Raw genomic sequence first — 112,582 nt, forward strand, 5'->3', positions numbered from 1 at the left:
GGCTGGCGATGGCCGAGGCCCTGGTATCCCGGGCGCAGATCACGCGCGGCCCCGGCGGGACGACCGCGAGCCTGACGCACCGCCTGTCGCGGCCGGCGAACTTCATCACCGACACGATCGTCAGTCGGTCCACCCAGCGACGCCCGGACAACGCCGAGTTCGTCTCCTTCGTCCGCTCCGACGAACTGGGCGGGCGCATCATCGTCAGCGGCGACGTGGACACCACCACCGCATCCACGCTGGACCGCCAGATCGCCGTCGAAAGCCGGTCCGGCATAGCATCTTTGACCATCGACCTCAGCGGCGTCACCCATCTGGGGTCGGCGGGCGTCAGCGCGCTGGCCGCGGCCCGCGACCGGGCACACACCCAGGGCGGCGCCTTCGTGCTGGTGGCCCCGCCCGGCAGCCCGGCGCATCACGTCTTGTCGCTGGTCCGGCTCCCCTTTGTGAGCACCGAGTCCAGCAGCGATCCGGCAGACATCTTCGCCGAAGACTAAAGGAGTGCGGTCAGCGGCTCTGGCCGTGGCGCACCTGATTGAACGGCACCCCGCGGTCGGCGGCGTATTCACGCGGGAAGCCCAGCACCCGCTCGCCGATGACATTGCGGGCCATCTCCGTGGTGCCGCCGCCGATGGCCACGTTCTGCCGGGACAGGTAGCGTAGCCCGGTCTCGAGACCCTGGCCCAATTCCCCTACGACACCGGCGCTTCCGGTGATCGCCAGCGCGGTGTCGACCTCCAGTGTCACGGTCTCGGAATGGAACAGCCGGATCAGGGTCCCCGCGGCGGCGGGCAATGCGCCATCGCGAACGTTGCGGTACACGTGATCGATCAGCTGCTCGGCCACCGCCCGGTGCACGAGCGCCCGGCCTGCCATCTCGTGGACGCGTTCGCTGTCCGCCTGGCCGGCCTTCGCGGCGAGGGCAACGTAGTCAACGGGATTCGTGCTGCCGCCCTCACTGCCGCTGCCGCTCGCGAATTCCGAACCCTGCCCGACGGCCCGGCGTTCGTGATACAGCTGGCGCGAGGCCACCGCCCAGCCGCCGTTGACCTCCCCGACGACGGCGTCGTCGCCGACGTCCACCCCGTCCAGGAACTCCTCGCAGAACTCGGTGGACCCGCTCAGCATCGTGATGCGCCGCAACGTGATTCCCGGGTGGGCGATGGGCACCAGGAACATGGTCAGGCCTTCGTGCTTGGGCACGTCCCAGTCGGTGCGGGCCAGGCACAATCCGTAGTCGGCGGCGAAAGCGCTCGTGCTCCACGTCTTGGCGCCATCGATCACCCAGCGGTCGCCGCGCCGTTCGGCGCGGGTGATGACGCCGGCCAGATCCGACCCGCCGCTGGGCTCGCTCAACAGCTGCACCAGCACCTCCTCGCCGCGCAGGGCGGCGGCGATGTGCTGCCTCTTCTGCTCCTCGGTGCCGGTGTCGAGCAACGTCGCACAGCAGATGGTGAATGTGGGCGTGTTGAGGATCAACGGCATTTCGTAGCAGAGGGATTCGGCGTCGAACGCCTTCTGGTACTCGTAGTCCAGGCCGAGGCCGCCGTAGTCGCGGGGGAAGCAGATGCCGGCGAACCCCCCGTCGTAGAGCCGCTTTTGCAGTTCGCGGGCCCTGTTCCACGATCGCTCGTCGTCGCGGGGTGCGGCGGGCGGCGACGTGGGATCGATGGCAGTCATGTTGTCCGCCAGCCACGCTCGCGCCCGGGCCGCGAATTCGGCTACCGATTCGGTGGATTCGGTGGATTCGGTTGACGTCATCGGGAGTTCGTCATCGATCGCGCCGCCTTCTCCGCCTCGTACACCCGCAGGTTGTGCTCCTCGGGGGTGCCGAACATGGAACGGTACAACGTGACCCGCCTCAGGTACAGGTGCAAATCGTGTTCCCAGGTGACGCCGATGCCGCCGTGCATCTGCACGCAGGCCTGGACGACCCGGCCGGCGATCTCACCGACGTAGGACTTGGCGATGCTCGCCGACAGGCCGGCCTCGGGCGAGCGGGCGGCGACGTCGGCGACCGCCGCCGAGGTGGTGGCGCGGCACGCTTCCAGCCACAGTTTCATGTCGGCGAACCCGTGTTTGAGAACTTGGTAGGACGCCAGCGGGCGGCCGAAGGTGTGGCGGTCCAGCGCCCATTGGACGGTGAAGTCGAACACCGTTTGCACAATGCCGACCACCTCGGCGCATTGCAGCACCTGGGCGAGCTGGCTCTGCCGTTCGATCAGCGCGGCGGTCTCGGTGGCGCTGCCGATGAGCGCCGAGCGCGGCACGACCACGCCGTCGAAATCCACCCGCGCGTATTGCTTGACCAGGTCCACCGACTGCTGCGGCGTGATCTTTACGCCCGGCGCGTCCGTCGGGACCAGGAACTGACGAACCTCGGAGCCGCATACCGCCACCACCAGCAGCACGCCACTTTGGGCGCCGGCCTCGACGCGGTCCTTCGCGCCGTCAATGCGGAAGCCGGCGTCAGTTTCGGTGGCCGTCGCCGACGGATCCAGGGGCGCCCAGCCGCGCCCGGGTTCGCACACCGCCCACGATGCCACCGTCTCGCCGGAGATCAGCGACTCGATGGTGTCGGCGTGCGATTGGGCGTCCGCGCATTCGGCGAGCGCGGCCAGCACGACGCTGACCGGATACAGCGGTCCGGGCGCCACCGTCGTGCCGAGTTGTTCGGCGACCATGGCCAGGTCTTCGACGCCGCTGCCGGAGACGCTGCCGCCGCCCAATTCCTCGGGCACCAGCAGGGCCGTCCACCCCAGTTCGGCCGCGCGTCGCCACCAGTCCGGGTCGAACGACTGTGCGGCGGCATGCAGTTCCCGGACACGACGCAGCGGCGCTTCTTTGTGCAGAAAGGCTTCGGTCGTGGACGCGAAGAGTATCTTTTCGGGAGAGTCGACAGCGGTCATGGCACCGAAAGGAAAAAGGGTTGGTTGATCATCCGCCTGGTCGGTTCTCGTCGGGGTTCACTGGGATTTCGATGTTAGCAATGAGCAATACGGTAAGAGATACCGGAGTGCGGTCGATAATGATTGTGACGTGCGGTAACCGCGATGGCTGAGGCGAACGAGCCGCTCGAGGCGCGCGCGTTGCTCGACGAGGTCGAGGCCGAAGCCGCCGCGGCCGAAGCGGTGGCCGCCGCGGCCAAGGCGCGCGCCCGCGCCGCCCGGGCGCGCCGTGAAGCGCTCGGCCTGCCCGACCCGGCCGTGATCTACGACGAAGACGCCGAATACGACGAGGCGGCATACGACCAGGCGTACGACGAGACGGCCGCTTCCGACGACGAGTACGACCAGGACTACTACGAAGCGGTCGACGATTACGACGAGACCCTGGCGGAGCAAGCCGGGTGGCGACGGTGGGTACCGGCCGTCGCCGCGGTGGCGGCCGTCATCGGCGTCTGCATTTTCGTCGGGCTCAGCGCCTACATGGTGGTTCAGCACCGCGACGCCACCAGGCAACACCAGCGGGAGGCGGAGTTCGTCGCCGGCGCCAAGCGGGGTGTGCTCAACATGATCTCGCTGGATTTCAACAAAGCCAAAGACGACGTCCAGCGCGTGATCGACGGCTCCACCGGCCAATTCAAGGACGACTTCCTGCACCGGGCCAACGACTTCATCTCGGTGGTGACCCAGTCGAAAGCGGTCACCGAGGGAACGGTCAACGCCGCCGCGCTCGAGTCCGTCAACGGGAACTCGGCGGTGGTGCTGGTCTTGGCGACGTCGCAGGTCACCAACTCCCCGCCGGGCAAGGACGTGCCACCGCTGGTGTGGCGGCTGAAAGTGACGGTCTCCGAGATCGGCGGGCAATACAAGATGTCGAAAGTTGAGTACGTGCCGTGACCGACGACGTGCGCGACATGGACTCGGCCACACCGGAATTCGAGCCCGACGAATCCCTGGGCGAGCCCGACGAATCCGTTGCCGAACCCGAGCCCGACGAGGCCGACGAGACCGCCGAAGCCGACGAGACCGACGCGACAGACGATGCCGTCGAGGCCGCTGAGGCCGACGAGGCCGCCCCCGCCGAGCGCGCGCGCCGCGGCATCCCGCCCAGGGCGCGAAAGATCGGCGCGGTGGTGCTGGCCGCGCTGCTGCTGGTCTCCTGCGGCGTGGCGACCTGGCTCTACTTCAAGCAGTACCGGCCCGATCAACAGACCGACACCGATGTCGTCCGCATGGTGACCAGGGCCGCTTCGGACGGCGCGACGGCGGTGCTGTCCTACTCGGCCGACTCGCTCGACCAGGACTTCGCCGCCGCCAAGTCACACCTGGCCGGGGATTTCCTCTCGTACTACGACCAATTCAGCCGGCAGACGGTGGCGCCCATAGCCAAGCAGAAGTCGATGAAGAGCACGGCCAAGGTGACCGGCGCGGCCGTGTCGGAGCTGCATCCGGATTCGGCCGTCGTCCTGGTTTTCGTGGATCGGGTTACCACCACCAAGGACAACCCCCAGCCGTCGGTGGCGGTCACCAACGTACTGGTGGGAATGAGCCGGATCAGTGGCAACTGGCTGATCACCAAGTTCAGCCCGATCTAGCCGGCCCAACCGCTACATCGCGAAAACGCGGCGAAGCGACTGCGCGTGCAGATCCCGGTTCTCTTGGGAGACAACCCAATCGGGAACCAGCGAATCGAAGCCGCTGAATGTGGCTGCGATGACGTGCAATTCGGTGTGCACATAGGCGTGCAGGAGCCGGTTGGCGTAGTCGATGGCCTCGTCGCGGCACGGGTCGATCTCGGAGCAGCTGACGAACGTGGGCGGCAGCCCCTCGAGGTTGGCCCGGTGCGCGGGGACGTGTTGACCACTGGCGGACGCATGGCCCAGGTAGTGGCCCCAGGCCCGGCTCACTGCGGGGCCGTTGAGCCCCGGCGTGCGCTGGAACTCGCGCCGCGACGGCGTGGCGTCGCAATCGAGCATCGGCTGGTGCAGGATCTGCACCAGGATCGCCGGGCCCTCCTGGTCGAACATCCGCTGCGTCAGGCCCGCGACCAGCGCCGCCCCCGCGTCGCGCCCCATCACCGCGATGCGCCCGGCGTCCGCGTCCAGGCCGGCGCCGTTGTCCGACGCGTAGCGAAGCGCCGCCTCCACGTCGTCCAGGGCGGCGGGACAGGGGTTTTCGGGCGCGAGCCGGTAGTCGACCGACACCAGTAGGCAGTCGGCCGCGCGCGCCAACTCCACGCACTGGGCGTGATCGGTGTCCAGGTTCCCGGTCACGAAGCCGCCGCCGTGGGCGTACACGACCAGCGGCGCCGGGGATCCCGTGTGGCCGCGATACAGGCGAAGGCCGAGCTGTCCGCCGTCCGGCCCGGGGATGGACAGCGATTCCACGGTGACGCCGTCGGTGTCCACCGCCGCGGCCCGCTCGGCGGCCCGCAGGTCGGCCTGCTGCCGCTCGGCGGGCAGCGTCTCGGTGCGGAATTCCACGACGCCCAGCTTGGCCGCCGCCTCGCGCAGCACCGGGTCGATGCGGGTAAGGCCTTGTGGCCGGAGGTTGGTTTGCGTCATGGCCTCTCATCTTCCGTGCGGGAAAGCCCTCTTCACGGTAGACCGGACCGTGGCGTCACCGCTCGCCGGGAAGCGCCTTGACCGTCGCAGGCAGGCCGTACAGGGCGGTCGCGTTGCCGCGCATGATGCGCTCGCGCTGGTCGGCGGGGAAGCGGTTGATCGCGTACGTCGGCGAGTCGTAGCTCCAGTGCGGGTAGTCCGTCGAGAACATGAGGTTGTCGCCGAGGTCCATCATCTCCAGGTACTCGCGGAAGCCCACGGTGTCGGTGTCTTCCAGCGGCTGCGTGGTGAACCGGACGTGTTCGCGCACATAGTCCGAGGGGCGCCGACGCACGTGCGGCAGGTCACCGCGGCGGGCCTCCCAGATCCGGTCCATCCGCGACATCACCGGCATCGCCCAGGTAAAGCCGCCCTCGACGAAGACCACCCGCAGGTCGGGGTGGCGATCGAACGCCCCGTCGAACACCAGGCTCATCAGGTGCGAGACGTACAGCAGCGGCCAGGACGCGAAGAAGTCGTGCCAGTGCGCGGGGTTGCCGACCGGGTAAATCGGTATCAATTCGAACGGCGTCTGTCCCATCAGGTGGGTGGCCACCGGGAATCCGTTGCGCGCCGCCGCCTCGTACAGCGGGTCGAAATGCGGGTTGCCGAAAGGGATTCCGCGCGTCTGCGGGGTCATCAGCACCTGGGCCATGTACGGATGCCCCGCCCACCGCTCCACCTCACGGGCGGCCTGTTGCGGGGTCTGGGCGCTGACGCTGATCGATCCGCGCCACCGGCCGTGCGCGTTGTTGGTGTCCAGCCAGACGTCGGCGAGCCAGTCGTTGTAGGTCGACTTCAGCACGTGCTCGGCCTGCGGCAGCTGCGCGTCGCACATCGGCTCCAGCGTCGCGATGCTGACGCCGGCGTCGAGAAGCAGTTGCTTGGCGGCGAAATCCGGGTCGCTGCCGGCGACTCCGCCACCCGGCGGCGCGGCGTCCAGCCGCAGCGACATCGTCTTGTACGAGTCCGGGGTGTCATAGAAGTGCGGCACCGGGGCGACCGCGTTTCCCGCCGGCCAGATCTTGTCCACCCATTCGGCCGGCGCGTAGGACTTCAGCACGTCGACCGAGACCGGCAGCGGGTGCACGTCGGTGTCGACGATGCTGACCGCGATCTCGTCCTCCTGACCGGTCGGCGAGCCGAGCCGCTCGATCGTCGTCATCGCACCCTCTCCTTCAGCCCGTAAAGCTCACTGGCGTTGGCCCACAACACCTTGTCGCGTTGCGCGCCGCCAAGACCCGCAACGATTTCCCCGGGCGGTGTCGTCGACCAATGCGGGTAGCCCGATCCGTACATCAGCAGGTCGGACCTCCCGGTGAAGTCCATCCAGCGCGCCGTCTGGGCTGTCTCGGTCGGTCCGTCGAACGCCGACGAGCAAAACCGGACATGGCCGGGCAGGTATTCGCTGGGGTAGCGGTCGACCCAGGGCGTCTGGTCGCGCATCGAGAGCCAGAAGGTGTCCAGCCGCCACATCAGCGGGGTGAGGATGTCGTAGCCGCCGTCGGCAAACACGAACTTGAGGTTCGGGTGCCGGCCGAACACGCCCTCGACGATGAGCGCGGCCAGGTGCACGAAGTAGTTCAGCGGCATGAACGCCGCGTAACCGGGGTAGGTGTGCGCGTGCCCGGCGAAGGTGGGCGGGTAGTCGACGCCGTTGCCGCCGTTGATGTGCACCGCTACCGGCAGTCCGTGGGCGACGGCCGCCTCCCAGATGGGCTCGAACATCGGCTTGCCGTACGGCTCGCGCGACTGCAGCGGAACGCCGACCTGCACCAGCTTCGCGTGGCCGGCGAGGCGCTCGATCTCGGCGACGGCGCCCCGGGGGTCCTCGGGGTTGACGCGGATCGTGCCCCGGAATCGGTCGGTGGTGTCGGGCTCGAGCCAGCGGTCGAGCAACCAGTCGTTGACCGCGGCGCAGATCCTGCTGTTGAGCAGGTAGTCGGCGATGTTGCCGCGGGTCAACGGGTTCAGGATGGCGTAATCGACGCCCACGTCGTCGAACAGGTGGCGGCTGACGGTCTCGGGATCCGACCCCGGGTAGTGCTCGCCGTAGAGGTCGTCCCGATAATCGCCGCCGGGCGCCTGGTACCACTGCTGCTCGACGTCGGGGATCGAGCGCAGCTGGTGGGCCGGCGGCAGGTAGCGCCGTATCTCGGCGTTGTACCGGAAGTGCGGTTGCACGTTGGCATCGATGATCACGCGGTTAAATACACCTCCCCGTCGGTGACGTCGACCGGATAGGTGCGCACGCGGCGGCGCGGGTCGGCCAGGTTTTGACCCGTGGTGATGTCGAATTCCCAGTTGTGCCAAGGGCATCGGACGATCTGCCCGTCGCGGACCCGGCGCACGCCACCGGGCTCGCCGGGGGCCGGTTCGTTGGTGCCGCCGACCAGGCCCAAACACAGCGGGGCGCCCTCGTGCGAGCAGTAGTTCACGATCGCGTACAGCTCGCCGCGCACGTTGTAGACGCCCACGCCGAACTTCCCGACGTCGACCAGTTTCATTCCGCCGGGCGGCAGCTCGTCGAGGGAGCAGACGAATCGCCGGTTGGGCATCTGAGTATCACCACCTGCTTGGGGCTTCGTTGCTATTTATACTATGATAGCCATATTCCCCGGCACCCAACATCCCCGCCTTGGCGGTTGCTCAGGAGGAGCGCGGATGACGCTCAGCACCGATCCGGACGGCCAGCCCGTCACCCTCGACACCACCGGTGAAACCAGCCCATACCCTTTCTTCGAATACATGCGGCGCACCGACCCGGTCTTCCATGGCTCCTTCATGGATCCGGAGCAGATGCCCGAGGAGCTAAAGCCCAGCGACGAGTGGATCCTGTTCGGCTATGACGCGGTGTCCCAGGGCTTCCGCGACGACCGCATCTTCACCTCGGCCGCGTATGACAAGACGATCGGGTTGGTGATGGGCCACACCATCCTGGCGATGGGCGGCAAGGAGCACCACGACCACCGCAGCCTGGTGGCCAAGGCCTTCCGGGCCACGGCACTGGAACGCTGGGAACCGTCGGTCATCGGACCGGTCTGCGATCAGCTGATCGACGAGATCAAGAACGACGGCCATGCCGACCTGGTACAAGCCCTGACGTTCGAGTTCCCGACCCGGATCATCTCCGAGCTGCTCGGGCTGCCCCGCGAGGATCTGGACATGTTCCGCCGGCTGTCGCTTGACCTCATCTCGATTCCCACCGACATCATGGCTGGACTGAACGCGGCCGCGGAGTTGCACGGATACTTCCTCGAGCAGGTCGAGCAGCGGCGCCGCAAGCTCACCGACGACATCATCGGCGACCTGGTCGCCGCCGAGATCGACGGCGAGAAGCTCACCGACGAGGCCATCATCGCGTTCCTGCGGCTGCTGCTGCCCGCCGGCCTGGAGACCACCTATCGCTCGTCGGGCAACCTGCTGTATCTGCTGCTGACCCATCCCGAGCAGCTGGCCCTGGTCTACAACGACCGCTCGCTCATCCCGGCGGCGATCGAGGAGGCGTTGCGCTTCGAAACGCCGCTGACCATGGTCATGCGCACCACGACCGAGGAAATCGAAATCGGCGGCAAGACAATCCCGGCCGACGCACAGGTCGACATGTGTATGGGCTCGGCCAACCGCGACGAGACCCGCTGGACCGACCCCAACACCTTCGACATTCGCCGGCCCCGACAGGCCCACATCGCGTTCGCCGGCGGCATCCACATGTGCCTCGGCATGCACCTGGCGCGGCTGGAAACGCGGGTCATGCTGAACAGCCTGTTCGACCGCGTCAAGGATCTGGCATTCGTACCCGACGACGGAACCGGCACGGAGTCCAAGATCGTCGGCCTCACCTTCCGGTCCCCCAACAAGCTGCCCGTCAAGTTCTCGCCGGCCACATGAAAAGCCGGGCGGCAATCCTGCACGACGTCGGCGGACCCTGGTCGGTCGAGGAATTCGAACTCGACGCGCCCCGCGCCGGCGAGGTCCTGGTCCAGGTGGCCGCCGCCGGGCTGTGCCACTCCGACGACCACATCCTCAAGGGTGACATGGCGGCGCCCAACGAGGTGATGAAATCCCTGGGCTTGCCGACCATGTTCCCGACGATCGGCGGCCACGAAGGCTCGGGCATCGTGCGCGAAGTCGGCGAGGGCGTCACCGATTTCGCGCCCGGCGACCACGTGGTGATGTCGTTCGTCGCGGTGTGCGGGCAGTGCCGATGGTGCGCAACGGGCATGGAGTACATCTGCGATGTCGGCATCGGCACCATGATTCCCGGGATGCCCACCGACGGCACCTTCCGCCACCACACCGCCGACGGCCGGGACCTCGGTCACATCGCCAAGGTCGGCACCTTCTCCGAACACACTGTGGTATCGACGAATTCCATCGTCAAGATCGAGCCGCACCTGCCGCTGGCGCCGAGCGCGCTGCTGTCGTGCGCCATCCCGACCGGGTACGGTTCCGTCGCGAACCGCTCCAACATGCGCGGCGGCGACACCGTCGTGGTGATCGGGGTGGGCGGAATCGGCACGGGCGCGATCCAGGGCGCGCGGATCAACGGCGCCGCGCAGATCGTCGCCGTCGATCCCGTTGAGTTCAAACAGAAGTCGGCGCTGCGGTTCGGCGCGACCCACACCGCCGCCACCGCCGACGAGGCGCTCGATCTGGTGCGGGGCCTGACGTACGGGGTGATGGCCGACGCCGTCGTCGTCTCACCGTCCCTGATCACACCCGACGACGTCCGCGATGCGGTGAAGCTCACCCGCAAGGGCGGCACCTGCGTGCTCACCGGGATGACCTCGCAGCTGACCCGGTCGGTCAACATCGACCTGCAGGACTTCATCCTGACCAACAAGACCCTGGCGGGCACCATCTTCGGCTCGTGCAACCCGAAGGCGGACATCACCCGGCTGGCGCGGCTCTATGAGACCGGGCAGTTGCAGCTCGACGAGATGATCACCCGGCGCTACCGCCTCGACGACGTCAACGACGCCTACGCCGACCTGCTCAACGGCAAAATCGTCCGGGGCATCATCGATTTCGGGATCACCTGAGCCAGCGCATAATCGAGGACTGGCTTGGGCCTGGTTAGGCCTCCCGGATCTTGGCCAGCGTGCGATCCCACAGCTCGGCCGCAAGGCGCGGATCGTAGGCCGCGCGGTTGGCTTTGGCGATCCTGCCCTTCGAGTAGTACTCGCCGGGCGCCCAATCGACGCCGGGCGTGCTCGACGCCAGCCAGACCAGCTGGTCGGCTCCCTCGTCCGACGTCGCGGTGAACAGCTTTGTCGGCGTGTACTTCTTGCTGAACGCGAGGAGCCGCGACCCCGAGGCGTCGCCGAAGTTCGAAGCGACATAGCCCGGGTGAAACGTCGCGGCCGACACCCCGGTGGGGTGGTAGCGCCGATGCAATTCTTTGGTGAACAAGACGATTGCGAGTTTGGTGAGGGCGTAGGCGGAGCTGGGCCGGTGTTTCGCGGTGTTCTCCAGGCCGTCGATCGTGACCCGGGGAATGAGCCGCTGCGAGGAACTGGTGGTGTTGACGATCGTGGCGCGCGACTCGACCAGCACCTCCATCAGCTGCGAGGTCAGCAGGAACGGCGCCAGGTAGTTGACCTGAAAAGTCCGCTCGTGACCGTCGACGGTCTGCTGGATCTTGGTGAACATCCCGCCGGCGTTGTTGGCCAACACGTCGATGCGCGGGTACTGGGCGCGAATCTTGTCGGCCAGAGCGCGCACCTGGGCAAGGTCGGCGAAGTCGGCCACGAAATAGTCCGCGTCCAACTCGGCGGCCACCGCGGTGGTCTTCGCTTCCGAGCGCCCGACGACGACGACGTCGCCGCCGCCGCGGCGCAGCCGGCGGGCCGCCGCGGCGCCGATGCCGTCGCTGGCGCCGGTGATGACAATCGTCCTGGCCGTCATTGCCGTTACTTTACGGGCCGGGGGCTAGACCAGCGAGTAGCGCACCGGCAGGTGTTTGAGGCCGCCGACGAAGGTGGTGGCGGTGAGTTCCGGGTCGCCGGTCAGCTCAATGGATTTGAGCCTCGGCAGCAGCTCGGAGAAGAAGCTGTTGACCTCCATGCGGGCCAGGGCCGCGCCCATGCAGAAGTGCACGCCATAGCCGAAGGCCAGGTGCTTGTTGGGGTCTCGGCCGACGTCGAAGCGGAAGGGGTCGTCGAAGACCTCCTCGTCGCGGTTGGCCGACACATAGGACAGCAACACGGATTCGCCTGCGCCGATGGGTATCCCGCGCACGGTCGTGTCCTCGGCCGCGGTGCGCATGAACTCCTTGACCGGGGTGACCCAGCGGATCATCTCGTCGGTGGCCAGCGGCATCAGGTCGGGGTTGTCGCGCAGGCGCTCCAGCTGGTCGGGGCTCTCGATGAGCGCCTGCAGGCCGCCGGAGATGGTCGCGCTGGTGGTGTCGTGACCCGCGGTGGCGACGATGAGGTAGTAGGACACGGTGTCGATGTCCGAGAGCGGTTCGCCGTCGACGCGCGCGTTGGCGATCGCCGACGCCAGGTCGTCGGTCGGGTGCTCGCGGCGCGCGGCGGTCACGCCGTTGAAGTACTGGAACATGTCCAGCAGCGCGGGCAGCTGATCCTCACTGCTGCTGCCCCGCTTGAATTCCGCGTCCTCGCTGCCGAACAGCTCCTGGGTGAGCTTGAGCATGCGCGGGAAGTCGGCCTCCGGGATCCCCAGCAGCGACATGATCACGTAGAGCGGGTAGTTGACGGCGACCTGCTGAACGAAATCGCATTCCGGGCCCACCGCGAGCATCTTGTCGACATACGTCTTGGCCAATTCGTCGACGCGAACCTTCAAGGCGCGCATCGCCTTCGGACGAAACCAGTCGGAGCCGATCGCGCGCACCACCCGGTGCTGCGGGTCGTCGAGGTGGATCAGCGTGCGCACGCCCACCGCGGCCTGCATCTCGTCGCCCTCTTTGGTCGCCAGCACCGGGCGGGGCCAGTTGGTGAAGAGCATGTTCTCGCGTTCGATGTCCATGATATCGGAGTGCTTGGTGATCGCCCAGAACGGTTGGTAGCCCGGCACGTCGACCCACGACACCGGCGCGCTGGCGCGCAAGTGGGTCAGCGCCGCGTGCAGCTTCCGCTCGTCGGTGTAGGCCAGCGGGTCCGCCAACAGCTTGGCGGCATCGTCCATCGTCGTCGTGCTCACTCGCGAAACTCCTTCAGTGCGGCGGAGATACAGGATTGCGAAGCGGTCGAAAAGATCGGCAGGACGCGGTTGACCGGTTCCGCGCAGCGGGCCTGGAGCGCGGCGGCGATGGTCTCCACGGGACCGGCGACGGCGAAGGCCGCCAGCATCTCGTCGTCGATGAGCGAGCCCATGGTGTCCCACTCGCCCGCCAGGGACAGGCGGTGCAGTTCGGTGTGCAGGTCGCCCCAGCCGTGCAGGTCCAGGACGGTGCGGTAGGCGGGCGTCGAGCCGTAGAAGGCGATCTGCTTGCGCACGGCGGCCGTGGCTTGCGCGACTTCGGCCTCGGTCTCGCCGGTGGCGACGAGCACCTCCGCCGACACCTCGAAGCCGCCGGCGTCTTCGAGGTGTAGGCCGCGGCGCTGCCTGCCGCGCCGCAATGCCGGGACCGTCACCTCGTCGAGGTAGCGCCTGGAGACCATCGGGTGGCCGAGGTGGCCGTCGGCGACCTCGCCGCACGTCTCGGTCAAAGCTTCGCCGACGGCGGCGAGAAAGATCTTCGGCGGCCCATACTCGTGCGGCTCGGGGGTGAACATGGGCGTCATGATCTTGTGGGTGTAGAAGTCGCCCTCGAAGCGCAGCCTGGTGCCGTCCGCCCACGCCGACCAGATCGCGTGCAGTGCCGAGACGAACTCGCGCATCCGGCGGGCGGGCTGACCCCACGGCATGCTGAACCGCTTCTCGATGTGCGGCCGGATCTGGGTGCCCAGGCCCAGGATGAAGCGCCCCTTCGCGTACGCCTGCAGGTCCCAGCCGGTGTTGGCGACGATCATCGGGTTGCGCGCGAACGCGACCGCGATGTTGGTGCCCAGTTCGAGTCGCGAGGTGTGCTCGGCGGCCAGCAGCAGCGGCAGAAACGGGTCGTGACTGGTCTCGGCGGTCCAGCCGCCGGCATACCCGTCGCGTTCCAGCGCACCGGCCGCGTCCGGCACCCGAGCGAGTTGATTGGGAATGCCCCCATCGATCTTGAGGCGGGGGCCGCGCGGCATGCGGGTAACTTTACAGTAAGCAATCCAGTATGTGACCCTGCAGACCGGGCGCGCGCCCCGAACCCGCACGAGGTAGGACAGAAGAATGACAAAGCCCCCTGATTGGGAGGAGACGCTCGAAGATCTCGGTCGTCGCCGTCGGCACGCGCTGGGGATGGGCGGGACGGAGCGGCTCGACAAGCACCGCGGCAAGGGCAAGCTCGACGCCCGCGCGCGCATCGAGCGGCTTCTGGACCCGGGCTCGTTTCGCGAACTCGGCACTCTGGTGGGCGGGGACGTCGCCGCCGATGCGATCGTCACCGGATCGGGTCTCGTCAACGGGGTTCCGGTGATGGTGGGCGCCGAGGACTTCACCACGCTGGCGGGCAGTATCGGGCCCGGCGGCAACTCCAAGCGCTACCGCATCGCCGAGCTGGCGGTGCGCGACAAGATCCCGTTGGTGATGCTGCTCGACGGCGCGGGCTTTCGGCCCACCGGTGGGCACTACGGGCGCTCCCCCACCGATCTGCTCGCGCAGACGCGGTGCTCGGGCCGGGTGCCGACGGTCGCGGCGGTGCTCGGGCCCTCGGCCGGACACGGCGCGCTCGTCGCCCCGGTGTGCGATTTCCGGATCATGAGCCGCCAGGGCGCGATCTTCACCGCGGGGCCGCCGGTCGTCAAAGAGTCGACGGGCGAAGACATTTCGAAGGAGGACCTGGGCGGCCCCGACGTCGCGCTGGCCAGCGGGGTGATCCACAACGTCGCCGAGGACGACGAAGCCGCGCTCGACGACGTTCGCCGCTACCTGTCGTATTTTCCGCCGAGCGCGTGGTCGTACCCGCCGGGCAGTGCGGGAGGGGCCACCGCCGCGCCGCGGCCGACGCCGGAGTTGCTCGACATCGTCTCCCGGGACAATCGCCGGATCTATGACATGCGCGCGGTGCTCGACGTGGTCTTCGACCGCCCGGACTGGTTCGAAGTGCAGCCACAGTACGGCAGGGCGGTCATCTGCGCGCTGGCGCATCTGGGCGGGCATCCCGTCGCGGTCGTCGCCAACCAGCCGCAGGTGCTCGCCGGGTCCATCGACGCCGCCGCCGCCGACAAGGCCGCGCACTTCATCATGGTGGCCGACTCGTTTCACCTGCCGATCGTCTTTTTGGCCGACAATCCCGGCATGCTGCCCGGCAGCCGCTCGGAACGCCAGGGCGTGCTGCGAGCCGGCGGCCGGATGTTCGCCGCCCAGACCGTGGCCACCACGATCAAGTTGCACGTCACGCTGCGCAAGGCGTACGGGTTTGGCTCCATGGTGATGTCGCTGCTCGGGTTCGACCACCAGGCCGCGACTTTCGCCTACCCGGGCGCGACGATGGGCGCGATGAGCGCGGCGGCGCTGAGCAAGGCATCGCATGCCGGCGAGGATCTTTCGGTCAAGCTGCGCAACGCCGAGCTGCAGGCGTCCTACCGGTCGGCCGAGCACATGGGGTTCGACGAGCTCATCGATCCGCGCGAGACGCGCGACGCCCTGCTCGCGTCGCTGCAACGCTCAATCGCCAGCCGGCAGGCCGCCGCCGAGCCGGTGCAGCGGACCGCGATCCTTCCCTGACTTCTGTGCCGCGAGAGTGCAACTACCGACGCCCCCTCTCGGGAAATACGTCGCCAGTTGCACTTTCGCGGTCAGGAACGATAGGCCGTGACGATCGGTTCGAGCTCGTCGGGCGTCGCACCGTGCATGATCACCGCGTCGGCGCCGTAGTCGAATTCCTTGCGGATGCGCTCCACGCACTGCCGGGCCGATCCGGTGGCCGAGGGTTCGAGCCATTCGCCGGGGATCAGCGTCGCGATGTGCTCGATCTGCTCGGGTGTGGCCTTGTGGTCGATCCCACCCGCGATCGACGTCACCACCGGGTCTTCCCGGAACCGTTGCAGCACTGCGGGATCCCAGTTGTTGGTCTGCACCATCAGGTCGCCATAGCCCTGCAGGTAGGTGGCCAGCCGCGCGACCGTCTTCTTCAGGCGCAGTTGCTCGGGAAGGTGGTCGCCGACGGTCGCGAAGCACGACCATACCCGCACGCTGTCCGGGTCGCGGCCGGCCTTCTCGGCGGCTGACTTCACCGTCTCCACGCAGCGCTGCAACGTTTCCGGGGTGAAGTAGGTGTGCAGGATGACGTCGTCGAACGCGCGGCCGCCGAGCTTTAGCGTGTTGGGGCCGAACGCCACCAGCGCCAGGCGGATGTCCTCGTTGAAGTCCGGGTCCAGAAACAGGATGGGGTAGCGGCCCATTGGGCCGTCGTGGTTGAAGATCACCTCCCCGCGCCACAGCCGGCGCATCACCTGCGCCCAGTCCTCCATCTGCGCTGTCGTCACCGCCGGGATGCCGAACGCCCCGTAGATCGCCGCGATGCCGCGGCCGATGCCCAGCGTGAACCGCCCGCCGGAAAGCCGGTGCATGGTGGTCGCCCACGACCCGGTGATCAACGGGTGACGGGTGTTGTGATTGGTTGCGGCCGTGGCGATCTGCATCCGGGTCGTCACCGCGCACGCGGCACCGACCAGGGACGACGCCTCCTTGACGTTCCAGCGCTCGGAGATGAACGCGGTCCCGAAGCCCAACTCCTCGCCGCGGCGGGCCTCGTCCATCAGCGTCGCCGGCCCCTCGCCGCCGGCGCCGGCCAGTAGGTAGTAGCCCAGCTCGTCAAGTGCGCGCGCGCTCAATTCCACACTCCTTGCTTGTAGCCGCAGTTCCAGACCTCGGTGATCCTGCCGGCGACGACGCGGAACACCTCGATGCTGGCGATCTTCGTCTCCGTACCGTCCTTGGCGGTGATCGTCGAGTCGTAGACGATCGCGACGTGTTCGCCGTCGTCGCCCGCGATGACGATATTCAGCTCGAAGCGCAGCCGGCCGAGCGCCGCCCACATGTCCCTGACCCGGTCGACCGCCTGCTCACGGGTCAGCGTGTGCGCCTCGCCCACCTCGTGCCGAATTACGGTGTCGGCGAACAACTCCTCGGCCAGCTCGAGGTCGGGCTCGTTCCAGACCACCAGATTGTACAGCTCGACCACCTCGCGGGCCGTGCGGCTAGCCGCCGTCACCCGGCGACCTCGCGCAGGAAGCGTTCGGTGACCGCCAGCACGCGCCGGGAGAAGATGTGGCCGACATGGCTGCCGTCGTACCAGTACAGCTCGCCGCCCCAGCGTTCCTGCAGGGCGAGCGCGGGCGCGCGCATCGCCATGCGGTCGTGCCACGCCCCGACGATGAGCCGCCGGCGCGGTGGCGGCGCGGGGTCGGCCCGCAGCGGGTCGATCACCGAGGTCAGCTTGGCGACCTCCGGCGACCCCAGCAGCTCGCGGAAGCCCGCCCGGGACTGCCCGAAGCGCGCCATGTGCTGCCCGATCATCGCGTTGAGCCCCAGGATCGGCGTGTACAGCGCCACCGCGTCGACCTGCCGCTCGAGGTGGGAGACCAGCGCGGCCACCGGGGTGCCCATCGAAATCCCCGCCAGCACAACGGCGGTGGCCTGCGGCTGCACCCAGCGCACCACGGCGCGGACCTCCGACACCGCGCGCATCATGCCCGCGACGTTGCCCAGCGGGTCGGTGTCCGGGTAGGCCGGCCATTCGCGGCGGCGGCAGCCGTGGCCGGGCTGCACCGGCATGGCGACGTTGAAGCCCAGCCCGTGATGGATCCGGCCGATCCGCGACAGCACCAGGTCCTCGATGCCGCCCTGGCCGGCCCCGTGGACCCACACCAGCCAGGGCCGCGGGCCGTCGGTGTGCCGGCACACGTGCACCACCGCCCGCGCCGGGCCCCCCAGGCCGTCGGCCTGAAGCGTCGCCGGCAGGCGCGGATCGTGCTCGAACTTCATTCGCTCGTAGGCCAGCCCGCCGATCCGTCGCCGCTGTGCCGAGGTCGCCCGCAACGGCTTCGGCGCGGCGTGCGCGCCGTCGATGCCCAGGGCCGCCAGTTCGTCGGCCGCCGCGGTGCAGGTGTCCAGCGGCCGCACCGCCGCGGGGCTGCCGTTCAGCAGCGAAAAGCCGGTCAGCACAAGCTCGTCCAGCATGACCTCACCGAACTGTCGCAGCCCGCGCGGGGACGCCGGGGCCCAGCCGGTGGACTCCCTGAGGCCCGCCACGGTGCGCGGCAGCAGCATGCCCAGTTCGCGGGTGATGTCCCGTGCGCGGTTCAGCATCTACGCCAACTTGAAGCCGGTGTATCCGCCGGCCGCGATCTCGTCGCAGCGGCGGCGGTATTCGGGGATTCCGCCGGTATAGCCCATGTACATCCGTTTCTTGCCGGGCACGTTGCCACCGTTGTACCAGGAATTGCACGACGGGTGCACCAGCACCGTCGGCGCGACGAGCGTCGTGGCGTGATCGATCCACTCCTGCTGCGCGGTTTCCAGCGCCTCGATCGTGCGAATCCCGGTCGCGCGCAGGTGCGCGATGCAGTCGCCGATCCACTCCACGTGCTGCTCCAGCGCGGCCACGAAGTTCGTTGCGGCACTGGGGCTGCCGGGACCTTGCACGGTGAACAGGTTGGGGAAGCCCGCCACCGCGAGTCCCAGATAGGACAGGGGACCCTGGTCGGCCCAGAATTCGCCGAGCGAGAGTCCGCCGCGCCCGCGGATGTCGATGCGGCTGAGCGCGCCGGTCATGGCATCGAACCCGGTGGCGTAGACGAGCACGTCGAGGTCGTAGGAAGCGTGCTCGGTGCTTATTCCGGTAGGGGTCACCTCGCGGATCGGCGCCTTGCGCAGGTCGACGAGCGTGACGTTGTCCCGGTTGAACGTCGCGTAGTAGCCCTGGTCGATGATCGGCCGCTTGCACGCGAACGGATGCTCGGGCACCAGGGCGGCCGCGGTCTCCGGGTCCTCGACGATGCGGGCCACCGCCTCCCCGTAGAGCTTGGCGGCCATCCGGTTGGCTTCGATGTCGAAGAAGATGTCGCCCCAGTTCAGCGCGCCCAGCACGCCGTGTTCCTCGATGGCGCGCAGTTGCTCGTCGCGCGTGGCCGACTTCAGCGGCGGCCGGGCCAGCATGTCGAGCAGCACCGAGAAGGCGCTCAGCCGCGCCGCGCCGACGGGGTGGGCGCGCTGTGCGGCCCGGATCTCGCCGTAGCGCGCCTTCATCTCGTCGAGCTCGCCGGGTTCGAACGGCCGCACCCGCCACGGCAGGGTGTAGGCCGGGGAACGCTGAAACACGTAGAGCTGCTTGGCTTCCCGGGCCACGACGGGGATGAGCTGAACGCCGGTCGAGCCGGTGCCGATGACCCCGACGCGCCTGCCGGCGAGGTCGACGTCGTCCTTGGGCCAGCGGCTGGTGAACAGCGACGTCCCGGTGAACGCGTCCATGCCGGGGATGTCTGGTTCCAGCGGGACCGACAGGATGCCGGAGGCGGCGACGACGAACGGGGCCGTGAAGGTCTGGCCGGCCTCAGTGCGCACCACCCAGGAGGCGGCTTCGTCGTCGAAGCTCATCGCGATCACCTTGGTGTGGAACGCGATGTCGCGGCGCAAATCGAGCCGGTCGGCGACGAAGTTCAGGTAGGCCTCGACCTCGGGCTGGGCCGGCATCGTCTCCGTCCATACCCATTCCCGCTGAATCTCCTCGGAGAAGCTGTAGGAGTACTCGATGCTCTCGATATCGCAGCGCGCGCCCGGGTACCGGTTGAAAAGCCAGGTGCCACCGACGTTTTCGGCCATCTCCAGCACGCGGGCCCGGATGCCGAGCTGCCGCAGCCGGTGCAGCATGTACAGCCCGGAAAACCCCGCGCCGATGACGATTGCGTCGAACTGATCTTCAGCCATCGCCGGTCAGCCTCAGCATGGTGCGGGTCAGGTGCAGGGTCTTGATGCGCCAGGCGCCGTCACGCTTTTCGTAGGTCTCGTGATAGTGGCCGGCGCCGTGCAGCTCGCGGCCGTCGGAGAAGACGAGCAGGTCTTCCATCGCCCAGATGCCGGTCGCGGTGGTGGCCGAGGTCAGCGTGAGCTCCGGCGTGTGGCAATGGTGCATGGTGGCCGCGTTCTCGAGGCTGCCGATCACCATCGGGGCAAAATTGTCGATGCCTATCAAGGGCGGGGCCGTCTGGGGATCGGCGCCCGCGGTGGACACCGCCATGTCCAGGGTGACCACCACGTCGGTGGTGAAGACGCCGCGCCACGCCTCGACGTCCTTGGTGTCCAGGAACCGGCAGTAGCGCGCCTTGAGCTGACGGATCGCTTCCAGCTCGTCAGCAGGTTGGGTCATTTGCGCTCCTTGCCGCCGGACTGCTGAAATCTATACTGTAACGGACTTAGTATCAACGATCGCGGGAGGCGCCGGCATGAAAGTGCCCTTCACCTGGAAGGTCACCGGCTGGTTCATGGTCGGCTGGTCACCCGAATTCCCCGTCGGCGAGGTGCGGCCGCTGCACTATTTCGGCGAGGACCTGGTCGCCTACCGCGACGAGTCCGGCGAGCTGCACGTGCTGGAGGCGCACTGCAAGCACCTCGGCGCGCACATCGGCCACGGCGGCAAGGTGGTCGGCGACTGCGTCGAGTGCCCGTTCCACGGGTGGCGGTGGGGCCCCGACGGCCGCAACAAGTACATCCCCTACCAGCCCGACCGGCCCAACCGTGCGCTGCGGTTGCGGGTGTACCCGGTCCGGGAGCAATACGACTGCGTGTTCATCTGGCATCAGCCCGACGGCAAGGAGCCGCAGTGGGAGATGCCCGACATCTTCGAGAAGTTTCCGCAATTCGAGACCGATCCGGCGGCCTACTACCGGGCGTACCCGGAGTTCTCCCGGCGGGCCGAACGCGAACCGGTGCATCCGCAGATCGTGGCCGAGAACGCCCCCGACAGCGCCCATTTCGAGTACGTGCATCACGCCACGGTGACGCCGCGGGTGCTGGACTGGAAGATCGTCGACCAGGAATGGCAGTTCATCGCCGGCTGGCCGGACGCGAACAGCGACGACCCGGACGACCTCGCGCTGCGCTTCCACAGCCACCTGTTCGGCCTGGGCGGGGCGATCAGTGTCTTCGAGGGCGCGCAGAACCATCGGCTGATCTTCACCTGCACGCCGGTCGACGACGAGTGCTCCGACCTCTTCTATTCGATCTGGTGGCCGCGCAACCCCGGCGACACCGCCGACGTGCCGTCGGGCAGGCTGCGCGAGGTCATCGAAAAGCAGTTCCTGTCCACCGTTTTCGACGACCTGCAGATCTGGCGCTACCAGAAGTACGTGGAGCGTCCGCCGCTGTCCAAGGTCGACGCGGAAGGCTATATGGCGCTGCGCAAGTGGGCCGCCCAGTTCTACGACGTGCCGGTATGACGGCCCTCGAAGACCTCGTGGCGCCCGAGCGCACCGCGATCGTCACCCAGGAGTGCCAGGGCGCGGTCGTCGGCCCGGACGCCGGGCTGGGCGTGCTGGCCGCCGAGGCGCGCCGCGTGGCCCTGCCGAACATCGTGCGACTGCTGCCCGCCGCGCGCGCCGCCGGGGTGCGCGTCGTGCACTGCCTGGTGCAGCGCCGCCCCGATGGGCTCGGCGCCAACCACAACGCGAGGATCTTCGGCGTCGGGCGGGGACAGGTGGACATCGCTCCCGGTAGCCCGGGGGCGGCCCTGCTGCCCGAATTGGGTCCGGAGCCAAGCGATTTGACGCTGCGTCGCTGGCACGGCGTCGGGCCGATGGGGGGCACCGACCTCGACGCGGTGCTGCGCAACCTCGAAGTCTCCACCATCGTCGTCGTCGGCGTCTCGCTGAACATCGCGATCCCCAACGTCGTCATGGACGCCGTCAACGCCGCCTACCACGTCGTCGTTCCCAAGGACGCCGTCGCCGGCGTGCCCGCCGAGTACGGAGAGGCCATGATCGCCAACACGCTGTCATTGCTGGCGACCATCACCACGACCGACGACCTGCTACGGGTATGGCGCGCGTGACCGAGACTGAAGCGCCCACTGACTCCCCCGGCGGATTCCCCGAAATCAAACCGGCCGAGCAGGCGCCGCCCGGGCTGGAGAGGTTCGTCAACGCCGTGCGCCGGCTTCAGGACCTGGCCGTCTCCACCGACAGTCCGGCCTGGGACGCGGCGGCCGAGCACGTCGAGGAGGCCTGCGCGTTGCTGGACGGTCACCCGGCGCCCCAGGGCGTGGCGCCGGGCGGGCGGGTCATCGGACTGCCCGGGCTGGGCCATCCCCTGCTGCCGCCCTGGCTGGTCACCGAGTCCGGGCCCGCCGGAGTCACCATGGACGGACACTTCACCCGGGCACACGTGGGCGGGAACAACGCCGTGCACGGCGGGATGATCCCGCTCTTCTACGACTGGCTGTTCGGGATGGTCGTGTCGAGCGCCGGGTGCCCGCCGACCCGCACCGCCTTTTTGCACGTCGACTTCCGCAACGTCACCCCCATCGACGCGCCGCTGACGGCCGAAGGCCGGATCACCGAGGTCGACGGACGGAAATACTTCGTGGCGGCTAGCATGACGGCTGCCGACGGCACGCTGCTCAGCGAAGCCACCGGCCTGATGGTCCGCCTGCTACCCCACCAGCCGTGAGAGGCATGATGTCCGACGCCACAACGCAATTCACCGTACCGGCGGTCGCCAAGGCCGTCGCCGCGGCGATCCCCGACCGCGAACTCGTGATCCACGGTGAACGGCGCTACAGCTATGCCCAGGTCATCGACCGGGCCAACCGCCTCGCCGCGTACCTGCACTCGCGCGGGCTGGGTTGTCACACGGAGCGCTCCGGCCTGGCCGGCCATGAGGCGGGACAGGACCTGCTGGGCCTGTACGCCTACAACGGGACCGAATTCGTCGAGGCGCTGCTGGGCTCGTTCCAGGCGCGGGTCGCCCCCTTCAACGTCAACTTCCGCTACGTCAAGAACGAACTGCACTACCTGCTGAGGGATTCCGGTGCGACGGCCCTGCTCTACCACGCCGCGTTCGCGCCCCGGGTCGCCGAAGTCCTGCCCGAGCTTCCGCAGCTGCGCGTGCTGATTCAGATCGCCGACGACTCGGGCCACGACTTGCTCTACGGCGCGGTCGATTACGAGGCCGCCCTGGCGTCCAGCTCGCCGCAGCCGCCGCCGGTGCAGCATTCGCCCGACGACCTCTACGTCCTGTACACCGGCGGCACGACGGGGATGCCGAAGGGTGTGCTGTGGCGCCAGCACGACATCTTCATGACATCCTTCGGCGGCCGAAACCTGGTGACCGGGCAGCCTTTCGGCTCCGTCGACGAGATCGTGGCGGGCGCGGCCGCGGGTCCGGGCACCAAGCTGATGGTGCTGCCGCCGCTGATTCACGGCGCTGCCCAGTGGAGCGTGATGACGGCGATCACCACCGGGCAGTCCGTCGTCTTCCCTTCGGTGGTCGACCATTTGGACGCCGACGACGTCGTGCGCACCATCGAGCGTGAGAAGGTCTCCGTCGTGACCGTCGTCGGTGACGCGGTGGCGCGACCGCTGCTCGCCGCCATCGAGAAGGGCGATGCGGACGTGTCGTCGCTGGCCGTGGTCGCCAACGGCGGCGCGCTGCTGACCCCCCACATCAAGCAGCGCCTGATCGAGGCGCTGCCGAACGCCCTCGTCATCGACGGAGTCGGATCGTCGGAAACGGGCGCACAGATGAGCCACCTGTCGACGACCGGGGCGGTGTCGACCGGCACCTTCAATCCCGGCCCGGATACCTTCGTCGCCGCCGAAAAACTCGACGCCATCCTGCCGCCCGGCCACGACGGGATGGGCTGGCTCGCGCAGCGCGGCTACGTCCCGCTCGGCTACAAGGGCGATGCGGCCAAGACCGCCAAGACCTTCCCGGTGATCGACGGGGTCCGCTACGCGGTCCCCGGTGACCGGGCACGCCACAGCGCCGACGGCAGCATCGAGTTGCTGGGCCGCGACTCGGTGTGCATCAATTCCGGCGGCGAGAAGATCTTCGTCGAGGAGGTCGAGACCGCGATCGCGTCGCATCCCGCGGTGGCCGACGTGGTGGTCGCCGGCCGGCCCAGCGAGCGATGGGGCCAGGAGGTCGTCGCCGTCGTCGCGCTGGCCGAGGGTGCGGATGCCGGCGCGGAGGAATTGATTGCCCACGCCTCAAACTCGTTGGCGCGCTACAAGCTTCCGAAGGCGATCGTGTTCCGGCCGGTCGTCGAGCGCAGCCCGTCGGGCAAGGCCGACTACCGGTGGGCGCGCGAACAGGCGCAGAACGGCTGAGGATGCCATGAACTATCAGGATCGCGTCGCGGTCGTCACGGGCGCCGGCTCGGGCATCGGGCGCGCCCTGACCCGCGCGCTCACCGAGGGCGGGGCCCACGTCGCCGCGTCCGACATCGACCAGGCCGGGCTGGCCGAAACCCGCGCGCTGTGCCCGGACGGCCGAGTCACGACGTATCGGCTCGACGTCGCCGACCGCGACGCCGTGCTGGCCCACGCCGACGACGTGCGCCGCGACCTCGGGCCCGCCTCGATGCTGTTCAACAATGCCGGCGTCGACCTGTTCGCCAGCGTGGCCGACATGTCGTGGTCCGACTTCGACTGGCTGACCGGCATCAACATCGGTGGCGTCGTCAACGGCACCAAGGCATTCCTGCCGCAGCTCATCGAGAGCGGCACCGCCCAGCGCCCCGCGCGGCTGGTCAACCTGTCCAGCGCCTTCGGGCTCATCGCCGTCCCCTATCAAGGCGCCTACAGCACCGCGAAATTCGCGGTGCGCGGCTTCACCGAGGCGCTGCGCCAGGAGATGATCATCGAACGCCGCGACGTGACCGTGCACTGCGTGCACCCGGGCGTCGTGCGCACCAACTTCGGCACCAACATGCGCGCCGCCGAGACCGAGGACCCCGACCAGGCGGCCAAACTCTTTGCGCGCGCGGCGCTTACCACCCCCGAGAAGGCGGCCCGCCTCATCCTGCGCGGGGCCGAGAAGAACCGGGCCCGCATCCTCATCGGGCCCGACGGGCGCGCGATGGCCGCCATGCCCCGGCTGTTGGGCGCCGGCTACGCCGCGCTGCTGGCCCACGCCGCGCGCGTGACGAACTCGCGGTCGGGCCGCTGATCGGCGATCCCATACTGGCGTAGATACTGTTAGTATTACCGGATGGTTTTCCAGGCGATGACCTCCGGCGGTTCCGGCGCAGGCAGCGTGCCGCGATGACCGTCGCCGACCTGGTATTTGATCCGTTTTCGACGGACTTCTTCAATGGACCGTATGAAACGTACCGCCGGTTGCGCGAGGAAGCCCCGGTTTATTACAGCGAGCAGTACGACTTCTATGCGCTGAGCCGGCACGCCGACGTCGCGGCCGCGTTCAAGGATTTCGAGACGTATTCGTCGGCGTACGGGGTCGACCTGGGGATGGTGCGCAGGGGCGAGAAGGTGCCGGCGAAGATGATCATCTCGCTGGACCCGCCCGAGCACCGGCACATGCGCAGCCTCGTCAACAAGGTATTCACCCCACGGGCCATCACGGCGCTCAAGGCGATGGTGACCGAGCAGATCGAGCACTACCTGGCGGCGGCCGATCCCGACAAATTCGATGTCGTCCAAGACTTCTCGGCGTTGTTCCCGGTGGAAGTGATCACCGGGATGCTCGGCGTGCCCGCCGACCACCGCCAGAAGGTCAGGCTCTGGATTGACGAGTTGCTGCACCGCGAGCCGGGCCAAATCGACATGTCCGAGGCCGGCGCCCAGGCGATGGCCAACTCCTGGGTGATGTACTACGAGCTCATCCAGCAGCGGCGCGCCGAGCCGCAAGACGACATGATCTCTCACCTGATCGCCGCCGAAATCGAACGCGAGGACGGCGAAACGACCCGGCTGAAAGGGTCCGAGATCGCCGGGTTCGCGACCCTGTTGGGCGGTGCGGGCGCCGAAACGGTGACCAAACTGGTCGGCAACGCGGCGGTGGTCTTCGCCCGTAACCCCGAGCAATGGCAGAAGCTGCTCGACGACCGCAGCAAGATCCCCGCGGCCGTCGAAGAGCTATTGCGCTACGAGGCGCCGTCACAGTACAACGTGCGCCGGTCGATGAAAGACATTGAGCTGCACGGCATCACGATCCCGGCGGGCAAGCCAGTCTTCCTCATCGGCGCTTCGGCGAACCGCGACCCCGAAGGCTGGACCGACCCGGACGCCTTCGACATCGAACGGGACCGGGCCGAGGCGCAGAACCTCGGCTTCGGGTACGGCATTCACAGCTGTCTCGGGGCGGCGCTGGCCCGGATGGAAAGCGCGATCGCGCTGGAGAAGCTGCTCGATCACATGCCGCGCTACGAGGTGCTGTGGGATCGCTGCGAACGGGTGAGCATGCAGAACGTGGCCGGGTGGTCCCGCGTCCCCGTGCGGGTGTTGAGATGACGGACAAGCCAACCGACTACCTGCGTGACCCCTACCCCTACTTCGCCCGAAAGCGCGGTGAAGGTGGGGTGTTTTGCGGCACGGTCATGGACTATTCCAAGACCCCGGCGTCGCTGCGGCCCAAAAGGTCTTTCGCGGCGGTGTCGTTCGACGCGGTGAACAAGGTGTTTCGCGACGGCCGGGTGTTCAGCTCGGCGATGTACGACACCACCATCGGGCTGTTCATGGGGCCGACCATTCTGGCGATGGAGGGCAAAAAGCACCGCGATCACCGCAATCTGGTGTCCGCGGCGTTCAAGTCCAAGGCGCTGGCCCGTTGGGAGCCGACGGTCGTGCGGCCGATCTGCAACGCGCTCATCGACGACTTCGTCGACGACGGGCGCGCCGATCTGGTGCGGCAGTTCACGTTCGAATTCCCCACCCGGGTCATCGCCGCGTTGCTGGGTCTGCCGTCAGAGGACCTGCCGATGTTCCGCCGGCGCGCGGTGGAGCTGATCAGCTATGCGGTCAAGTACGAACGCGCCTTCGAGGCGTCGGCGGCGTTGAAGGACTACTTCGTCGAGCAGATCGACGCGCGCCGGGCCCACCCGACCGAGGACATCATCGGCGACCTGGTGGCCGCGGAGATCGACGGCGAAAGACTCGGCGACGAAGCCATCTATTCGTTTCTGCGGCTGCTGCTTCCCGCCGGGCTGGAGACCACCTACCGGTCGTCGGGCAACCTGCTTTACCTGTTGCTCACCCATCCCGAGCAGTTCGCGGCGGTGCAGGCCGATCGCGCGCTGGTCGCGCCGGCGATCGAGGAGGGGCTGCGCTTCGAGACGCCGCTGACCACGGTGCAGCGGTTCACTTCCGAAGACACCGAATTGGATGGGGTCGAGATCCCGGCGCGGTCGGTGGTCGACGTGTGCATCGGGTCGGCGAATCGCGACGGGCACCGCTGGGACCGCGCGGAGGAATTCGACATCTTCCGCGCGCCCATGCCGCACATCTCGTTCGCCGCCGGCGAGCACACCTGCCTGGGTCTGCACCTGGCGCGGATGGAGACCCGGGTCGCGCTCGAATGCCTGTTGGACCGGCTGGCCGACATCCAGCTTGTCGCCGACGGTGACGCTCGGGATCCGCATATCCACGGTCAGCCGTTCCGCTCGCCGACCGCGCTTCCGGTTACGTTCGAGGCGAAGTAGGTTTTCGGGAATGGTGCCAAAAACAGTCAAGGTAATGCAGGGCTTTCGGGTCCTCGAGGTCGCGCAGTTCACGTTCGTCCCGGCCGCCGGCGCGATCCTCGCCGACTGGGGCGCCGACGTCATCAAGGTCGAGCACCCGGCGCGCGGGGATACCCAGCGCGGCTTCCTCAACATGGGGGGCATCCAGGTCGACCCCAACCGGCACCCGCTGATGGAGCATCCCAACCGGGGCAAGCGCAGCGTCGGCATCGACATCTCCACCCCGGGTGGCCAGGAGGTGATCTACGAACTGGCGAAGGTCTCCGACGTGTTCTTGACCAATTACATGCCCGCGCAGCGCCAGAAGCACAAGTTCGACGTCGAGCACATCCGAGCGGCGAACCCCAACATCGTGTACGCCCGGGGCAGCGCCTACGGCGACAAGGGCCCGGAGCGGGACGTCGGCGGCTATGACGGGACGGCGTTCTGGACGCGCAGCGGCGTGGGGTACGCGCTGACGCCCGAGGAGCTGGGCGGCGCACTGGGACAGGGCATTCCCGCATTCGGGGACTCCATCGGCGGCATGTTCATCGCGGGTGGGATCTCGGCCGCGCTGCTGCACCGCGAACGCACCGGGGAGGCCGTCGAGCTGGACGTGTCGCTGCTGAGCACGGCGTGGTGGGCGGCGGGCGCGAGCGTGACGCAGGGCATGGAAACCGGCGAGGTGATGCGCACCCCGATGCCGGGTTCGCTTGCGCCGTCGGTGAACCCCTTCATGGGCAACTACGAAACCTCCGACGGCGGCACGATCAACTTGTGCATCATCAGCCCCACCGGCCTGATCCGCGACACCTTCGAGCACCTCGGCATCCCCGAGGCCGCCCACGATCCCCGCTTCTCCGACGTGCTCCCGCTGATCCAGAACGCCGGCGCGGCCGCCGAGCTCATCGCGAACGCCTTCGCCGCCAAGCCCTTTGACTACTGGCGCCAGCACCTCAAGACCATGAAGGGCCAGTGGGCGCCGTTCCAGAGCCTCATCGACCTCGCCAACGACGAGCAGGCGCTCGCCAACGACATGGTCGCCGAGGTCGAGGTCGCCAGCGGCGGGGCGCCGTTCAAGGTCGTCCGCGGTCCGGTGCAGTTCAATCACGAACCGCTCGAGACCACCCGGGCGCCACAAGCTTCCGAGCACACCGAGATCGTCCTGATGGAGATCGGGATGGACTGGGACCGCATCGATGCGCTCAAGGAGTCGGGAGCAATTGCGTGAGTCGTTGAGTCTGCGGTGGGGGCGACGCTTACTCGACTTTTTCCGCCACCATTGCAGAGTCAACGAGAGAGGAACTCAATGAACGAGGTAGCCATCATTGGCGTTGGTCTGCACCCGTTCGGCCGCTTCGAGGGCAAGTCCGCGATGCAGATGGGCGTCGACGCCATCTTCGCCGCGGTCAAGGATGCCGGTGTCGAGTGGAAGGACATCCAGGCCGCCACCGGGGGCAGCTGGACGGTCGCCAACCCCGACGCGATCGTCGGGATGGTCGGGCTGTCGGGCATTCCGTTCACGAACGTGTTCAACGCCTGCGCGACCGCGGCCAGTGCCGCCAAGGCCTGCGCCGACGGAATCCGGCTGGGCGACTACGACATCGGCATCTCCGTCGGCCTGGACAAGCACCCGCGCGGCGCGTTCACCGAGGATCCCGCCCTGGTGGGGATGCCGCGCTGGTACGCCGAGAACGGCCAGTACCTCACCACCCAATTCTTCGGCATGAAGGCCAACCGCTACCTGCACGAGCACGGCATCTCCCAGCGGACGCTGGCCAAGGTGGCCGCCAAGAACTTCCGCAACGGGGAGAGGAATCCGAACGCGTTTCGGCGCAAGCCGATTCCGGAGGACGAGATCCTCGACTCGACGATGCTGAACTACCCGCTGACCCAGTACATGTTCTGCGCGCCCGACGAGGGTGCCGCCGCGGTGGTCATGTGCCGCGCGGACATCGCGCACCGCTTCACCGACAAGCCGGTCTTCCTGCGCTCGGTCGAGGTGCGCACCCGCCGCTACGGCGCCTACGAGGTGAACACCACGTTCGCCCCGGTCGACGAGGACGTGGCGCCGACGGTGTACGCGGCGCGCGCGGCGTTCGAAAAGGCCGGTGTGGCCCCCGAAGACGTCGACGTCATCCAGCTGCAGGACACCGACGCCGGCGCCGAGATCATCCACATGGCCGAATGCGGGTTCTGCGCCCACGGCGAGCAGGAGCGCTTGCTGGCCGACGGCGCCACCGAGATCAGCGGTTCGATGCCGATCAACACCGACGGCGGGCTGATCGCCAACGGCGAGCCGATCGGGGCGTCGGGCCTGCGCCAAATCCACGAGCTGGTACGGCAATTGCGCGGCGAGGCGGGCGATCGGCAGGTCGCCGGTGAGCCGCGTGTCGGCTTCGCCCAGCTCTACGGCGCGCCCGGCACCGCGGCGGCGACAGTTTTGACGACCTAGCCCGCCACTGCGTAGTCGCGCTCACTGCGGAGGATAGGCGGGCGGTGGGTACACGCCCCTGAGGATCCACGGCAGCCAGTTGACGCCGAATTCGATTTCGTCACTGACGTCGTAGTCGGGGCTGGGATTGGCATGTGCGGCTGTCCGTAAACGGCCACTACGACGGTGCGATCGATGCTACCGGCGCCAGTCACATCCGCCACTTCCGCACCTGTCCGGAATTGGTCAACGAATTGCCTACCTCGTAGCGGCAAATCCCTTGCGCGCCACGGGTTGTCGCTCTAAGGCGGGCAAACAGGGTGCCAACTCCTCCAGAAACGCAAGTGACAGTTGGGACCTCGCCGCAACCTAGCCTTCGCCGAGCGTGAAACTGTTGCGAGTTTTCGCGCCGAATTTCACAACAGCTGCACGCTCGGCGTCAGGAACTTTTCGCGTAGGCGGGCTTGCCCAGGCCGAGCACGTACTGCGCGATCATGTTGCGGAACACCTCGAGGGTGCCGCCGTAGATGCCGACCAGCGGGGCGAACCGGTAGACGTATTCGGCCGCGCCGTCGTCGGCCGCGCCGTCGGTGCCGAAAGGCAGCGCCGACGCGGTGCCGAGAATGTCCATCAGCTCCGGGGAGATGTCGCGCATCGTCTGCGCCAGCGCAACCCGGCCGAAGATACTGGGCGCGCTCAGCGCCGCCTCCATTCGGGCGGCGCTGCGGCCGAGCCGGTAGGCCACCGACGAGTCGTCGATCAGCCTGCGCCCGTTGGTATCCCGCCGGGCGGACTTGCCGGCGGCCTTGTCGACGGCGTCGGCCATGAAGCCGGCCTGGTGCATCATGATCGACACGTCCTGCAGCCCGTCGGGCGCGGCGGCGACCGCCCCGTGCTCGACGTTGAGCGGCTCGCGCAGCACGGTCCAGCCGGCGTTCACGTCGCCGAGGCGGTACTTGTCGTCGACGCGCACGTCGCTGTAGTAGACGATGTTGGTGCGGTCGCCGTCGATGGTGCGGATGCCCTGGATCTCGATCCCCGGGGTGTCCAGCGGCACCAGAAACATGGTCAGGCTCTTGTGTTTCTGGGCCTCGGGGTCGGTGTTGGTGATCAGGAAGACGTACTGACAGTTGTGCGCGCCGGTGGTGAACATCTTGGAACCGTTAATGATCCAGCCGTTACCGTCGCGCACCGCGCGGGTCTTGCAGGTGGCGATGTCGGACCCGCCCTCGGGCTCGGTGTAGCCCAGGCACAGCCGGACGTGTCCGCTGAATACTCGCGGGAGCACCTCGTCCTGCAGCTCGGGTGAGCCGAACCGTGCCACCGAGCGGGCCACCATCGCGGTGGTCCCCCAGGTCACCCAGGGCACGTGCGCGCGCCGCTTCTCCAGCTCCCAGATGCGACGACGCAGGCGGGTGAAGCCGCCGTCGGCTTCCGGCTTCCACTCCCGCTCGAGGTATCCCCCGGCGCCCAGCGCCAGGTGCACCCCCTCGTCGAAGTTGTCGCCGGTTTCGCGGTCGCGGCGCCTGACGTCTTCGGTGACATGGGTGCGCAGGACCTCGCGGGCCTCGTCGAGGAATGCCCGATCGTCGTCGGACAGCGCGACTCGTGAGAAATCCACCTATGCTTCCCTTCCCGAGTTGCTTTCCCGTGCGGCGACGAGCTCGCCGATGTATTTGGCGCTGGCGCCGGGGTCGCCGCCGGCCAGCGCCCACCCGCGGGCGCGCACCAGATACGCCGTCGCGGCCGCCTCCGCCGAAACCCCGAGACCGCCCTGCACGTGCACCGCCATGGTCGCGGCCTTGGGCGCTTCTTCGGCCATGAACACGAACGCCGACGGCGCCAGATCCGGGCGTTCGTCGGGCTCGTTGTCCAGGAACCACGCCGCACGCCGGGCCAGGTTGCGGCCACCCTGCACGGTGATCGCGATGTTGGCCAGCGGATGCGAGATGCCCTGCAACGTCGAGATCGGCACGCCCAGCGTGTAGCGGGTCTTCGCGAACTCCGCCGCGATCGTCATGGTCTCCTCGACGAGGCCCACCAGCGCCGACGCGGTCAGGACCCGCCATTCGTCCAGCGCCCGTTGGTATTCCGCCAGCGCGGCCGACCCGCCGGCCAGCACGGTGCGGGCGTCGGCCGTCGCGGGATCGACCCAGGCCATCGGCAGCCGGCCGATGTTGTCGACCTTCGTCGGGCGGGTGGCGAACGTCAGCCGAACCACATCGTTGCCGTCGCGGACGATGATCTGATCGGCGATCGACCCGGTCGGGAGCAGCCGGGACCCGGATACACTGTCGTGCTGTGGGTCGAACGCCACGAGCTGCTTGCCGGTGACGACATCCGGTTCCGCCGCGCCGAGCCGCGCCAGCAGCCGGGCCGCGCACACCTGGTCGATCCACGGCACCGGCGCCAGCGAGCGGCCGATCTCCTCGGCCACCAACGTCAGATCCACCAGCGTCGCCCCGTCGCCGCCCGCGGATTCCGGCAGCGCCATGGTCGTCGCGCCCATCGCGCACAACCGCTCCCACAGGTTCTTGTCGAAGCCGGATTCCTCTGCGGCGCGCACGGTCTCGATCGGGCAGTGCGTCTTGAAGAAATCCCGGTAGGCGGTCTGCAACGCCTCGTGGTCGGAGGTCAGGCTGTAGTCGAGCCTGCGTAGTTCGTAACGGTCCATGTTCAGCGCTCCTCCTGGCCACCGAAGAAGAATTCGTGTGCGTTGTTGTAGAGATAGTTTTCGAGCACATCGGGCGGCAGGTCCAGCCCGGCCGCCTCGGGCACGACGCGGTGCATCTTCAGCACCGGCCAGTCCGACGCGAAGATCACCTTGCCAGGTCCGCGGGTGCGCATGTAGTGCAGCAGGCTTTCCGGCAGCCGCTTGGGCGACCAGGCCGAAGTCATCAGGCGCAGGTTGGCGTATTTGATCAGCAGTCGGATCGCGATGTCCCACCAGGGATCCGCGCCGTGGATCATGCACAGCTTGAGCTCGGGGAACCGCACGCACACCCGGTCGAGGTGGATCGGGTTCTGTACCTCCCCCGGGATCGGCGGGCCCGGGATTCCGGTGTTGATGCACAGCGGCAGCCCGATCTCGGCGCACTTGGTGTAGAGCGGGTAGTAGACGGCGTCGCTGGGCGGGTACTGTCCGTCACCCCAAAAGCTCGGGCCCACAGCGGTATACGCGACGGGCAGGTCTCGGACGATCGCGCTGAGCTCGGCCAGCGACGGCATCGGGCGCAGCAGGTTCACGCCGCCCATCGCCAGCGCGAAGCGCTCCGGCTTGGCCTCGACGAATTTGCGGGCGGTCACCGACGGCTTCGCGAGGTTGTCCATCAGGATGGCCTTGCGCACGTCGTTGGCGTCCATCTCGTCGATCAGCTCCGCCAGGTCGACCGGCGCGAACATCGACTGGGGGCCCTTGAAGTAGTCGTCGCGCACCTTCAGCATCCACGTCGGCTGCTTCTCGGTCTCGCCGAAGTGCACGTTGACCAGGCAGTCGATCGCTTTCATGGGGACACCTTTGCTGTTGCCTGCCTTTTCGCCCAACGATAGTCGGCCTTTCCATTGCCCAGCCGGTGGACGTAGTCGACGATGATGAACTCCTTGGGCGCCTTGAACCGGGCCAGTTGCGCGGTGCAGTGCGCGTGCAGCGCCTCGGCCGCAGCCTCGGCCTCGTCACGCAGTTCGACCAGCGCGACGAGTTCTTCCCCCCAGCGGTCACTCGGCCGGCCGACCACCAGCGCGTCGGCGATCGCCGGGTGGGCGCGCAGCACCTCCTCGACCTCTTCGACGAACACCTTCTCGCCGCCGGTGTTGACCACCAGCGAGTCGCGGCCGAACAGCCGCAACGTGCCGTCGGCCTCCAGGCCGGCGCGGTCGCCCGATATCACCACACGTTTGCCGTTGATCACCGGAAAGGTCTTGCGGGTGGCATCGGGATCGTTGAAGTAGCCCAACGGGATTCGCCCCTCCCGGGCGACCCAGCCTACCTCGGTCTCGCCGGGGGACAGGAAGCGGCCGTAGTCCTCGGACAGCAGCAGCCCGCCCTCGCGCAGCACGAAGGTGTCGGCCTGCGTGTCGCCCCGGCTGTGGCCGAACCCCATGTTGCCGGTCTCCGACGAGCCGTAGCCGTTGATGACGGTGAGCTGGGGTATCAATTCGACCAGGGCGCGCTGATATTTGGGATTCGTTGCGGCGCCGCCGGTCCCGATCGCGTACAGCGACGACAGGTCATAGGAGCCGCGTCGCAGTTCGGTTACCAGCGGTGCCGCGTAGGCGTCGCCGACCATCGTCATCATGCCGACCTTCTCGCGCTCGGCCGTCTCCCAGACCAGTCGCGGGTCGAGCTTTCTGGCGGTGTCGTAGAGCACCACCGGGGTGCCGGCCATGATCGCCGAGAATGCCGTCCACATGCCGGCGGCATGCATCAGCGGCGACACCGCGAACCACGGCGGCCCGGCGGGCTTTCGCACCTTGTCGTGGATCTCCTCGGCGCAGGTGTGGTCGGCCCCCACCATCGACGACACGTAGATGTCGGACTGGCGCCACAGCACGCCCTTGGGCCGGCCGGTGGTGCCGCCGGTACAGATCATCAGCAGGTCATCCGGCGACCCCGTCACGCCCCGGTCCGTATCCCCCTGCGCCAGCGCGTCATCCAGCGACACCGCGCCGGGCAGCTCCGGCGTGGCGCTGCCGTCGTCGATCGATACGAACAGCTCCACGTCGTCGCGGGCAAGCGCGTCGGCGAACTTCGCGCCCAGCGCGCGGTGGTAGACGACCGCCCGCGGCCGCACGTAGTCGAGCAGCTCGCCGACCTCGCGCGACGTGTAGTGGTAGTTGATGTTCACCGGGACGGTGCGCGCCTTGAGACAGCCGACGACCATGTCGGGATACAGGTCGTTGTGCATCAACAGCGCGACGCGGTCCTGCCCGCATTCCCAGTTCTGCAGGTCCGCACGCTCCCGGTGGGCGCCGAATCCTTTGGCCGCCAGAAAGTTTCCCAGCCGCCGGGTGCGGTCCGCCGACTCGGCGAAGGTGCTGCGGCGGTCGCCACAGATCGTCATCGTCCGGTCGCCGATGACGTCGGCGATGGCGTCCAGAACCGCGCCGATGGTCCATTCGCTCACGGGAGTAACCCGCTTCCGGCGCTCAAGCAGCCGATCCGACCTGGACGCCGAGCAACTCGAGCGCGTTGTCGCGCATGATCTTTCGGATGTCGGATTCGTTGAACGCGGTGAGCTCCTCGGTGAACGATATCGGCGACTCGAGGCCTTCCCCGTGCGGCCAGTCCGAACCGAACAGGATCTTGTCGACGCCGATGACCTCGGCCAGCTCGGGCAGGTCGTCCTCGTAGTACGGGGCGATCCACACGTTGTTGCGCAGCTGCTCCACCGGGTCCACGGGGAAATGCTTGGGCTGGGTGTTGGCCGCCTTCTTCAGCCGCTTGACCAGCCGGTGCACGAAGTACGAACCGTTTTCGATGCTGACCGCCTTCAGTTTCGGGTGGCGGGTGAACACACCATGCACGATCATCGAGGCCATCGTGTCGTGGATGGCGCGGTCGTCGAGCAGCACCTGGTCCAGCGGGTCCTTGGCGCCGAACCCCTCGAACGTCGCCTTGCCACCCCACAGCGCGGCGATCGCCAAATAGCCGCTGTCAGAAAGGTGGAAGCCGACCGGCACCCCGGCCTCGGCCAGCCTGGCCCACACCGGGTCGTGAACCGGATCGCCGAGCGAGCGCGGCTTGACCACACCGGGCACCGGCGCCGGGCGCACCAGCACCAGCTTGGCGCCACGGGACAGCACGAACTCGACCTCCTCGACCGCCTGGGCCGGATCGGCGAGGGAGATGATCGGCGCGGAGATGATCCGGTGGTCGGGGCGGTCGAAGCCCCAGTCCTCGTCGAGCCAGAGGTTGAACGCGTGCACCGACGCCATCGTGGCCTCGATGTCGTGCTTGAGCGCTTCCTCGACGCCGCACGCGAAGGTGGGCAGCATGAACGCCGTCTCGATGTCCTGGGTGTCCATCACCTTGATGCGGGCGTCGCGGTTCTGGTACTCCGGGTGTTCGGCCAGCCGCTCGACCTTCATCAGCGACGCCGGGTCGACGCCTTCCGGAATCTCCCCGCGGAACAACAGGTCCAGGCAGCCGGGCACGATGATCGGGTCGAAGGTGACGTTGGGGATGAAGTGGTTGACGCGGTCGCCCATCAAGGCCCAGCTGCGCTTGCCGTCGCTGACGATTTGCACGCCGCGGCGCTTGAACTTCTTGTCCAGGTGCCGGGTGAACGAGTCGACGGGCTCGTAGTAGTGGTTGTCGACGTCGATCGCTTGGTAGCCCAAAGCGTTCATGATGATCCTTTCGGCTTAGGTGTGCAGCGGCGGGAACCGCGGCGGCCGCTTCTGCAGGAAGCTCGTGATGCCTTCGATGACGTCGGGCCGCAACAGCGACTCGTGCATGAGCGTTTCGGCACGCGCACTGACATCGGCCACATCGCGCAGCGCGTCGCCGTAGGCCTGCCGTTTGATCACCGCCAGCGACGCCGGCGAACAGTTGTGGGCGATGTCGTCCGCGTACTGCAGCGTGCGGGCCAGCAGCCGGTCGGGCGCGACGACCTCGTTGACCAGCCCGAGTTCGGCGGCCTCCTCGGCGAAGAAGGTGCGCCCGCTCAGCAGCAGGTCCATCGCCGCGCCCCAACCGGCGAGCCGCGGCAAAATCCACGAGATCCCGTACTCGGCAATCAATCCCCGGCGCGTGAACGCGGTGGCGAACTTGGCGCCGGCCGCCGCGAACCGCACGTCACACATCAGGGCGTGGGTCAGGCCGATGCCGACGCAGGCGCCGTTGACCGCGGCGATGATCGGCTTGCGCAGCGAGGTCAGGAAGTGCGGGTGGCGTTCGCCGACCAGCCGGGTGACGTCGGTGTCGCCGTCGCCGAGCTTTTCGTCGATGGATCCCGCGCCCCCCAGATCCGCGCCGGCGCAAAACCCCCGGCCCGACCCGGTCAACACGATCACCCGGACCTCGGGGTCGGCATCGGCACGGTCGATGCACGCGTAAAAGCCCGCCGAGATGTCGGGACCCCAGGCGTTGAGCCGCTCCGGCCGGTTGAGCGTGACGACCGCGACGCCGCTCGGGGTGACCTCGTAGAGCACCGCGTCGTCGGTGACCACATGGTCGGCGGCACTCATCAAACGGTCCCTCCCATGACTGACCAATGCGGCGTCTTTGTACCCATACTGTATACCTATCGGTACCGCATTCCACAACCGCCGCCCCGACGCCGGGAAACACGGCCGGAACAGCGGATTTCCGGGTGTCGACGAGCATTTCCATGCCCGGGGTTTCGGATGGTCGCCCGGTGGGGTATGAGGCAGGGGTGAACACGGCGGCACGGACACTCATGCACCGGCTACGCCGGGCGCGCACGGTGGCGGTGCGCCTCGAGTTGGCGATGACGGGCGTGCAAATCCTGTTTTGGGTCGCGCTGATCGGGTCTGTCTCGCTGGGGCTGGCCCACCTGTGGCGCGCGCCACGCCGGCGCGAGGTTTCGGTCGGCGACCCGGTCGGGAACCCGGAGAGTCAAGCCGTCCAACGAGGGTTTCAAAAAGGAGAGGAAAACAATGGTTGACAGCAAGAGCGGCCCGATCGAGCTCGTCAGGGGCATCGTCGAAGGCGTGCTCGGCAAGGCCAAGGAAATCGTCGGCACGATCCTCGGCCGCAACGACCTGATCAACGAGGGCGAAGCCCAGCAGGACAAGGCCGACGCGCAACGCGACGCCGGCCGCAAGGAAGCCGCGGCCGAGAAGGCCCGCGGCAAGGCCAAGGCGTACGAGGAGCGCGAGCGGGCCGAGCAGCAGTAAACGGCTGACCAAGGGGCGGGTCCGGTTGCAAAACCGGGCCCGCTTCGTCGTGTAATCCCTTGTGCCGCAACGCGGCTAGTTGTCGATGAGCCCCAGCCGCCGGTAGGCGTTCGCCATCTGGGTCTTCGCCTCGGCCGGCAGCTGTGCCTGCGGCGGGCGCGAATGCGGGTAGTCGCCGATCGGCAGGCCCAGCAGCGAGGCCGCGTACTTGAACGCGCCGCCCCAGTGGGTGAAGTAGTCCGACCGGCCCGGGTAGCAGGTCCACCACGGCCCGACGTCGAGGTCGAACTGATCCAGGCCGGAATCGCGCCCGTAGTCCATCGCCTCCACGAGTTTGTCATTTTGGATCAGGTCCCAATACTCCGAAAACAGCCGCCGCTGCGGGGTTTCGAACAGATAGCCCGACGTGCCCAGCTGCGCCGGACACACGATCCCGTCGCGCAGCCACCCGGCCCGGTACACCGTCTTGTCGCATTCCCACAGCACCAGGTCGGGCGCCAGCCGGTGCAGCATGCGGCTGGCGCCCGGGCGGAAGGCGCCCTCCTTGGTGGCGCAGACGGCGGGAACCTCGTCGTAGATCCGCGCGCCCTCGGCGGCGGTCAACACGTAGCCCGAGGACGGGGAATTGAACATGCCCAGGGCGATGTCGGTGCGCGCGGCGACGTAGTGGAAGAACCGCAGCACCCCTTCGCCGCCATGCGCCTCCATCATCGGAGTTTGGATGTAGGCGATGTCTGCACCCACCTCCTGGGCGTGCAGGGTCAGTTCCACGCAGTCCTTGGCCGACATCGCCGCCGTGCAGGCCTGCACCACCACATCGGGGTTGATGGACCTCGCTTCCTCGATTGCCACCTCCAGCAAGCGCTTCCGCTCGTCGAGGGTCAGCGCCCAGAATTCGGCGAGGCCGCTGGTGCACCACAGCATCGGGTGGCCGAGATCGCCGACGCAGTACCGCACTAGCGTCCGGTAGGCATCCCAGTCGATGTCGTCGCCATCGTCGCCGCGGAACGGCGTGTAGAGGGAGTCGCCGATTCCCCGCAACGCCCCGCGCGCCCAAGAACGTGCCTCACTCGCCGTCGCCACAGTGCACTCCTAACGTGATCTCAGGTGAAATCCGAACCGCCGTCGACGTTGATGTTGGCGCCGGTCATGTAGGAGTTGCGACGCGACACGAGAAACGCTGCGACGGGCCCGATCTCGTCCGGCAGGCCGGCGCGGGGCATGTGGGCCGGATGGCCGAAATGCTCGGCGATGGCGTCCATCAGCGCATAGGGGTCATTGCCGTCGACGCCGACGGACGTCGCCCAGCCGACCAGCGACTCGGACGCGATGCTGCCCGGCGAGACCACGTTGACCAGAATCTCGTCCTTGGCCAGCAGCAGGGACAGGTTTTTCGAAACGCTCGTCAGCATCGACTTGGCCGCCGTGTAGGCGGGCAGCATGACGCTTTGGCGCTGGGTCGAGTGCGCGGAGAAGGTCACGATCCGCGCCCATTGCGCCTTGCGTAGCAACGGAAGTGCCGACCGGACGCAGCGCACCATCCCCATCGCGCCGTCGTCGACGGCCTGCAGCCACTGGTCGTCGGTCAGCGCCTCGAAGTTGCCCGCCGCTCCCGGCCCGACCGTGATGACGAGCGCGTTGAGCTCGCCGCCCCACCGCTCACCGAGATCGGCGAACACCTTGTCGACCGCGTCGGCGTCAGCGACATCGGCGACCAGCCCGAGAGCATCGGGGCTGCCGCGGTCGGTCAACTCCCGTACCGCGGAATCCAGCGCATCCCGGCTGCGGCCGACCACGGCCACCCGGGCGCCTTCGTCGGCGAGGCAGCGCGCCGTCGCCAGGCCCATCCCGCGGCTGCCGCCGACGACCACCGCGGCGGCGTTGGCCAGCCCTAGATCCATGCCGTCAGCCCGGTCATCTTCGCCCGCCCAGCCTCATTTACCAAAAAGCCTACGATAGGTATTACAGTAGCAAATGGAAAACCACACAAGAGCAGGTTGACGGTCCCCAGCAGAAACGGCGACACGCACGCGTATACGCAGGTCAGGGAGGAACTGCCGGTAGATTCGACTGTACCGGTGGCACGGCTAGATCGTGATGGAGGTGCCCGTAGTGGCAAAGCAGGCAACCGCCGATAAGCGACAGCGACGCGAACGCGGGTCCATCAACCCCGACGACATCATCAGCGGCGCATTCGAGCTCGCCGAAGAGGTGTCGATCGACAACCTGAGCATGCCGCTGCTCGGCAAACATCTCGGCGTGGGTGTCACCAGCATCTACTGGTACTTCCGCAAGAAGGACGATCTGCTCAACGCGATGACCGACCGCGCGCTGAGCAAGTACGTGTTCGCCACCCCGTACGTGGAAGCCAGCGACTGGCGCGAGACGCTGCGCAACCATGCGCGGCTAATGCGTAAGACGTTCATGGGCAACCCGATTCTGTGCGACCTGATTTTGATTCGTGCGGCGCTGAGCCCGAAGGCGGCGCGGCTGGGCGCGCTGGAGATGGAGAAGGCGATCGCCAATCTGGTGGAGGCCGGCCTGTCCCCCGAGGACGCCTTCGACACCTATTCCGCGGTTTCGGTCCACGTCCGTGGGTCGGTGGTGCTGCACCGACTCTACGAGAAGAACCAGACCCCGGAGAGCGGGCCGCGCGCCATCGAGGACGCCGTGGCCATCGATCCGGCCACCACCCCGCTGATCGCCCAGGTGACCGGCCAGGGTCATCGCATCGGGGCGCCGGACGAGACCAATTTCGAGTTCGGGCTGGATTGCATCCTCGACCACGCCAGCGGCCTGATCGACAAGGGCGCCAAGTCGTCGCGGCAGGGCAAGGCAGCCAAGCGCGGCAAGTAAGCGACTCGCCAAGGCGTTGCTAGGCTTGGGATTCCGGTGGCTCCGGCACGTGGAAATGCTCGTCGCGTAGCCGGAACGCCTCCTTGGCCCCGTGCTGCGCGCGCGTCTTGACGAAGTTGAACTCGCCGGGCGCGAATTGCAGGTTGGTGCCAAAGGCGTGGAACAGATAGCTTGCGACTTCCTCGCCGTTGTACGCCTGGCTCTGCTCGACGAGGCGGAAAGCCTCCTTCGCGATGACGACCCCGTCGGCGGGCATCTTCGCCGCTTTTTCGGCCCAGTACCGCGCGCGTGCCGTCACCGAGCCGGGTTCGCAAGTGTCGGTGAAGATTCCGAGGTGCTCGAGCTCACCGGCCTCGACGATGTCACCGGTCAGCAGCAGGCGCCGGGCCAGGACCGGCCCCAGCCGATGGAAGAACATGTGCAGGCTGCCCAGCGCCGGGCCCAGGAAGCGGGTGGCGGGCATGCCGACCTTCGTGTCGCGGGCGATCACGGAGATGTCGGCCATCAGCGCCATCTCGAAACCGCCGCCGAGTGCGTAGCCGGCGATCTCGGCCACCGTCACCTTCGGGAAGCCCATGAAGTTGTGGTAGAAGCCAAAAGTCTTGCGGTCCACCGTGAGTCGCCGGCGCTGGCTGGGCCGGCGCTTGGCCTGGTCGTCGCTGGCCGGGCCGTACCAGCCGTATGCGTTGTTCATGTCGGCCCCGGTGGAAAAGACCCCCTCGGCTCCGCGCAACAGCACCACGGTGAGGTCGTCGTCGTCGACCACGCGATCCAGGCACCGTTCGACGGCCTCGCGCATGGCCGCGTCGTAGGAGTTGCGCTGCTTCGGGTTGTTGAGTGTGATCGTCGCGATCCGCCGGTCGGGATCGACCTCGAACAGGACGCGATCGTCGGACGCGCCGGTGGCGGTCATGTGTCGGTCTCCCTTCGGCGCCTGCCAAATCTGGTGGTGGCCAGCTGCTCCGGCGGCGACGCCAGCGTGTTGACCTCACCGGTGCAGAGCACTTCGTCGTCGAGCAGCAGCCGGGCCGTCGACGTGATGCCCCGGTCGACCTGCGCACGAACGATGTCGAAACGCAGGTCGGTCAGCAGCGGCGTGGGCCGGCGGAAGGTGACGAGCAGCGATCGCGTCTTGCCGGACAGACCGGTGACGCAATTGTGGTGCTGGATCACGCAATCGAAGAAGGCCCCGAGGAAGCCGCCGTGCACCAGCCCCGGCGGGCCCTCGTAGATCAGCGGGAAGCTGACGACGCCGTCGGCCCTGTCCGGATCCAGTCGATCGAAGCGGTACTCGGGGAAGCACGGGTTGTAGGCGCCGATGTCGGTGGCGTGGTTCAAATAAACCCGCCGGGGATCGCCGTCGATCTCGCCGATCCGCGGCGCGTTGTCCGTCGGGGCCGCGGCGGCCAGTTCGCCTTCCCACTCGGCGAACTTCGCGAGCATGGCGTGCACGGTGGGGTGCGGGTGCTCGAGGGACACCAGCAGCGAGCTGAGGCGGCGCATGGCGCCGGCGGCCGCCACCGTCTGGTCCAGGGGCGCCTCGCCGAATCTGGCGTCCGTTGCGGCCATACTTCCCTCTTTCACCCGGCTATTTCCGTCGGTAGCGTTTCCTTGCTAACTTATACAGCGTATCAATCGTATTGCCTACTGTATGGGTAACCGTAACGGCGGAGAAAGGCCGGATAGACGGTGAGTCAGGGGGCCGACACGGCCGGCGCCGAGGGTTCGGTCGAAACGTCCCGCGACGGCGCGGTGCTGCGGATCACGCTCGACCGGCCCGCGCGTCGTAATGCGTTGACCCACTTGATGATCCGGGATCTGGTCGGGGCGTTGACCGATGCCGCGGCCGACGATTCGTTGCGGGTGATCCACATCCGCGGCGCCGGGGACGACTTCTGTGCCGGCGCCGATTGGGTGGCCACCAACGAGCCGGGCGGGCCACGCCCCCGCGCCGGCGATCTGGTGCGCCGGGTTCCGCACGGCGCGCACCGCGTCATCGAACTCGTCGCCGGCGTCCAGCTGCCGGTGGTCTGCAGCGTGCGGGGCTGGGCCGTGGGTTTCGGCTGCAACCTCGCGCTGGCGGCCGACTTCACCCTGGCCGCGGTCGACGCGGTGTTCTGGGAACCGTTCGTGGACCGTGGCTTCAGCCCGGATTCGGGCTCCACCTGGCTGCTGGCCAGGCTGGTCGGCCTGGCACGGGCCAGGCGGATGCTGCTGCTGGGCGAGAAGGTCAGCGGGACGGCCGCCGCCGAATGGGGGCTGATCCACCAGGCCGTCGATTCCGCCGACCTCGACGACGTGGCCGAGCAGCTGGTGCAGCGGCTGGCCTGCGGGCCCACCGCGGCGATCGGGCTGGCCAAGCAGGCCCTGGCGTTCGGCCAGCACGCCACCCTGGACCAAGCCCTGACGCAGGAGTTGTTCAATCTGGAGTTGTCTTGCCGAACAGGCGATTTCAAGGAGGGCCTGGAGGCCTTCCGGCAGCGACGGGATCCGGATTTTCGTGGACGCTGAGCGCAGTATGAAGGGATGACTGATGCCCACTGATTCGTTCGACACGATCAAGTACGAGGTCGACGGGCACACCGCGACGATCACGCTGAACCGCCCGGACGCCCTCAACGCGCTGAGCCCGCACATGATCACCGAACTGCGCGCCGCCTACGACGAGGCCGAAAGCGACGACAACGTCTGGCTCACCATCGTCACCGGCACCGGCCGTGCCTTTTGCACCGGCGCCGACGTCAAAGAGATTCCCGAAGACGGCAAGGTGATCTACGAGCGGCCCTACCTGTCGACGTACGACCAGTGGGAGGCGCCGCAGGAGGGCACGCCGCCGTTTCGGACCATGGCCAAGCCGGTGCTGACGGCCGTCAACGGCCTGTGTTGCGGCGCCGGCATGGACTGGGTCACCACGACCGACATCGTCATCGCGTCCGAGCAGGCAACGTTTTTCGACCCACACGTCAGCATCGGGCTGGTGGCCGGCCGCGAGTTGGTGCGGATATCAAGGGTGCTGCCCCGCTCGATCGCCCTGCGGATGGCCTTGATGGGCAAGCACGAGCGGATGAGCGCACAGCGCGCCTACGAGCTCGGGTTGATCAGCGAGATCGTCGAACACGACCGCCTGCTGGACCGGGCCCACGAGATCGCCGACATCGTCAATTCCAATGCGCCGCTGGCCGTCCGGGGAACGCGACTCGCGATCCTCAAGGGCCTGAATGTGCCGCTGCACGAAGCGGAGATACTCGCCGAGACGTTCCGCGAACGGGTCCTGCGGACCGAGGATGCCGCCGAAGGCCCCCGGGCGTTTGTGGAGAAGCGCAAGCCGAACTGGCAATGCAGGTAAGCCGATGAGCCAGTTCGAAACCATCCTGCTCGACGTCGACGGTGACGCCCACGTCGCCACCATCACGCTGAACCGGCCCGAGCAGCTCAACGCGTTCAACCGCACCATGTGCGAGGAGATGGCACAGGCCTGGCGGGCGGTCAAGCTCGACGAGTCGGTGCATGCGGTGGTGTTGCGGGCGGCCGGCGACCGGGCGTTCAGCGCCGGGCTGGACATCAAGTCGCCGTACGGCCAGCCCGACAACGTGTGGAACCACGAGGATCCGGGCGAGGCGCTCAGCCCGAAGTGGCAGAAGATGTGGAAGCCGGTGGTGTGCGCGGTTCAGGGCATGTGCACCGCGGGCGCGTTCTACTTCGTCAACGAGTCCGATGTGGTGATCTGCTCCGACGACGCAACGTTTTTCGACTCCCACGTGTCGGCCGGGCTGGTGTGCGCGCTGGAGCCGATCGGGCTGATGCGGCGCATCGGCCTGGGCGAGACGCTGCGCATCGCGCTGATGGGCAACGACGAGCGGGTGGGCGCCGAGACCGCGCTGCGCATCGGATTGGTGACCGAGGTGGTCCCCGCCGACCGGCTGTGGGGCCGCGCCCACGAGATCGCGGCGACGATCGCCGCCAAGCCGCCGTCGGCGACCCAGGGCAGCGTGAAGGCGATCTGGGAGTCACTGGACAAGCCGTATCGTGCCGCCCTGGAGCAGGGGCTGATCTACACCCGGCTCGGCAATCCGCTCGGCACCGCCGAATTGGCCGCCCGGCGCGGCGAGGCCGGTGCGCACAAGCCGAAGATTCGCTGATGCACGCGCTCAGTCAGCGCATCGCCGACGTGCTGGGCCTGCAGCCGGATGCGAACGCGATCGAGTATGCGGGCCAATGGATCTCGTGGCGCGAATTGGGCGACACGGCATCAGGTTTCGCGGCGCTGGCCGCCCAGCATGAGCGGATCGGGATGCTGTTGCGCAACCGGCCCGGGCAGGTGGCGGCCTTCCTCGGGGTGTTGCTGGGCGGCGGCACCGTCGTCGTCATCAACCCCGCGCGCGGCGACGAGCGCACGCGCGCCGACATCGCCGCGCTGGAGGTGCCGATGGTCGTCGGTGAAGCCGACGACCTGGCGACGCTGGTAACGCCCGGGATCGCAACCATGCCGATTCCGACCCACCTGGACAGCGCCCGAACCCCTTTGCCACACACGGACCGTCCCGGCGCACGGGCCGACGTAGCCGTGCGGATGCTGACCAGCGGAACGACCGGCCCGCCCAAGCGCATCGACCTCGGCTACGACATGCTGGCGCGCAGCGTGATGGGCCGCGACCCCGAGCACGCGCCGGCGCCGACTGAACTGCGCCGCGGTGTCGCAATCGTCAACTCGCCGCTGGTGCACATCGGCGGCGTGTTCCGGGTGTTGCAATGCGTCGCCGAGGCCAGACCCTTTGTGCTGCTGGAACGATTCGAGCTCACCGCCTGGAGCCGGGCGGTGCGCACGCACCGGCCCCGCACGGTGTCGCTGGTGCCCGCCGCGCTGCGGACGGTGCTGCACTCGGACCTGACGCGCGCCGACCTGGAAAGCATCCGCGCCGTCACGTGCGGCACCGCGCCCCTGTCGGCCGACGACGCCGACGCCTTCACCGAAAAGTACGGCATACCGGTCCTGACCTCTTACGCCGCAACGGAGTTCGGCGGGGGCGTCGCCGGCTGGACCCTGCCCGACTACGAAAAGCACTGGCACGCCAAGCGCGGCAGCGTCGGCCGGGCCAACCCCGGCGCGCGGCTTCGGGTGGTCGACGACGAGGGCGCGGAGCTCGGCCCGGACCGGGTCGGATTGCTGGAAGTCAAGCCCGGGCAGCTGGGCCCCTCGGCGGCGTGGCTGCGGACCACCGACCTCGCGCGCATCGACGCCGACGGCTTCGTCTGGATCGTCGGGCGTGCCGACCAAGCGATCATTCGCGGCGGCTTCAAGGTGATGCCCGACGACGTGCGCGTCGCGCTGGAGACCCACCCCGCGGTGGCAGGCGCGGCGGTGGTCGGACGCCCCGACCAGCGCCTCGGCGAGACGCCGGTGGCCATGGTGCAGCTCCGCGAGACCGCGTCCGCCGACGCCGACACGCTGGAGCAATACCTCCGAACGCGGTTGGCCCGCTACGAAATCCCCACCGAGATCGCGATCGTCGAGGAGATCCCGCGAACACCTTCGGGCAAGGCCGATCTCGCGGCGGTCCGGCTCTTCTTCAGCGATGCCACCCAGCGCGACCATGCCCGGTGACGCGGTAACGGTCGCCCGAGTTCTGCGGCACCGGTCTGATTCGCGCGCCGAGCATCCGCTGCTGATCTGCGATTCCGAGCGCATCAGCTATGCCGAGGCCGACCGCCGCTCGACGGAATGCGCCCGCGGGTTGATCGCGCTCGGGTGCGGCAAGGGCACCCACGTCGGGCTGCTTTACCCGAACGGCGCCGAGTTCGTGGTCGCGATGCTGGCGGCGGCGCGGATCGGGGCGGTGGTGATCCCCTTCTCCACCTTCGCCACCGCCCGCGAACTGCGCGAGCAGCTCGTCGACAGCGACGCCCAAATCCTGTTGGCCACCGCGTCATTTCGCAACCACGATTACGTGCGACGACTGGCCGAAGCGCTCCCGGGCGCGGAGCTGGATTCCGATGCCCCATTGTTCTGCACCGCCGCGCCGGTATTGCGCCACGTCGTCGTCGATGGCGAACGGGTGCGGCGGCTGGCCGATGCCGTCGATCCCGCGCTGCCGGCGGCGATGGAAGACGACGTCGACGGCTGCGACCCGCTGGCCATCGTCTACACGTCGGGCTCCACCAGCAGCCCGAAGGGGGTGGTACACACCCACGCGGGCCTGCTCGAGCATCAGCGCAACCTCAACGGGATCCGCGGCCTGACCGCCGCGGACAGGCTGTTCTGCAATTCGCCGTTCTTCTGGATCGGCGGGTTCGCGTTCGGTCTGCTCGCCACCTTGGTCGCCGGGTCGACGCTGGTGTGCTCCAACGCCACGGATCCCGGTCGGACACTCGACCTGCTGGAGGCCGAAAGGCCCACTGTCACCAACGGTTTCGCGGCCACCGTCGCCCACCTGGCCGATCACCCGAGCTTCGCCGATCGCGACCTGTCGTCGATGCGCCGCGGCAACCTGTACCCGATCATGGCACCCGCCGCGCGGCCGGCCGATCCGGAACTGCGGCACAACATGCTCGGGCTGACCGAGGCCGGCAGCGTGGTGCTGATCAGCGGCGACGAAGCCGACCAACCCGAAAGCCGCCGCGGCTCGTTCGGCAAGCCGGCGCCGGGGTTCGAGACCAGGATCGCCGAGGCCGATGCGTCCGGGGTCGGCGAACTCTGCATCCGCGGCCCGTACGTCATGCAGGGCTACCACAAGCGCACCCGCGAGGAATGCTTCGACGCCGACGGCTGGTTCCACACCGGCGATTTGGTGCGCACCGACGCCGACGAATTCTTCTACTACGTCGGCAGGCTCGGCGCGATGATCAAGACGGCGGGCGCCAACGTCTCGGCGGCCGAGGTCGAGCAGGCCATCACCAGGGTCACCGGCGCACCGGCCCACGTTGTGGGCGTCCCCGACCCCGTCCGGGGAGAACTGGTCGCCGCGGTGGTCGTGCAGCCAGATTTCGACGAAGCCGCGCTGCGGGATCGGCTCAAGGCGGAGCTGTCGTCGTACAAGATTCCCCAGCGGTTTATCCCCTTGTCCCCCGCCGAGATACCGGTGCTGTCCAGCGGCAAGGTCGATCTGCGGCAGCTGCGGAAGCTATTCGATGCCTGACCGGATCGACGACCTGGTGCGCTCGCGCGCCGCGGAGCACGACACCAAGCCGATGGTGATCGACCCGGCGGCGCGCGTCAGCTACCGCGAACTCGACACCGCCACAAGCGATCTGGCCGCTGTCCTCGTCGAGGCCGGTATCGGCAAGGGCACCCGGGTCGGGCTGATCATGCCCAACAGCGCCCGCTGGGTGCAGGCGGCGATCGCCGTGACTCGCATCGGCGCCGTGCTGGTTCCGCTGAGCACCCTGCTGACTGCCGGCGAATTGGTCGCCCAGCTGCGGGCCGCGTCGGTGCAATATTTGGTCAGCGTCGAGGAATTCCGCGGCCACCGCTACCTGGACGACGTGCGTTCGGTGCCGCGGCCCGAACTGCCCGCCCTGCGCGAGGTCTGGTCCGCCGACCGGCTCTACCGCATCCCCGCCGGGGAGGGCGCCCGCCGGATCGTCGACGCGATGACCGGGACCGTCACCCCCGCCGACCCGTTGGTCATCATGTTCACCTCGGGCAGCAGCGGGGCGCCGAAGGGGGTCGTGCACTCCCACGGCAACGCGCTGAGCGCCGTGCGCTCGGGCCTGGCGGCGCGCTGCATCAACTCCGACATCCGCCTGTATCTTCCGATGCCGTTTTTCTGGGTCGGGGGCTTCGGCAGCGGCATCCTGTCCACGCTGCTGGCCGGCGCCACCCTGGTGACCGAGGAGATACCGCGGCCCGAAGCGACCCTGCGGCTGCTGGAAACCGAGGGGGTCAACCTGTTTCGCGGATGGCCCGACCAGGCCGAGGCGCTGGCCCGGCACGCGGGGACGCTCGGCACCGACCTGCCCGCGCTGCGCCCGGGCAGCCTGGAGGCCCTGCTGCCCCCCGAGCATCGGTCGCAACCCGGCGCGCGGGCCACGCTGTTCGGCATGACGGAGGCGTTCGGGCCGTACTGCGGATACGCCGCCGACACCGATATGCCGCCGAGCGCGTGGGGCAGTTGCGGCAAGCCCTTCCCGGGCATGGAGGTCCGCGTCGCCGATCCCGAAACCGGTGAGCCGGTCGCGTCGGCAACCGTTGGCATGATCCAGATCCGGGGTCCGCACACTCTGCGCGGCATCTGCCGGCGCAGCCGGGAAGAAGTGTTCACCGCCGACGGCTTCTACCCCACCGGCGACCTCGGCCGCCTGGACGAGGACGGGTTCCTGTTCTACCACGGCCGATCCGACGACATGTTCAAGGTCAGCGGCGCCACCGTCTACCCCAGCGAGGTGATGCGGGCGCTGCGCTCGATCGACGGCGTCCACAACGCCTATGTCACCAACGTTTCCGGGGCCACCGGCGACCGCGTCGGCGCGGCGGTGGTGTGCGACGGCGCGCTCACCGCCGAGCAACTGAGCGCCTCGGCCCGGAAGTTACTGAGCGCCTTCAAGGTTCCCACCGTGTGGCTGCTGCTGTCCTCCGACGACGACGTGCCCCGCGGCGCCACCGGCAAGGCCGACATCCGCCGCCTGCGGGAGATGTTGGCCGAAGCGAGCCGCCCTTAGCTACGGCACCCGTGTCCAGGGTTGGCAGTTCTGCGACTCGAAGGCCTTGACCGAGGAATTGATGTTCGCGTACATCGGACCGATCGAGGTGTTCGTCTGGAGCACATGGTCCTTGCTCGCGTCGGGAGTGCTGTAGGTGAACCACGCACACATCGAATCCTGGGTCGGCACATCGTTGATCCAAACGCCGAAGGCCGACCCGGACCCGCCCGTGTGGTAGAGGCCGGGCGCGATGTCGGGACCTACCACGAAGACGCCGTTGCCGGGGATGGGATCGAGCGGGTCAGCGACGGCCGGCGACGCGAGCGCGGCGCCTGCCGCGGCTACCGCGACCGCGACGAATCCGGCGGATGTGCGAAGCGTATGAAGCATCTCGTCTCCATGTCGTCGCCCTCCCCACGGGTAGCGTAGCTCAGTGCCCCTCCACCACCACGCCGCGTGCGGTGAGGTGGTCGATCAGCGGGACGGCGCCGGCGGCAAGGTGTTCCGACATCGCGGCCCGCGCGAGCTCGTCGTCGTGCCTCTTGAGCGCGGACAGGATCCGCCGGTGATCGCGGATCGACTGTTCCGGCCAGCCCTCGATCGTGGGGAACACCGATTCCGGTGCGTAGCGGGTGATCTGCGACATCAGCTGGGCGAGCTTGGGCGAGTCGGCGGCGACGTTGATGGCCCGGTGGAACTGGTGGTTGAGGCGAACGGTCCGCTCGTCGTCGTCGCCGGCGTACGCGTCTTCGAGCTCGGCCTGGATCTGTTTGAGCTCGCGCAGTTGATCGTCGGTGATGTTGGCCGCGGCCCGCGCGGCCAGTTCACCACCGACGTGGGCCTGCACGTTGGCGACGTCGGCGACGTCGCGCCCCGTGACCGGCAACACCGCGAAGCCGCGGTGGGGCTGCTGGGCGATCAGGCCCTCGGCGCGCAGCGCGAACAGCGCCTCGCGCACCGGCGTGACACTGATCCCCAGCTCGGCGGCCAGCTGGTCGAGCCGCACGTACGATCCGGCGGCGTAGGTGCCGTCGAAGATCCTGGTGCGGATCAGGCGCGCGACGTCGTCGGAAAGCTGCGGCCGCGCAGCGAAATCCGGAATGGCCATCGCGTCACACCTGATACTCGGCAAGTAGCCGCTTGCTGATGATGTTCTTCTGGATCTCGCTGGTGCCCTCGCCGATGAGCAGGAACGGCGCGTCGCGCATCAGCCGTTCGATCTCGTACTCCTTCGAGTAGCCGTACCCGCCGTGGATCCGGAAGCTCTGCTGGGTGACCTCGGTGCAGTATTCGCTGCACAGGTATTTGGCCATGCCGGCGGCGACGTCGTTCCGCTCGCCGGAATCCTTCAGCCGCGCCGCGTTGACCATCATCAGGTGCGCGGCTTCGACTTTGGTGGCCATCTCGGCCAGCTGGAACGCGATGGCCTGGTGCTCGGCGATCGGCTTGCCGAAGGTGTGGCGTTGCTGGGCGTACCGCGCCGCCAGTTCGAAGGCGCGAAGGCCGACGCCGCACGCCCGGGCCGAGACGTTGACCCGGCCGACCTCGATGCCGTCCATCATCTGGAAGAAGCCCTGCCCCGGGGCGCCGCCCAGAACGTCGTCGGCGCTGGCGTGGTAGCCGTCGAAGATCAGTTCGGTGGTGTCGATGCCCTTGTAGCCGAGCTTGTCGATCTTGCCCGGGATCACCAGGCCCGGTACCACTTCACCAAACCCGGTCGGCTTTTCCACGAGGAACGCGGTGAGGTTGCGGTGCGGCTTGTCCGCGCCCTCGTCGGTGCGCACCAGCACCGCGATCAGCGTCGAGCTCCCGCCGTTGGTCAGCCACATCTTCTGCCCGTCGATGGTGTAGCCGCCATCCGGATTGCGTTGCGCCCGAGTGCGGATCGCCGCCACGTCGGAACCGAGCTCCGGCTCGGACATGGAAAACGCACCGCGGGTCTCACCCGTCGCCATGCGCGGCAGGAAGCGCTGCTTCTGCGCGTCGGTGCCGTGCTGGCGCAGCATGTAGGCCACGATGAAATGGGTGTTGAGCACACCGGAGACGCTCATCCAGCCCCGCGCGAGTTCCTCGACGCACAGCGCGTAGGTCAGCAGCGATTCCCCCAGCCCGCCGTACTCCTGCGGGATCATCAGCCCGAACAGCCCCATTTCCCGCATCTGCTCGACGATGTGTTGCGGGTAGGTGTCGCCGCGCTCGAGTTCGGGCGCGTTGGGGATGACCTCCTTCTCGACGAATTGCCGTACGGTGGCGAGGATTTCGGTCTGGAATTCGGTCAGCCCGAGCGTTTGGGCGAGTTTGGTCATGCGCTGCCTTTCCCTATCGTGTTGGCGGCCGTCAGGCGCGCGATGTCGTCGGTGGTCAGGCCCAGGCATTCGGTGAGGACGGCGGCGGTGTCCTGGCCCAGGGCCGGCGCCGGGGCGCCGGCCCGATGGGCGCCGTCGAACGCGGCGGGCAGGCCGGGGGCGAAATGGTCCCCGACGCCGGGTTGGTGCAGGCGGGTGAAGAGCGGGTTGGCCGTCACCTTCGGGCCCGCGGCGACCTCGGCGAAGGTCCGGTAGCGCTCGAACAGCACGGTGGTGTCCGACAGCGCGGCGGTGACGTCGTCGGCGTTGGTATCGGCGAACCAGGTGGCGAACAGCCCCGACAGCGCGTCGCGGTAGCGGTAGCGGTCGCCCTCCGAAGCGAAGTCCACGCCCAGCGCCTCCTCGAGCGCAGACACGGCGGCGCCCGTGCCGGTCACCTCGACGAGGTCGCGAAAGTGCCTGCGCGTCAAGGTGACAACCATGAAGGAGACCCCGTCGCTGCTGGTGAAGTCCTGGCCGTACTGGCCGTAGATGGCGTTGCCGAGCCGTTCGCGTTGTGTCCCGTTGACCTGGGGTTCGGTCAACAGGCCGAGGTTTCCCGCCGTGGCCAGCGCGACGTCCTCCAGCGCCAGGGTCACGCGCGCGCCCCGTCCGGACCGGTCACGGTCGCGGACGGCGGCGGCCACGGCCAGCGCGGCGTACAGGCCGCAGCACACGTCCCAGGCGGGCAGCACGTGGTTGATCGGGCCGGCGTGCGCGGCCGGGCCGGTGACGAGGGGGTACCCGATGCCGGCGTTGACGGTGTAGTCGACCCCGGTGGACCCGTCGCCGCGCCCGAGCAGTTGGACGTGGATGACGTCGGAGCGCTTGGCCGCCAACAGCTCATGGCCGAGCCAGGGCAGGACGGCGTTGGTGACGACGACGCCGTCGCCCTCGACGATCAGCCGCCGGACCAGCTCCTGGCCGTCGGGCGAGCGCAGGTCGATGGTGGCCGAGCGCTTGCCCTTGTTCAGCCCGGTCCAGTAGATCGACGCGCCGCCGGCCGCCAGCGGCCACCGCTGCACGTCGGAGGCGCCGCCGATCGGGTCGACCCGGATCACCTGCGCGCCAAGCTGTCCCAGCGTCATGCCGCACAGCGGCGCGGCGACGAAGCTGGACACCTCCACGACGGTGAGGCCGCTCAGCGGGCCGGTCATCTCACGCGACTCGCTCGAAGATCGCGGCGAGCCCCTGGCCGCCGCCGATGCACATGGTCTCCAGCCCGTAGCGCGCCTGGCGGCGGTTGAGCTCGCGGGCCAGGGTGGCCAGCATCCGGCCGCCGGTCGCGCCGACCGGGTGGCCCAGCGAGATGCCCGAGCCGTGCACGTTGGTGCGGTCGTGGTCGGTGGCTCCGAAGTTCCATTCCCGCATCACCGCAAGCGCTTGTGCGGCAAAGGCTTCGTTGAGTTCGATGAGGTCGATGTCGGACAGCCGCAGGCCCGCCTTGGCCAGCGCAGCCTCGGTGGCGGGTACCGGGCCGATGCCCATAACGTTGGGGGCCACGCCCGCCGAACCCCACGACACCAGCCGCACCAACGGCGTCAGGCCGCATTCGGCGGCTTTCTCGGGGGTGGTCACTACGCACACCGACGCGGCATCGTTTTGCCCGCTGGCGTTGCCGGCGGTGACGGTCGCCTCTGGATCCTCGTCCAGCAGAACGGGTTTGAGCTTGCCGAGTGACTCGACCGACGTGTCGGCGCGGGGGTGCTCGTCAATGTCGATCAGCTCCTCGCCCTGGCGGGTGCGCACCGCGACCGCGACGATCTCCTCGGACAGGATGCCGTTCTTCTGCGCGGCCACCGCCCGTTGGTGGGAGCGCACCGCGAGCTCGTCCTGCTCCTGGCGGGAGATGCCGTACTGGCGGCGCAGGTTCTCGGCGGTCTCGAGCATCCCGCCCGGCACCGGATAGTGCCGGCCACCGGCCGTGGTGCGCCCGCGCGCCAGCCCGTCGTGCACCCGCACGCCGCCGCGGGCGCCGCCCCACCGCATGTCGGTGGAGTAGAAGGCGACGTTGCTCATGCTTTCGCAGCCGCCGGCGAGGACGAGGTCGTGGTCGCCATTGCCCACCTGCAGGCACGCCTGGATCACCGCTTGCAGGCCCGAGCCGCAGCGCCGGTCGACCTGCATGCCCGGGACCGTCACCGGCAGACCGGAATCCAGCGCCACCACCCGCCCGATGGCCGGCGCCTCGCTGCTGGGATAGCAGTGCCCGAGGATGACGTCCTGCACCGCCTCGGGCGCGATGCCGGTGCGCGCGAGCAGCCCTTTGAGGGCGGCGACGCCGAGGTCGACGGCAGTCTGCGACTTGAACATCCCGCCATAGCGGCCGATCGGCGTGCGTACGGGCTCACAAATCACGGTCTCGCGCATGGTCGCTGCTCCCCTTAGATGTGGCGGCCGCCGGTGACTTCCATGACAGTGCCGGTCATGTAGGACGACAGATCCGAGGCCAGGAACAGGGCGACGCCGGCGACCTCGCTGGGCTCGCCGGCGCGGCCCATCGGGACCTCGGCCTCCTTCTGGTCCCAAATGTGTTGGGGCATGGCCTCGGTCATGGCCGAGCGAATGAGGCCAGGGGCGATCACGTTCACCCGGACCCCCAGGTACGCGAGCTCTTTGGCCGCGGCCTTGGTCATCCCGACGATGCCGGCCTTGGCGGCCGAATAGTTGGTCTGGCCGATCATGCCGACCTTGCCCGACACCGACGACATGTTCACGATGGCGCCGCGCTTGTTCTCCCGCATGATCGCCGCCGCCGCCCGCAGGCCGTTCCAGGTCCCCTTCAGGTGCACGTCGATGACCTGATCGAACTGCTCCTCGGTCATCTTGCGCATCGTCGCGTCGCGGGTGATGCCGGCGTTGTTGACCATGATGTCCAGCCCGCCGAAATGCTCGACGGCGGTCGCGACCAGGGCCTCGACGTCGGCGGCCTTCGTGACATCGCAGCGCACCGCCAGCGCGACGTCGCCGCCGCCCAGCTCCTTGGCCGCGAGTTGGGTGGCCTCGAGGTTCAAATCACCGAGCACCACCCGTGCGCCCTCGGCGACGAATCGCTGCGCAATGGCAAAGCCCAAACCTTGCGCGGCACCGGTGACGACCGCGGTCTGACCGTTCAGCAACGACACGTGAATCACACCTTCCTCGATTTGTTCCAACCCGGGACCACCCGTCGGGCAAGATCATATTTCATATAGGATCTTGCCCGGTGTCCGGTCCCACTCCAAGGAGCATGCGCCAAGATGACCACCACTGAAGTCTCCGATGACGACTTCCGGGAGATCCTTGCCCAGACGCGTCAGTTCGTTCGCGGCGCGGTGGTCCCGCGCGAGCAGGAAATCCTGGCCGACGACCGGGTGCCCGACGACCTGCGCGACCAGGCCAAGAAGATGGGCCTGTTCGGGTACGCGATTCCGCAGCGGTGGGGCGGCCTGGGCCTGAACCTCGCCCAAGACGTCGAGCTGGCAATGGAATTGGGCTACACCTCGCTGGCGTTGCGGTCGATGTTCGGCACCAACAACGGCATCGCCGGGCAGGTGCTCGTCGGGTTCGGCACCGACGGGCAGAAGGGCCGGTGGCTGGAGGCGATCGCGTCCGGTGAGGTGGTCGCCTCCTTCGCGCTGACCGAGCCCGGCGCCGGATCCAATCCGGCGGGCCTGCGCACCAAGGCCGTTCGCGACGGGTCCGACTGGGTGATCTCGGGCGAAAAGCGCTTCATCACCAACGCTCCCGTCGCCAACCTCTTCGTGGTGTTCGCGCGCACCCGCCCCGCCGACGACCAGGGCCCGGGGATCGCCGTCTTTTTGGTGCACGCCGACGCGCCGGGCGTCCAGGTGGGCGCCAAGGACGCGAAGATGGGCCAGGAGGGCGCCTGGACCGCCGACGTCGGCTTCGACGAGGTGCGCGTCGGCAACGACGCGCTGATCGGCGGCAGCGAGGACATCGGCTACCGGGCGGCGATGACCTCCCTGGCGCGCGGCCGCGTCCACATCGCCGCCCTGGCGGTGGGCGCCGCCCAGCGCGCGCTCGACGAGTCCGTGTCGTACGCCGCCACCGCGACGCAGGGCGGGACGCCGATCGGAAGCTTTCAGTTGGTGCAGGCGATGCTCGCCGACCAGCAGGCCGACGTGCTGGCCGGTCGCGCGCTCGTGCGCGAAGCCGCGCGGCTGTGGGTCAGCAACGAAGACCGCAGGGTCGCGCCGTCGGCGGCCAAGCTGTTCTGCACCGAAATGGCCGGCCGGGTGGCCGATCTCGCGGTGCAGGTACACGGCGGCAGCGGCTACATGCGCGGCGTTCCCGTCGAACGCATCTATCGCGACGTGCGACTGTTGCGGCTCTACGAGGGCACCAGCGAGATTCAGCGGCTGATCATCGGCTCGAACCTGGTCAAGGCGGCGCAGCGATGAGCGGCCGGCTCACGGGACGGGTCGCGTTGATCACCGGCGCGGCGCGCGGGCAGGGCCGGGCCCACGCCGTCCGGATGGCCGCGGAGGGCGCCGACATCATCGCCGTCGACATCGCGGGCAAGCTCCCGTCCTGTGTGCCCTACTTACCGGCGTCGGAGGACGACCTCGCCGAAACCGTGCGCCTGGTGGAAAAGGAGGGCCGCCGAATCTTCGCCTCGGCGACCGACGTTCGTCATTTCGACGAGCTGCGCCGCGTGGTCGACGACGGCGTCGCCGCCCTGGGCAGGCTCGACATCATCGTGGCCAACGCCGGCATCTCGGCGCCGCAGGCCTGGAACGAGATCACCCCCGAGACGTTCCAAGACGTCATGGACGTCAACGTCACCGGAACCTGGAACACCGTGATGGCCGGCGCCGAGAAGATCATCGAAGGGGGTCGCGGCGGATCGATCATCCTGATCAGCTCCGCGGCCGGGATGAAGATCCAGCCGTTCATGGTGCACTACACCACCAGCAAGCACGCGGTCACCGGGATGGCCCGCGCGTTCGCCGCCGAGCTGGGAAAGCATTCGATCCGGGTCAACAGCGTTCATCCGGGCCCGGTGAACACCGCCATGGGGTCTGGCGACATGATCGCCGCGATGGGTAAGGCCATGGAGACCAACCCGCAGCTGTCCAACATGCTCACGCCGTTTTTGCCCACCTGGGCCGCCGAACCGGAAGAGGTCGCCGACGCCGTGTGCTGGCTGGCCAGCGACGAATCACGCAACATCACCGCCGCCCAGATCCCGGTCGACCAGGGGTCGACGCAGTACTGACCGGGAATAGCCGCCAGGGTTCGGCGTTTTTAGTCGCTATGCGAAATTTCAGCGAAGCCGAACGTCAGGAATTCTTCGCCGCCAAGCACGTCGCCGTGCTGTCCGTCGCCGCCGACGGCCGCCCGCCGGCCAGCGTCCCGATCTGGTACGACTACACCGCCGGTGGGGACATCCGGATCATGACGGGGTCGTCCAGCCGCAAGGCGCGGCTCATCGAGCGGGCCGGTGCCGTGACACTGGTGGCCCAGCGCGAGGAGCCGCCGTACCAGTACGTGGTGGTCGAGGGCACCGTCGTCGAGACGACCAGGCCCGCCCCGCACGATCTGCAGGAGGCCATCGCCATCCGCTACCTCGGCGAGGAAGGCGGGCGCGCGTTCGTCGACAGCATGGAGGGCGTCGAGGAGGTGCTGTACACCATCCGCCCCGACCGCTGGCTCAGCGCCGACTTCACCGGGGACCTGTAGCCGCCGGCGAAATCTACGCGCATCCGCCGATGTTTTGCGGTGTGCGCTGCCTCCATGCTGGCTAACATGAGCGAGATCGATCCGCAGACGGACGTGCCGCTGTTGGACTGGAGCGAGCCAGGCATGGACGAGCCGCTGCCGACAGGCACCGTGACGTTGCTGCTGGCCGACGTCCAGGGTTCGACGCAGCTCTGGGACTCCCAGCCGCAGGAAATGACCGCGGCGATCGCCAACCTTGATCGAACGCTGGCCGAGTTGGTCGGGATCCATCGTGGTATCCGTCCGCTCGAGCAGGGTGAGGGCGACAGCTTCGTCATCGCATTCAGCCGGGCCTCCGACGCGGTGGCGTGTGCACTCGCACTGCAGCGGGCGCCGCTGGCGCCGTTGCGGCTGCGGATCGGGGTGCATACCGGCGAGGTTCAGCTGCGCGACGAGAACAACTATGTGGGCCCGGCCATCAACCGGACGGCGCGAATCCGCGAGCTCGCGCATGGCGGCCAGACGGTGTTGTCGGGCACCACCGGCGATCTGGTCGCCGACACCCTCGCCGACGACGCGTGGCTGACCGACCTCGGCACCCATGCACTGCGGGACCTGCCGCGCCCGGAGCGGGTGATGCAGCTGTGCCATTCCGACCTGTGCAACGAGTTTCCGCCCCTTCGGAAGCGTGACGCTGTTGTCTCTCAACGCCTCCCCGCGCAATTCACCAGCTTTGTGGGGCGTGACACCGAGATGCGCGAGGTGCGAAACCTTCTCGCGCAGAACAGGTTCGTGACGCTGACCGGTGCCGGCGGTGCCGGCAAGACCCGGCTGGCCGTGCAGATCGCGGCCTGCGTAGCCGGCGACTACGCCGACGGAATCTGGTATGTGGACCTGGCCCCGCTCACCGAGCCGGAACTGGTGCCGCTCACCGCCGCCCGGGCGTTGGGGCTGCCAGATCAGCCGGGGCGGTCCCCCGAAAAAAGCCTGCTGCAGTTCATCGGCGACCGGCACATGCTGGTGGTGCTCGACAACTGCGAGCACCTACTGGATGCCAGCGCGGCACTGACCGGTGCGTTGCTGGGCGCCTGTCCGCGGTTGACGGTGCTGGCGACGAGCCGCGAGCCGATCGGCATGAGCGGCGAGGTGACGTGGCGGGTGCCGTCGTTGTCCTTCGACGACGACGCCGTGCGCCTCTTTGGCGACCGCGCCGCCCACGCGCGACCGGGCTTCAGCATCGACGACGACAATGCCGCCGCGGTGAATGAGATCTGCCGTCGCCTCGACGGCATGCCGCTGGCGATCGAGTTGGCCGCGGCGCGCGTACGTGCGTTGTCGCCCAACGAGATTCTCGCCGGCCTGCAGGACCGGTTCCGGTTGCTGACCGGCGGGTCGCGCACGGCGGTGCGCCGCCAACAGACGCTGCGCGCCTCGGTGGACTGGTCGCACGCGCTGTTGACCGAGCCCGAGCGGATTTTGTTCCGCCGGCTCGGGGTTTTCCTGGGCGGCTTCGACCTCGAAGCCTGCCGAAAGGTGGTCTGCGACAAGGACCTGGCTCCGCACCAAGTGCTCGACGTGCTGGCGCTGCTCATCGACAAGTCGCTGGTGACGGCCGAATCCGCCGGCGGGCCAATGCGATACCGACTGTTGGAAACGATCCGCCAGTATGCGCAGGAAAAGCTCAGCGAATCCCCTGAGGTCATCGCCCTGCGGCACCGGCACCGTGACCACTTCACCGCCCTGGCGGCGGCACTCGACTCACCGGGTGACCTAAGCCTGGAGCTCCTGCTCGATCGAGCGCAGACCGAAATCGACAATCTGCGCGCCGCCTTTGCATGGAGCCGGGAGAACTCCGACACCGACAGCGCCTTGCAGCTGGCAACATCGCTGCAGCCGCTGTGGTTGACGCGGGGCGGACTCAAGGAGGGGTCGGATTGGCTCGACGTGGGTCTGGCCGACGCGGAGGACGGCGACGATGTGACGCCCCGGACAATGGCGCGGGCGTTGGCAGACAAGGCATTTTTGGACAACATGCGCGACACGGAAAGCTTTGCGCGGGCGCAGCGCTCGCTGGTCATCGCGCGTAAGCTCGATGATCCGGCGCTGCTGGCCCGCACTCTCACCGCCTGTGGGCGCCTCGCCGCCTGGAACGCGGAACTGGCTCGGCCGTACTTGTCGGAGGCGGAGGATTTGACCCGGGCCTTGGGCGACCGGTGGAGACTGAGCCAGCTCCTCTACAGCCAGGCGTTGACTGCAATGCTCGGCGCCGGAGATCTGGACGTCGCGACCGCGGCCGCGACGGAGGGCCGCGACCTCGCCGACGAGTTCGGCGACCGGGGCTACTCGCGCGCCTGCCGGTGGTGTCTCACCAACGTGCATTGGGTGCGGGGCGATGTCGCGGGGGCCGAAGCGCGCCATCGCGAATTGGTGGTCGAAGCGGACGCGGCGCACGCTCTGATCTGGCAGGTCAATGCCCGGGCGGCCCTGGGCCAGGTGCTCGCCCACAACGGACAGGCGGACGCGGGCCGGGCGATCGCGCTGGAGGCGCTCGACGACGCCGCGGGGATCGGCCAGTACCAGGAAGGCGTCGTTTACGCGGCGCTGGCCTTCGCCGCGCTGGCCGGTGGCGACGTGGGCGCGGCCACCGAGGCCAGCGATGCAGCGCGCGAGCGGTTCGCCGGCTTGCCGCTTGCGAGCACCACCACCAAGCCCTCGGCCCAGGCCGCGCTGGCCCGTGGAGATCTGACGTCCGCGCGCCGCTTCGCCGAGGAGGACGTCGCGACCGCGGTGGGTTGGTTCACGGTGCAGGCGCTGCTCACTCGGGCGCGGGTGGCCCTGGCGGAAAACGAGCCAGGGCAGGCCGAACGCGATCTGCACGACGCGCTGACCCGTGTTGCCGAACTGCGGGCGCACCTATTCGTTCCCGACCTGCTGGAGTGTCTCGCCCATCTGACTCACCTCGCCGGGAGCCACCTGGAAGCGGCACGCCTTTTCGGCGCGGCGCACGCCGTCCGCCAGCGCACCGGCATAGTCCGCTTCCGGGTATACGACGCCGACTACGCGGCGTCGGTCGCAGCCACCCGTAAAGCGTTGACGGACAACGAATTCGACGCGGCCTGGGACGCGGGCACCACCCTGTCCGCCGACGAGGCGATCGCCTACGCGCGCCGCGGACGGGGCGAACGCAAACGCCCGCCGAGCGGTTGGGACTCGCTGACCCCGACCGAGCACGATGTCGTCCGCCTCGTCGGCGAGGGCCTGGGCAACAAGGAGATCGGCGACCGGCTGTTCATCTCCCCTCGCACAGTGCAGACGCACCTCACCCACGTCTACGCCAAACTCGGGCTGCCGTCGCGCATGCGGTTGGCCCAGGAAGTGGCCCGCCGGTCAGTGCTGGATTAACTCCAGCGTCCCCAGCTCACGGATCGCCTGGCAGCCGCGGCTGAGCATGGCCAGCACCATGTCGTCGCCGCGTTCGGTGGCGGCGGCGAAGGCGAACCCCAGCGCCGAGATCAGCGGCGCCTGCAGCACCCCGAGCCGGTAGTCGCGCCAACAGGTTTCGGGGTCGTAACCGGTAACCCCGCAACCCAACAGCGCGCGGTGATACTCATTGACGAGGTCTTTCTCGATGCTCGCGCGCAGTTGCGAATTCAGGCTGGTGGCGGTGAAGTAGGCCAGGTCCCGGGCCGGCAGTCCCACGCCGAGCGTCTGCCAGTCGACGATGCTGACCCGGGTGCGTTCCGGGTCGAACAGCATGTTGTCCAGGCGGTAGTCGCCGTGCATCAGGGCGAACCGGTCATACTCGGACAGCAGCCACGGCGTCACCAAACCCATTGCCGCGCTGAAGGTGTCGCGGTCCTCGGGGCTCATGCGGTCGCCCAGCTTTTCCAGGGTGATGTCGGCGCTCATCTTGGCGACCTCGCCCATGCCGTTGGCGCCGGCTTCGTCGGGCCGGCCGAACGCGATGCCGGGGAAATCCAGCCAGAACGGGTCGCACCAGCTGGGCGCGTGCAGGCCCGCCAGAGCGTGCACGGCGAGGCGCGCTTCGGCTTCGCCGCAGCCGGCGAGTTGGTCGCCCTGCACGGCGGGCGCCTGATCGGCCAGCAGCAGGGCGTAATCCATTGCGTCCTCGGTGATCTCGCAGTAGAAGCACTGCGGCGTCGGCACCTGCACCCGGTCGGACACCGACGAGTAGAACGCGCATTCGCTGCGGTATCCGATGACGACCCGATCGCGCACGGCGTCGTCCTGGGCGGGCAGCTTGATGACGAACGTTCCCGGCAGGTCGCCCGGGTCGCCCGCATAGCTGGCCGTCACCCGGTAGGTCGCGCCGGTCTGCCCGGTGCCGATCGCCACCACGTCCACGCCGGAAACCTCGACCGCCGCGCGGTGTCCGCTCAGCGCCGCCGACAGCCATTCCGGGGTCACGTCGCCGGGGTACCGCGGGATCGACACCACAGCGCTCATACGCAGGCCTCCAGTACTTCGACTCCTCGACTGACGGATCAACTGTAAGGCATACGGCAAGAGCCGATGTGCCAGTCCGCCGCTTCGCGCTGTTGCCGCCAGAATTCGTCGAAGCGCCCGCCGGCGGCGAGCAGTTGGTCGACGGTGCCGTCCTCGACGATCCGGCCGTTGTCGAGGAACAGCACGCGGTCGGCGTGCCGGATGCTGGCCAGCCGGTGGGCGACGATCACGCCGGTGCGCGACTGCGGGTCGGCGGTGAGCGCGTCGACCACCGCGGCCTCGTTCTCGTTGTCCAGGGCGCTGGTCGCCTCGTCGACCAGCAGGATGGGCGCGCCCTTGAGCAGGGCGCGCGCGATGCTGACGCGTTGGCGTTCGCCACCGGACAGCGTCGAGCCGGCCTCGCCGACGACGGTGTCGGCGCCGTCGGGCAGCCGGGCGGTGAGTTCGTCGACACGGGCCAGCGCGACGGCGCGCGCGAATCGTTCGTCGGCGGCGGACGGATCCCCGGCGAAGACGTTTTCGCGGATCGTGCCGTGGAATAGGTAGGGGTGCTGGAACACGACGCCGCTGGCGGCGCGGCGGGTTTCGGCGTCCAGCGCCGCAGCGTCTATGCCGTCGATGAGCACGCGGCCGCCGGTCGGCTCGTGCAGTCCGGCGATCAGCGCCAGGATGGTGCTTTTGCCCGAGCCGGACGGGCCGACGATCGCCGTCGTGGTGCCCGGGCGCAACGCGAAGCTCACGCCGTCGAGCACGGGGACATCGTCGTAGCCGAAGGTGACGTCGTCGAATTCGATGCGCGGGGCCACGGCAAAGGGCAGCGTGGTGTCTCCGGCCGTCATGGTCGGCGCGGTGAGCACCGAACGGATCCGGTCCAGCGTGGCGCGGGTGCTCTCGAGGGCCGGGGCCAGCTCGCTGATCGTGGTGAAGGGCTCCAGGTAACGGGCGATGACGACGATCAGCGCGACGGCCTCCGGCACCGCCAGGGTGCCGTTCACCGTCAGCGCGGTGGTGGCCCCGGCCAGCAGGATCAGGGCCAGCTGGCTGGCCATGCTGAACAGCAGCTGACCGGGAACCTGCATGGCCAGCAACCGCATCGTCGCGCCGCGCTGCACGGCCAGCGCGTCGCCGACCAGGCTTCGCGCCGGTTCGACCCGCCGCGCGGCGCGCAGCGCCTGCTGGGTGCGGGCGAACTCGATGATGCGTTCGGTGAGCGCGGTGTTGGCCTCGCCGGCCGCGGTGTCGGCGCGGCGCGCCAGCCGCGCGGAGGCCCACAGGGCGCCCAGCAACAGCGGCACGCCGGCCAGCGCGGCGGCGCCCAGTTGCCAGGAGACCGGCAGCAGGGCGACCGCGATGGCCGCCGGCAGCAGGATCGCCGTCACCAGGGGTGTGAGCAGGTTGACCACCAGGCCGACGAGCTCGGGCCCCGTGGCAGCGATCGCCTGCCGCGCGGTCGCGGTGTTCTCGGCGGTGAACCAGCCCAGCCGCACATCCGGGAGCCGGTCGGCCACGTCGTGCTGGGAGTGGTCCAGCACGGCGAAACCCAGGCCGAAGCCGATGCGCGCGGTCGCCGTGTCGATCACCCAGCCGGTCACGGTGGCGACGGTCAGCCAGCCCGCCCACGCCAGGGCGCGCTGCGGGGTGTCGCCGAACAGCGCGCCCACCAGCGGGACGAGCAGCACCGTGGCCACTGCCCGCACCGCCACGGAGACCAGGGCCAGCGTCGCGTACGCGATTACCTTGGCGCGGCGCTCTTTTGGCACCAGCCCTATCCAGGTGCGGATCATCGCGCCCCCTCCCGTACGGCGCTCACCGCGTCGGCCTGACCCGTGTCCCACAGCCGGCGGTAGCGGCCGTCGGCGGCGAGCAGTTCGTCGTGGGTGCCCCGCTCGGCGATGCGGCCGTGATCGAGGACGACGATCTGGTCGGCCCGGGTGATGGTGTGCAGCCGATGGGCGATCACCAGCACGGTGCGTTCCCGGGTGAGCCGGTTGAGCGCCTGCTGCACAAGGTATTCCGATTCGGGGTCGGCGAACGCCGTGGCCTCGTCGAGGATCAGCACCGGGGTGTCGGCGAGGATGGCGCGGGCGATGGTGAGCCGCTGGCGCTCCCCGCCCGACAGCCCGGAACCGGCGCCGAGCATCGTGTCGTAGCCGTCCGGCAGCCGCATGATGCGGTCGTGGATCTGCGCCTCGCGCGCCGCGGTCTCGATCCGGTCGGCGGTGGCGTCGGGCGCGGCCAGCGCGATGTTCTGCGCGACGGTGCCGTGCACGAGCTGGGTATCCTGCAGCACGAAACCGACCCGCGCGTAGAGCTCGTCGGCGGTCAGCGATCGAATGTCTTGTCCCCCAACGCGTATCGCGCCCTGTTCGACGTCGTGGAAGCGGGCCAGCAGCGCGGCCAGCGTCGACTTGCCGGAGCCGGACGGGCCGACCAGCGCGGTGACGGTGCCGGGCCGCAGCGTCAGCGACACGTCCCGGATCACCGGGACCCCGGGGCGGTAGCCGAACGTGACGCGGTCGAAGACGACGGTCGCCGGCGAATCGCCTTGGGTCGCTTCCGACGGTTGCACGGCGAGCTCGGGCTCGTCGAGCGCGTTCTGCAGCCGCCGGGCGGCCAGCATCCCGGCGCGGATGCCCCCGAGCCCGTAGGCGATACCGAGCAGGCGCGCGCCGAATGTGGTGCCCAGCAACAGGAACGGCAGCAGGTTGACGGGGTCCATCCGGCCGGTGACGACCAGCAGGGTGCCCGTGACCGCGATCAGCCAGAGAAATGTCGAGGGGCGGGTGGCCAGATCCATCAGCGTCTTCTTGCCGGCCAGTGGCCGCTGCCAGGCCACCAGGAACCCGACGTACTCGTCGAGGCGGCGCCGGAAGCTCGATGCGGCGGCCCCGCCGAACACCCGAATCACCGGCTGGCCCTCGAGGTAGGCGCCCGCCTCCCCGCTCATCCTTTCGGCCCAGCGCTGCGATTGCGCGATGCGCGGCCCGGACGCGACGGTGAGCGACGACGTGAGCACCAGGTAGACCAGGACGGGCACGAACAGCACGAGCGCCACCCGCCAGTCGACCACGAACAGGTAGACCAGCACCGCCACCGGCGCGACGACGGCGGCGACCGCGTCCGGAATCGCGTGGGTGACCAGGTAGTGCAGCGACAGCGTGTCGTCGGAGACCAGCTGCTTGATCGACCCCGATCCGCGGGCGGTGAACCAGCCCAGCGGCAATCGCGACAATTTGGTCAAAAGCCTGGTGCGCAAGCGGTTTGCGAAGCGCGCGTCGACGACGTGCAGCCACAGCGTCAGCGCGGCCCCGAGCACGGTGCCGGTGCCCAGCAGCCCGACGGCCGCGACGCCCACCGTCCACAGCCGCGAGGCCTCCGCGCCGGACACCAGCAGCCGGGCCAGCTCGACCAGCAGCACGAACGGCGCCAGCTGCACCAGCGTGATCACCGCCTGCAGCACGCCCGAGACGATCAGCGCCGAGCGCAGCGGGGCGAGCAACCGACCGGCGCCCTGCGCGCGCCAGCTGCCGCGGGTTTGTGCCGGCACCGGTTGCTGCTGCGGCTGAGGGCTTTTCGCGGGGACTTGTTGTTGGGAGGGATCGTCGCCGCGGCGCGTGCCCATCGCTTTGCCGGCGCTCCAATAGGCCTGGGCGTGGATCTCGGACTTGGGAAACCCGAAGTCGTCGCGCAGCCGGGTCCGCACGTGCTTGAGCGTCGTGGCCTCGGGGGTCGCCCAGGCGTACCAGTCCGACCAGTCCCGGCTTTCGATCGCCGCGGCCAACGACCTCTCGTCGCGGCGCACGACCCAATGCACCTGCAGCCGAGGGTGTTTCGCAATCGGGATGAGCGCGTCGTCGTCGTCGTGGCGCTCGAGATACATCTCGATCGAAACATCGTGCGGGACGGTTCCGACGATCCCGTTCATTCCGGGGATCGACGCGGAGTCGCCGATCAGCAGGTAGCCGGCCGGCTGCTCCTCGGGCATGTCGAACCGCGACGAGCCCATCAGGGACATGACCGCGATCGTCGCACCGGGTTGCACGCTGCGCGCCCACGCCGAGGCCGGGCCCGACGGCTCGTGCAGCACGACGTCGACCGCGAATCGGCCGGTGGCCGCGTCCGCCTCGGAAAGGGTGTAGGCGCGCTGGAACTCGGTGTTCGACCCGTCGGGGTCGGGAAACCAGAACCGCAGCCACGCCGCCGGTTCGGCCTGCGCGTCCTCGAACAGGGTCGGTGACACCATCCTTATTCGCACGAAATGCGGTGCGATGCGGACGGTTTCGAGGACCGTCGCCGTGTGGTCGCGGGCACCGAAGCCGCGCAGCACCGCCCCCTGGAATCCGCGCGCCATCAGTGGTCCTCTCCGGCGGGGCCGAGCTCCGCCATCACCTCGTTGATCGGGCGCCCGGGCGGAATCGCCCCGACCAGGCCCCGGATCGACGCGGCCAGCAGCAGCCGCACGAATTCTTTGTCCGATACCTGCGGCAGGCCCGCGTGGGCCGCGCCGAGCCGCGCGTCGCCGGCCAACCGGGCGGCCGCGGCGTCGCGTTCCGCGGCGAAGCCGCCGGTGTGGTCTCCCGCGGTGGCGGTGGCGTTGTTCTCTTCCCGCGCGGCCAGGCTGATCGCCAGCGTGGCGACCGCGCTGCTCAGCACCACAGCGGCGTCCGCGGAATAGCCGCGCCGACTGAGCGCCCCGACCTCGGTGGCCAGCAACCGGGCGCCGGCGTCGCCGCGCGGGAACAGCACCTGAAGGTAGGACGCGAGCCCCGGGTGCCCGGCGGTGAAGTCGCGGAGCTGCAGGGCGAACGACACCAGGTGCGGCTCCGTTTCGGCCGTGGGGTCGTCGCGCAGCTCGAGCTCGGCGAGCAGGCTTTCGCCGACCAGTCGCTCGAGCTCCCACCGGCTGTCGACATGGCGGTAGAGGGCGGTCGCCGAAACCCCGAGGCGCCCCGCGACCGCGTTGACGCTGAGTCGTTGCATGCCGAGCTCGCGGCCGGCCCGGACGACATCTTCCACCGCGATCAGGGGAGGTCGCCCTCCCTGACGAGACGCAACGGTCTGCATCCGGCACCCTTCGGATAGGTAAGTTACCCCCACAAACTAAGGGTTACCTTACCCGGGGTCAACCGGGGGTCAGTGCTTGGTGCCGGAAGTGAGGTCCGCTTCGGACTCCTCGCGCTTCTGCTCGGCCATCTTCCGGTCGTCGGCGGCGGCCTGGCGATGGCGGGCGGCGGACTCCGCATGCATCTCCGTGTGCGACACCCCCATCGCGACGGTGCCGTCCTGCACTTTGGCGACCCGATCGTGGTGGCGCGCCGATTCCTCGATGCTGCGCGCGGCCGCGAGCCCCGCGCGCGCGGCGCGTTCGCGGGCCTCGGCGGCTCTGCGCTCGGCGAGTTCCACATCTGCTGCGGTGACGGCTTTTTCGGGTAGCTCGGGTGCGGTGGCCATGGCGACTTCCTTGATTGCGGTGCCTCGCGTCTACCCGCGGAATGCGCGACCAAACTCCGGCGGTGCGGACGGAGGGACTCGAACCCTCAAGCTCTCACGAGCAATGGCACCTAAAACCATCGTGTTTGCCAATTTCACCACGTCCGCGGCGGTGCCGATCGTACCGCTCGCGATGCCGCCCGAGCGGTCGGTGGCGGTAGGTTCAAGGGGTGCCCATCACCCGTCGTCGCCGGGCCGCGCTGATCGCTTTGGTGATCGTCGCGGCCTGCGGCTGCCTGGCACTGGGCTGGTGGCAGTGGACCCGGTTTCAGTCGACCTCGGGTACGTTCCAGAACCTGGGCTACGCGCTGCAGTGGCCGCTGTTCGCGTGGTTCTGCGTCTACGCCTACCGCAAATTCGTGCGCTACGAAGAGCAGCCGCCGGAGCCGCACAAGCCCGGCGAGATGACCGAGATACCCGCCGGGCTGCTGCCCGAGCGACCCAAGGCGGCCCCGCCGCCGACCGACGATCCCGCGCTGCGGGAGTACAACGCCTACCTCGCCGAGCTCGCCAATCAGGATGCCGAGAAGGAGAACAGGACCACCGCATGACGACACCCGAGACGCCCGGGGCGCCGACGCCCGCCGTTCCCGTCGAAAAGATCCGTCCCGCGCTGCTCGCCTACCGGATCATGGCGTGGACGACGGGCATCTGGCTCATCGCGCTGTGCTACGAGATCGTCTCGCACGTGGCCTTCCACCACGAGATCCGCTGGATCGAGGTGGTGCACGGCTGGGTCTATTTCGCCTACGTGTTGGCCGCGTTCAACCTGGCGATCAAGGTGCGCTGGCCCATCGCCAAGACCATCGGCGTGCTGCTGTCCGGCACCATTCCGCTGCTGGGCATCATCGTCGAGCACTTCCAGAGCCGGGACGTCAAGGCGCGCTTCGGGCTGTAGCGGTCGAGTGTGCCGCTGGCCGCACACTCGACGCCGAGCGTGCGGCAAGCTTCACGTTCGTGGTGCCGCCAAGTCGCGAAGCGCGGGCACCAACAGCGCCAGCGCGCGACCGCGATGCGACACCGCGTCCTTGTCCGCCGGGCTCAACTGCGCCGCGGTGCGATCCGAACCGTCGGGAACGAACACCGGGTCATAGCCGAATCCCCCGTCGCCGCGCGGCTCGCGCGCTATCGACCCGGGCCACTCCCCGCGCACGACCACCTCGTCCGCCTCGCCCGGTCCCCGGACCAGCGCGCAGGCCGACACGAACGCCGCGCCGCGCCGCGCGTCGGGCACGTCGCGCAACTGCGCCAGCAACAAAGAGGTGTTGGCGCCGTCGTCGCCGTGACTGCCCGCCCAGCGCGCCGACAACACGCCCGGCATGCCGTTCAACGCCGCGACCTCCAGACCCGAGTCGTCGGCCACCGAGGCCAGGCCCGTCGCGGCGAACGCGTCGCGCGCCTTGGCCAGCGCGTTGTCCTCGAACGTCGCCCCGGTTTCCGGCGACTCGTCGAACGCCGGCACGTCGTTCAGCGACACCAGCGTCAGCCCCGACAGGCCGGCGCCGTCGAGCACCCGGCGCAACTCGGCCAGCTTCTTCGGGTTGCGGCTGGCGACCAGCAGCTTGGTCATCGTCTATTCCTAAAGATGCGTCTGGGCCGTTGCCGATGCATCCGCGCAGCATCCCGATATTCGAGCTGCGGGAGGACGAATCATGATCTGGTGCAATGGTTTTCGTCAGCTGCCGAACGACTTCGACGGCGCCGGCCCCTCGGGCAGCGCCCCCGGGTACGGCAGCTCCAGCGCCTCGCGCTGGGCGGCGAACAAATGGTCGCACGCCGCCAGCGCCACGTCGAGCAGCTTGTCCAGCGTCGAGCGCGGGAACGTCGCGCCCTCGCCGGTCCCCTGGACCTCGACCAGCGTCCCGGTGTCGGTGGCGACGACGTTCATGTCGACCTCGGCGCGCGAGTCCTCCTCGTAGGGCAGGTCCACCCGGATGCGGCCGTCGACGACGCCGACACTGACCGCGGCGATCGCGCACGACAACGGCCGCGGGTCCGAAAGCTTGCCCTTCGCCGACAGGTAGGTCACCGCGTCGGCCAGCGCGACGTACGCCCCCGTGATGGCCGCGGTGCGGGTGCCGCCGTCGGCCTGCAACACGTCGCAGTCGACGGCGATCGTGTTCTCCCCCAGCGCCGCCAGGTCGATGCACGCCCGCAGCGACCGGCCGATCAACCGGCTGATCTCCTGCGTGCGCCCGCTCAGCCGGCCCTTCACCGACTCACGGTCGGAGCGGGTGTGGGTGGCCGACGGCAACATCGCGTATTCCGCGGTCAACCACCCCAGGCCCGATCCCTTGCGCCAGCGCGGCACCCCCTCGGTGACGCTGGCGGTGCACATGACCTTGGTGTGACCGAATTCGACCAACACCGATCCCGCCGGGTGCTCGGTGAATCCGCGGGTGATGACTACCGGGCGGAGCTCGTCGTCGAGGCGGCCGTCTTCTCGTTTGGACACGAGGCAACCCTAGCGGTCAGACCCTTTCGGAGCGGCGCACATCGAACGTCTCCCCGCACACCACCGCGTGCACCGGGCCGTCGAACTCGGCCTTGGCCTCGGTGATCACGTCCTCGCGCGAGGTCCACGGCGGGATGTGCGTCAGCAACAGCTCGTGCACGCCGGCCTGCGCGGCGACCCGGCCGGCGTCGGTGCCCGACAGGTGCAGCGCGGGCGGCCGATCCGGGGAGTGGGTCCAGGACGCCTCGCAGAGGAAAACATCGGCGCCGCGGGCGAGTTCGACGAGCTGATCGCACGGGCCGGTGTCGCCGCTGTAGACGAAGGATGCCCCGCTGGGATCGGTGATCCGCAGGCCGTACGACTCGGTGGGGTGTGCCACCACGCGCGGGGTCACCGCGAGCGCACCGAACGTCACCGGCTCGCCGTCGACCCAGTGCCGGATGTCGAAAATGTCGGAGCAGTCGTCGATCTCGCCGCCGTAGGGCGACGACGCGGCCCCCAGTCGCGACCAGGTGTCGCTGGGCCCGTACAACAACGCCTTGCCCAGCGGGCGCGACGGATGGTAGCGGCGCCACACGAACAAACCCGGCAGATCCAGGCAGTGGTCGGCGTGCAAATGGGACAACAGGATGTGCACCGCGCCGGGGTCGGCGTAGCGCTGCAGCGCGCCGAGCACGCCGCCACCGAAGTCGAGTACCAGAGGCGGGGTATCAGGCGCCCGAAGTAGATAACCCGATGCCGGCGAATCCGGACCGACCACGCTGCCCGAGCAGCCGAGCACGGTTATTCGCACGGACACCACTGTGCCATGCCCGATGCGGCGATGGAGAAAACATCGCAGCTTTTGTGTGATGAGAATCTCGCGCGTCACCGGGCGCGGGAGCGCTGCACGGGCTGCACGCCGGTGACCACAGGCCCCAGAAATCGCGCCGCCAGTCTGGTGAACGCGTCGGGGTCGCCGGTGGCCTCGAACACGCGCGACGGCGGCGCGGCACCCGGATCGTCGGGATGCGGGCGCAGCAGGTCGCGCTCGGTGAGCACGCGCAGCACTTCCTTGGCGGTTTCCTCGGCGCTCGACACCAGCGTGACGGTCTCGCCCATCGCCAGCTGGATCAGCCCGGACAGCAACGGGTAGTGCGTGCAGCCCAGCACCAGGGTGTCGACCTGCGCGCGCTGCAGCGGTTCGAGATAGCCCTCGGCCAGTCCGAGAACCTGCCGCCCGCTGGTCACGCCGCGCTCGACGAAGTCGACGAACCGCGGGCAGGCCACCGCGGTGATCTCGGTGTCGCGGGCGGCGGCGAACGCGTCCTGGTAGGCGTGCGAGGCGATGGTCGCGCGCGTGCCGATGACGCCGATGCGCCCGTTGCGGGTGGTGGCGACCGCGCGGCGCACGGCGGGCAGGATCACCTCGACGACGGGCACGTCGTAGCGCTCGCGGGCGTCGCGCAGGCAGGCCGCCGACGCCGTGTTGCACGCGATCACCAGCGCCTTGACGCCGCGGGCGACGAGGTCGTCGCCGATGGCCAGCGCGTGCGCGCGGACCTCGGGGATGGTCAGTGGACCGTAGGGGCCGTTGGCGGTGTCGCCGACGTAGACGATGTCCTCGTCGGGCAGCTGGTCGATGATCGCCCGCGCGACGGTCAGTCCCCCGACGCCGGAGTCGAAGATCCCGACGGGCGCGTGCGGTGAACTCATGTCGCGGGCCGTCGGGCTTTCTTCTTTGCGCGGGCCTTGCGCTCCGGACCGGACAGGACGTACGCCGCCAGGACGCCGGCCACCGCGCCGCACAGGTGCCCCTGCCAGGACACGCCCCCGCACTTGTCGAGGACGGGCACGGCGCTGACGAGGACGCCGCCGTAGGCGAACAACACCACCAAACCGGTGACGATGTCCCAGAACCGGCGCACGAATATCCCGAAGACCAGCAAAAACGTCAGCCACCCGAAGATCAGCCCCGACGCCCCGATGTGATCGGACTCGAAGCGGCAGGTGTCCCAGTTGCCGATCAGCCAGGTGCCGAAGCCGCCGACGATCCACACGATCGCGGTGGCCCAGACGAACCGGGACATGCCGGCCAGGGTCATCAGGAAGCCCAGCACCAGGGCGGGCACCGTGTTGGCGAACAGGTGCGTCCAGCTCCCGTGCAACAACGGCGCCCAGATGATCCCCCACAGCCCGTCGGCCTCCAGCGGCCGGATGCCGTTGCCGTCCAGGGAATGATTCATCAGCTGGTCGATCAGCTCGATGACGTACAACAACGCCACGAACGTGAGGATCGTGACCCCGCCGACCACCCAGTGCGGCCGCTTCTTCGACTCTGTCGTTGACGCGTTCATGCCTCGTTCAGGCTACCGGCACAGGCCCCTTTACCCCGCTCGAACGGGGCCGAACGCCCCGGGCAACACGTCGCGGTAGGCCGGTAGCCCGGCCACCGATTCGGCGGCGAACACCCCGACCAGCACCGCGCGGGCCAGGCAGTCGGCCGCGGCCGCGCCGATCTCGGTGACCAGCCCGGTCTCCGGCGAGAACCCGGCGGGCACCGGTTTCGATCCCACCGGCGGGGCCACCTCGACGGCCCCGGTGGCGAGCGCGAACACCGTGTCACCGTCCAGCGGCGTGTGCGCCGGGCGGATGGTGCGGGCCAGGCCGTCGTGGGCGGCGATCGCCACCCGCCGGCACGCGGCCGGGCCCAGGGCGGCGTCGGTGGCGACGACCGCGATCGTGGTGTTCAGCGGGTCGAGCGCCGACGGCAACTGCGCGAACGCGTCGATCTGCTCGGCCGGCGGCGCCGTGAGGCCGAACTCCGCGATCAGGTCTGCCATCCACGGCAGGCCGGTGGCCCGGTCGGCGACGTCGCCCGCGCAGTTCACGGCGACGAGGGCGCCGACGGTCGCCCCCGACGGCAACGTCACCGAGGAAGTGCCGAGGCCGCCCTTGAGCACCCCGGCGCGCGCGCCCGCCCCCGCGCCGACGGTGCCGACGGCGACCGCCTCACCCGCGGCCTCGCAGGCCGCCGCGCCGAACTCGGCCGTCGGGCGGCAGTCCCAGCCGCCGACCGGCAGGTCGAAGATCACCGCGCCCGGCACGATGGGCACCACGCCGCCCTCCATGCCCACCCCGCGCTCCCGGCCCTCCAGCCAGCGCATGACGCCGTCGGCGGCCGCCAGGCCGAAGGCGCTGCCGCCGGCCAGCACCACGGCGTCGACGAACCGCACGGTGTTGGCCGGGTCCAGCAGGTCCGTCTCCCGGGTGCCGGGCGCGCCACCACGGCAGTCGACGCCGCCGACGGTCCCCGGCGGGGTGAGCACGACGGTCACGCCGCTGGCCCATCCGGTGCCCAGCGCCGCGTCGGGGTCGAGTTTGTGACAGTGCCCAACGCGGATGCCGCCGACGTCGGTGATGGAGTTCATCTACCCAGGCTTCCTCATCAGCGCCAGGACCAGGTACTCCTGCAGGACGGTCAGCCATTGGTAGACGTCGAGGTGCACGGCCAGCGGATGGTCGGCCGGCAGGCGGTCCGGCCCCTGTGGGCCGATCTCGAGCATGACCCCCAGCGTCAAACGGATGTCGTTGACCGCTGCGACCCACGCGTTCGCTTCCTCCTCGGTCAGCTCGAAACGCCCGCCGTTAGCCGGAACGGTATCCAGAAGTCGTTGCGCCGCGGCGCGTTTGGCGTCGATGATCTCCGGCTCGCGCAGGCTGCGCAGCGCGGCGTTGAGGCCGTCCCCAGCCGCTTCGGGATCGTCTGACTTGTGGAAGTCCGGCAGCAGCCGGCGCAGCGTCGGGTCGCGCGGCGGCTCGGTGTTGCCGGTCTTGATGCCGGTGATCTCGTGGAGTTCGTCTGCCGGAGCGGACGATTCGCGCTCGTCGAGCAGGCCGATCATCGCGCCGACCAGGTTGTTGAGCAGCGCGGCCTCATGGGAGGCCAGGGCCGACCGAAAACGGGGACCGTTGGCGGTCTCGACGCGCTTCCATTTGCGCACAAGGAATCCCGAACGACCTCGGTCTCAGCGGTCCTGCTGCATCGTCGCCCACAAACCGGCGGCGTGCAGCTTGGACACGTCGACTTCCATGGATTCGCGGCTGCCCGCCGAGACCACGGCCTTGCCCTCGTTGTGCACCTGCAGCATCAGCTTGGTCGCGTGCGGCTCGCTGTAGCCGAACAATTTCTGGAAGACATACGTCACATACGTCATCAGGTTGACGGGGTCATCCCACACGATGGTGACCCACGGGCTGGCCGTGGCGTGCACGGTGGCGGACTCGTGTTGCCCGGTAGTGCCCGGTTTGGTGGGCGCTGACGCAACAACCATGGCCTTAAGAATACCGAGACTGCTGCCCGCCGTTACCGTTGGCAGCATGAACGAGCCGGTCCTGGCCGGGCTGCTGACCGACAAGTACGAGCTGACCATGCTGGCGGCGGCGCTGCGCGACGGCACCGCCGGCCGGCGCACGACGTTCGAGCTGTTCGCCCGCCACCTGCCCGACGGCCGCCGCTACGGCGTGGTCGCCGGGACCGGCCGGCTCCTTGAAACGTTGCCGCGGTTCAGATTCGACGACGAGGCGTGCGAATTGCTGTCGCGGTTCCTCGACCGCCGGGCCGTCGACTACCTGCGCGAGTTTCGGTTCGGCGGCGACATCGACGGCTACGCCGAGGGCGAGCTGTACTTCCCTGGCTCGCCGGTGCTTTCGGTGACGGGCAGCTTCGGCGAATGTGTCGTGATCGAAACCCTGGCGTTGTCCATCTTCAACCACGACACGGCGATCGCGTCGGCGGCGGCCCGCATGGTCAGCGCGGCGGGCGGCCGCCCGCTGATCGACATGGGGTCGCGCCGGACCCACGAACGGGCAGCGGTCGCCGCGGCCCGCGCCGCCTATATCGCCGGCTTCGCCGCGTCCTCCAACCTGGAGGCCCAGCGGCGCTACGGGATACCGGCCGAGGGCACCGCCGCGCACGCGTTCACCATGCTGCACACCCGCTCCGACGGGCCTGACGAGGTCGCGGCGTTTCGCGCCCAGGTCGACGCGCTGGGCGTCGACACCACGCTGCTGGTCGACACGTATGACGTCACCGCCGGCGTGGCCAACGCCGTGGCCGCCGCCGGCACCGGGCTGGGCGCGGTGCGCATCGACTCCGGCGAACTGGGGGTGCTCGCGCGTCAGGTGCGCGAACAACTCGACGGGCTGGGGGCCACGCGGACCCGCATCGTGGTGTCCGGCGACCTCGACGAGTTCGGCATCGCCGCGCTGCGCGCCGAGCCGGTGCACAGCTACGGCGTCGGCACGTCGCTGGTGACCGGCTCCGGCGCGCCGACCGCGCGCATGGTCTACAAGCTGGTCGAGGTGGACGGCCTGCCCGTGCAAAAGCGCAGCAGCCGCAAGGAATCTCAGGGCGGTCGCAAGGAGGCGTTGCGGCTGGCCCGCCCGACCGGCACGATCACCGAGGAGGTGGTCTACCCGGCCGGCCGCCCACCGGAGACCACCGAACCGCGCCGTGATCTGATGACGCCGCTGGTGCGCGGCGGCGAGGTGGTGTGCGGGGCGGACCTCTCGGCGGCGCGCGAGCTGGTGGCGTCCGGCCTGCGCAGCCTGCCGTGGGAGGGCCTGAACCTGTCGCACGGCGAGCCCGCGATCCCGACGACACAAATCCGGGCCTGACCGTGTCGGTGTCCGTGCCCGAATTGCTCGCCACCGCCGTGGCCGCGCTCGGCGGGGCGGAGCGCCCCGGTCAGGTGCAGATGGCCGACGCGGTCGAGCGGGCCTTCGACAGCAACGAACACCTCGTCGTGCAGGCAGGCACCGGTACCGGCAAGTCGCTGGCGTATCTGGTTCCCGCGATCGTTCACGCGCTCGGCGACGAGTCGCCGGTCGTGGTGTCGACGGCCACGATCGCGCTGCAGCGCCAGCTGGTGGATCGCGATCTGCCCCGGCTGGCCGACTCGCTGGCCGATGCGCTCCCGCGTCCGCCGCGCTTCGCGCTGCTGAAGGGGCGGCGAAATTACCTGTGCCTGAACAAGATCCATAACGGCGCGGCGTCCGACGATTCGGACGACCAGCGACCGCAGGAGGAGCTCTTCGACCCGGTCGCGGTCACCGCGCTGGGCCGCGACGTGCAACGGCTCACCGCCTGGGCGTCGACGACCGACTCCGGCGACCGCGACGACCTCAAGCCCGGAGTGCCGGACCGGTCGTGGTCGCAGGTGAGCGTGTCGGCGCGGGAATGCCTGGGCGTGGCGCGCTGCCCGTTCGGCTCGGAGTGCTTTTCCGAACGCGCGCGCGGGCTCGCCGGCGCGGCCGATGTCGTCGTCACCAACCACGCGCTGCTGGCCATCGACGCCGTCGCGGAATCGTCGGTGCTGCCCGAACACGCGCTGCTGGTGGTCGACGAGGCGCACGAGTTGGTGGACCGGGTGACGTCGGTGGCGACCGCGGAGCTGACGTCGGCCGCGCTCGGCGTCGTCGCGCGGCGGATCGCCCGGCTGGTGGGCCCCGAGCTGACCCAGCGCCTGGAGGCCACGACCGCCAACTTCGCCGCCGCCATCCACGACGCCCGGCCCGGCCGCATCGATCGCCTCGACGAGGAGCTGGCCACGTACCTGACCGCGCTGCGCGACGTGGCCAGCGCGGCACGGTCGGCGATCGACACCACCAGTGACGCCAAGGCGGCGTCGGCGCGTGCCGAAGCCGTTGCCGCGCTGAGCGAAATCTCCGAGACCGCGTCGCGGATCCTGGCGTCGTTCGCGCCCGCCATTCCCGATCGCACCGACGTGGTCTGGCTCGACCACGAGGACAACCGCGGTGCGGTGCGGCCGGTGTTGCGGGTGGCCCCACTGTCGGTCGCCCGCTTGCTGCGCGACGAGGTGTTCACGCGTTCGACGACGGTGTTGACCTCGGCGACCCTGACGATCGGCGGGTCCTTCGACGCGATGGCTGAGGCATGGGGCCTGGGCGGCTCCACCGAGGATCAGCCCTGGCGCGGGCTCGACGTCGGGTCGCCGTTCCAGCACGCCAAGGCCGGAATCCTTTACGTGGCAGCGCATCTGCCGCCGCCGGGCCGCGACGGCACCGGCTCGGCCGAGCAGCTGAGCGAGATCGCCGAGCTCGTCACCGCCGCCGGCGGGCGCACGCTGGGGCTGTTCTCGTCGATGCGCGCGGCCCGGGCCGCGGCCGAGGAAATGCGCGAGCGGCTGTCGACGCCGGTGCTGTGCCAGGGCGACGACAGCACCTCCGCGCTGGTCGAACAGTTCAGCGCCGACGAGGAGACCTCGCTCTTCGGCACGCTGTCGCTGTGGCAGGGCGTCGACGTGCCGGGGCCGTCGCTGTCGCTGGTGCTGATCGACCGCATCCCGTTCCCACGGCCCGACGACCCGCTGCTGGGCGCGCGGCAGCGCGCGGTGGCCGCGCGCGGCGGCAACGGCTTCATGGCCGTCGCCGCCAGCCACGCCGCGCTGCTGCTCGCGCAGGGGTCGGGCCGGCTGCTGCGCCGCGTCGACGACCGCGGCGTCGTCGCCGTGCTGGACTCCCGGATGGTCACGGCCCGCTACGGCGGCTACCTGCGCGCGTCGCTGCCGCCGTTCTGGGCTACCACCGACGGCGCACAGGTGCGCGCGGCGCTGCAGAGGCTGCGCGGCGCCTAGATCGATGGTGGCGACCCGCCGCGCCCGGCTTCGCCGCGCTTGCGATCGCCACGGGCGATCAAGCCAGCGTGACCAGGCCCAGCTCGTTGCCCGCCAGCATCGGGTGGCGCGGCAGCACCCGCACCGTGTACCCGACCGTGCCCGCCAGCGGTAGCGACATCGTCGTCGAGAAGACCTGGTTGCCGCCCTCGGCGGTACCGGTATACGACATCTCGACGGTGAGCGGTTCGAGCAGCGCATCGCCGGCGTCCACCCGGCCCACCACGGCCTGGACCGTGACCTCGTCGGGCGCCAGCCCGCCCAGTTGCACCGTCGCGGTCAGGGTCAGCTTCGAGCCCAGCACCGGGGTGTCCGGCAGGCCGGTGCTGTCGACGTCGGTGATGTCGATCTTGGGCCAGGCCCGCTCGGCGCGTCTGCGGTAGGCGGCCAGTTCGCGGGCCGCATCGAACTCACCCCCGCCATCGGGGGCCGTGACGGTGCTCCGCAGCGACTGCGCGGCCGGCGTGTAGTAGTCCTCGACGTAATCGCGCACCATCCGCGAGGCCAGCACCTTGGGCCCGAGCGTCTGCAGGGTGTGGCGGACCATCTCGATCCAGCGCGGGGGCACCCCGCGCTCGTCGCGCTCGTAGAACTTCGGCGCCACCGCCTCCTCGAGCAGGTCGTAGAGCTTGGCGGATTCCAGGTCGTCGCGGCGGTTCTCGTCGGCCAGTCCGTCGGCAGACGGTATCTCCCAACCGTTTTCGCCGTCGTACCATTCGTCCCACCAGCCGTCGCGGATGGACAGGTTCAGCCCCCCGTTGAGCGCGCTCTTCATCCCCGACGTGCCGCAGGCCTCCAGCGGGCGCAGGGGGTTGTTCAGCCAGACGTCGCAGCCCCAATACAGCAGCCGGGCCATGGACATGTCGTAGTCGGGCAGGAAAGCGATGCGGTGGCGCACCTCGGGGCGGTCGGCGAACCGGACCACCTGCTGGATCAGGGCCTTGCCCCCGTCGTCTGCCGGGTGCGACTTGCCGGCGACGATCAGCTGGATCGGCCTGTCCTCGTTGAGCAGAAGTTGTTGCAGCCGATCGGGATCGCGCAACATCAGCGTCAACCGCTTGTAGGTCGGCACCCGCCTGGCGAATCCGACGGTCAGCACGCTGGGGTCGAAAGCCGTTTCAATCCAACTTAATTCGGCGTCCGATGCGCCGCGTTCCCGCCAGGAGCGGCGCAACCGCAGCCGGACGTCCTCGACCAGCAGCGTGCGCAGTTGCGAACGGATCGACCACAGGTGGCCGGCGTCGACCTGCTGCAGGCGCAGCCACACGCCCGGGTCGCCGAACGAGTCCGACCCGGCCAACTCGTGGCCAAGCTGCAGCCACTGCGGCGCCGCCCAGGTGCGCGCGTGCACCCCGTTGGTGATCGAGCCGATCGGCACCTCCTCGGCGTCGAATCCCGGCCACAGCTCGTTGAACATGGCGCGGCTGACGCTGCCGTGCAGCAGCGAGACGCCGTTGGCCCGTTGCGCCAGGCGCAGGCCCATGTGGGCCATGTTGAACTTGGCCGGATCGTCCTCGGCGCCGAGGGCGAGGATCCGGTCGGTCGGCACGCCGGGCAGCAAGGCGGGCGCGCGCTTGGCATCCCGGTCGTTCTCGTCGTCGGGCGCGCCGTCGAAGTAACGCCGCACCATGTCGATCGGGAACCGGTCGATGCCCGCGGGCACCGGGGTGTGGGTGGTGAACACCGTGGCAGACCGCACGACGGTCAGCGCGGTGTCGAAGTCCAGCCCGGACTCCGTGATCAGCTCGCGGATGCGTTCGGCCCCGAGGAAACCCGCGTGCCCCTCGTTCATGTGCCACACCTCGGGCGCGGGCCGCCCTTCGATGGCGGTGAACGCGCGGATCGCGCGCACCCCGCCGATGCCCGCCAGCAGCTCCTGGCGCATCCGGTGTTCCTGGTCGCCGCCGTAGAGGCGGTCCGTGACGCCGCGCAGGTCGTGCTCGTTCTCGGGGACGTCGGAATCCAGCAGCAGCAGCGGCACCCGCCCCACCTGCGCGACCCAGATGCGGGCCCGCAGCTGCGCGGAGTCGGGCAGGTTCAGCTCGACCAGCGCCGGCTCACCCGTCGCATCGGTCAGCAGCCGCAGCGGCAGCCCCTGCGGATCCAGCGCGGGGTAGGTCTCGTGCTGCCAGCCGTCGGCGGTGAGCGACTGGCGGAAATACCCGGATCGGTAGTAAAGCCCCACCGCGATGAGCGGCACCCCCAGGTCCGACGCGGACTTCAAGTGGTCGCCCGCGAGGATGCCCAGGCCGCCCGAGTAGTTGGGCAGCACCTCGGCGACACCGAACTCCATCGAGAAGTACGCGATCGAGGCCGGCACCGGCACGCCGGCCTGCTGGTACCACAGCGGGCGGGTCAGATAGTCGTTGAGATCCGCCGCCAGTTCGTCGAGCCGGCGCAGGAATCCTTCGTCGAGGGCCAACTCGTCGAGCCGGGCGGGTTTCACCGCGCCCAGCAGCGCCACCGGATCGCGGCTGCAGCGCTCCCAGAGGGCGGGCTCGATCGTCTCGAACAGGTCCTGGGTCGGCGTGTCCCACGACCACCGCAGGTTGTTCGACAGCTGGTCGAGCGCGGCGAGGCGCTCGGGCAGATGAGCTCGGACGGTAAACCGGCGGAGGGCTTTCACGCGTCTCTACCTTAGGAGAGGATTCGCCCGCCCGCACGGCCGCTTTCGGGCAGCGGTGGTGTGTGACCGGACACTAGGGTGGGTATCGGTTAGTAATTGGGGCCCACCGATGCACCCCAGCCCTTGACGAGAGGCATTCCGCGACGGAGCGCACCGCGGTCTGGCCGCACAAGAGTCGAACACCGAGGGTGACGAGGCGGCCCGCGCAGCGGGCCGACGAGGAACCGGAGAATCGAATGGAGTGTTGTGCCCGGTCGCGTCGAGATCGATAACGTCCAGCCCGTCGTCTCCTGCGGCGCGTACCCGGCCAAGGCCGTGGTCGGCGAGATGGTGCCGGTCAGCGCCGCGGTATGGCGGGAAGGCCACGAGGCCGTCGCCGCGACGCTGGTCGTCCGCTACCAGGGCGCGCGCTATCCGCAGGTGACGGAATCCCGCCGGATCAAGGCCGCCGCGGCCCCCACCCGCCCCGCGCCCGCGCTGGACGGCAAAGCGGCCGAACCGCGCGCCAAGCCACTGCTGCTGCCCATGACCGAGGGGCTGGAACCCTACGTCTTCCACGGCGTGTTCACCCCCGACCGCGTCGGCCTGTGGACCTTTCGCGTCGAGGGGTGGGGCGACCCGATTCACTCCTGGCGGCATGGGTTGGTCGCCAAGCTCGACGCCGGCCAGGGCGAGAAGGAACTGGCCAACGACCTGTTGGTCGGGGCCGCGCTGTTCGAGCGCGCCGCGTCCAATGTGCCAAGGGCCCGGCGCGAACCGCTGCTGGCGGCCGCCGGGGCGCTGCGCACCCCCGGGGACCCGGTCACCCGCACCGCACTGGCGCTGGCACCCGGCGTCGAACAGATCTTGGCCGACTATCCACTGCGCGACCTGGTCACGCGCGGCGAACAGTTCGCGGTGTGGGTCGACCGGCCGTTGGCGCGCTTCGGCGCGTGGTATGAGATGTTCCCGCGTTCGACAGGCGGATGGGACGAGAACGGCAAGCCGGTGCACGGCACCTTCGCTACCGCTGCGGAGCAGCTGCCGCGGATCGCGGACATGGGGTTCGATGTGGTCTACCTGCCACCGATCCACCCGATCGGCAAGGTACACCGCAAGGGCCGCAACAACTCTCCCGCCGCCGCCCCTTCAGATGTGGGATCCCCGTGGGCGATCGGCAGCGACGAGGGCGGCCACGACGCCGTCCACCCGGACCTGGGCACCATCGAGGACTTCGACGACTTCGTCTCGGCCGCACGCGATCTGGGCATGGAGGTGGCGCTGGACCTGGCGCTGCAATGCGCGCCCGATCATCCGTGGGCCCGCGACCACCGGCAGTGGTTCACCGAGTTGCCCGACGGGACCATCGCCTACGCCGAGAACCCGCCGAAGAAATACCAGGACATCTACCCGATCAACTTCGACAACGACCCCGCCGGCCTCTACGACGAGGTGCTGCGGGTGGTACGGCACTGGATCGACCACGGAATCAAGTTCTTCCGGGTGGACAACCCCCACACCAAGCCGCCCGACTTCTGGGCCTGGCTGATCGGCCAGGTCAAGGACGCCGACCCCGACGTGCTGTTTTTGTCCGAGGCTTTCACGCCGCCGGCCCGCCAGTACGGCCTGGCCAAGCTGGGCTTCACCCAGTCCTACAGCTACTTCACCTGGCGGACCGCCAAGTGGGAGCTGACCGAATTCGGCAACGACATCGCCGCCCTCGCGGACTTTCGCCGGCCGAACCTCTTCGTCAACACCCCCGACATCCTGCACGCGGTGCTGCAGCACAACGGGCCGGGGATGTTCGCCGTCCGCGCGGCGCTGGCGGCGACGATGGGGCCGGCCTGGGGGGTCTACTCGGGCTACGAGCTCTTCGAGCACCGCGCGGTGCGCGAGGGCAGCGAGGAGTACCTGAACTCCGAGAAGTACGAATTGCGTCCCCGCGACTTCGCGGGCGCCCTCGCCGAGGGCCGGTCACTCGAGCCGTTCATCAAGCAGCTCAACACGATTCGCCGCCTGCATCCGGCGCTGCAACAACTGCGCACGATTCATTTCCACGGCGTGGACAACGATGCGCTGCTGGCCTACAGCAAGTTCGACCCCGCCACCGGCGACTGCGTGTTGGTGGTGGTCAGCCTCAACGCGTTCGGGCCCGAGGAGGCGACGCTGTGGTTGGACATGGAGGCATTGGGTATGGAGCCCTATGAACGGTTTTGGGTGCGCGACGAGATCACCGGTCAGGAATTCCAGTGGGGACAAGCCAATTACATCCGTCTCGACCCCGCGCAGGCCGTCGCGCACATCATCAACATGCCCCTCGTCCCGTACGAATCCCGGATCACGCTGCTGCGTAGGAGGTGACGGCTGTGCGCCGAACCGACGAACTCGCCAAATTGGACCTGGCGCCCGACCCGACCGACCTGGCGCGCCTGGTGGCCGGTGCGCATTACAACCCGCATGGCATCCTGGGCGCCCACGAGTACGGTGACCACACCGTCATCCGGGCGTTCCGGCCGCACGCGCGCGAGGTCGTCGCCCTGGTTGGCGATGACCGGTTTCCGTTGCAGCACGTCGAATCCGGGCTGTTCGCCGTCGCGCTGCCGTTCGTCGACCTGATCGACTACCGGCTGGAGGTGACCTACGAGGGGTCCGACCCTTACGTCGTCGCCGACGCCTACCGCTTCCTGCCCACCCTGGGTGACGTCGACCTTCATCTGTTCAACGAGGGCCGCCACGAGCGGCTCTGGGAAGTCCTCGGCGCCCATCCCCGCTCGTTCACCACCGCAGACGGCGTCGTCGAGGGGGTGTCGTTCGCGGTGTGGGCGCCCAACGCCAAGGGCGTCAGCCTGATCGGCGAGTTCAACGGCTGGACCGGCAGCGACGCGCCCATGCGGGTGCTGGGCTCCTCCGGGGTGTGGGAGTTGTTCTGGCCCGGTTTTCAGGTCGGCGGGCTGTACAAGTTCCGCGTACACGGCGCCGACGGTGTGATGACCGAGCGGGCCGACCCGTTCGCCTTCGCCACCGAGGTGCCGCCGCACACCGCGTCGCGGGTGACGCGCAGCGACTACACCTGGGCGGACGCCGACTGGATGGCGCGCCGCGCGCGGAGCAACCCGGTGTTCGAGCCGATGAGCACCTACGAGGTGCACCTGGGCTCGTGGCGGCCGGGCCTGTCCTACCGTCAGCTGGCCCACGAGTTGACGGATTACGTTGTGGAGCACGGGTTTACCCATGTCGAGCTGCTGCCGGTGGCCGAGCACCCGTTCGCCGGGTCATGGGGATACCAGGTCACGTCCTACTACGCCCCGACCTCGCGGTTCGGCACGCCGGACGACTTCCGGGCGCTGGTCGACGCGCTGCACCGGGCCGGCATCGGCGTCATCGTGGACTGGGTGCCCGCGCACTTTCCGAAGGACGCCTGGGCGCTGGGCCGCTTCGACGGGACCGCACTCTACGAGCACGCCGATCCCAAACGCGGGGAGCAACTCGACTGGGGCACCTACGTCTTCGACTTCGGCCGCGCCGAAGTGCGCAACTTCCTGGTGGCCAACGCGTTGTACTGGCTCGAGGAGTACCACGTCGACGGGCTGCGCGTGGACGCCGTCGCGTCGATGCTCTACCTGGACTACTCGCGCCCCGAGGGCGGCTGGACCCCGAACATCTACGGCGGGCGGGAAAACCTCGAGGCGGTGCAGTTTTTGCAGGAGATGAACGCCACGGCGCACAAGGCCGCGCCCGGCATCGTCACCGTCGCCGAGGAGTCCACGTCGTGGCCGGGCGTGACGAGGCCGACAAACCTTGGCGGCCTTGGGTTCTCGATGAAGTGGAACATGGGCTGGATGCACGACACGCTCGACTACATCAGCCGCGACCCGATCTACCGCAGCTTCCACCACCACGAGATGACGTTCTCGATGCTGTACGCGTTCAGCGAGAACTATGTGCTGCCGCTCAGCCACGACGAGGTGGTGCACGGCAAGGGCACGCTGTGGGGGCGGATGCCGGGCAACAACCACGTCAAGGCCGCGGGCCTGCGCAGCCTGCTCGCCTACCAATGGGCGCATCCGGGTAAGCAATTGTTATTCATGGGCCAGGAATTCGGTCAGCGCGCGGAGTGGTCCGAAGAGCGCGGCCTGGATTGGTGGCAACTCGACGAGCAAGGTTTCTCCAACGGAGTGCTGGCCCTTGTGCGCGACATCAATGAGATCTACCGCAGCCGCCCGGCGCTGTGGAGCCAGGACACCATTCCCGACGGCTATTCCTGGATCGACGCCAACGACTCCGCCAACAACGTGTTGAGCTTTCTGCGATATGGCAAGGACGGCTCGGTGATGGCCTGTGTATTCAATTTCGCGGGATCCGAGCACAGCGGTTACCGGCTGGGCCTGCCCGCCGCCGGACGCTGGCGCGAGGTGCTCAACACCGACGCGACCGCCTACAACGGCTCGGGAATCGGGAACCTGGGCGGCGTCGACGCCACCGAAGACCCGTGGCACGGCCGCCCCGCCTCGGCGGTAATGGTGTTGCCGCCGACGTCGGCGTTGTGGTTCGAGCCGGAATAGGACGCGTCCAAAACCACCCGGCGAAATAGATAACGATTTCCCATCGCTTCTATTTACATGGGCTAGCATCACGATATGATTCGCTTCCGTAATTAGTCGACGATGACCCGATCCTGGTCACCGCCGGCCAAACTCGCCGTAGTGCTGGGAGGTAAACATGTCATTCGTGTTCGCAGTACCGGAAACGGTTTCGGCGGCGGCTTCGAATTTGGCGAGTATTGGTTCGGCAATCAGCACGGCCACCGCGACGGCGGCGGCCCCGACGACGGGCCTCGCGGCCGCGGCCGCCGACGAGGTGTCGGCGAGTGTCGCCGCGCTGTTCTCCTCGCACGCCCAGGACTACCAGGCGATCAGCGCGCAGTTGGAGGCCTTTCATTCGCAGTTCGTGGCGGCGCTGAGCGCGGGCGGGGCGTCCTACGCCGCCACCGAGGCCGCCAACGCATCCCCGCTGCAGGCCTTCGAGCAGCAGTTGCTCGGCGCCATCAACACGCCCACCCAGCTGCTGCTGGGTCGCCCGCTGATCGGCAACGGCGCCAACGGGGCGCCCGGCACCGGAGCGGCCGGCGGGGCCGGCGGACTCCTGATCGGCAACGGCGGCGCCGGCGGGTCCGGCGCTGCGGGCCAGGCAGGTGGGGCCGGCGGCGCGGCGGGGCTGTTCGGAACCGGTGGGGCGGGCGGCGCCGGCGGCGGCTCCGCGGCGGGTAACGGTGGAGCCGGCGGTGCCGGCGGCAGCGGCGGCCTGCTGTGGGGCGCCGGCGGAACGGGTGGAATCGGCGGCCTGGGCGCGGTCGGCGGAGCCGGCGGCACCGGCGGCAACTCCTGGCTGTTCGGCGCCGGCGGTCTCGGCGGCGCGGGCGGGCTTGGCGGCACCGGCGGGGCCGGCGGGGCGGGTGGTCGCAGCGGGCTGTTCGAACTGTTCGCCACCGGCGGGGCCGGCGGAGTCGGCGGGGCCAGCGGCGGCGGTCCGGGTGGCGCCGGCGGGGCAGGCGGGGCAGGCGGGGCAGGCGGATTGTTCAGCAGCGGCGGCGCCGGTGGCGCCGGCGGTTTCGGCTTCAACGGCTCGGTCGGCGGAGTCGGCGGGGCCGGTGGCGCGGGCGGGCTCCTCTCCGGCGACGGCGGGGCCGGCGGCACCGGCGGGCTCGGCAGCTTCGGCTCCACCGGTGCGGCCGGCGGCGCCGGCGGGGCCGGCGGCGCCGGCGGGTTGTTCGGTGTCGGCGGCGCGGGCGGCGCCGGCGGCGCCGGCGGGCTCAGCACCGCGACCGGCGGGACGGCCGGCGCGGGCGGGGCCGGGGGTGCCGGAGGCGCCGGCGGGTGGCTCGGATCGGGTGGCTCCGGCGGGGCCGGCGGCGACGGCGGGTTCACCACCGGGGACACCTCCACTTCCGGCGCAGGCGGGATCGGCGGCGCCGGCGGCACCGGTGGGTTGTTCGGCCCGGGTGGCTCTGGTGGCACGGGCGGCGTCGGCGGGCACGCCGGCGGGAACAACTCGACAGACGGCGTCGGCGGTACCGGCGGTGCCGGCGGCCTGGGCCGCCTGTTCGGCTCCGGCGGATCCGGTGGATCCGGCGGCAACGCGTCGCACACCAATGCCGGCGCGGGCGGTGCCGGCGGCGCCGGCGGATTGTTCGGCTCCGGGGGCGGCGGTGGCATCGGCGGGTTCGGCCTTGATACCGGTTCAGTCGGCGGCGCCGGCGGGGCCGGTGGCAATGCGGGCGCGCTCGCCGGCTGGGGCGGGGCCGGCGGCTCGGGTGGGTCCGGTAATACCAGCGGAGCGGGCGGCGCCGGCGGAAACGCCGGCCTGCTCTACGGCGACGGCGGTGCCGGGGGCATCGGTGGGACGGGACTCAACGGCGCCGACGGCGGCGCCGGGGGGAACGGCGGCAACGCCGGGCTGATCGGCAATGGCGGCGCCGGTGGGGCCGGCGGGTTGAGCACCGCCGCCGGTAGCACCGGCGGGGCGGGTGGCGCCGGAGGCAACGCGCGGTGGATCGGCAACGGCGGCAACGGCGGCAACGGCGGCGACGGCCTGTTAGGTGCGACGCCGGGGGCGGGCGGCGCCGGCGGTGCGGCCGGAGCGATTGGTTTGCCGGGGATCAACGGCTTGACTGGCTCTGGCCCGTAACGCGGGCTGCTGAGCAGACGCAAAAGCACCCATTTCGGCACGAAATTGGGTGCTTTTGCGTCTGCTCGCGGTCGGATCAGTACAGCGCGTTGGCGAGGTTGCGCCGGCCGGCGACCACCTCGGGATCGGCCGGATCGAACAGCTCGAAGAGCTCGATCAGCCGGGTGCGCACCTGCGTGCGCTCGTCACCCGATGTGCTGCGCACCAACGCAATCAGCCGGCCGAACGCGCCGCTGACGTCCTGGTTGAGCAGCTGCACGTCGGCGGCCGCCAGAGCGGCCTCGATGTCGCCCGGCGCGGCATCGGCGACCGCGACGGCATCGGGCCGTTGCGCCGTTGCGCGCGTGAGGAAGTCGATCTGGCGGATCGCGCCCTTCGCCTCGACGCTGGCCGGATTGGCATCCAGGATCGACTGATAAGAATGTTTCGCGGCGGCGAAGTCGCCGTCCTCGAGCTGCTGGCGGGCCGCGGCGAGCTCCGGGTCCACTTCCCCGGCTTGCCCGGAACCGCTTGGGCCCCTGAGCTTTCCGGCCGTCGCCGACAGCAGTGAATCCACCCACCGGCGCAACTGGTCGGGCGGCTGCACGCCCTGGAAGCTGGACAGTGGCTGCCCGGCGGCCAGCGCCACGACTGTCGGGACCGCATCGACACCGAAGATCTGTGCCACCCGCGGCGCCGCGTCGACGTTGACCGTCGCCAGCGACCACGTGCCGTTGTCCTCGCTCGCCATCGCGGCCAGCGTCTCGACGAGCTCGACGCACGCGTCGCTGCGGGGAGACCACAGCAACACCACGACCGGTACCTCGTCGGAGCGGACCAGCACTTCCGCTTCGAAGTTGGTCTCGGTGACCGCGGTGACTCCGGGTGCGGCCGGCGCCGCCCGCCCGTCGGGGTCGGAGGGGGCGGGGCCCTGCTGGGCTCGCTGCTTGAGACCCGACAGGTCAACCGCACCGGCCAAGGCGGGCCCGATCGGGGGTCGCGGACGCGTCACGCCGTCAAGTTTGTCATGCGCACCGGACGGCGCGGAATGGGCCCTGAGCGGCGTTTATGACCAAGATCACAACCGCGCGCCGGCGGTGCGCGCCAGCAACTCCGCCGGGGGCAGGCTAACGGGCCCGCAGGATCAGCGCGTCGCCCTGGCCGCCGGCGCCGCACAGCGCCGCGACGCCGTACCCGGAGCCGCGCCGGGCCAGCTCCAACGCCGCGTGCAGGGTGATCCGGGCGCCCGACATACCGATCGGGTGCCCTACCGCGATCGCACCGCCGTTGACGTTGACGATCTCGGGATCGACGCCCAGCTCCCGGGTCGAGGCCAGCGCGACCGCCGCGAATGCCTCGTTGATCTCCACGACGTCCAGCTGGTCTGCGGAGATGCCCTCGCGCGCGAGCGCCTTCTTGATCGCGTTCGCCGGCTGCGACTGCAGGGTCGAATCCGGGCCGGCCACGACGCCGTGCGCGCCGATCTCGACCAGCCAGGTCAGCCCGAGCTCTTCGGCCTTGTCCTTGTTCATCACGATCACCGCCGCCGCGCCGTCGGAAATCTGCGACGCCGACCCGGCGGTGATGGTGCCGTCGCGGCGAAACGCCGGCTTGAGGCCGGCCAGCGACTCGGCGGTGGTGTTGGCCCGGATCCCCTCGTCCTCGGCGAACTGCAGCGGATCCCCCTTGCGCTGCGGGATTTCGACCGATACCACCTCGTCGGTGAAGACGCCGTCCTTCCATGCCGCGGCCGCCTTTTGGTGGGAGCGCGCAGCGAACTCGTCCTGTTCTTCGCGGGTGAATTTGTCGACGTCGTTGCGCTGCTCGGTGAGCGCGCCCATCGGCTGGTCGGTGAACACGTCGTGCAGGCCGTCGTAGGCCATGTGGTCCAGCACAGTGACGTCGCCGTACTTGTAGCCCGACCGGCTGTCCATCAGCAGGTGCGGTGCCTTGCTCATCGACTCCTGGCCGCCGGCCACCACCACGTCGAACTCTCCGGCGCGAATGAGCTGGTCAGCCAGGGCGATGGAGTCGATCCCGGACAGGCACATCTTGTTGATGGTCAGCGCCGGGACGTCCCAACCGATGCCGGCCGCCACGGCGGCCTGGCGCGCGGGCATCTGGCCCGCCCCCGCCGTCAGCACCTGGCCCATGATCACGTACTCGACGAGGCGAGCCGGCACTTGCTCGTTGGGGAAAGCCTTCTCCAGCGCCGCTTTGATCGCGATGGCGCCCAGGTCGCTGCCCGAGAAATCCTTCAGCGAACCCATTAGCTTGCCGATGGGCGTCCGCGCTCCAGCAACTATCACCGACGTCGTCATGAGTACCTCCTAAACGTGCAGGGAAGGCGGATTACCCATCCCCGAGAAGCGCGATCTTTGCCGTCAGGTTACCGTTATGTGATGACGACCGATCAAGTTGACGCCCGTCAGATCCTGGCCACCGAGCTGGTGACGGCGATCGATCACGTCGGCATCGCCGTCGCCGACCTGGACGCCGCCATCGAGTGGTACTGCGACCATCTCGGCATGATCCTGGTGCACGAGGAAGTCAACGACGACCAGGGAATCCGCGAGGCGATGCTGTCGGTGCCCGGCGCACTCGCCGGCACCGCGCAGATCCAGCTGATGGCCCCCGACGACGACTCGTCGGCGATCGCGAAGTTCCTCGACAAGCGGGGCCCGGGCATCCAGCAGCTGGCGGTTCGGGTCAGCGACCTCGACAGCATCAGCGAGCGCCTGCGCGCCCAGGACATCCGCCTGGTCTACGAGGCGCCCCGGCGCGGCACAGCGAACTCGCGGATCAACTTCATCCACCCCAAGGACGCCGGCGGCGTCCTCATCGAGCTGGTCGAGCAGGCTTCCTAAGACCACTTCCGGGTCGGACCGCGAGTGGCGCGGTTGGCCCAGCACGGCGTGTGCCAATGCCGCCGGTCCTCGGCGCCCTGCCCCACTTCGGCCGGCCATACGACCAGATGTGGTGTGCCGGAACGTATTTCGTGGTCACAGCCGGGGCAGCGATAGGTCTTCACGGCGCGGGCCGCGGCGACCGGGCGCACTTCGTATTCGTGCCCGTCGGGACCCGTTTCCACCCTCCGCGGCAACGGCGGCCGCCGACGCGGCGGCTCGCGGCGCCTAGGCATCAGAACAACCGGTACTCATCGCTGTCCATGCCCCGCATCTTGTCGTAATCCAGTGTGACGCAACGGATCCCACGATCGACGGCCAAGGTGCGCGCCTGTGGCTTGATCTGCTGGGCCGCGAAGACGCCCTTGACCGGCGCGAGCACGGTGTCGCGGTTGAGCAACTCCAGGTAGCGGGTGAGCTGCTCGACGCCGTCGATCTCGCCGCGCCGCTTGATCTCCACCGCGACCGAGCCGCCCCGTTCGTCGCGGCACAGCAGGTCGACGGGGCCGATCGCGGTCATGTACTCGCGACGCACCAGCGTGTATCCCTCGCCGAGCAGTTGCACGTGTTCCGCGAGCAACGCCTGCAGGTGGGCCTCGACGCCGTCCTTCACCAGGCCGGGGTCCACCCCGAGGTCGTGGCTGGAGTCGTGCTCGATCTCCTCGACCGTGATGCGCAACTGCTCGCCGGCCTTGTTCTCCACCACCCACAGCGGCGCCGGGTCGCCGGGCTGTTCGGTCAGCCAGCACGGCGGGCTCATCCAGTTCAGCGGCTTGTAGGCGCGGTCGTCGGCGTGCACGCTGACCGACCCGTCGGCCTTGAACAGCAGCAGCCTGCGCGCCGAGGGCAGATGTGCGGTGAGCCGGCCGATGTAGTCGACGGTGCACTGGGCGATCACTAGACGCACCCGACTCACCTTAGAGCGTGGGCGACAAATTAGGCTGGCGCCACAATGTCGGCCAAGCAGTCCGCGGCGCAACGCATCGGCCGGGTGCTGGAAAAGGTCACCCGCCAGAGCGGCCGCCTGCCGGAAACCCCCGCGTACGGCTCCTTGCTGCTTGGCCGGGTGTCGGAGAGCCAACGACGCCGGCGCATCCGCATCCAGGTCATCCTGACCGTGCTCGTCCTGGGGACCAACCTGATCGGCATCGTCGTCGCGCTCCTGTTGGTGACGGTTGCCATTCCCGAACCCAGCGTGTTCGACGACGCGCCGGCGTGGCTGTCCTTCGGGGTCGTCCCGGCCTATATCGCGATCGCTTTGGCGCTGGGCACCTACTGGATCACCCGGCAGACGGTGCTCGCGCTGCGCTGGGCTATCGAAGAGCGCAAACCCGACCCCGCCGACGAGCGCAACACCTTCGTGGCCCCGTGGCGCATCGCGATCGCCGACCTCATCCTGTGGGGATTGGGCACCGTGGTGTTCACGATCCTCTACGGGCTGGTCAACACCCTGTTCATTCCACGGTTTTTGCTCTGCGTGAGCTTCTGCGGGGTGCTGGTGGCCACCGGCAGCTACCTGCTCGCCGAGTTCGCGCTGCGCCCGGTGGCCGCCCAGGCGCTGGAAGCGGGGCCGCCGCCGCGGCGGCTGTCGGCGGGCATCATGGGCCGGACCATGGTGGTCTGGTTCCTCGGCTCCGGCGTGCCCGTCGTGGGGATCGCCCTGTTGGCGGTGTTCCAGATCCTGTTGCGAAACCTGACCGAAACCCAGTTCGCGGTGGGCGTCCTGATCATCTCCACGGTCACGCTGATCTTCGGTTGCGTCTTGATGTGGATCCTGGCCTGGCTGACGGCGACACCGGTGCGGGTCGTCCGGGCGGCGCTGCGGCGCGTCGAGCAGGGCAACCTGCGCGGCGACTTGGTGGTGTTCGACGGCACCGAACTCGGTGAGCTGCAGCGCGGCTTCAACGCGATGGTCGACGGGTTGCGCGAACGCGAACGCGTGCGCGACCTTTTCGGCCGGCACGTCGGGCGCGAAGTCGCCTTGGCCGCCGAACGCGAGCGGCCGAAGCTCGGCGGCGAAGAGCGTCACGTCGCGGTCGTCTTCATCGACATCGTCGGCTCCACGCAGCTGGTGACCAGTCAGCCGCCGGCGGAAGTCGTTGCGCTGCTTAACCGTTTCTTCGCGATCGTCTTCGAGGAAGTCGACCGCCGCCGCGGGCTGCTCAACAAGTTCGAGGGCGACGCCTCGCTGGCCGTTTTCGGTGCCCCCAACCACCTCGACTCGCCCGAGGACGAGGCGCTCGCGACCGCGCGCTGCATCGCCGACCGGTTGTGCGACGAGATGCCCGAATGCCAGGCCGGCATCGGCGTGGCCGCGGGTCAGGTCGTCGCCGGCAACGTGGGCGCCAAGGAACGGTTCGAATACACCGTGATCGGCGAGCCGGTCAACGAGGCAGCGCGCCTGTGCGAGCTGGCCAAGTCACATCCGGGCGGGTTGCTTGCGACGTCCGACGCGCTCGAAGCTGCGGGCGAAGAGGAAAGGGCCCATTGGGTTTTGGGCGAAACCGTGACCCTGCGCGGGTACGAGCGGCCCACCCGGCTGGCGTCGCTCGCGGAGGACGCCGAGGCCTGAGCCGGCGCTATAAGGCGAGTGCGCGGCGCAGCACCACGATCGCCTCGTCCTGTTCGCGCTGCGAGATCGCCGCGTGCTGGACGAGCGCCGAGCCGTGGAAAGTCCCTGGGAACAAATGAAGTTCGACGGTGACCCCAGCGGCCAGCAGGCCCAGTGCGTAGGCGATGCCCTCGTCGCGCAGGGGGTCGAAGTGCATCACCGACACATAGGCGGGCGGCAGACCCGCCAGGTCGGTCGCGCGGGCCGGCGCCGCGTAGAGCGAGACGTCGTCGGAGCCCGCGTGGCCGGTACCGAGATAGCAGTCCCAGCTGAAGATCGCCCTGGGTCGGTTCCACAGCGGGGTGTCGACGAAGTCGGTCATGCTGCCGGTAATGAGCCGGTCGTCGAGCTCCGGCACCGACAGAAACTGGAACGCGATGTGCGGGCCGCCGCGGTCGCGGGCCAGCAGGGCCAGCGCCGCGCACAGCCCGCCGCCGGCGCTGACGCCGTGGATGGCGATGCGCTGCGGGTCGATGCCCAGCTCGGCCGCGTTTTCGGCCGTCCAGACCAGACCGGCGTAGACGTCTTCCAGCGGGCCGGGGAAGGGTGTCTCGGGGGCCAGGCGGTAGTCGACCGAGACCACGACGACGCCGAGTTCGCGGGCGAGCCTCACCGCGATGCCGTGCTCGGTCTCGAGGTCTCCGACGATGAATCCGCCGCCGTGGACCGTGTAGACCGCGGCGGGACCGCTGCGCTGGTCGGGTGTGTAGACGCGGACCGGAACCGCGGGATCGCCGTCGTGGCCGGGGATTTCGCGATCCTCGATCCGCAACCCGGAGGTGTCGGGCTGCGGCATCTGGGCGATCATCTCGGTGAAGGCGGCGCGCATGGTCGGCGCGTCGTCCGCCTCGAGAGAGGGCAGGAGCGGGACCACCGCGGCGAGCTCGGGGTCGAAGGCGTAGGCCGTCTGCGTGTCGTCCGTCACAGCTAGTCATTGTGCTGTTTGACGGGTTCGTTGGCTAGACGCGGGTGCCGGCCACGTTGATGTCGCTTTTCCGCCAGTTTTGTCGGTCGGCGGGTGTAAGTGTGGAACCGTGCACGAGGATTTCGAACGCTGCTACCGGGCCGTCCAGTCCAAGGACGCCCGGTTCGACGGCTGGTTCGTCACCGCGGTCCTGACGACGCGGATCTACTGCCGGCCCAGCTGCCCCGTGCGGCCGCCGTTCGCCCGCAACGTGCGGTTCTACCCGACCGCGGCCGCCGCCCAGCGGGCGGGTTTCCGCGCGTGCAAGCGCTGCCGCCCCGACGCCTCGCCGGGATCTCCCGAATGGAACGCGCGCGGCGACGTCGTTGCGCGCACGATGCGCCTCATCGCCGACGGCACGGTGGACCGGGACGGTGTCGGCGGCCTGGCGGCCCACCTCGGCTACACCACCCGCCAGCTGGAACGGCTGCTGCAGGCCGAGGTCGGCGCCGGTCCGCTGGCCCTGGCCCGCGCGCAGCGCGCCCAGACCGCGCGGGTGCTGATCGAGACCACCGACCTGCCGTTCGGCGACGTCGCCTTCGCCGCGGGGTTCTCGAGCATCCGCCAGTTCAACGACACCGTGCGCCTGGTGTTCGAGACCACGCCCACGGCACTGCGTAGGCGCGCGGCCTTCCCGGCCGGTGCCAATTCACCCGGGGCGGTGTCCCTGCGGCTCCCGGTCCGCACACCGTTCGCATACGAGGGCGTCTTCGGCCACCTCGCGGCCGGCGTCGTGCCCGGCTGCGAGGAGGTGCGCGACGGCGCGTACCGGCGCACGCTGCGGCTGCCGCGCGGCAGCGGCATCGTGTCGCTGGCCCCGGCGGTCGACCACGTCCGCTGCCAGCTGGTGCTCGACGACTTCCGCGACCTCACCACCGCGATCGCGCGCTGCCGGCGGCTGCTGGACCTCGATGCCGACCCCGAGGCGGTGGTCGACGCGCTGGCAGCCGACCCCGAGCTGGCCGCCGCGGTGAAAAAGGCCCCCGGCCAACGGATCCCGCGCACCGTCGACGAGGCCGAGCTCGCCGTCCGGGCGGTGCTGGGCCAGCAGGTGTCCACCAGGGCCGCCAGCACCCACGCCGGCCGGCTGGTGGCGGCCTACGGGCGCCCGGTGCATGATCCCGAGGGCGCGCTGACCCACGCCTTCCCCTCGGTGGAAGCGCTCGCCACCATCGATCCGGCCCACCTCGCGGTACCCCGGGCCCGGCAAGGGACGCTGCGCGCCTTGGTCGCGGGGCTCGCCGACGGGAGCGTCGTCCTGGACGCCGGCAGCGACTGGGACAGCGCGCGCGTCCAGTTGCTGGCGCTGCCCGGTATCGGCCCCTGGACCGCGGAGGTGATCGCGATGCGCGCCCTGGGCGACCCCGACGCCTTTCCCGCCAGCGACCTCGGGGTTCAGCTGGCTGCCAAGCAGCTGGGGCTGCCCGCCGACCCGCGGGAGCTCGTCGCGCGCGGCTCCCGGTGGCGACCGTGGCGCTCGTATGCCACCCAGCACCTGTGGACCACCCTCGAGCATCCGGTAAACCATTGGCCCCCAAAGACTCCGAAGGAAGTCGCATGATCCGCTACCGTACGGTCGACAGCCCGATCGGACCGCTCACCCTGGCCGGTCGCGGCCCGGTCCTGACGAACCTCAGGATGGTCGACCAGACCCACGAACCCAGCCGCGCCGACTGGTCCCCGGACCCTGGAGCGTTCGACGGGGTCGTCGAACAGCTTTCCGCCTATTTCGCCGGCGAGCTGACCGACTTCGATGTCGAACTCGAGCTGGGCGGCACCGAGTTCCAGCGGCGGGTATGGAAGGCGCTGCTGACGATTCCGTACGGCGAGACCCGCTCCTACGGGCAAATCGCCCAGCAGATCGGCGCCCCCGGCTCCGCGCGGGCCGTGGGCTGGGCCAACGGGCACAACCCCATCGCGATCGTCGTTCCCTGCCACCGGGTGATCGGCGCCGGTGGCAGCCTCACCGGATACGGTGGCGGCCTCGACCGCAAGCGAACCCTGCTCGACCTGGAGAAAAAGCGCGCCGCGGTCGACCTGACGTTGTTCGACTAATTCGGCCGGTTGCAAATGCAAAAACACCCCCGTTGCCGGGGGTGTTTTTGTATATGTTCGGCGGTGTCCTACTTTTCCACCCTGGTGGGCAGTATCATCGGCGCTGACAGGCTTAGCTTCCGGGTTCGGGATGGGACCGGGCGTTTCCCTGTCGCTGTGGCCGCCGTAACTCTATTACGGAACACTATTTATTTTAGGTGTTCTGGTGGGGGGTGTGGCATTCTCACGACAAAATTGTCGCGTGCCTGGATTGTGGTTGCGAGTTGTGTTGGTAAGTTTTCGGCCGGTTAGTGCCAGTTCCCTGCACCCATTACTGGGCTTCTAGGTCTGGCCTATCGAACCCGTGTTCTGCGGGGGGCCTTATCCCTCTAAAAGGGTGAGAAACCTGATCTTGGAGAAGGTTTCCCGCTTAGATGCTTTCAGCGGTTATCCTGTCCGAACGTGGCTATCCAGCGGTGCCCCTGGTGGGACAACTGGTGGACCAGAGGTTCGTCCGTCCCGGTCCTCTCGTACTAGGGACAGGTTTCCTCAAGTTTCTGACGCGCGCGGCGGATAGAGACCGAACTGTCTCACGACGTTCTAAACCCAGCTCGCGTGCCGCTTTAATGGGCGAACAGCCCAACCCTTGGGACCTGCTCCAGCCCCAGGATGCGACGAGCCGACATCGAGGTGCCAAACCATCCCGTCGATATGGACTCTTGGGGAAGATCAGCCTGTTATCCCCGGGGTACCTTTTATCCGTTGAGCGACACCCCTTCCACTCGGGGGTGCCGGATCACTAATCCCGACTTTCGTCCCTGCTTGACGTGTAGGTCTCGCAGTCAAGCTCCCTTGTGCATTTACACTCAACACCTGATTGCCGTCCAGGTTGAGGGAACCTTTGGGCGCCTCCGTTACATTTTAGGAGGCAACCGCCCCAGTTAAACTACCCGCCAGGCACTGTCCGTGAACCGGATATACGGTTCGACGTTAGGTGTCCAATACGATCAGAGTGGTATTTCAACAACGACTCCGCCCCAACTGGCGTTGAGGTTTCACAGTCTCCCACCTATCCTACACAAACCGTACCGAACACCAATACCAAGTTGTAGTGAAGGTCCCGGGGTCTTTTCGTCCTGCCGCGCGTAACGAGCATCTTTACTCGTAGTGCAATTTCGCCGAGTCTATGGTTGAGACAGTCGAGAAGTCGTTACGCCATTCGTGCAGGTCGGAACTTACCCGACAAGGAATTTCGCTACCTTAGGATGGTTATAGTTACCACCGCCGTTTACTGGGGCTTAAATTCTCCGCTTCACCCTTGCGGGTTAACGGGTCCTCTTAACCTTCCAGCACCGGGCAGGCGTCAGTCCGTATACATCGTCTTGCGACTTCGCACGGACCTGTGTTTTTAGTAAACAGTCGCTTCTCGCTGGTTTCTGCGACCGGATCCCGCTCCCAGCGCAAGGCTGTTCACGGTATTCCGGTCCCCCTTCTCCCGAAGTTACGGGGGCATTTTGCCGAGTTCCTTAACCATAGTTATCTCGTACGCCTCGGTATGCTCTACCTGACCACCTGTGTTGGTTTGGGGTACGGGCCGTGTGTGTGCTCGCTAGAGGCTTTTCTTGGCAGCTGAGGATCACCGAATTCACCTCAATCGGCTATGCATCACCTCTCAGGATTAGTGAGCGACGGATTTGCCTATCGCTCTCCCTACAGGCTTGCCCCAGTATTACCACTGACTGGTACGGCTACCTTCCTGCGTCACCCCATTGCTTGACTACTACCAGCGAAGGTCCCACGCAGCCCCGAAACTCCACGCCCCCGAAGGGGAATGGTCGATCCGGTTTTGGGTGGTTAGTACCGCTGATTCGTCAGGGACGCCCACACACGGGTACGGGAATATCAACCCGTTGTCCATCGACTACGCCTGTCGGCCTCGCCTTAGGTCCCGACTCACCCTGGGCGGACTGGCCTGGCCCAGGAACCCTTGGTCTTACGGCGGGCAAGGTTCTCACTTGCCTTATCGCTACTCATGCCTGCATTCTCACTCCCCCACCCTCCACCACCGGTCACCCGATGGCTTCGCTGAATGAGGGACGCTCCCCTACCCAACCTTACGGTTGCCGCGGCTTCGGCGGTGTGCTTGAGCCCCGCTACATTATCGGCGCATAATCACTTGACCAGTGAGCTATTACGCACTCTTTCAAGGGTGGCTGCTTCTAAGCCAACCTCCTGGTTGTCTCTGCGACTACACATCCTTTTCCACTTAGCACACGCTTAGGGGCCTTAGCCGGCGATCTGGGCTGTTTCCCTTTCGACGTACGGAGCTTATCCCCCGCCGTCTCACTGCCACGCTTTAACACCACGGCATTCGGAGTTTGGCTGACGTCAGTAACCTAGTAGGGCCCATCGGCCATCCAGTAGCTCTACCTCCGTGGTGAAACACGCAACGCTGCACCTAAATGCATTTCGGGGAGAACCAGCTATCACGGAGTTTGATTGGCCTTTCACCCCTACCCACAACTCATCCCCTCAGTCTTCAACCTAAGTGGGTTCGGGCCTCCACGCGGTCTTACCCGCGCTTCACCCTGGCCATGGGTAGATCACTCCGCTTCGGGTCCAGAACACGCCACTCAAGCGCCCTATTCAGACTCGCTTTCGCTGCGGCTACCCCACACGGGTTAACCTTGCGACGTGTCCCTGACTCGCAGGCTCATTCTTCAAAAGGCACGCCATCACCCCATAAAGAGGCTCTGACGGATTGTAGGCACACGGTTTCAGGTACTCTTTCACTCCCCTCCCGGGGTACTTTTCACCATTCCCTCACGGTACTAATCCGCTATCGGTCATCGAGAAGTATTTAGGCTTACCGGGTGGTCCCGGCAGATTCACAGCAGATTCCACGGGCCCGCTGCTACTCGGGTTTTGATACAAGGTAGGTGTCGGGTTTTCGCGTACCGGGCTTTCACCGTCTGCGGCGGACCGTCCCAGGCCACTTCCGCTAACTACGACACTTTCTGACTACCTCCCAGCCAGGTAGAGCTGAGACGTATCAATCCCACAACCCCGCACACACAACCCCTACCCGGTTACACATGCGTGCGGTTTAGCCATGTTCCGCGTTCGCTCGCCACTACTGACGGAATCACTTTTGTTTTCTTCTCCTACGGGTACTGAGATGTTTCACTTCCCCGCGTTCCCTCCCGCACCCTATATATTCAGATACGGGTAACACGACATCACTCGTGCTGGGTTTCCCCATTCGGAAATCCTCGGATCAACGCTCGGTTGACAGCTCCCCGAGGCATATCGCAGCCTCCCACGTCCTTCATCGGCTCTCGATGCCAAGGCATCCACCATGCGCCCTTAAGCACTTACAAACACAAAAACCAAAGAAAAATTACACAAAACGAACACGCCACCATAAGTTCAGCAGCGCATTCATTTAGATGCTCGCAACCACTATCCAGTTCTCAAACACCACACCCCACCACCAAGATGGGGAGGACACCACTCGAAACAAACCCGAGTGTTGCCTCAGGACCCAATAGTGTGTCTGGCTTGCTTGTTGTTGTGCACCCGGCCCGCGCCCACTACAGGCGAGGACCCCTCACGGCTTGCACCCCACCAATTGGGCTGCTTTTCGTGGTGCTCCTTAGAAAGGAGGTGATCCAGCCGCACCTTCCGGTACGGCTACCTTGTTACGACTTCGTCCCAATCGCCGATCCCACCTTCGACAGCTCCCTCCCAAAGGGTTAGGCCACTGGCTTCGGGTGTTACCGACTTTCATGACGTGACGGGCGGTGTGTACAAGGCCCGGGAACGTATTCACCGCAGCGTTGCTGATCTGCGATTACTAGCGACTCCGACTTCACGGGGTCGAGTTGCAGACCCCGATCCGAACTGAGACCGGCTTTAAAAGGATTCGCTTAACCTTGCGGCATCGCAGCCCTTTGTACCGGCCATTGTAGCATGTGTGAAGCCCTGGACATAAGGGGCATGATGACTTGACGTCATCCCCACCTTCCTCCGAGTTGACCCCGGCAGTCTCTCACGAGTCCCCGGCATTACCCGCTGGCAACATGAGACAAGGGTTGCGCTCGTTGCGGGACTTAACCCAACATCTCACGACACGAGCTGACGACAGCCATGCACCACCTGCACACAGGCCACAAGGGAACCGACATCTCTGCCGGCGTCCTGTGCATGTCAAACCCAGGTAAGGTTCTTCGCGTTGCATCGAATTAATCCACATGCTCCGCCGCTTGTGCGGGCCCCCGTCAATTCCTTTGAGTTTTAGCCTTGCGGCCGTACTCCCCAGGCGGGGTACTTAATGCGTTAGCTACGGCACGGATCCCAAGGAAGGAAACCCACACCTAGTACCCACCGTTTACGGCGTGGACTACCAGGGTATCTAATCCTGTTCGCTCCCCACGCTTTCGCTCCTCAGCGTCAGTTACTGCCCAGAGACCCGCCTTCGCCACCGGTGTTCCTCCTGATATCTGCGCATTCCACCGCTACACCAGGAATTCCAGTCTCCCCTGCAGTACTCCAGTCTGCCCGTATCGCCCGCACGCTCACAGTTAAGCCGTGAGATTTCACGAACAACGCGACAAACCACCTACGAGCTCTTTACGCCCAGTAATTCCGGACAACGCTCGCACCCTACGTATTACCGCGGCTGCTGGCACGTAGTTGGCCGGTGCTTCTTCTCCACCTACCGTCAATCCGAGTAAACCCGGACCTTCGTCGATGGTGAAAGAGGTTTACAACCCGAAGGCCGTCATCCCCCACGCGGCGTCGCTGCATCAGGCTTGCGCCCATTGTGCAATATTCCCCACTGCTGCCTCCCGTAGGAGTCTGGGCCGTATCTCAGTCCCAGTGTGGCCGGACACCCTCTCAGGCCGGCTACCCGTCGTCGCCTTGGTAGGCCGTCACCCCACCAACAAGCTGATAGGCCGCGGGCCCATCCCACACCGCAAAAGCTTTCCACCACAAGGCATGCGCCTCGAGGTCATATCCGGTATTAGACCCAGTTTCCCAGGCTTATCCCGAAGTGCAGGGCAGATTACCCACGTGTTACTCACCCGTTCGCCACTCGAGTACCCCCGAAGGGGCCTTTCCGTTCGACTTGCATGTGTTAAGCACGCCGCCAGCGTTCGTCCTGAGCCAGGATCAAACTCTCCAAACAAAAACTCCTCGATAACGAGGTGAATTTACAATCAGAGATACCTGACAAGACGCCAATATCTGGCATCAAAAAAACAGCCATACCCACACACGGGGAGTGCTAGGTATGGCCAAAAAACAACAACAAAACAAAAAGACCAAACACACTATTGAGTTCTCAAACAACACTCTTGCTGGTTTTCGCCCGCTTTGCGGGCAACCCTGCCAGCTTAATACCGATCTGGCGGGGGCGTCAAGCCCCAGTTTCGGCCAGCTTGTGTGGTGACCTCTGCGGGGCAGCCGTGCCAGGTTAGTACCGTTCCGGCGGGGAGTCAAAGCCCCGGTTCCCGGTCCCCTTCGAGAGGTGACCGCCCTTGTGGGGCACTGACTTTGACTACTCTACCCGTTCGATCTCCGCTCCCAAAATCGCCAGGTTCTCGACGAACAACGGGTAGCCGCGGTCGATGTGGAAGACGTCGTGGACCTCGGTGTCGCCGTCGGCGACGAGCCCGGCCAGCACCAGCCCGGCGCCGGCACGGATGTCCGAACACCACACCGGCGCGCTGGACAATTGCGGCAAGCCCCGCACGACGGCGTGGTGCCCGTCGGTGCGTGCGTCGGCGCCCAGTCGGATCATCTCCTCGACGAAGCGGAAGCGGGCCTCGAACACGTTCTCGGTGATCATCGACGTGCCGTCGGCGATCGACGCCAGCGCGATCGCCATCGGCTGCAGGTCGGTAGGGAAGCCGGGGAACGGCAGCGTCGCGACGTTGACGGCCTTGGGGCGTTCATACTGGGTTACCCGGAAGCTGTCGTCGGTCTGGGTGACGGTGGCACCGGCGTCGTGCAGCTTGTGCAGCACCACCTGCAGGTGGGCGGGATCGATGCCGGTCACCGAGATGTCCCCGCGCGTCATCGCCGCGGCGATGCCCCAGGTGGCGGCGACGATGCGGTCGCCGATCACGCGGTGTTCGGTGGGGTGCAGCCGGGGGACGCCGGTGATCGTCATCGTCGGCGAGCCCGCACCCTCGATCTGCGCGCCCATCTGGTTGAGCATCGTGCACAGGTCGACGACGTCGGGTTCGCGCGCCGCGTTGTGGATCGTGGTGACGCCCTCGGCGACGACGGCGGCCATCAGGATGTTCTCGGTGGCCCCGACGGACGGGAATTCCAGCTGAATCTCCGCACCGCGCAACGTGTCGGCCTGGGCGACCACGCAGCCGTGCTCGATGTTGCAGTGCGCGCCCAGCTGTCGCAGGCCGGCCTGGTGCATGTCCAGCGGGCGCGATCCGATCGCGTCGCCGCCCGGGAGCGCGACCTTGGCGCGCTTGCACCGGCCGACCAGCGGGCCCAGCACGCAGACCGACGCCCGGAACTGCCGCACGGCCGCGAAGTCGGCGTCGTATTTGGGTTCGTCGGGCGAGGTGATGCGGGCGACGTCGCCGTCGAGTTCGACGGTGGCACCCAGGCCGCGCAGCACCTCGGCCATCAGCGGCACGTCGAGGATGTCGGGGCAGTTGGTGATGGTGCTGGTGCCCTCCGCGAGCAGGGTCGCGGCCATCAGCTTGAGCACGCTGTTCTTGGCCCCCCCGACGGCGACTTCGCCGGTCAACCGGTTGCCGCCGGTCACCACGAATCGCTCAGCCACCCGCGTCAGTCTAGTTAAGGTCCCCCGGGCTTGTCAGTCAGCCGGCTCGGCCGGCCGGGTAGCGTTTCGCACATGGCCGTACACCTGACCCGCATCTATACCCGCACCGGCGACGACGGGACGACGGGATTGAGCGATTTCTCACGGGTGTCCAAGAACGACCCGCGGCTGGTGGCGTACGCGGACTGCGACGAGGCCAACTGCGCGATCGGCGTCGCGATCGCCCTCGGTGCGCCCGACGAGGAAACCGCGGGCGTGCTGCGCCAGATCCAGAACGACCTGTTCGACGCCGGCGCGGACCTGTCGACCCCGGTGGTGGAGAACCCGAAATATCCGCCGCTGCGGGTCCGCCAGGACTACATCGACCGGCTCGAGGGCTGGTGCGACACCTTCAACGAACCGTTGCCGGCGCTGAATTCCTTTGTGCTGCCGGGTGGTTCGCCGTTGTCGGCACTGCTGCACGTGGCCCGCACCGTGGTGCGTCGCGCCGAGCGCTCGGCGTGGTCGGCGGTCGACTCGCAGCCCGACGGGGTCAGCGTGCTGCCGGCGAAATACCTGAACCGGCTCTCGGACCTGCTGTTCATCCTGTCGCGGAGAGCCAACCCCGGCGGCGATGTGCTCTGGCAGCCGGGCGGCGGCGCATAAGCGCGCCGAGACTGCGCGTAGAGCGCGATTCGCGCGAAAATCGCGCTCTCACCGCAGTTTCGGCGCTCGAAGCGAGCGTCAGACGCTGCGACGGCGGGCGCGCGGCGAGGGCCGCGATTCCAGCCAGGACAAGAACGCGGTCAGCGCGCCCTTGTCGAACGCCAGCTCGTAGCCGGATCGGCGGTCCTGCGTGGTGTCGCGCAGCTCCAGCACGACGATTTCGTCGGTCATGATGTCGAACTCGTCGCCGCGCGGCGCGCGCCGGGACACGATCTCCACCCCGCGCCGGCTCAGCCGACGATCCGGCCACAGCCGCAGGCTGGACAGCCGGTAGAACGCGGCCTCACCGCCGCGGTAACGGATCACGCCGTGTCGCCAGCCGTGGCCGCCCATGGCGGGAATGTCGCGCATGATTCCCGCGGTTCCGCCCTGACGCAGCTTCCACAGCCGGTAACTGAGGGCCAGGACGGCGGCCCCCAGCACGACGACGAGCACGACCATGCCGACCATGGGCGCGCTCATACCCTTGTCCGAGGCGCTTAGTCGAGGGCGCCGACGGCGCGGAGTCTGGCGCGCCCCCGCGCGGCGATGCGGGGATCGTCGGACTCGGCGTCCTCCCGGGCGGCGCTCTCGTCGATCTCCGACTCGAATTCCGCGGATTCCGCGAGGATGCTGACGCCCTCCTCGGTCACCGACAGGAAGCCGCCGTCCACCGCGATGCGCAGATCGTCCTCGCCGTCGCGCTCGACCCGCACCATGGCGTCGTCGACCAACTGCGCCACCAACGGGATGTGGCGGGGCAGGACGCCGATCTCGCCGACGGTGGTGCGGGTGAACACGAACGTTGCCTCACCCGACCAGATCTGTCGGTCGACGGCGACGATCTCGACCTTCAACTCGGCCATTGACCCAAGCCCTCAGGAGTCCAGCTTGGCGCCGAAGCTCTCGGCCTTCTTGGCCAGGTCGTCCAGGCCGCCGATCAGGAAGAACGCCTGCTCGGGGATGTGGTCGAAGTCGCCCTTGGTCAGCTTGTCGAACGCCTCGATGGTCTCCTTCACCGGCACCGTCGAACCCGGCTGGCCGGTGAACTGCTCGGCCGCCATCATGTTCTGCGAGAGGAACCGCTCGATCCGCCGCGCCCGGTTGACCAGCTGCTTGTCCTCCTCGGACAGTTCGTCGATACCGAGGATGGCGATGATGTCCTGAAGGTCCTTGTAGCGCTGCAGGATTCGGATGACCTCCTGCGCCACCCGGTAGTGCTCCTCGCCGACGACGCCGGGGTCGAGGATGGTCGAGCTGGACGCCAGCGGGTCCACGGCGGGGAAGATGCCCTTGGAGAACACCGACCGGGACAGCTCGGTGGTGGCGTCCAGGTGCGCGAACGTCGTCGCGGGCGCCGGGTCGGTGTAGTCGTCGGCGGGCACGTAGACCGCCTGCATGGACGTGATGGAGCGCCCACGGGTCGAGGTGATGCGCTCCTGCAGCTCGCCCATCTCGTCGGCCAGCGTGGGCTGGTATCCCACCGCCGACGGCATGCGGCCGAGCAGGGTCGACACCTCGGAACCCGCCTGGGTGAACCGGAAGATGTTGTCGATGAACAGCAGCACGTCCTGGCCCGCCTCGTCGCGGAACCACTCGGCCATCGTCAGCGCCGACAGCGCAACCCGCATACGGGTGCCGGGCGGCTCGTCCATCTGACCGAACACCAGCGCGGTGTCCTTGAGCACGTCGGCTTCCTTGAGCTCCACCCACAGGTCGTTGCCTTCACGGGTGCGCTCCCCCACGCCGGCGAACACCGAAGTGCCGCCGAAGTTTCGGGCGATGCGGTTGATCATCTCCTGGATGAGCACCGTCTTGCCCACGCCGGCGCCACCGAACAGCGCGATCTTGCCGCCGCGCACATACGGGGTGAGCAGGTCGACGACCTTCAATCCGGTCTCGAGCATCTCGGTGCGCGGCTCGAGCTCCTCGAAGGCCGGCGGCTTGCGGTGAATCGACCAGTGGTCGAAGTCCTCTCCGTAGCCCGGCTCGTCCAGGCAGTGCCCCAGGGCGTTGAAGACGTGGCCCTTGACGTCCTCGCCGACGGGCACCGAGATCGACTTGCCGCTGTCGGTGACCTCGACGCCGCGCACCAGACCGTCGGTGGGCTGCAACGAAATCGTGCGAACCAGGTTGTCGCCGAGGTGCTGGGCGACCTCCAGCGTCAGCGTCTTCTTCAGCTCCTCGAAGGTGATTTCGGCGTTGAGCGCGTTGAACAGCCCCGGCACCGACCCGCGCGGGAACTCGACGTCGACGACCGGACCGGTGACGCGCACGACGCGGCCGCTGGTCTCGGAACCCTTGTCGGCTTTGGTCTTTTTGGACGCTTCGGTAGTAGCAGCCATAATTTCTCTTCTTCCTCGTGTGCTACTTGGCGTCGGCGAGCGCGTTTGCGCCGCCGACGATTTCGCTGATCTCCTGGGTGATCTGAGCCTGCCGCTCGCGGTTCGCCATCAGCGTCAGCTCCTTGATCAGGTCGTCGGCGTTGTCGGTGGCCGACTTCATCGCCCGTTGGCGCGACGCCAGCTCGGACGCGGCCGACTCGAGCAACGCCGCGTAGACGCGCGTGGTCACGTAGCGGGGCAGCAACGACTCGAAAAGCGTTGTCGCGTCGGGCTCGAACGAATACAGCGTGTGCAGTCCGGGCTCGGCTTCTCCGACGTACTCCACCACGAGCGGGGCGATGCGGTGGGCCGCCGCCGTCTGCGACATCATCGACTTGAACTCCGAGTACACGATGTGCAGCTCGTCAACCCCCGGGCCGCCCTGGTCCTCCTGCGACCGGCCGTCGCCTTCTTCGTCCGCGCCCTTCATGAAGCTCTCGACCAGCGTCGAGGCGATCTCCGCGGCGTTTTCGTACTGCGGCTGCTCGGAGAAACCCGTCCACGACTCGGTGATGTCCCAGTTGCGGAACCTGAAGTAGTTCTGCGCCTTTCGGCCCACGGTGTAGAGGACCGGCGTCTTGCCTTCGTCCCGCAGCAGCGAGAACAGCTCCTCGGAGCGGCGGAAGATGCTGGAGTTGTACGCGCCGCACAAACCGCGGTCGGAGGACACCACCAGCACGCCGGCCCGCTTCGGCTCTTCGCGCTCGACGAGCAACGGGTGGTCCAGGGCCGCCTCGCCGGACAGGGTGGTCAGCATCGCGGTGATCTGGAATGCGTAGGGCCGCGCCGATTCCAGACGGGCCTGCGCCCTGCCGATGCGCGAGGTGGCGATCATCTCCTGGGCCTTGGTGATCTTTTTGATCGACCCGGCCGAACGAATACGGCCGCGCAGTTCGCGAAGTGTGGCAGCCATAGGTTGCTATTTCTTCTCTTTCTTGGGCTTGGGCTTTTCCTTCTTGACCTGCACCGACTCCTTGCCGAGTTCCTCTTCGTCCATCGCCTCGACGTGCTCGTCGGGCACCACCGAGCCGCCGCCGGTGGCCGCGAAGCCCTTCTTGAACTTCTTGATGATCTCGGTGAGCTGGTTCTCGCCCTCTTCGGAAAGCTTCTGGCTGTCGCGGATACCGGCCAGGAAGCTCTCCTCGGAGGCCCGCATGTGGTCCAGCAGTTCGGTTTCGAACCGCCGGACGTCCTCGACGGGCACGGAGTCCAGGTGGCCGCCGGTGCCCAGGAAGATCGACACCACCTGCTCCTCGACCGGCATGGGCTGGTACTGCGGCTGCTTGAGCAACTCGACGAGCCGCTCACCGCGCTCCAGCTGCGCCTTGGACGTGGCGTCCAGGTCGGAGGCGAAGGCGGCGAAGGACTCCAGCTCGCGGTACTGCGACAGGTCCAGCCTCAGCGAGCCGGCCACCTCCTTCATCGCCTTGATCTGTGCGGCGCCACCGACGCGGGACACCGAGACGCCGACGTTGATGGCCGGTCGCACGCCCTGGTTGAACAGGTCGGACTCCAGAAAGCACTGCCCGTCGGTGATCGAGATGACGTTGGTGGGGATGTAGGCCGAGATGTCGTTGGCCTTGGTCTCGATGACCGGCAGCCCGGTCAGGGAGCCGCCACCGAGGTCGTCGGAAAGCTTGGCGCAGCGCTCCAACAGCCGCGAGTGCAGGTAGAAGACGTCACCGGGGTAGGCCTCGCGGCCGGGCGGGCGGCGCAGCAGCAGCGAGATCGCACGGTAGGCTTCGGCCTGCTTGCTCAGGTCATCGAAGATGATCAGCACGTGCTTGCCGTCGTACATCCACTGCTGCGCGATGGCCGAACCGGTATACGGCGCAAGCCATTTGAAGCCGGCCGAGTCGGACGCCGGCGCCGCGACGATGGTGGTGTAGTCCATCGCGCCGCCCTCGTCGAGCGCGCGGCGGACTGCGGCGATGGTGGTGCCCTTCTGGCCGATGGCCACGTAGACGCAGCGCACCTGCTTCTTCTCGTCGCCGCTCTCCCAGTTCTGCCGCTGGTTGAGGATGGTGTCGACGCAGACCGCGGTCTTGCCCGTCTTGCGGTCGCCGATGATCAGCTGGCGTTGCCCGCGGCCGATCGGGGTCATCGCGTCGATGGCCTTGATCCCGGTCTGCAGCGGCTCTTTCACGCCCTGGCGCTGCACCACCGACGGCGCCTGGATCTCCAGTGCGCGCCGCGTGTCGGTATCGATGTCGCCCTGCCCGTCGATGGGCGCACCGAGCGGGTTGACGACGCGGCCGAGGAACGCGTCGCCGACGGGCACCGACAGCACCTCGCCGGTGCGCTTGACCTGTTGCCCCTCTTCGATTTTCTCGAAGTCGCCCAGGATCACCGCGCCGATGCTGTGCTCGTCGAGGTTGAGCGCGACGCCGAGAACCCCGCCCGGGAACTCGAGCAGCTCCTGGGTCATGACGGAGGGCAGGCCCTCGACGTGCGCGATGCCGTCCCCGGCCTCGATGACGGTGCCGACCTCCTCGCGGGAGGTGTCCGAGGTGAAGGAGCCTACGTACTCCTCGATGGCGCTCTGAATGTCGTCAGCGGAGATTGTCAACTCTGCCATGGCTTTTCGTCTTCCTACTTGATGATTCTGGTTTAGTTCGCGTCTAGTCGGGCAACTGGGCTTCGGCCGCGGCGAGCCGGGACGAGAGCGTCCCGTCGATCACCTCGTCGGCCACGGCGATGAGCAGCCCGCCCAGCAGGCCGTCGTCGATCTGCACCTGCAGGGTCACCGGGTGCCCGTAGATGCGGCTGAGCACCTCGGTGAGGCGGGTGCGCTGCGCGTCGCTGAGTTCGGCCGCCGCGCTGACGGCGGCGACGATTTCGCCGTGGCGCGCGACCGCGACCTCGGCCAAAAATCTCATGGCCTCCTCGGCCGACTCCCCCCGCAGCAGCTCGACGGTCTGGCTCAGCAACGCCTTCGTGACGGGGTTGATCCGCCCGCTGGCGTTGTCGAGCACCTTGCGCAGCAAGCCAATTCGGCCTTCGGCGGGGGTGCGGTACTCGCCCAGCAGGATGCCGAGTCGCGGCTGTTCGTCGAGGATGCGGGAAAACCTGAACAGCTGGTCTTCCACCTCGTCGACCCGGTCCTCGCGTTCGGCGACCTCGAGCAACGCCTGCCGCGAGATGTGCTCGAGGGCGTCGATCAGATCGGAGTTGGCCGACCAGCGTTCGGAAACGGCCGCCCGCAGGACCTCGACCGTGGCGTCGCTGACCTTGCCGGAGACCAGCCGCTCGATCAGCCGGATCCGCGGGGTCGCGTCCTCGGCCGGCACGGTGAGGTAGCGGGTGACGACGAGTTCGCCGTCGAGCATCTTGGCGACCGCCACCAGCTCACCGGACAGCGTGGACAGCGCCTTGTTGTCGAGGTCCTTGGCGACGGTGCCGAACCGGTCCGACAGGTTGCCCACCGCCAGCCGGCTGGCCGAGCGCATCTTCGTCATGAGCGGGTACTCGACGTCGGCGGGGGCCGGCGCCATGGCTTCCAGGTCGTCCAGGAACCGATCCACGGTGGCCGCTTGCTGGACCGGGTCGGCGACGTAGTCGCGCACCAAATCCTTTGCCTGGCGCACGGATTCGTAGCCCAGCTCCAGGCGCAGCTGGCGGGTCAGCTGTGACCGCAGCAGCTCGCTTTGGCGCAGGCCCTGCGCCTTGATGCGTTCGGCCTCCACCTCGGACTGGGCCTGGAACTGCTCGGTGATGCGTACGGCGTCGGAACGGGCCTCTTCGACGACTACCTCCGCCTCTTCCTTGGCGGCCTCGACGGCCTTGCTGTGGGCGGTCGTCGACTCGGACAGCCGGTCGGCCGCCGCGGCCGAATCGGCCAACTGCTGGCGCACCAACTCCTGCCGGGCGGTCATCATCCTGCGCACCGGCGGCACGACGTAGCGCACCACCAGGAACACGATGACCGCGAACCCGCACAACTGCCCGATGAAAGTCGACATGCCCTTACCTTGTCGCAGCGGAGGTGGTGACGTCGACGCCGAGGATCCGGCTGGCCAGCGTCGACGACATGGTGCCGACGTTGGCGCGCAGATCGAGTTCCACGGCGTCCCTCTCCCGTTTCAATTGCTCGGCGGCCAACTGCAACGTCGACATCACCTCTTGCTCGGCACGGGCACGCGCGTCCTCGACGACCTTGCGGCCTTCGGCCCGGGCGCCGTCCCGGAAGGACGACGCCTGCATGCGCGCTTCCTTCATGGCCTCTTCGTAGTCGGCCTCGGCGGCCTCGAACTGCTCGGCCGACTTCTTGTTGTCGGCCGCGGTTTTGGCGACCATGGCATCGCGTTCGCGCAGCACCTTCATGATCGGCGGCACCACGAAGGTGCCGATGACGGCGAGCACGATCAGGAAGATGGCCAGCACGAAGAAGAACGTGCCGTTGGGGACAAGGAAGTTGCTGCCCCCCTTGCCTCCCTCTGCTACGACCTGGCCGGCCGCCAGCACAATGGGGTTCGGGTCACCCATCACAGCGAACTACGTGACGGGGGTGGCGAAGACGAACAACGCCATGAACGCCAGGTTGATGAAGTACGCCGCCTCGACCAGACCGACGGTGATGAAGAACGGCGTGAACAAGCGGCCCTGCGCCTCGGGCTGCCGGGCGATGCCCGCAACCAGCGCGTTACCAGCCACACCGTCACCGATGCCGGCGCCGATCGCGCCGCCGCCCATGATCAGTCCCCCGCCGATGAGGGCACCGGCAGCGATAGTGGGGTCCATTCTCTTCCTCCTTTATTCAGCTTTATCTGCTGGCTTATCTGGTAGCGGTCTACCGGGCTCGAGTCCTAGCCATTCCTAGTCATGGTGTTCCTCCAGCTCCATGGCCTGGCTGAAGTACAAGATCGTCAGGATCGAGAAGATGAAGGCCTGGATCGCCCCGACGAACAAATCGAACGACTTCCAGATCGCGTTGGGCGCCCACATGATGTACGGCGGGAAGAGCGCGATCAGCGCCACCAGGATGCCGCCGGCGAAGATGTTGCCGAAGAGTCGGAGCGACAACGAGATCGGCTTCGCCAATTCCTCGACGAGGTTGATCGGCGCGAGAAATGCGACGTGCCCCTTGAGCACCTTGATCGGGTGCCCGACGATGCCGCGCCGCCAGATGCCGGCCACGTGGTAACAGACGAAAACGAAAAGGGCCAGCGCCAGAACGTAATTGATGTCCGCGGCCGCCGACTTGAGCAACTCGCTGGTGTGACCGGATTTGTCGGTGTACTGCAGCGGCAGCACCGACAGCCAGTTGGAGATCAGGATGAACACGAAGATCGTGACGGCCAGGGGCAGCACGAACGGCGCGATGCGCATCCCGATGGCGGCCTCGATCTGGTTGCGCATCTGGATGGTGAGCGCCTCCCAGAACAATTGGACCCCGCTGGGGACGCCGCTCGAGGTGATCTTGGCGCGCAGGAAGAACGCCAGGCCGATCACGATCACCGCGGCGATCGCCGTCGCCAGCACGGTGTCGGTGTTGACGGTCAAACCAAGCCACTTCGCGGTGGTGTGCTCACCGACCTCGATTTGGGACTCGGCCAGGATCGTCACGTCAGTCATCGCTGGTGTTCCTTCCGTCCGCCCCTGCCGGCCCCTGGGCTTCGGCCGGCTCGCCCGTGCGCAGCTTCTTCCAGACCGGCAGCGCGGTCGACACGACCAGCAGCAACTGGAAGACGGCCAGGCCGAAGACCACGCCCAGTCCCGGGGGCCGGAAAACGTAGGCGATGATCAGCCCGATCACGGTGATGATCGCCAGCCGGGTCGCCGAGTTGAGAGCCATCGAGCTCTTCATCGGGTGCTCTTTGGCGGTGATCGACGCGACGGAGCGTTGCACGAGAACGGCGTTGAGCAAACCCAGCAGCAGCCCGACGCCGAAGAACACGCCGACCATGAGGTGACCGGCCAACCCGGCGGCGAGCATGGCCGCCGCGGTGATGCCGACGCTGATGGCGAACAGCCGAACGGGACGGAACGCAACAGAGGGAAACACCAACGGCGCGTCCTGCGCTGGTGTCGTCACTGCAGCACCTCAATCCCAGATAGTTGTGCGGGAACCCCAGACCGACCGATCGGTGGCTCGCCGAGCGTATCGCACGTCACAGTGGCATCACCCGAGGGGTAGCCCGCCGCGTCGGTCCCGATTCGACGCGGCCGGACGAGCTTCCGGCGGGCCGGTTTCCCGGCCACCCTCGAGGTCTTGTTTTGGGGTTCTACCAGCACCGTACCACAGCGACGGCATCACTACTACCGCCTGTCGTAGGGGTGGGCGGGTCCCGTCTAATCCACGTCGTAGTCGTCGTCGCGGCGGCGCATCAGCGGGATGGCCGTCGCCACGCCGGCGACCACGATCGCGCCCAGCATCACCGCGGCGGTGTCGCTCGGGTTGAAGAAGATGGTGCTGGCGGCGCCGAACGCGACGATGCCCACCCACAGGTAAATCAACAGCACCACCCGGCGGTGCGAATGACCGATCTGCAGCAACCGGTGGTGCAGGTGCATCTTGTCCGGGCTGAACGCGCTGCGGCCGGCGCGGGTGCGGCGCACGATCGCCAGCAGCAGGTCGAGCATCGGCACGAACATGACCGCCGCCACCAGCAGGAACGGCGAGAGCAAAGCAAACACGTCGCGGGCGCCGTAGGCGTTCTGCGAAACGGGCCCGGCCGCCGTCGTGGAAGCCGCCGCCAGCATCAGGCCGATCAGCATCGAGCCGGAGTCGCCCATGAAGATCTTGGCGCGGTGGAAGTTGTGCGGCAGGAACCCCAGGCACGCCCCCGCCAGCACGACGGAGATGACCGCGGGCGGGTAGAACAACACGTCACCGCCGTGGTCGCGCAGCAGGCCGACCGAGAACATGCAGATCGCCATCGCGGTGATGAGCCCCAGCCCGGCGGCCAGCCCGTCGAGCCCATCGACGAAGTTCATCGCGTTGACGATCGACACGGTCAGCGCCAGCGTGAGCAGGATCGACGACGCCTGGTCGAGCACGATGGTGCCGACGCCGCCCAGCGGGATGTACAGGACGCTCCACGCCACACCCATGGTCACGAGCACGCTGGCCGCGGTGATCTGGCCCGCGAACTTCGTCAGGGCGTCCAGGCCCCAGCGGTCGTCGATCAGGCCGATGCCCACGATCACCGCGCCGGCCACCAGGACCGCCGGCATGCCGGTGGAGTAGACGAACCCGCGGGTGAGCGCGGGAAGTTGCCATGCCAGGAAGACGGCGGACAGCACGCCCAAAAACATCGCCAGCCCGCCCATCCGCGGGGTGGGCGTCACGTGCACGTCGCGTTCGCGGGGGTAGGCGACCGCGCCCAGCCGGGTGGCCAGCAGGCGCACCGGCCCGGTCGCGAAGTAGGTGACGATCGCCGCCGTCAGCCCGACGAGCGCGAGCTCGCGCAGCGGGACGCCGGTACCACGGCCGGCCAGGGCGAGGAGGCAGGACACCATCGAGACCGTACTTCACCACCCTGAGGCCCGGCACCCATGGAGCTGGGACCGCACGCGCGCTCAGGCGATGAGGCTGCCGGGGTCGACGCCGAGGACCTCGGCGATGCGCTCGGCGCTCACCGGGCCCGCCCGCAGGATGCGCGGGGTGCCGGCGGTCAGGTCGACGATCGTGGAGGCGGCCTGTTGTTGGGCGGGGCCGGCGTCGAGGTAGACGTCGACGAGGTCGCCGAGCTGGCCGCGGGCCTCGGTGGCGTCGACCGCGGGCGGGCGGCCGGAGACGTTGGCGCTGGACAC

The 112,582-nt window shown here is 68.3% G+C and carries 102 protein-coding genes, 1 tRNA gene, 3 rRNA genes and 1 pseudogene (2 of these 107 running past the window's edge); 40 read left to right on the plus strand and 67 right to left on the minus strand.

What is annotated here, in order from left to right:
* Window positions 1-497, plus strand: the final stretch of a protein-coding gene (locus AC5Y43_RS13675) for a SpoIIE family protein phosphatase (protein ID WP_499973188.1). 1,492 nt of this gene lie to the left of the window's left edge; the window shows 497 of its 1,989 coding nt (coding positions 1,493-1,989); its start codon lies off the left edge, out of view; its stop codon occupies window positions 495-497.
* A gap of 10 nt (window positions 498-507) precedes the next feature.
* On the opposite strand, the gene AC5Y43_RS13680 is transcribed toward AC5Y43_RS13675, so the two are convergent.
* Together AC5Y43_RS13680 and AC5Y43_RS13685 are read right to left on the minus strand one after the other, a co-directional pair.
* On the minus strand, window positions 508-1,761 hold the full coding sequence (locus AC5Y43_RS13680; protein WP_499973190.1) for an acyl-CoA dehydrogenase family protein: 1,254 nt from the start codon (window positions 1,759-1,761) through the stop codon (window positions 508-510).
* The gene (locus AC5Y43_RS13685; RefSeq protein WP_499973192.1) at window positions 1,758-2,909 is read right to left on the minus strand and encodes an acyl-CoA dehydrogenase family protein; all 1,152 of its coding nucleotides are present in this window, start codon (window positions 2,907-2,909) and stop codon (window positions 1,758-1,760) included. The genes AC5Y43_RS13680 and AC5Y43_RS13685 overlap by 4 nt, the downstream gene beginning before the upstream one ends.
* Window positions 2,910-3,053: 144 nt before the next feature.
* Here AC5Y43_RS13685 and AC5Y43_RS13690 point away from each other — a divergent pair, with 144 nt between their 5' ends.
* The gene (locus tag AC5Y43_RS13690) at window positions 3,054-3,842 is read left to right on the plus strand and encodes an Rv1363c family protein (RefSeq protein WP_499973194.1); all 789 of its coding nucleotides are present in this window, start codon (window positions 3,054-3,056) and stop codon (window positions 3,840-3,842) included.
* Complete coding sequence (locus tag AC5Y43_RS13695) at window positions 3,839-4,540, plus strand: hypothetical protein (protein ID WP_499973195.1); 702 nt, start codon at window positions 3,839-3,841, stop codon at window positions 4,538-4,540. The genes AC5Y43_RS13690 and AC5Y43_RS13695 overlap by 4 nt, the downstream gene beginning before the upstream one ends.
* A 12-nt stretch (window positions 4,541-4,552) precedes the next feature.
* Here AC5Y43_RS13695 and AC5Y43_RS13700 read toward each other — a convergent pair whose 3' ends face one another.
* The 4 genes from AC5Y43_RS13700 to AC5Y43_RS13715 are packed head-to-tail and all read right to left on the minus strand — an operon-like array spanning window position 4,553 to window position 8,106.
* Window positions 4,553-5,509, minus strand: coding sequence for an alpha/beta hydrolase (locus tag AC5Y43_RS13700; protein ID WP_499973197.1), 957 nt, complete (start codon window positions 5,507-5,509; stop codon window positions 4,553-4,555).
* 55 nt (window positions 5,510-5,564) lie between these two features.
* Window positions 5,565-6,713, minus strand: coding sequence for an amidohydrolase family protein (locus AC5Y43_RS13705; protein ID WP_499973198.1), 1,149 nt, complete (start codon window positions 6,711-6,713; stop codon window positions 5,565-5,567).
* Complete coding sequence (locus AC5Y43_RS13710) at window positions 6,710-7,750, minus strand: amidohydrolase family protein (RefSeq protein ID WP_499973200.1); 1,041 nt, start codon at window positions 7,748-7,750, stop codon at window positions 6,710-6,712. The genes AC5Y43_RS13705 and AC5Y43_RS13710 overlap by 4 nt, the downstream gene beginning before the upstream one ends.
* Window positions 7,747-8,106 carry a Rieske (2Fe-2S) protein gene (locus AC5Y43_RS13715; protein ID WP_499973203.1) on the minus strand — a complete coding sequence of 120 codons (360 nt, stop codon included), beginning with the start codon at window positions 8,104-8,106 and terminating at the stop codon, window positions 7,747-7,749. Before AC5Y43_RS13715 ends, AC5Y43_RS13710 begins: the two co-directional genes overlap by 4 nt.
* A gap of 106 nt (window positions 8,107-8,212) precedes the next feature.
* On the opposite strand from AC5Y43_RS13715, the gene AC5Y43_RS13720 reads away from it, so the two are divergent.
* Entirely contained in the window at window positions 8,213-9,439 is a 1,227-nt protein-coding gene (locus tag AC5Y43_RS13720; RefSeq protein ID WP_499973205.1) for a cytochrome P450, read from the plus strand.
* Window positions 9,436-10,593 (plus strand): Zn-dependent alcohol dehydrogenase, encoded by a 1,158-nt coding sequence (locus AC5Y43_RS13725; protein ID WP_499973206.1) that lies wholly within the window; start codon window positions 9,436-9,438, stop codon window positions 10,591-10,593. Before AC5Y43_RS13720 ends, AC5Y43_RS13725 begins: the two co-directional genes overlap by 4 nt.
* 34 nt (window positions 10,594-10,627) lie before the next feature.
* Here the strand turns inward: AC5Y43_RS13725 and AC5Y43_RS13730 are convergent, their stop codons facing one another.
* The 3 genes from AC5Y43_RS13730 to AC5Y43_RS13740 are packed head-to-tail and all read right to left on the minus strand — an operon-like array spanning window position 10,628 to window position 13,746.
* Window positions 10,628-11,458: an SDR family NAD(P)-dependent oxidoreductase gene (locus AC5Y43_RS13730; RefSeq protein WP_499973208.1), complete on the minus strand. Its 831-nt coding sequence runs from the start codon at window positions 11,456-11,458 to the stop codon at window positions 10,628-10,630.
* A 24-nt stretch (window positions 11,459-11,482) separates the two neighbouring features.
* Entirely contained in the window at window positions 11,483-12,703 is a 1,221-nt protein-coding gene (locus AC5Y43_RS13735) for a cytochrome P450 (protein ID WP_499973431.1), read from the minus strand.
* 11 nt (window positions 12,704-12,714) lie between these two features.
* Window positions 12,715-13,746: an LLM class F420-dependent oxidoreductase gene (locus tag AC5Y43_RS13740; RefSeq protein WP_499973210.1), complete on the minus strand. Its 1,032-nt coding sequence runs from the start codon at window positions 13,744-13,746 to the stop codon at window positions 12,715-12,717.
* A gap of 85 nt (window positions 13,747-13,831) precedes the next feature.
* Between AC5Y43_RS13740 and AC5Y43_RS13745 the strand changes: the two genes are divergently transcribed.
* Window positions 13,832-15,328, plus strand: a complete 1,497-nt coding sequence (locus tag AC5Y43_RS13745; protein ID WP_499973211.1) for an acyl-CoA carboxylase subunit beta — start codon at window positions 13,832-13,834, stop codon at window positions 15,326-15,328.
* 71 nt (window positions 15,329-15,399) lie between these two features.
* On the opposite strand, the gene AC5Y43_RS13750 is transcribed toward AC5Y43_RS13745, so the two are convergent.
* The 5 genes from AC5Y43_RS13750 to AC5Y43_RS13770 are packed head-to-tail and all read right to left on the minus strand — an operon-like array spanning window position 15,400 to window position 19,970.
* Window positions 15,400-16,437 (minus strand): TIGR03857 family LLM class F420-dependent oxidoreductase, encoded by a 1,038-nt coding sequence (locus AC5Y43_RS13750; RefSeq protein ID WP_499973213.1) that lies wholly within the window; start codon window positions 16,435-16,437, stop codon window positions 15,400-15,402.
* On the minus strand, window positions 16,434-16,817 hold the full coding sequence (locus AC5Y43_RS13755; RefSeq protein ID WP_499973214.1) for a nuclear transport factor 2 family protein: 384 nt from the start codon (window positions 16,815-16,817) through the stop codon (window positions 16,434-16,436). The genes AC5Y43_RS13750 and AC5Y43_RS13755 overlap by 4 nt, the downstream gene beginning before the upstream one ends.
* The gene (locus AC5Y43_RS13760; protein ID WP_499973216.1) at window positions 16,814-17,914 is read right to left on the minus strand and encodes a PHB depolymerase family esterase; all 1,101 of its coding nucleotides are present in this window, start codon (window positions 17,912-17,914) and stop codon (window positions 16,814-16,816) included. The genes AC5Y43_RS13755 and AC5Y43_RS13760 overlap by 4 nt, the downstream gene beginning before the upstream one ends.
* Complete coding sequence (locus AC5Y43_RS13765; RefSeq protein ID WP_499973218.1) at window positions 17,915-19,531, minus strand: flavin-containing monooxygenase; 1,617 nt, start codon at window positions 19,529-19,531, stop codon at window positions 17,915-17,917.
* A complete protein-coding gene (locus AC5Y43_RS13770; protein WP_499973219.1) occupies window positions 19,524-19,970 on the minus strand; it encodes a nuclear transport factor 2 family protein in 447 nt (148 codons plus the stop codon). Before AC5Y43_RS13770 ends, AC5Y43_RS13765 begins: the two co-directional genes overlap by 8 nt.
* Window positions 19,971-20,046: 76 nt before the next feature.
* Between AC5Y43_RS13770 and AC5Y43_RS13775 the strand changes: the two genes are divergently transcribed.
* The 9 genes from AC5Y43_RS13775 to AC5Y43_RS13815 all read left to right on the plus strand — a co-directional run bounded on the left by AC5Y43_RS13775 (window position 20,047) and on the right by AC5Y43_RS13815 (window position 29,730).
* Window positions 20,047-21,039, plus strand: coding sequence for a Rieske 2Fe-2S domain-containing protein (locus AC5Y43_RS13775; protein ID WP_499973222.1), 993 nt, complete (start codon window positions 20,047-20,049; stop codon window positions 21,037-21,039).
* The gene (locus AC5Y43_RS13780) at window positions 21,036-21,650 is read left to right on the plus strand and encodes a cysteine hydrolase family protein (protein WP_499973224.1); all 615 of its coding nucleotides are present in this window, start codon (window positions 21,036-21,038) and stop codon (window positions 21,648-21,650) included. Before AC5Y43_RS13775 ends, AC5Y43_RS13780 begins: the two co-directional genes overlap by 4 nt.
* Complete coding sequence (locus AC5Y43_RS13785; RefSeq protein WP_499973225.1) at window positions 21,638-22,267, plus strand: PaaI family thioesterase; 630 nt, start codon at window positions 21,638-21,640, stop codon at window positions 22,265-22,267. The genes AC5Y43_RS13780 and AC5Y43_RS13785 overlap by 13 nt, the downstream gene beginning before the upstream one ends.
* Before the next feature lie 8 nt (window positions 22,268-22,275).
* Window positions 22,276-23,928 carry an acyl-CoA synthetase gene (locus AC5Y43_RS13790; RefSeq protein WP_499973433.1) on the plus strand — a complete coding sequence of 551 codons (1,653 nt, stop codon included), beginning with the start codon at window positions 22,276-22,278 and terminating at the stop codon, window positions 23,926-23,928.
* A 7-nt stretch (window positions 23,929-23,935) separates the two neighbouring features.
* Window positions 23,936-24,769: an SDR family NAD(P)-dependent oxidoreductase gene (locus tag AC5Y43_RS13795; protein WP_499973227.1), complete on the plus strand. Its 834-nt coding sequence runs from the start codon at window positions 23,936-23,938 to the stop codon at window positions 24,767-24,769.
* 95 nt (window positions 24,770-24,864) lie between these two features.
* The gene (locus AC5Y43_RS13800; RefSeq protein WP_499973229.1) at window positions 24,865-26,070 is read left to right on the plus strand and encodes a cytochrome P450; all 1,206 of its coding nucleotides are present in this window, start codon (window positions 24,865-24,867) and stop codon (window positions 26,068-26,070) included.
* A complete protein-coding gene (locus tag AC5Y43_RS13805; RefSeq protein ID WP_499973232.1) occupies window positions 26,067-27,257 on the plus strand; it encodes a cytochrome P450 in 1,191 nt (396 codons plus the stop codon). The genes AC5Y43_RS13800 and AC5Y43_RS13805 overlap by 4 nt, the downstream gene beginning before the upstream one ends.
* Before the next feature lie 34 nt (window positions 27,258-27,291).
* Window positions 27,292-28,506, plus strand: coding sequence for a CaiB/BaiF CoA transferase family protein (locus AC5Y43_RS13810; RefSeq protein WP_499973234.1), 1,215 nt, complete (start codon window positions 27,292-27,294; stop codon window positions 28,504-28,506).
* Window positions 28,507-28,584: 78 nt separating this feature from the next.
* Window positions 28,585-29,730 carry a thiolase family protein gene (locus AC5Y43_RS13815; RefSeq protein WP_499973236.1) on the plus strand — a complete coding sequence of 382 codons (1,146 nt, stop codon included), beginning with the start codon at window positions 28,585-28,587 and terminating at the stop codon, window positions 29,728-29,730.
* Between the two features lie 21 nt (window positions 29,731-29,751).
* Here the strand turns inward: AC5Y43_RS13815 and AC5Y43_RS13820 are convergent.
* The 7 genes and pseudogenes from AC5Y43_RS13820 to AC5Y43_RS13850 all read right to left on the minus strand — a co-directional run.
* Window positions 29,752-29,924, minus strand: a pseudogene (locus AC5Y43_RS13820) (CAP domain-containing protein); the annotation flags it as partial.
* A 224-nt stretch (window positions 29,925-30,148) separates the two neighbouring features.
* Window positions 30,149-31,330 (minus strand): acyl-CoA dehydrogenase family protein, encoded by a 1,182-nt coding sequence (locus tag AC5Y43_RS13825; RefSeq protein WP_499973237.1) that lies wholly within the window; start codon window positions 31,328-31,330, stop codon window positions 30,149-30,151.
* Entirely contained in the window at window positions 31,331-32,383 is a 1,053-nt protein-coding gene (locus AC5Y43_RS13830) for an acyl-CoA dehydrogenase family protein (protein WP_499973241.1), read from the minus strand.
* A 2-nt stretch (window positions 32,384-32,385) separates the two neighbouring features.
* Complete coding sequence (locus AC5Y43_RS13835) at window positions 32,386-33,216, minus strand: amidohydrolase family protein (protein ID WP_499973243.1); 831 nt, start codon at window positions 33,214-33,216, stop codon at window positions 32,386-32,388.
* A complete protein-coding gene (locus AC5Y43_RS13840; protein ID WP_499973245.1) occupies window positions 33,213-34,832 on the minus strand; it encodes an acyl-CoA synthetase in 1,620 nt (539 codons plus the stop codon). The genes AC5Y43_RS13835 and AC5Y43_RS13840 overlap by 4 nt, the downstream gene beginning before the upstream one ends.
* Before the next feature lie 22 nt (window positions 34,833-34,854).
* Window positions 34,855-36,057 (minus strand): amidohydrolase family protein, encoded by a 1,203-nt coding sequence (locus AC5Y43_RS13845; protein WP_499973246.1) that lies wholly within the window; start codon window positions 36,055-36,057, stop codon window positions 34,855-34,857.
* Between the two features lie 15 nt (window positions 36,058-36,072).
* Complete coding sequence (locus AC5Y43_RS13850; protein WP_499973247.1) at window positions 36,073-36,897, minus strand: enoyl-CoA hydratase; 825 nt, start codon at window positions 36,895-36,897, stop codon at window positions 36,073-36,075.
* A 125-nt stretch (window positions 36,898-37,022) separates the two neighbouring features.
* Between AC5Y43_RS13850 and AC5Y43_RS13855 the strand changes: the two genes are divergently transcribed.
* Window positions 37,023-37,337, plus strand: a complete 315-nt coding sequence (locus tag AC5Y43_RS13855; RefSeq protein WP_499973248.1) for a hypothetical protein — start codon at window positions 37,023-37,025, stop codon at window positions 37,335-37,337.
* Entirely contained in the window at window positions 37,330-37,569 is a 240-nt protein-coding gene (mbp1, locus tag AC5Y43_RS13860) for a microaggregate-binding protein 1 (protein ID WP_499973250.1), read from the plus strand. Before AC5Y43_RS13855 ends, mbp1 begins: the two co-directional genes overlap by 8 nt.
* A gap of 75 nt (window positions 37,570-37,644) precedes the next feature.
* On the opposite strand, the gene AC5Y43_RS13865 is transcribed toward mbp1, so the two are convergent.
* A complete protein-coding gene (locus AC5Y43_RS13865) occupies window positions 37,645-38,652 on the minus strand; it encodes a dihydrodipicolinate synthase family protein (RefSeq protein ID WP_499973252.1) in 1,008 nt (335 codons plus the stop codon).
* Window positions 38,653-38,672: 20 nt separating this feature from the next.
* A complete protein-coding gene (locus AC5Y43_RS13870) occupies window positions 38,673-39,470 on the minus strand; it encodes an SDR family NAD(P)-dependent oxidoreductase (protein ID WP_499973254.1) in 798 nt (265 codons plus the stop codon).
* A gap of 196 nt (window positions 39,471-39,666) precedes the next feature.
* Here AC5Y43_RS13870 and AC5Y43_RS13875 point away from each other — a divergent pair, with 196 nt between their 5' ends.
* Window positions 39,667-40,425: a TetR/AcrR family transcriptional regulator gene (locus AC5Y43_RS13875; protein WP_499973256.1), complete on the plus strand. Its 759-nt coding sequence runs from the start codon at window positions 39,667-39,669 to the stop codon at window positions 40,423-40,425.
* Between the two features lie 19 nt (window positions 40,426-40,444).
* Here AC5Y43_RS13875 and AC5Y43_RS13880 read toward each other — a convergent pair whose 3' ends face one another.
* Both AC5Y43_RS13880 and AC5Y43_RS13885 read right to left on the minus strand, forming a co-directional pair.
* Window positions 40,445-41,338: an enoyl-CoA hydratase/isomerase family protein gene (locus AC5Y43_RS13880; protein WP_499973259.1), complete on the minus strand. Its 894-nt coding sequence runs from the start codon at window positions 41,336-41,338 to the stop codon at window positions 40,445-40,447.
* Window positions 41,335-41,994, minus strand: coding sequence for a hotdog family protein (locus AC5Y43_RS13885; RefSeq protein ID WP_499973261.1), 660 nt, complete (start codon window positions 41,992-41,994; stop codon window positions 41,335-41,337). Before AC5Y43_RS13885 ends, AC5Y43_RS13880 begins: the two co-directional genes overlap by 4 nt.
* Window positions 41,995-42,114: 120 nt before the next feature.
* Here AC5Y43_RS13885 and AC5Y43_RS13890 point away from each other — a divergent pair, with 120 nt between their 5' ends.
* From AC5Y43_RS13890 to AC5Y43_RS13915, 6 genes are read left to right on the plus strand one after another with little or no spacing between them, the layout of a single operon-like run.
* The gene (locus tag AC5Y43_RS13890) at window positions 42,115-42,936 is read left to right on the plus strand and encodes an enoyl-CoA hydratase/isomerase family protein (protein ID WP_499973262.1); all 822 of its coding nucleotides are present in this window, start codon (window positions 42,115-42,117) and stop codon (window positions 42,934-42,936) included.
* Window positions 42,937-42,958: 22 nt separating this feature from the next.
* Entirely contained in the window at window positions 42,959-43,771 is an 813-nt protein-coding gene (locus AC5Y43_RS13895) for an enoyl-CoA hydratase/isomerase family protein (RefSeq protein ID WP_499973264.1), read from the plus strand.
* A 4-nt stretch (window positions 43,772-43,775) separates the two neighbouring features.
* On the plus strand, window positions 43,776-44,564 hold the full coding sequence (locus AC5Y43_RS13900; protein WP_499973266.1) for an enoyl-CoA hydratase/isomerase family protein: 789 nt from the start codon (window positions 43,776-43,778) through the stop codon (window positions 44,562-44,564).
* Window positions 44,564-46,027, plus strand: a complete 1,464-nt coding sequence (locus AC5Y43_RS13905; RefSeq protein ID WP_499973267.1) for a class I adenylate-forming enzyme family protein — start codon at window positions 44,564-44,566, stop codon at window positions 46,025-46,027. The genes AC5Y43_RS13900 and AC5Y43_RS13905 overlap by 1 nt, the downstream gene beginning before the upstream one ends.
* On the plus strand, window positions 46,017-47,558 hold the full coding sequence (locus tag AC5Y43_RS13910) for a class I adenylate-forming enzyme family protein (RefSeq protein WP_499973434.1): 1,542 nt from the start codon (window positions 46,017-46,019) through the stop codon (window positions 47,556-47,558). The genes AC5Y43_RS13905 and AC5Y43_RS13910 overlap by 11 nt, the downstream gene beginning before the upstream one ends.
* Complete coding sequence (locus AC5Y43_RS13915) at window positions 47,551-49,080, plus strand: class I adenylate-forming enzyme family protein (protein ID WP_499973268.1); 1,530 nt, start codon at window positions 47,551-47,553, stop codon at window positions 49,078-49,080. Before AC5Y43_RS13910 ends, AC5Y43_RS13915 begins: the two co-directional genes overlap by 8 nt.
* On the opposite strand, the gene AC5Y43_RS13920 is transcribed toward AC5Y43_RS13915, so the two are convergent.
* The 6 genes from AC5Y43_RS13920 to fabG are packed head-to-tail and all read right to left on the minus strand — an operon-like array spanning window position 49,081 to window position 54,541.
* Complete coding sequence (locus AC5Y43_RS13920; RefSeq protein ID WP_499973271.1) at window positions 49,081-49,452, minus strand: Rv1352/Rv1906c domain-containing protein; 372 nt, start codon at window positions 49,450-49,452, stop codon at window positions 49,081-49,083.
* Between the two features lie 40 nt (window positions 49,453-49,492).
* Complete coding sequence (locus AC5Y43_RS13925; protein ID WP_499973273.1) at window positions 49,493-50,170, minus strand: GntR family transcriptional regulator; 678 nt, start codon at window positions 50,168-50,170, stop codon at window positions 49,493-49,495.
* A gap of 4 nt (window positions 50,171-50,174) precedes the next feature.
* Window positions 50,175-51,368 carry an acyl-CoA dehydrogenase family protein gene (locus tag AC5Y43_RS13930; RefSeq protein WP_499973274.1) on the minus strand — a complete coding sequence of 398 codons (1,194 nt, stop codon included), beginning with the start codon at window positions 51,366-51,368 and terminating at the stop codon, window positions 50,175-50,177.
* Window positions 51,365-52,564, minus strand: coding sequence for a CoA transferase (locus AC5Y43_RS13935; protein ID WP_499973275.1), 1,200 nt, complete (start codon window positions 52,562-52,564; stop codon window positions 51,365-51,367). The genes AC5Y43_RS13930 and AC5Y43_RS13935 overlap by 4 nt, the downstream gene beginning before the upstream one ends.
* A 1-nt stretch (window position 52,565) precedes the next feature.
* A complete protein-coding gene (locus AC5Y43_RS13940; RefSeq protein WP_499973276.1) occupies window positions 52,566-53,777 on the minus strand; it encodes an acetyl-CoA C-acetyltransferase in 1,212 nt (403 codons plus the stop codon).
* A 14-nt stretch (window positions 53,778-53,791) separates the two neighbouring features.
* Window positions 53,792-54,541, minus strand: coding sequence for a 3-oxoacyl-ACP reductase FabG (gene fabG, locus AC5Y43_RS13945; protein WP_499973277.1), 750 nt, complete (start codon window positions 54,539-54,541; stop codon window positions 53,792-53,794).
* A gap of 105 nt (window positions 54,542-54,646) precedes the next feature.
* On the opposite strand from fabG, the gene AC5Y43_RS13950 reads away from it, so the two are divergent.
* The 4 genes from AC5Y43_RS13950 (at window position 54,647) to AC5Y43_RS13965 (ending at window position 60,473) form a co-directional block, all read left to right on the plus strand.
* Complete coding sequence (locus AC5Y43_RS13950; protein WP_499973278.1) at window positions 54,647-55,810, plus strand: acyl-CoA dehydrogenase family protein; 1,164 nt, start codon at window positions 54,647-54,649, stop codon at window positions 55,808-55,810.
* Window positions 55,807-56,628: a mycofactocin-coupled SDR family oxidoreductase gene (locus AC5Y43_RS13955; protein ID WP_499973279.1), complete on the plus strand. Its 822-nt coding sequence runs from the start codon at window positions 55,807-55,809 to the stop codon at window positions 56,626-56,628. Before AC5Y43_RS13950 ends, AC5Y43_RS13955 begins: the two co-directional genes overlap by 4 nt.
* Before the next feature lie 38 nt (window positions 56,629-56,666).
* A complete protein-coding gene (locus AC5Y43_RS13960; RefSeq protein ID WP_499973281.1) occupies window positions 56,667-57,092 on the plus strand; it encodes a pyridoxamine 5'-phosphate oxidase family protein in 426 nt (141 codons plus the stop codon).
* Between the two features lie 66 nt (window positions 57,093-57,158).
* On the plus strand, window positions 57,159-60,473 hold the full coding sequence (locus AC5Y43_RS13965; RefSeq protein WP_499973283.1) for a helix-turn-helix transcriptional regulator: 3,315 nt from the start codon (window positions 57,159-57,161) through the stop codon (window positions 60,471-60,473).
* Here AC5Y43_RS13965 and AC5Y43_RS13970 read toward each other — a convergent pair.
* From AC5Y43_RS13970 to AC5Y43_RS13995, 6 genes are all read right to left on the minus strand, one after another.
* Window positions 60,459-61,538, minus strand: a complete 1,080-nt coding sequence (locus tag AC5Y43_RS13970) for a phosphotransferase family protein (RefSeq protein ID WP_499973285.1) — start codon at window positions 61,536-61,538, stop codon at window positions 60,459-60,461. The two genes, AC5Y43_RS13965 and AC5Y43_RS13970, sit on opposite strands and share 15 nt — an antisense overlap.
* A 38-nt stretch (window positions 61,539-61,576) precedes the next feature.
* On the minus strand, window positions 61,577-63,322 hold the full coding sequence (locus tag AC5Y43_RS13975) for an ABC transporter ATP-binding protein (protein WP_499973286.1): 1,746 nt from the start codon (window positions 63,320-63,322) through the stop codon (window positions 61,577-61,579).
* Window positions 63,319-65,889, minus strand: a complete 2,571-nt coding sequence (locus tag AC5Y43_RS13980) for an ABC transporter ATP-binding protein/permease (RefSeq protein ID WP_499973288.1) — start codon at window positions 65,887-65,889, stop codon at window positions 63,319-63,321. The genes AC5Y43_RS13975 and AC5Y43_RS13980 overlap by 4 nt, the downstream gene beginning before the upstream one ends.
* A complete protein-coding gene (locus AC5Y43_RS13985) occupies window positions 65,889-66,554 on the minus strand; it encodes a TetR/AcrR family transcriptional regulator (protein WP_499973290.1) in 666 nt (221 codons plus the stop codon). The genes AC5Y43_RS13980 and AC5Y43_RS13985 overlap by 1 nt, the downstream gene beginning before the upstream one ends.
* Window positions 66,555-66,671: 117 nt before the next feature.
* Window positions 66,672-66,989 (minus strand): hypothetical protein, encoded by a 318-nt coding sequence (locus AC5Y43_RS13990; RefSeq protein WP_499973292.1) that lies wholly within the window; start codon window positions 66,987-66,989, stop codon window positions 66,672-66,674.
* A 63-nt stretch (window positions 66,990-67,052) separates the two neighbouring features.
* Window positions 67,053-67,136 (minus strand) — tRNA-Leu (locus AC5Y43_RS13995).
* A 62-nt stretch (window positions 67,137-67,198) separates the two neighbouring features.
* On the opposite strand from AC5Y43_RS13995, the gene AC5Y43_RS14000 reads away from it, so the two are divergent.
* Both AC5Y43_RS14000 and AC5Y43_RS14005 read left to right on the plus strand, forming a co-directional pair.
* Window positions 67,199-67,579, plus strand: coding sequence for a hypothetical protein (locus AC5Y43_RS14000; RefSeq protein WP_499973295.1), 381 nt, complete (start codon window positions 67,199-67,201; stop codon window positions 67,577-67,579).
* Window positions 67,576-67,926 (plus strand): DUF3817 domain-containing protein, encoded by a 351-nt coding sequence (locus tag AC5Y43_RS14005; protein WP_499973297.1) that lies wholly within the window; start codon window positions 67,576-67,578, stop codon window positions 67,924-67,926. Before AC5Y43_RS14000 ends, AC5Y43_RS14005 begins: the two co-directional genes overlap by 4 nt.
* Window positions 67,927-67,977: 51 nt before the next feature.
* Here the strand turns inward: AC5Y43_RS14005 and rdgB are convergent, their stop codons facing one another.
* The 8 genes from rdgB to clpS form a co-directional block, all read right to left on the minus strand.
* Window positions 67,978-68,598 carry an RdgB/HAM1 family non-canonical purine NTP pyrophosphatase gene (gene rdgB / locus AC5Y43_RS14010; RefSeq protein ID WP_499973299.1) on the minus strand — a complete coding sequence of 207 codons (621 nt, stop codon included), beginning with the start codon at window positions 68,596-68,598 and terminating at the stop codon, window positions 67,978-67,980.
* Between the two features lie 105 nt (window positions 68,599-68,703).
* Window positions 68,704-69,483, minus strand: coding sequence for a ribonuclease PH (rph, locus tag AC5Y43_RS14015; protein WP_499973301.1), 780 nt, complete (start codon window positions 69,481-69,483; stop codon window positions 68,704-68,706).
* 16 nt (window positions 69,484-69,499) lie between these two features.
* Complete coding sequence (locus AC5Y43_RS14020; RefSeq protein WP_499973304.1) at window positions 69,500-70,282, minus strand: cyclic nucleotide-degrading phosphodiesterase; 783 nt, start codon at window positions 70,280-70,282, stop codon at window positions 69,500-69,502.
* Between the two features lie 68 nt (window positions 70,283-70,350).
* Window positions 70,351-71,178, minus strand: coding sequence for a glutamate racemase (murI, locus tag AC5Y43_RS14025; RefSeq protein ID WP_499973306.1), 828 nt, complete (start codon window positions 71,176-71,178; stop codon window positions 70,351-70,353).
* Entirely contained in the window at window positions 71,175-71,819 is a 645-nt protein-coding gene (locus tag AC5Y43_RS14030) for a rhomboid family intramembrane serine protease (protein WP_499973308.1), read from the minus strand. The genes murI and AC5Y43_RS14030 overlap by 4 nt, the downstream gene beginning before the upstream one ends.
* 30 nt (window positions 71,820-71,849) lie before the next feature.
* On the minus strand, window positions 71,850-72,893 hold the full coding sequence (locus tag AC5Y43_RS14035) for a P1 family peptidase (protein WP_499973309.1): 1,044 nt from the start codon (window positions 72,891-72,893) through the stop codon (window positions 71,850-71,852).
* Complete coding sequence (gene aosR / locus AC5Y43_RS14040; RefSeq protein ID WP_499973311.1) at window positions 72,894-73,466, minus strand: oxidative stress transcriptional regulator AosR; 573 nt, start codon at window positions 73,464-73,466, stop codon at window positions 72,894-72,896. It abuts the gene before it with no gap.
* A gap of 24 nt (window positions 73,467-73,490) precedes the next feature.
* Window positions 73,491-73,796: an ATP-dependent Clp protease adapter ClpS gene (gene clpS, locus AC5Y43_RS14045; protein ID WP_499973312.1), complete on the minus strand. Its 306-nt coding sequence runs from the start codon at window positions 73,794-73,796 to the stop codon at window positions 73,491-73,493.
* A gap of 46 nt (window positions 73,797-73,842) precedes the next feature.
* On the opposite strand from clpS, the gene AC5Y43_RS14050 reads away from it, so the two are divergent.
* Complete coding sequence (locus tag AC5Y43_RS14050) at window positions 73,843-75,141, plus strand: nicotinate phosphoribosyltransferase (protein WP_499973313.1); 1,299 nt, start codon at window positions 73,843-73,845, stop codon at window positions 75,139-75,141.
* On the plus strand, window positions 75,138-77,120 hold the full coding sequence (locus tag AC5Y43_RS14055; protein WP_499973436.1) for an ATP-dependent DNA helicase: 1,983 nt from the start codon (window positions 75,138-75,140) through the stop codon (window positions 77,118-77,120). The genes AC5Y43_RS14050 and AC5Y43_RS14055 overlap by 4 nt, the downstream gene beginning before the upstream one ends.
* Before the next feature lie 58 nt (window positions 77,121-77,178).
* Here AC5Y43_RS14055 and glgP read toward each other — a convergent pair whose 3' ends face one another.
* The gene (glgP, locus tag AC5Y43_RS14060; protein ID WP_499973315.1) at window positions 77,179-79,785 is read right to left on the minus strand and encodes an alpha-glucan family phosphorylase; all 2,607 of its coding nucleotides are present in this window, start codon (window positions 79,783-79,785) and stop codon (window positions 77,179-77,181) included.
* Window positions 79,786-80,031: 246 nt separating this feature from the next.
* Between glgP and AC5Y43_RS14065 the strand changes: the two genes are divergently transcribed.
* From AC5Y43_RS14065 to AC5Y43_RS14075, 3 genes are all read left to right on the plus strand, one after another.
* Window positions 80,032-82,125 (plus strand): alpha-1,4-glucan--maltose-1-phosphate maltosyltransferase, encoded by a 2,094-nt coding sequence (locus AC5Y43_RS14065; RefSeq protein WP_499973316.1) that lies wholly within the window; start codon window positions 80,032-80,034, stop codon window positions 82,123-82,125.
* 5 nt (window positions 82,126-82,130) lie between these two features.
* On the plus strand, window positions 82,131-84,326 hold the full coding sequence (gene glgB, locus AC5Y43_RS14070) for a 1,4-alpha-glucan branching protein GlgB (protein ID WP_499973318.1): 2,196 nt from the start codon (window positions 82,131-82,133) through the stop codon (window positions 84,324-84,326).
* Between the two features lie 157 nt (window positions 84,327-84,483).
* On the plus strand, window positions 84,484-86,448 hold the full coding sequence (locus tag AC5Y43_RS14075; RefSeq protein ID WP_499973320.1) for a PE family protein: 1,965 nt from the start codon (window positions 84,484-84,486) through the stop codon (window positions 86,446-86,448).
* A gap of 76 nt (window positions 86,449-86,524) precedes the next feature.
* On the opposite strand, the gene AC5Y43_RS14080 is transcribed toward AC5Y43_RS14075, so the two are convergent.
* Window positions 86,525-87,439: a co-chaperone YbbN gene (locus tag AC5Y43_RS14080; protein ID WP_499973322.1), complete on the minus strand. Its 915-nt coding sequence runs from the start codon at window positions 87,437-87,439 to the stop codon at window positions 86,525-86,527.
* Window positions 87,440-87,554: 115 nt separating this feature from the next.
* Entirely contained in the window at window positions 87,555-88,748 is a 1,194-nt protein-coding gene (locus tag AC5Y43_RS14085; RefSeq protein WP_499973324.1) for an acetyl-CoA C-acetyltransferase, read from the minus strand.
* A gap of 78 nt (window positions 88,749-88,826) precedes the next feature.
* On the opposite strand from AC5Y43_RS14085, the gene mce reads away from it, so the two are divergent.
* Window positions 88,827-89,294 carry a methylmalonyl-CoA epimerase gene (gene mce, locus AC5Y43_RS14090; RefSeq protein ID WP_499973326.1) on the plus strand — a complete coding sequence of 156 codons (468 nt, stop codon included), beginning with the start codon at window positions 88,827-88,829 and terminating at the stop codon, window positions 89,292-89,294.
* Here mce and AC5Y43_RS14095 read toward each other — a convergent pair.
* The gene (locus tag AC5Y43_RS14095; protein WP_499973328.1) at window positions 89,291-89,569 is read right to left on the minus strand and encodes an Rv1322 family protein; all 279 of its coding nucleotides are present in this window, start codon (window positions 89,567-89,569) and stop codon (window positions 89,291-89,293) included. The genes mce and AC5Y43_RS14095 overlap by 4 nt on opposite strands.
* A complete protein-coding gene (nucS, locus tag AC5Y43_RS14100) occupies window positions 89,569-90,240 on the minus strand; it encodes an endonuclease NucS (protein WP_499973329.1) in 672 nt (223 codons plus the stop codon). Before nucS ends, AC5Y43_RS14095 begins: the two co-directional genes overlap by 1 nt.
* Window positions 90,241-90,285: 45 nt before the next feature.
* On the opposite strand from nucS, the gene AC5Y43_RS14105 reads away from it, so the two are divergent.
* Window positions 90,286-91,905 carry an adenylate/guanylate cyclase domain-containing protein gene (locus tag AC5Y43_RS14105; RefSeq protein ID WP_499973331.1) on the plus strand — a complete coding sequence of 540 codons (1,620 nt, stop codon included), beginning with the start codon at window positions 90,286-90,288 and terminating at the stop codon, window positions 91,903-91,905.
* 7 nt (window positions 91,906-91,912) lie between these two features.
* Here the strand turns inward: AC5Y43_RS14105 and AC5Y43_RS14110 are convergent, their stop codons facing one another.
* Window positions 91,913-92,869, minus strand: a complete 957-nt coding sequence (locus AC5Y43_RS14110) for an alpha/beta hydrolase (RefSeq protein WP_499973332.1) — start codon at window positions 92,867-92,869, stop codon at window positions 91,913-91,915.
* A gap of 109 nt (window positions 92,870-92,978) precedes the next feature.
* Between AC5Y43_RS14110 and AC5Y43_RS14115 the strand changes: the two genes are divergently transcribed.
* Window positions 92,979-94,469 (plus strand): AlkA N-terminal domain-containing protein, encoded by a 1,491-nt coding sequence (locus tag AC5Y43_RS14115; RefSeq protein WP_499973334.1) that lies wholly within the window; start codon window positions 92,979-92,981, stop codon window positions 94,467-94,469.
* Window positions 94,466-94,963, plus strand: a complete 498-nt coding sequence (locus AC5Y43_RS14120; protein WP_499973336.1) for a methylated-DNA--[protein]-cysteine S-methyltransferase — start codon at window positions 94,466-94,468, stop codon at window positions 94,961-94,963. The genes AC5Y43_RS14115 and AC5Y43_RS14120 overlap by 4 nt, the downstream gene beginning before the upstream one ends.
* 55 nt (window positions 94,964-95,018) lie before the next feature.
* Here AC5Y43_RS14120 and rrf read toward each other — a convergent pair.
* The 4 genes from rrf to murA form a co-directional block, all read right to left on the minus strand.
* Window positions 95,019-95,131, minus strand: a 5S ribosomal RNA gene (rrf, locus tag AC5Y43_RS14125).
* A gap of 99 nt (window positions 95,132-95,230) precedes the next feature.
* Window positions 95,231-98,322 (minus strand): 23S ribosomal RNA (locus AC5Y43_RS14130).
* Window positions 98,323-98,601: 279 nt separating this feature from the next.
* Window positions 98,602-100,133 (minus strand): 16S ribosomal RNA (locus AC5Y43_RS14135).
* The 16S, 23S and 5S rRNA genes sit together here, the layout of an rRNA operon.
* 372 nt (window positions 100,134-100,505) lie before the next feature.
* Window positions 100,506-101,759 (minus strand): UDP-N-acetylglucosamine 1-carboxyvinyltransferase, encoded by a 1,254-nt coding sequence (gene murA, locus AC5Y43_RS14140; RefSeq protein ID WP_499973338.1) that lies wholly within the window; start codon window positions 101,757-101,759, stop codon window positions 100,506-100,508.
* 72 nt (window positions 101,760-101,831) lie between these two features.
* Between murA and AC5Y43_RS14145 the strand changes: the two genes are divergently transcribed.
* A complete protein-coding gene (locus AC5Y43_RS14145) occupies window positions 101,832-102,404 on the plus strand; it encodes a cob(I)yrinic acid a,c-diamide adenosyltransferase (RefSeq protein ID WP_499973339.1) in 573 nt (190 codons plus the stop codon).
* A gap of 78 nt (window positions 102,405-102,482) precedes the next feature.
* Here the strand turns inward: AC5Y43_RS14145 and AC5Y43_RS14150 are convergent, their stop codons facing one another.
* The 12 genes from AC5Y43_RS14150 to AC5Y43_RS14205 all read right to left on the minus strand — a co-directional run.
* Window positions 102,483-102,926, minus strand: a complete 444-nt coding sequence (locus AC5Y43_RS14150) for a DUF2550 domain-containing protein (protein ID WP_499973341.1) — start codon at window positions 102,924-102,926, stop codon at window positions 102,483-102,485.
* A 17-nt stretch (window positions 102,927-102,943) separates the two neighbouring features.
* Window positions 102,944-103,309: a F0F1 ATP synthase subunit epsilon gene (locus AC5Y43_RS14155; protein WP_499973343.1), complete on the minus strand. Its 366-nt coding sequence runs from the start codon at window positions 103,307-103,309 to the stop codon at window positions 102,944-102,946.
* A gap of 12 nt (window positions 103,310-103,321) precedes the next feature.
* On the minus strand, window positions 103,322-104,788 hold the full coding sequence (atpD, locus tag AC5Y43_RS14160) for a F0F1 ATP synthase subunit beta (RefSeq protein ID WP_499973344.1): 1,467 nt from the start codon (window positions 104,786-104,788) through the stop codon (window positions 103,322-103,324).
* Between the two features lie 22 nt (window positions 104,789-104,810).
* Window positions 104,811-105,740: a F0F1 ATP synthase subunit gamma gene (locus tag AC5Y43_RS14165; RefSeq protein ID WP_499973346.1), complete on the minus strand. Its 930-nt coding sequence runs from the start codon at window positions 105,738-105,740 to the stop codon at window positions 104,811-104,813.
* A 6-nt stretch (window positions 105,741-105,746) separates the two neighbouring features.
* A complete protein-coding gene (atpA, locus tag AC5Y43_RS14170; RefSeq protein WP_499973347.1) occupies window positions 105,747-107,405 on the minus strand; it encodes a F0F1 ATP synthase subunit alpha in 1,659 nt (552 codons plus the stop codon).
* Window positions 107,406-107,448: 43 nt separating this feature from the next.
* Window positions 107,449-108,789 (minus strand): F0F1 ATP synthase subunit B/delta, encoded by a 1,341-nt coding sequence (locus tag AC5Y43_RS14175; protein WP_499973348.1) that lies wholly within the window; start codon window positions 108,787-108,789, stop codon window positions 107,449-107,451.
* Window positions 108,790-108,793: 4 nt separating this feature from the next.
* Window positions 108,794-109,312, minus strand: coding sequence for a F0F1 ATP synthase subunit B (locus tag AC5Y43_RS14180; protein WP_499973350.1), 519 nt, complete (start codon window positions 109,310-109,312; stop codon window positions 108,794-108,796).
* A 9-nt stretch (window positions 109,313-109,321) separates the two neighbouring features.
* Window positions 109,322-109,567, minus strand: coding sequence for a F0F1 ATP synthase subunit C (locus AC5Y43_RS14185; RefSeq protein WP_067113102.1), 246 nt, complete (start codon window positions 109,565-109,567; stop codon window positions 109,322-109,324).
* 75 nt (window positions 109,568-109,642) lie between these two features.
* A complete protein-coding gene (atpB, locus tag AC5Y43_RS14190) occupies window positions 109,643-110,401 on the minus strand; it encodes a F0F1 ATP synthase subunit A (RefSeq protein WP_499973351.1) in 759 nt (252 codons plus the stop codon).
* Complete coding sequence (locus AC5Y43_RS14195; RefSeq protein ID WP_499973353.1) at window positions 110,394-110,861, minus strand: ATP synthase subunit I; 468 nt, start codon at window positions 110,859-110,861, stop codon at window positions 110,394-110,396. The genes atpB and AC5Y43_RS14195 overlap by 8 nt, the downstream gene beginning before the upstream one ends.
* A gap of 257 nt (window positions 110,862-111,118) precedes the next feature.
* Complete coding sequence (locus AC5Y43_RS14200; RefSeq protein ID WP_499973355.1) at window positions 111,119-112,288, minus strand: glycosyltransferase family 4 protein; 1,170 nt, start codon at window positions 112,286-112,288, stop codon at window positions 111,119-111,121.
* Between the two features lie 60 nt (window positions 112,289-112,348).
* Window positions 112,349-112,582: the end of an L-threonylcarbamoyladenylate synthase gene (locus tag AC5Y43_RS14205; RefSeq protein WP_499973356.1), read on the minus strand. 420 nt of this gene lie beyond the right edge of the window; the window shows 234 of its 654 coding nt (coding positions 421-654); its start codon lies beyond the right edge, outside the window; its stop codon occupies window positions 112,349-112,351.

Source organism: Mycobacterium sp. NGS57 (genome assembly GCF_059812405.1).

Excerpts from the sequence above, each read along its gene's own strand:
- AC5Y43_RS13680 (WP_499973190.1), bottom strand. The coding sequence starts at position 1,761 with ATGACGTCAACCGAATCCACCGAATCCACCGAATCGGTAGCCGAATTC.
- AC5Y43_RS13685 (WP_499973192.1), bottom strand. The coding sequence starts at position 2,909 with ATGACCGCTGTCGACTCTCCCGAAAAGATACTCTTCGCGTCCACGACC.
- AC5Y43_RS13690 (WP_499973194.1), top strand. The coding sequence starts at position 3,054 with ATGGCTGAGGCGAACGAGCCGCTCGAGGCGCGCGCGTTGCTCGACGAG.
- AC5Y43_RS13700 (WP_499973197.1), bottom strand. The coding sequence starts at position 5,509 with ATGACGCAAACCAACCTCCGGCCACAAGGCCTTACCCGCATCGACCCG.
- AC5Y43_RS13705 (WP_499973198.1), bottom strand. The coding sequence starts at position 6,713 with ATGACGACGATCGAGCGGCTCGGCTCGCCGACCGGTCAGGAGGACGAG.
- AC5Y43_RS13715 (WP_499973203.1), bottom strand. The coding sequence starts at position 8,106 with ATGCCCAACCGGCGATTCGTCTGCTCCCTCGACGAGCTGCCGCCCGGC.
- AC5Y43_RS13720 (WP_499973205.1), top strand. The coding sequence starts at position 8,213 with ATGACGCTCAGCACCGATCCGGACGGCCAGCCCGTCACCCTCGACACC.
- AC5Y43_RS13725 (WP_499973206.1), top strand. The coding sequence starts at position 9,436 with ATGAAAAGCCGGGCGGCAATCCTGCACGACGTCGGCGGACCCTGGTCG.
- AC5Y43_RS13730 (WP_499973208.1), bottom strand. The coding sequence starts at position 11,458 with ATGACGGCCAGGACGATTGTCATCACCGGCGCCAGCGACGGCATCGGC.
- AC5Y43_RS13735 (WP_499973431.1), bottom strand. The coding sequence starts at position 12,703 with ATGGACGATGCCGCCAAGCTGTTGGCGGACCCGCTGGCCTACACCGAC.
- AC5Y43_RS13740 (WP_499973210.1), bottom strand. The coding sequence starts at position 13,746 with ATGCCGCGCGGCCCCCGCCTCAAGATCGATGGGGGCATTCCCAATCAA.
- AC5Y43_RS13745 (WP_499973211.1), top strand. The coding sequence starts at position 13,832 with ATGACAAAGCCCCCTGATTGGGAGGAGACGCTCGAAGATCTCGGTCGT.
- AC5Y43_RS13760 (WP_499973216.1), bottom strand. The coding sequence starts at position 17,914 with ATGCTGAACCGCGCACGGGACATCACCCGCGAACTGGGCATGCTGCTG.
- AC5Y43_RS13765 (WP_499973218.1), bottom strand. The coding sequence starts at position 19,531 with ATGGCTGAAGATCAGTTCGACGCAATCGTCATCGGCGCGGGGTTTTCC.
- AC5Y43_RS13770 (WP_499973219.1), bottom strand. The coding sequence starts at position 19,970 with ATGACCCAACCTGCTGACGAGCTGGAAGCGATCCGTCAGCTCAAGGCG.
- AC5Y43_RS13775 (WP_499973222.1), top strand. The coding sequence starts at position 20,047 with ATGAAAGTGCCCTTCACCTGGAAGGTCACCGGCTGGTTCATGGTCGGC.
- AC5Y43_RS13780 (WP_499973224.1), top strand. The coding sequence starts at position 21,036 with ATGACGGCCCTCGAAGACCTCGTGGCGCCCGAGCGCACCGCGATCGTC.
- AC5Y43_RS13785 (WP_499973225.1), top strand. The coding sequence starts at position 21,638 with ATGGCGCGCGTGACCGAGACTGAAGCGCCCACTGACTCCCCCGGCGGA.
- AC5Y43_RS13790 (WP_499973433.1), top strand. The coding sequence starts at position 22,276 with ATGTCCGACGCCACAACGCAATTCACCGTACCGGCGGTCGCCAAGGCC.
- AC5Y43_RS13795 (WP_499973227.1), top strand. The coding sequence starts at position 23,936 with ATGAACTATCAGGATCGCGTCGCGGTCGTCACGGGCGCCGGCTCGGGC.
- AC5Y43_RS13800 (WP_499973229.1), top strand. The coding sequence starts at position 24,865 with ATGACCGTCGCCGACCTGGTATTTGATCCGTTTTCGACGGACTTCTTC.
- AC5Y43_RS13805 (WP_499973232.1), top strand. The coding sequence starts at position 26,067 with ATGACGGACAAGCCAACCGACTACCTGCGTGACCCCTACCCCTACTTC.
- AC5Y43_RS13810 (WP_499973234.1), top strand. The coding sequence starts at position 27,292 with ATGCAGGGCTTTCGGGTCCTCGAGGTCGCGCAGTTCACGTTCGTCCCG.
- AC5Y43_RS13815 (WP_499973236.1), top strand. The coding sequence starts at position 28,585 with ATGAACGAGGTAGCCATCATTGGCGTTGGTCTGCACCCGTTCGGCCGC.
- AC5Y43_RS13830 (WP_499973241.1), bottom strand. The coding sequence starts at position 32,383 with ATGGACCGTTACGAACTACGCAGGCTCGACTACAGCCTGACCTCCGAC.
- AC5Y43_RS13835 (WP_499973243.1), bottom strand. The coding sequence starts at position 33,216 with ATGAAAGCGATCGACTGCCTGGTCAACGTGCACTTCGGCGAGACCGAG.
- AC5Y43_RS13845 (WP_499973246.1), bottom strand. The coding sequence starts at position 36,057 with ATGAACGCTTTGGGCTACCAAGCGATCGACGTCGACAACCACTACTAC.
- AC5Y43_RS13850 (WP_499973247.1), bottom strand. The coding sequence starts at position 36,897 with ATGAGTGCCGCCGACCATGTGGTCACCGACGACGCGGTGCTCTACGAG.
- mbp1 (WP_499973250.1), top strand. The coding sequence starts at position 37,330 with ATGGTTGACAGCAAGAGCGGCCCGATCGAGCTCGTCAGGGGCATCGTC.
- AC5Y43_RS13870 (WP_499973254.1), bottom strand. The coding sequence starts at position 39,470 with ATGGATCTAGGGCTGGCCAACGCCGCCGCGGTGGTCGTCGGCGGCAGC.
- AC5Y43_RS13875 (WP_499973256.1), top strand. The coding sequence starts at position 39,667 with ATGGAGGTGCCCGTAGTGGCAAAGCAGGCAACCGCCGATAAGCGACAG.
- AC5Y43_RS13880 (WP_499973259.1), bottom strand. The coding sequence starts at position 41,338 with ATGACCGCCACCGGCGCGTCCGACGATCGCGTCCTGTTCGAGGTCGAT.
- AC5Y43_RS13885 (WP_499973261.1), bottom strand. The coding sequence starts at position 41,994 with ATGGCCGCAACGGACGCCAGATTCGGCGAGGCGCCCCTGGACCAGACG.
- AC5Y43_RS13895 (WP_499973264.1), top strand. The coding sequence starts at position 42,959 with ATGCCCACTGATTCGTTCGACACGATCAAGTACGAGGTCGACGGGCAC.
- AC5Y43_RS13900 (WP_499973266.1), top strand. The coding sequence starts at position 43,776 with ATGAGCCAGTTCGAAACCATCCTGCTCGACGTCGACGGTGACGCCCAC.
- AC5Y43_RS13905 (WP_499973267.1), top strand. The coding sequence starts at position 44,564 with ATGCACGCGCTCAGTCAGCGCATCGCCGACGTGCTGGGCCTGCAGCCG.
- AC5Y43_RS13910 (WP_499973434.1), top strand. The coding sequence starts at position 46,017 with ATGCCCGGTGACGCGGTAACGGTCGCCCGAGTTCTGCGGCACCGGTCT.
- AC5Y43_RS13915 (WP_499973268.1), top strand. The coding sequence starts at position 47,551 with ATGCCTGACCGGATCGACGACCTGGTGCGCTCGCGCGCCGCGGAGCAC.
- AC5Y43_RS13920 (WP_499973271.1), bottom strand. The coding sequence starts at position 49,452 with ATGCTTCATACGCTTCGCACATCCGCCGGATTCGTCGCGGTCGCGGTA.
- AC5Y43_RS13925 (WP_499973273.1), bottom strand. The coding sequence starts at position 50,170 with ATGGCCATTCCGGATTTCGCTGCGCGGCCGCAGCTTTCCGACGACGTC.
- AC5Y43_RS13930 (WP_499973274.1), bottom strand. The coding sequence starts at position 51,368 with ATGACCAAACTCGCCCAAACGCTCGGGCTGACCGAATTCCAGACCGAA.
- AC5Y43_RS13935 (WP_499973275.1), bottom strand. The coding sequence starts at position 52,564 with ATGACCGGCCCGCTGAGCGGCCTCACCGTCGTGGAGGTGTCCAGCTTC.
- AC5Y43_RS13940 (WP_499973276.1), bottom strand. The coding sequence starts at position 53,777 with ATGCGCGAGACCGTGATTTGTGAGCCCGTACGCACGCCGATCGGCCGC.
- AC5Y43_RS13950 (WP_499973278.1), top strand. The coding sequence starts at position 54,647 with ATGACCACCACTGAAGTCTCCGATGACGACTTCCGGGAGATCCTTGCC.
- AC5Y43_RS13955 (WP_499973279.1), top strand. The coding sequence starts at position 55,807 with ATGAGCGGCCGGCTCACGGGACGGGTCGCGTTGATCACCGGCGCGGCG.
- AC5Y43_RS13960 (WP_499973281.1), top strand. The coding sequence starts at position 56,667 with ATGCGAAATTTCAGCGAAGCCGAACGTCAGGAATTCTTCGCCGCCAAG.
- AC5Y43_RS13965 (WP_499973283.1), top strand. The coding sequence starts at position 57,159 with ATGAGCGAGATCGATCCGCAGACGGACGTGCCGCTGTTGGACTGGAGC.
- AC5Y43_RS13970 (WP_499973285.1), bottom strand. The coding sequence starts at position 61,538 with ATGAGCGCTGTGGTGTCGATCCCGCGGTACCCCGGCGACGTGACCCCG.
- AC5Y43_RS13975 (WP_499973286.1), bottom strand. The coding sequence starts at position 63,322 with ATGATCCGCACCTGGATAGGGCTGGTGCCAAAAGAGCGCCGCGCCAAG.
- AC5Y43_RS13980 (WP_499973288.1), bottom strand. The coding sequence starts at position 65,889 with ATGGCGCGCGGATTCCAGGGGGCGGTGCTGCGCGGCTTCGGTGCCCGC.
- AC5Y43_RS13990 (WP_499973292.1), bottom strand. The coding sequence starts at position 66,989 with ATGGCCACCGCACCCGAGCTACCCGAAAAAGCCGTCACCGCAGCAGAT.
- AC5Y43_RS14005 (WP_499973297.1), top strand. The coding sequence starts at position 67,576 with ATGACGACACCCGAGACGCCCGGGGCGCCGACGCCCGCCGTTCCCGTC.
- rdgB (WP_499973299.1), bottom strand. The coding sequence starts at position 68,598 with ATGACCAAGCTGCTGGTCGCCAGCCGCAACCCGAAGAAGCTGGCCGAG.
- murI (WP_499973306.1), bottom strand. The coding sequence starts at position 71,178 with ATGAGTTCACCGCACGCGCCCGTCGGGATCTTCGACTCCGGCGTCGGG.
- AC5Y43_RS14030 (WP_499973308.1), bottom strand. The coding sequence starts at position 71,819 with ATGAACGCGTCAACGACAGAGTCGAAGAAGCGGCCGCACTGGGTGGTC.
- AC5Y43_RS14035 (WP_499973309.1), bottom strand. The coding sequence starts at position 72,893 with ATGAACTCCATCACCGACGTCGGCGGCATCCGCGTTGGGCACTGTCAC.
- clpS (WP_499973312.1), bottom strand. The coding sequence starts at position 73,796 with ATGGTTGTTGCGTCAGCGCCCACCAAACCGGGCACTACCGGGCAACAC.
- AC5Y43_RS14050 (WP_499973313.1), top strand. The coding sequence starts at position 73,843 with ATGAACGAGCCGGTCCTGGCCGGGCTGCTGACCGACAAGTACGAGCTG.
- AC5Y43_RS14075 (WP_499973320.1), top strand. The coding sequence starts at position 84,484 with ATGTCATTCGTGTTCGCAGTACCGGAAACGGTTTCGGCGGCGGCTTCG.
- AC5Y43_RS14085 (WP_499973324.1), bottom strand. The coding sequence starts at position 88,748 with ATGACGACGTCGGTGATAGTTGCTGGAGCGCGGACGCCCATCGGCAAG.
- AC5Y43_RS14095 (WP_499973328.1), bottom strand. The coding sequence starts at position 89,569 with ATGCCTAGGCGCCGCGAGCCGCCGCGTCGGCGGCCGCCGTTGCCGCGG.
- AC5Y43_RS14105 (WP_499973331.1), top strand. The coding sequence starts at position 90,286 with ATGTCGGCCAAGCAGTCCGCGGCGCAACGCATCGGCCGGGTGCTGGAA.
- AC5Y43_RS14120 (WP_499973336.1), top strand. The coding sequence starts at position 94,466 with ATGATCCGCTACCGTACGGTCGACAGCCCGATCGGACCGCTCACCCTG.
- AC5Y43_RS14145 (WP_499973339.1), top strand. The coding sequence starts at position 101,832 with ATGGCCGTACACCTGACCCGCATCTATACCCGCACCGGCGACGACGGG.
- AC5Y43_RS14150 (WP_499973341.1), bottom strand. The coding sequence starts at position 102,926 with ATGAGCGCGCCCATGGTCGGCATGGTCGTGCTCGTCGTCGTGCTGGGG.
- AC5Y43_RS14155 (WP_499973343.1), bottom strand. The coding sequence starts at position 103,309 with ATGGCCGAGTTGAAGGTCGAGATCGTCGCCGTCGACCGACAGATCTGG.
- atpD (WP_499973344.1), bottom strand. The coding sequence starts at position 104,788 with ATGGCTGCTACTACCGAAGCGTCCAAAAAGACCAAAGCCGACAAGGGT.
- AC5Y43_RS14165 (WP_499973346.1), bottom strand. The coding sequence starts at position 105,740 with ATGGCTGCCACACTTCGCGAACTGCGCGGCCGTATTCGTTCGGCCGGG.
- atpA (WP_499973347.1), bottom strand. The coding sequence starts at position 107,405 with ATGGCAGAGTTGACAATCTCCGCTGACGACATTCAGAGCGCCATCGAG.
- AC5Y43_RS14175 (WP_499973348.1), bottom strand. The coding sequence starts at position 108,789 with ATGTCGACTTTCATCGGGCAGTTGTGCGGGTTCGCGGTCATCGTGTTC.
- AC5Y43_RS14180 (WP_499973350.1), bottom strand. The coding sequence starts at position 109,312 with ATGGGTGACCCGAACCCCATTGTGCTGGCGGCCGGCCAGGTCGTAGCA.
- AC5Y43_RS14185 (WP_067113102.1), bottom strand. The coding sequence starts at position 109,567 with ATGGACCCCACTATCGCTGCCGGTGCCCTCATCGGCGGGGGACTGATC.
- atpB (WP_499973351.1), bottom strand. The coding sequence starts at position 110,401 with ATGACTGACGTGACGATCCTGGCCGAGTCCCAAATCGAGGTCGGTGAG.
- AC5Y43_RS14200 (WP_499973355.1), bottom strand. The coding sequence starts at position 112,288 with ATGGTGTCCTGCCTCCTCGCCCTGGCCGGCCGTGGTACCGGCGTCCCG.